The sequence below is a fragment of the Dendrosporobacter quercicolus genome (assembly GCF_900104455.1).
Classification (GTDB): domain Bacteria; phylum Bacillota; class Negativicutes; order DSM-1736; family Dendrosporobacteraceae; genus Dendrosporobacter; species Dendrosporobacter quercicolus.
In genome coordinates, this window is the sequence record NZ_FNHB01000012.1 from 1 (window position 1) to 109225 (window position 109225).

Below are 109225 nucleotides of genomic sequence, written 5' to 3' on the forward strand. Positions count from 1 at the left end.
CCCCGGTCTCTCCGATGGCTCCCGTCGCTCCAGTCTCCCCGGTAGCTCCTGTTTCCCCTGTTGCTCCAGTTTCTCCGGTTACCCCGGTCTCTCCGGTTGCCCCGGTTGCGCCAGCATCGCCTGTATCAGTTTCTCCAATAACCGCCAAAACTGCTTTGACAGGAACAATGGTGGAATAAAAAACGCTCGCTGTGCTGTTATTTCTCAGTTCAACAGTTACAGGAGCTACAGTAACCTGAATAATGCCAATCCCGACAACCTCTCCAGTTCTTATTGGAGAATTTCCTATCAAAAAATCGCCTTGGGATGAAACCAGGACAAAACCTAACCCATTAATAGAAAAGGAGGATTGCGTTGCCACCCACCAGTCAAATTCATAGCTTCCCGCTTCAAGCAAAGTAACTACGCCGGTCGCGCCGTCATAGCTGATATTGCCGCTCAGCACTGTTATTGCATCAAAAACAACATTTTCATTTACTGCCACAGACTCTGCGACTAAACGTTCTATTTGTAAGACTGTATTACTCATAAACATACCTCTCCATAAATGAAGTACTGCATAGTAACTTAAATTTATTTAAATTCCTAATGCACCAGTTTAAGACCGGCTAATCTATTATATGTGATGCGCTTGAGTCCTGTGCAGATTCCCCGGCAATCCCGAAGCTGAACGGATACCCGATGACCATGACCCACCGAAAACGAACGCCAAAAGAACAATACTTAAGACATAAGAAACCTCCAACTACCCGGCCTGATTCATCGATCGGAGTAATTGGAGGTATTGGTTTACAGCTTAAACTTGCTAATAATTAAATTCAGTTCTTCCGCCATCTTGGCCAGGGATTCCGCATTATGATTAATCTCATGCATGCTGGCGCTTTGTTCTTGTGAGGCGGCGGCTACCGTTTGAACGCTGGCTGTCGTCTGCTCGGCAACCGCGCTGATATTCTGAACATTTCCTACAATCGCCTGGGTTCCTTTCGCCGATTCTTCAATCGTGGAAGTGATTTGGCTGACAACAGTTCTGACTGTGTTGAGTTTTTCGATGATCACCTCGAAGCCCCGCTGCGTGTTTAAAGTTACCTGCTGCCCTGCGGCTACCTCCTCATTCCCTTTACTCACATGATGAACTGCGATATCAATGTCCTCAGTCATTTTTTTAATGATTTCCCCGATATGCTGCGTTGATGCGGCGCTTTGTTCCGCCAGCTTCCGGACTTCCTCAGCTACTACGGCAAAGCCTCTGCCGGCTTCACCCGCGCGAGCAGCTTCAATGGCGGCATTTAACGCTAACAGGTTGGTTTGCCCCGCCAGATTCTGGATTACAGTCACAATCTCGCGGATATCTTCCGAACCTTTGGCCAACGAATTGGCAACTTCCGTAATACTGTTCATTGAAACGGAAACAGTTTCATTTTGCGTAACAATCCGGGTCAGCAAATCCATCCCCTGGGCGGCCTCTTCCACCGCGTTTTGCGTATTGGCATTTACCTCTGCGGCATTGGCGTTCATTTCCTCCGTACTTGCCGAAAGCTGCTGGATGGTTGCCGACATCTCAGTAATATTATTGGTATTTTGCGCTGAACCGCTCGAAACCTCGGCCACCGTATTGGATACAACTTCCGCTGCCCTTAGCTGTTCTTCCACTGTTGCGCTCAACTCCTGGCTGGCTGCAGCCAGCGACTCGGAGTTTTGCCGGATATGACCTACCAGTGCGCGCAGGGCATTCTTCATTCCATCCATTGAAGCAGCCATATCGCTAATCTCATCATTCATTTTCACCTGATAGGAAGTTGCTGTCAAATCGAATTTACTGATTGCGTCCAGTTCATTTCCGACATGGTTTAAGCGTTTTGCCATCCACTTGCTATACCAAAAAGCTAAACCGCAAACAAATAAAATAATTACCGCGCTTAAAATTCCCACAAGACTTTGGGTTGCTTTCTGCTTTGCCAGCAGCTCGTCTGTAGATTGTTTTAAATAATCCTCCTCCAAAGCGAGAGTCTTATCAAACTGCCCGTCAAGCTGCTGCGATAGGCCTCTTCCCGTCTCAAGCAGTGCGTCAAAAGAAGGATCGTTTGCTTTTTTGGCATCCATAAGCTGACCCATTTTCAGACTATAATCCTCCAGCATTTGCTCTAACTTAACAGCTTCAGCTTTTACCGCGGGGTTTTCCACCCCGGCGACAAATATCTTTAACTGCTCAACGCTTTCTGCAAAACTCTTCCTGGACTCTTGTTCATAACTGGCAATTCCGTAGCCAAGAAAACCACGCAAATCGGCAATTCCGTTATTCATACCACCCTGAGCTTTGGTAATCAACAGCATGTTGGCTGATGTATGGGTGATTAAAGATTCATATGTATCACCGGCAGTTGTGTATTGATACGCTGTGTATCCCACTAAAATCAGCATAAAAGAAATTGAAACCAAAAACATTCCGCCCAATTGGGCAATAATAGGAAATCTCCGCATAAAATAAACCCCTTCCTTTGTTACAGATAGAAAAATATCAGCTCAAATTGTTGCATTATCTCCTCCCTTGAAAGAAACAGTTTTATACGTTTTTCCCCATATAGCAGCCTGGCAGGCATAGAATACATCCTTAGCCCCATAGCTTTGCGTCCTTAATTTTCATTAAGTTTGCCAATATTATCCAGAGAATATCCAGTTTAATCGTAATAATTCTCTATTACATATAGAAATCCTTTAATATGCATAAATGAATAATCAGCGCTTTGTTCAATAGCCACGGCAAACCAAGAGCTGATTATCGCAAAATTAAAATCCGGCGGGTCAGCCGCCAGCCGGTCGCAAATAAAAAAGCCACCCATTTTTCCAGAAAAATGAGTGGCGAAACTGAACATCAGGTCCAGAAAAATCCACCTGCCGCCTGCTTGTGCTGCAGCTTTTAGCAACGATTTTCCATTGAACCCATTATAGCCGAAACTGCGGGAACTGTAAAGCATTGCGGGGTACCCCACTGCCGACCCGCCTGCTGCTAAAGGCGGATCCGGTTAAAAATAAGCGCAGCCGTCGCCCTTGGTATAATTGTTGATCAAATCCAGAATTTCCTCGCGAAGTTTTAAAAATTCCGGTGTGTACCGGGAACGATTTGATTTTTCGCCAATCATGCTATGGGTAAAATCCGGCCGGAATTCCTTGATGATCCGCCCCGGCCGCTTTGACATGACCAGTACTCTGGTCCCTAATGACAGCGCCTCATCGACATCATGGGTGATAAATAAAATTGTGCATTGTGATTCTCGCCAGATGTTGCGCAGCAAGCTTTGCATTTGCTCGCGGGTGAGTGCATCTAATGCGCCAAATGGTTCATCCATCAACAAAACCCTTGGCTGATTGACCAGGGCTCTGGCAATCGCAACCCGCTGCTTCATTCCTCCTGATAATTGGTACACCTTGCTGGTGCGAAATTCCAGCAAGCCGACTTTTTTCAGATATTCCTCCGTCAGCTTTTGACTTTCCAGTTCAGGTAGCTTGCGCATTTTCAAGCCAAACTTTACGTTGGCTGCTACGTCCAGCCACGGGTATAAAGGAGGGTGCTGAAAAACAACGCCGCGCTGCCAGTCAGCCCCAGTGATGGCCTCCCCATCCATAACGGCAGCGCCATCTGTCGGCGCTATAAAGCCGGCGATAATTTTTAACAGGGTGCTTTTACCACAGCCGGAAGGCCCCAGCAGGCAGACAAATTCGCCTGCATCCAACGTTAAAGTAATGTTTTCCAATGCATCTACATCCTGATCCGAACGGTAAGTAAGTGAAACACCGGCTAAAGCTACGACTGCAGCAGCCGCTTCAGCCGAGCGTCGATATTCAGTTCTTCCCATACTTGGCGCCCCCCAGTCCGCCACTATTATTTCAGGGCGTCTTCAATATATTTAGCATTAACCGCTTCGTCAAATGCGCTTTGCTCCGGAACCTGATCAATTGCCTTTTGCTCAGCCAGAAAATCCGCAGTGGCTTTTAACACTTTTGCCAGCTCACCCTTACCTGGACTTGCGCCAAAATATTTGTCTGCAAGCTGGTCTTGCGCCGACACCCAGATCAATTCCCGGGTTTGTTTTAATGCTTCGCTGGTTTCAATTCCCAACCCCCTAGCGATGGCCCCGGCGGCTTCCTCCGGAGTACTTTTGTAAAGTTCATGCGCCTTTTGCTGTACCTTAATATATTTTATAACAATATCCGGATATTTTTGCGCAAATTCTTTGCTGACAACACCGACATCGGCCGTAACGATCCCTTGATCTGCAAGCTTTCCGCTGTCGGTAATGGCTTTTCCATCGGCAAACAGCTTGCCAAGAACGGGATTCCATACGTAAGCGGCGTCAATATCGCCTCTTTGCCAGGCGGCGAATATATCCGGCGGCTGCATGTCAAGAATTTTCACATCAGCAGCATTTATACCCGCTAATTTCAGAGCGCTTAACAGGCTATAATGGGCAGTGGAGCTAAATGGAACGGCCACCGTTTTTCCTTTTAAATCCTTGATGGAGTTGATATTTGCGCTGTTTTTCACCGCCAGGGATTCAGCCGCCCCAATAACGTCGTGAATCCAGAAAACCTCATATCCCAGGCCTTTGGCTATCCCGACAGCGGCAGGTGTACTTCCCATTAAGCCAATATCAATGCTTTTTGCAGCAAAAGCATTATTGATATCCCGGCCTGATTCAAACTTCTTAAAGACGACTTTTACTCCCAGTTCACTTTCATACCAGCCTTTCACTTTAGCCACAACCGCATCATTGGGGATGTCCTGGACAGCAATGGTTACAGCCTCCGGTTTTTGAACGGCAATACTTGCCTGAGGACCCTTGCCGCAGCCGGTCAGCTGCAGAGCCAATAAGGCAACCATCCCTCCGGTCAGGAACAGCTTCTTAAACTTGTTTCTCATCATAGCTCTTTCTCCTTTTCGCGTAAATTTACTCCTGGCCTTTCCAGGGTACAACCTTGCTTTCGATCCTCCGGATTACCTGGTCAAGAAAAACACCGGTAATGCCCATAATAAAAATACCGACAAAAATGACTTCACTTTTAAGGAATTTGCTGGCATCAAGCACCATCCAGCCGATACCGGTGACTGCAGCAACCATTTCCGCTGCGACCAAAGTGGTATAAGCAACCCCGAGGGCCGTCCTTAATCCGACAAAGATATCTGGTAAACAGGCCGGAAAAACAACATGAAAAAATACCTGTCTGCTGCTTGCTCCCAGCGTGTACGCTCCCCGGATGTAATCCGGCCTTATTTTTTTTACGCCGGACATACAGGCAATATAAACCGGGGCAAAGCCCGCTAAATATAGCAGCGCTATTTTGGATGCGTTGTCGATACCCATCCACAGCACCAGCAGGGTATAGTACGCCAACGGCGGCAATGGACGGTAAAACTCAATCAGCGGATCAAAAATGGCGCGTATTTTAGAATTATAACCACTGATTAACCCCAGCGGGATCGCCGTAATGAGGACCAGTAAAAATGAGCCAAGCAAACGGATCATGCTGTCGCCAAGATGTCTAAGCAGACTGTTTTCCTTATAACCGTTGTGGGCAATTTCCCAAAAACTGCGCAGCACTTTCTGCGGTGAAGGCACTACGACATCTGTAAACAGTTTTAGTTCAGTGACAATCAACCACAGCAATAAAAGCGAAATCATCGTGATGCAGGTCAGTAACCGTTCTGCAGTCACCTGCTTGCGAATGACCCGCCCAATCCCGTATTTTGTTTGATTGGCCTTAACGCTTTTGAATCTGGCAAGTTCAGTTTTACTCATGCCATGCCTCCTTCCCGGCTATTGCTCCATTGCCCGGCAGCCGCACTTAAAACTGCAGCTTTTCCAAAGCGCCGCGAAACGCTTTGACAATGCGGTCAATCCCTTCTTTATTGATTATTAACGGCGGCGCAGTATACAGTACATTGTTAAAGCCGGGCACACTGCGTACCATTCTGCCGATAATTACCCCCGCTGTCTTGGCATCGGCGACTACCTGCGCTAAATGGCGTTCAGTCAAAGGCTGCTTAGATTTTTTATCGGTTACCAATTCAATACCGGCCAACAGCCCTGTTCCTCTTACCTCACCCACAACCGGGATTTCAGTTAATTCCCTGAGACCTTCCATTAAATACGCGCCCATTGCCGCGCTGTTTTCCGCCAGTTTTTCCTTCTCAATAATATTGATGTTTTCTACAGCCGCCGCCGAAGCAGCCGCACAGCCGCCAAACGTACTGATGTCCCGGAAATATCCGGTTTTGTCTTCTTCATCCACCAGGAACTGGGCAAAGATTTTATTGCGGGCAACGGTTGCCGCAATAGGCATATAGCCGCTGGCCAGGCCTTTGGCCAGCGTAATCATATCAGGTTCAGCCTGATAATGCTGAAAGCCAAACATCTTGCCTGTTCGGCCGAAGCCGTTTACCACTTCATCCATAATCAGCAATACATCATATTTCCTGCATATATTCTGGAGCACCTGATAGTACTCGGCAACCGGGGGAATAATTCCGCCTCCGGCCGTCACCGGTTCGACAATAACCGCCGCAACACCGTCTTCTCCCCCCTCCTGCAGGATGACTGCTTCCAGGGCCCGGGCGCATTCCAGGTTACAGCCCGGATAGCTCCGGCCAAACTGACAGCGGTAACATAAGGCATGCGGAAATTCAGCAAAGCCTTCGGGCAGCGGACCGAATTTTATCTTTCGCTCCTGTTGCCCGCTGCTGGCCAAAGCGGCTAAAGTGGTCCCATGGTAATCGCGGTTGCGGTAAATGATCTTATACTTATCGCTCCGGTATTTTTCCCGGAAATATTGCCTGGCAATTTTAAATGATTTCTCGTTCGCTTCCGAACCACTGTTCGAAATATATACTTTCGGTAAATCAGGCAGTAAAGAAGCAAGTTTCTGCGCCAGTAAAATGTACGGCGGCGTGGCCGTCGATCCGGCGTAATAAGGAAGCCGCCGTAATTGTTCGCTGATCGCACGAACAATGGATTCCCTGCCATAACCCACATTTACCGCCCAAACCCCGCCGGACAAACCGTCAATATACTCCCTGCCGTCAATGTCCTTAATGATAAACCCGTCTCCTTCAACCATAATCGGCGGTTCCCGGGTTTCAAACAACCGGTGGTTGGTCATGTGAAGCCATAAATGTTTTCGTTGCAGCTCCGCTAGTTTACCGGCATCCAGCCGGCCATTGAAATAATCAGGCATCAAAACCCCTCCTGTCCAAATCGGCAACACTGGCGGTTAATTTTTGCGATTGGTCCAGCATTAAATTGTCTGAAAGCAGGTTGAGCAATCCATTTATTATAACATCATGATGTACGGACAATTAACCTTGAGCATAAAAGAAATAAATGCTGTATTTCCCTCTATGCAAAATAAAAAGACTAAGAATTACATCTGTAAAAAGATGTTAATCTTAGCCTTCAGATTTTCTGATCAGCCTGCCAGTGGATTGACCTTATTTATTTTATACCATACCCAACAGCCTACTGTCAACAGCTGTAAACAATAAAAAGCATTGTCCGGACATTCGCATAAATGATATAATTACATTCTAAAATCAGCATGCTCAGAATCACGATAAGTTTTAGCCAGGAAAGGGGTGCTTTGCGGTGTTAGATAAGAAAAATTCCATTCCCTTGCATTTGCAAGTCCGAAATATTATGCGCAACGAAATATTAAAAGGCACTTATACTGATAAGATCCCGCCGGAATACGAGCTTATGGAAAAATTCACCGTAAGCCGGGCTACCATCCGCCGGGCCATCCGGAGTTTAATTGAAGAAGGCGTCCTTGAGCCGCGGCAGGGACTGGGGACGTTCGTTGCCGTCAGGCCAATAGAAGAGTGGCTCGGAAATTTAAGCACATTCTTTGACATCGTCGGCGAGATGGGAATGAATCCCAATATTCAGGTTCTTAACCAGGGGGTCGTTACCGCCCCGCAAGATGCAGCCAAAATCTTCAAAACAAAAGAAGTATACGAAACAAATAGAATCCGTCTGGCAAACGATATTCCCATAGTATTAGAGAAACAATATTACCCGTTAGAAGTCGGGCGCAAATTAGCCGAGTTTGATTTGAATAATGTTTCAACCTACGACGTATTGGAAGCCAGTCTTGGCGTAAACTTATGGGAAGCAAAGCAATCCATTTCAGCCATTATACCCACCGCAATGGAAAAAAAGCTGTTGGGATTAACTGCCGGGCCCTGTTGCGCCCTGTTGTCCAAGCGCTTGGTTACAGACCCGGCCGGCAACCCATTGGAGTATGAAAAAAGCATTTACCGGGGCGATATGTATGCCTTCCGCATCAATTTAACCCGCCGGCGAAAACTGTAAGTAAGCAGCAAGACAGCAGCAGCCGGTAGCTTTGGGGTCAGCGAACTTCGCTAAGGCCAAAAATCCTCCGCCCCGCAGCTTCAACGCCATGGATATGCCGGCAGCCGGATTTTTAATTCGTTCATAACAATGCCAAAACTTCTGCAGGCCGCCGGACAATTGTCTTAGCGCCATTTTCCAGCAACTCCGCCTCAGTCCGAAAGCCCCAGGCAGCGCCGATTGCATACATACCGGCCGCGGCAGCGGTCTGCATATCAACGCCGGTATCGCCAAGATAGAGATAATCAGCCGGAGCAATACCGGACAGCCTTGCTATTTCCAGCGCCGAAACCGGATCCGGCTTTTTGGGCACTCCCGCTCTTGCGCCGTAAACAAAGCGGAACCGGGCTGCATCAAAATAGTGATCGATGATCAGTTTGGTAAAAGCATCGGCTTTATTCGAAAGAACGGACAGGCTTAAGCCTTTGGCCTCTATTGCCGCCAGCATTTCATTGATGCCGGCGTACGGCTTTGTCGTTTCATTCCACCGGCGGCCGTATTCGGCATGCAGCTCTTTCAGGCAGATTCGGGCCAGCTCGCCCTCGGCGTGCTCAGGCGTAAGCGCTCTTTTGACCAGCATTTCCATGCCATTGCCGACAAAGTACTTGTATTTCCCCGCTTCGTGTTCAGCCAAACCGTGTTTGCTGAGCACAGCGTTCATGCAGTTGGCCAAATCTGCCAGTGTATCTAATAAGGTCCCGTCTAAATCAAAGATAATTCCGCTATATTTCACAACTACCCCTCCCAATATAATCAATATGTACACCCTTTTTCCGGATTGGCCAGGGAATGGCGCTGCTTAGTCAGCCGTAGCAAAACAGGTGTTGACATACCGCTGCAATAAAAGCGTCAGTGTTCCCCGATACAGGACATGGAGGCCGTGCATAGCCCGGGACAGCGCGACATACAACAGCCGCCTGTTAAGTGGATCTGCAGTATATTCCGCGGCATTCCAAAGAATGACACTGTCAAATTCCAATCCCTTGGCCAGTGAAACCGGCAGCACCGATATTCCGCCCCGATAGCTTGCCGCCTGCCCGGACACCAGATGAAACGGCTGAACAATACCAGCCTCCACTGCCGCCGGTAAAAGGCGTTCATGCAAATCAGCCGCAGCTTCTTCATGTTTGACAATAATACCGATTGATTTCGCTCCCTGGGCTAAAAAAACCGCAAGCTTGCTGATCACCCGGCAAATGCCGTCCGCCTGTGACGACATTTTTTCCAGCGTCGGCTTCCGGCCGATTTCATAAACGGGAATGGCCCGGGTGCTGCCTTGCGGCATAACGCAATTAAACACATCAACAATTTCCCTGGCCGAACGATAGCTGTGGAGAATTTCCCGATATACCGTCCGGGCATCGGCGAACACCTCTTTTAAGAGAACATTCCAGCTGCTGATACTGCGGTAGGAATGAATGCCCTGGGACAGATCGCCCATGATGGTAAAGGAACCATTGTCAGATAACTTCTTTAATACCGCAAATTCCAAGGCATTCAGGTCCTGCGCTTCGTCGACAACAATATGCTCATATCTGGGCACATGCGCCCAGCCATCGAGTAAATAAGACAGGTAGGCCAGCGGGGCCAGGTCTTCCCGCTCAACCTGCCGGGCGTCCAAAACAGCCAATGTATGCCGGCGGATAGCGTCTAAATCATAGCGCTTATCGCGAACGCTTTTAAACACAGCCTTAGCGGCAAAAATTTCACGGTAGGCCTCCAGCAAGTCCAGCGCGCCCCATCGCTTAAAGTATTTTTTAAGAAAACCGTCGGCTTCCTGGCGGCAGCGCTTCGCCTGACCGGCGGCGGCCTTGCCCTTGGCCTGAAGCGCTTCCAGCACTTCCACATGGTTTGTTACCCGGAAGGTAATGTACCGGATAAGGGTTCGCAAGCGCTCATTATAGGGCATGTTTCGATCTTCCATAAATTTATCCAGCTGCTCCCTGGCCGTAATGGCAACCTGACCATCAAACAAAGAAATGTCTGACAGCTTAAGACAAAACTTTTGAACTTTCTGTTCCAGATAAGCATAAAGCACCTGCAAAAAATCAAGCGATCCCTTCAATTGGCTAATATCCTCCAGTAAACCAATGCCGGCCTTATCCTTACCCGCCAAAATCAGTTCAAGCTGCTGCGCCTCAGCCAGCTTAAGTTCCCGGCGCGTGATCGCCGCCGCTAAATCATCCCAAACCATTTGACGGATATCGCCGGCATCAATTTCCGGCAGCAACTCTGAAATATAATCCAGAAAAATACGGTTAGGCGCTATGACAATCAGTTTATGCCTGTTGAGCTTTTCATTATACAAGAGGTAAGACAGGCGATGTAGGCCAATGGTGCTTTTTCCGGAACCGGCCACGCCTTGAATGACGGTTACCTGATTGAGCGGTTCGCGAATAATTTTGTTCTGTTCGGCCTGGATTGAGGTTACAATGTCCCGGAGCTTATCCGTCGCTCCCTGCTGCAGCCTGTCGGCAAGCATCGGGTCGCCCAGCAGGGCTTCCTGCCGGCGCGCCAGGATCTGATCCAGAACGAAATTGTCCACAATACTTTTAAGTATGCAGTCTTCAATCTTATACTGACGCTTCATACTTACATCACCACTGTACTGATAGCGTCCAAGCACCTCATAGCTGGCCCGGCCGCCATAACATTCATAAAAAACGGTCGCAACGGGGTCCCGCCAATCAAATACCAGAATATCGCTATCGTTTTGAATTTCCAGGCGGGCAACTTTACAACGTCCGATATAGAAGCTGACAAATTCTTCCGTGCCGTCTTCCCGGAAATCGACCCGGCCAAAATAAGGGCTTGGAATGGCCGCCTCAATTTCATGAATCCGGCTGGAATGGTCGCTGCGCATCATATTATGAACATAGGCGCTGACTTCATCCTTGTGCTGCAGCGACTTATGCAGCCGCTGCCGGCGGACGTCGATATCGGAATGCAGCTCGGCGACAATCTGCTTCATTTCGGCAATGGTGTCCGTCAAATGCTGTTGTTCTGCTGAAAAAACCTGGTGCTGTTCGCTCATAATACCTCCTGCCTGACTGATACAACCCGGCTATGACACTGTACTAAGCTATTAGGGTTAATTTTATTTGCGCTCTTTATTCATGAATGTTTCAAATTAGGCCGGCAGTAAATAAATTCCCTGAATTGCCTGCGCAACCGCGCCGGCCTCAAAGAATGACCTGCTGTATAATAATGTAATATTATAACATGAAACAGATAAAAAAAGCCGTCGGAATTTACCCAACGGCCACTGTTTCATTAACTGCTGCTACTTTGCAATGCATCTTTCTTTCCCAAGCTTTCCCTGAATTCCCGTATCATTTAATCCCAAATATTCATCAACGCTATACCTGCCGGGACCGACAAACAGCGCTGCAAAAAAACCAAGTCCAACCTCCAATGCCTGTGAGGCTCTAAGCAAGCCTTTTCCGCCAAGCATCAGACTGGTAAAGGCAACAGCCAGATTGAACACCAGCAGTAAGCAGGCGACACGGTAAAACAGACCGGCCATAATGAGAAAGCCGCCAAAAAACTCGGCAAAGCCGCTCATAAAGCCCCAGAAAGCCGGCGCGAAATCAATACCAAATGTACTCATCGTTCTTCCTAACTCTGTCCATTTTTCTATTCCGCCGGAAACCTTAGGGAAACCATGCCACATAAACATACCGCCAAGGCCGGCGCGAAAAAGCAATAACCCGGCATCCCGATAGGAGTTCAACACATCATTGACATAAGCAAATATCTTTTTCATTTACTTCAGCCTCCTTTTCAGCACGTAAAACTTATCAATTAGCCTAACCGCCGCGATTGGCTTCTATAATTATATACTACTTCAAAATATAGCGGAGATCAACAATCGTTCTAAAAATCCTGTTTACAGCCCGCTCCTGTTTGCGGTTAATGAAGCGGCTTTACCGGCGGGCAGAGAAAAGAAGTTGCCATTATACAAGGATGAGGATAGCGCCGTCGCCCGGACACTATCCTCATTTGCTCTAAATTTGCTGTGATGCCTGCGGTTCGCCGTCACTCGGTCTTCACCAGGCAGGGGTTGCGCCTCCGGAATTTTTGATGTTAAACGCCTGCTGCGCGGTTCATTGCCTGTGGATGGTCAGCCAGTTTGGCGTAATATTCGATAATCTCTCTGCGGCGTATGATTCCGATAAAGATATCACTGTCATCCAGCACCGGAACGAAATTTTGCAGAACTGCCAGTGAGACCAAATCTTCCATTTCCGAATTAATTCTCACCGGCGTGTTGGTCATCCGCCGCGGAACCTCTTTCAGCATAATCCGTTCCGTACCGGCAAAGGTCAAATCCGGCGTATTCTTTAATTTCCACAGCAAATCTCCCTCGGTAATTGTCCCGGCGTATTTGCCATGCTCGTCAATCAGCGGAATGGCCGTAAAGCGATGATATTCCATTTTTTCCAGCGCCTGGCGCATGGTACTGTTCAGAGGCAAATAAATTACTTCGTTTTTAGGAATCAGAAAAAAAGTAATTTTCATAAAACTGTTCCTCCATAGCTTGCTAATGATATCAGTTGACCAAACAGCGGGACTATTTCAGACGGTTAAAAACCCGGACACCGAAACGCGCCCGCTATTGCCCAACTGTAACCATTATCATCTATATTCAACATTTACGCCAAATTTCCTTTATCAGGAACATCCATAACCCGGACAGAAATTCCCAATAAAGCAAAAGTCAAGGGTGCCTGCCGTTCCCGGGAAAGGCACCTGCAGCTTGTGACCAGCGAAGAATATCACAAATCAGCACATCATAACTCTCTATTGTGACCAGCGGGTTGTCCCAGGGCCGGTAAACCGGCGGCGGTGCGCTTTGGGGCGCGATTAAGTTTTGCATTTTTAAAACTAACGCCTGCTGGCCGGCAAAATATAAGCGATTTTTCATTGCGGTAAACTCACCTGTACAGGGCAGGCAGGTATGCAGGCAGCAGACCAGTGGCCGGGCCTCATAGATCAGACAGCGGCCGGCCGGGGAAAGAAACTTGCAATAACCATCCGGTCCGGGCGGTAAAAACCAGCGCAGCTGGTGGTCCAGCCGCATAGCCCGCAAGGGAAAGTGGGAACTGTCATATTCGTCCATTGTTTTGCGGGCCGTCGCCGTCAGCTTTACTGTAAATACCGGATCCGGATACACAATAAATCCGGCGCAGCAATTATTGGGACAAGCCGCGCAGTCAAGATACGGCCGGCAAAAATCCATAAGAGCTTCAACCAACTGCGCAACGGTGGATTGAGGGCCAGGCGCCGTACAGTTAGCTCACCGGCTGAGGTAAAATATACTCTTAACATTCTCTGCTCACCACCCGAATGATAAACTATATTGCGGCCAGCTTAAAAATATCCATAATAATCGGCAATCATGATTTCTGATCGTTTGTATGGGGTTCCCGCCCTTCGCCTGCTCCGCTATCACCAACGGAGGCTGATTGGGCGGCATTGATTTTTACCCTAAGAAAAGAGTATAATGAGCCGTAGTTACCCTTATCCCGTTGGGAGGAACTGAACTGTGCAGCTGCAAATTGTTTACATGTCCAAAACGGCGGTCTTGGCCAGCGTTGCCATTATCCTGATGTTTATGGATTTTCCGGTCGTTTTTATGCCGGCTTTTTTAAAAATGGATTTAAGTGAAATTCCGGCAATTATTGCTGCCTTTTCGCTGGGACCGCTGGCCGGCTTCTGGGTGATGCTGGTTAAAAACATTCTTCATTTAGCCAATTCACAAACCGCGGGCATTGGTGAACTGGCCAACTTCCTGGTCGGCAGTGCGCTGGTCGTGACAGCGGGCGTAATTTACCGGCGTCATAAAAGCCGGAAAGGCGCCGTCTGCGCCCTTGCTTTCGGGACACTTGCCATGACTCTGGCGGCGGCGGCGCTGAATTATTGGGTTTTAATCCCGCTCTATCAGGCGGTATTAAACTTCCCCGGTGAAGCCGTTGTCCAGATGGGGCACGTGGTCAATCACCGGATTATTGATTTAAAAACCTTTATTCTGTTCGCTATTATACCGTTCAATCTGTTAAAAGGGCTGCTGGTATCGCTCATTACCATGCTGATTTATCAAAAAGTATCCCATTTGCTGCATTAGGACAAGTTCACCGGGCTACTGCCAGGAATTAAAAACAGTTTGCCGCAATCGTGCGGTCAAACTGTTGGGATGATTCTGTAACCAGCCTCATTTAAGCAAATAATGTTGATGAAAAAGAGCCTCTCGCAGTGTTTGGGATTGTTTTTTCGACGTGTCCTGTCCCAACACTTCAGAGGCTCTTTCTTATACTGCCCGGCCCAGCCTGTTATCAAGGATCAAGCAGCCCGTTCCCGTTTAATTCAAGCCTGCCTTCTTATCGCCTTAAAGGCCTCGGTTTGCTGCTTGATTCCCACTTCTGTTGCAAATCGCTCAATGCTGGAAGCGCCGAAGAAACCTTCGACATTGTGGGTGTTGGCAATAATGTATTGCGCATCTTCCGGTTCGGCGATAGGACCGCCGTGACATAAAACGATAATGTCCGGATTTACCGCTTTACCGGCATCGCAAATGGCTTGTACTTTGGCGACGCAATCATCCAGCGTTAGTGCTGTTTTGGCTCCAATCGTGCCCTTGGTCGTTAATCCCATATGGGCAACAAGAATATCGGCCCCGGCCTTAGCCATTTTTACCGCTTGCTCGGGATCGAATACATAAGGAGAAGTAACCAGATCCAGCGCATGCGCTTTTTTGATCATTTCGACTTCCAAATCATAGCCCATGCCGGTTTCTTCCAGGTTTTGGCGAAATACCCCGTCAATCAGTCCTACCGTCGGGAAATTCTGAACACCGGCAAAGCCCTGCTCTTTCAGCTGCTGTAAAAACACTTCCATAATCCTGAACGGATCGGTCCCGCATACGCCGGCCAGAACCGGAGTATGCCTGACCACCGGCAGGACTTCCGCCCCCATTTCCACAACAATCTTATTGGCGTCGCCATAGGATAACAACCCGGCCAGCGAACCCCGGCCGGCCATTCTGTATTTGCCCGAATTATAAATGATGATCAGATCGACTCCGCCCGCTTCGCCGCTCTTGGCCGATATGCCGGCGCCCGCACCGGCGCCCACAATAATCTTGCCTGCCGCTATTTCGGCTTGTAATTTTTTCAATACTTCACTTCTGATTGGCAACACAACAACCGCCTCCTAAATATTTTTTTCTGACAGCAGTTCAACTAATTTTTGCGCAGCGGCAGTGGAAAACACCGGATCATTGATATTTGCATCCACTTCGATGATTTCAACCAGCGGATTGGTGATATTTTCTTTCAGTGCGGCAAATAACGCCGCAGCCTCTTCCGGCCCGTAAAAGGGCTGGCCGGGAGCATCAATCATCGACACACCTTTGAGCGGCAGCAGCAAAGCAGCCTTTGCTTGGCATTGGTTGAGCTTTTCAGCGATCATTAACCCCAATTGCCTGTTCTCATCGACAGTTGTCCGCATCAGGGTAACCGTAGGATTGTGCTGGTAAAAATTACGGCCCTTGTATTTCGCCGGAACGGTGGCAACCGGCCCAAAATTGACCATATCCAAAGCGCCGACAGAAACGACCTGCGGTATCCGGTTAAGAGCGGCGGCGTCCAGCCGCGTCTCTCCTGCGGCCATGTTTCCGCCCATCAGCTCATCTGCCCACTCGGTGGTGGTAATATCAAAAACGCCTGCAATATAGCCGTCTTTGATTAAACCTTCCATGGCTTTGCCGCCTGTTCCTGTCGCATGAAAAATCAGAACCTCATAGCCCCGTTGCTCCAAATACTCCCTGGCCTGATCGACGCATGGCGTTGTCACGCCGAACATGGACGCTGCAATCAAAGGCTTCTTTTCCAGCACCTTATCCACTTCAAATTTTACCATTCCGGCGATAGCCAGCGCGGCATTCGTAAAAATTTTGGTCGAAATGGAATTTAAGCCGGCGACATCCACAATAGAAGGATACATAAAAATATCGCTGGTTCCCACATACACCGAAACATCGCCTGCGGCGACGGTTGAGACCATCACTTTCGGGACGCCGACCGGCAAAGCCCGCATGCCGGGAGTAACCAATGCAGTCCCGCCGCTGCCGCCGCAGGACAAAATCCCGTCAAATTTGCCTGCTGCGTAAAGTCTGGGCAGCAATTTTTCCAGTCCCCTGGAAAGCACGTCGGTCGCCAAAGCGCGGTCTTTTCGGGCCGCAATTTCTTTGATATTGGCCCCCACCGCTTTGGCAATGTCCTCATTAGAAACATCGGCCGCTAACTTTGGCTCAAACACCCCCGTATGAATCATGAAGGTCTGCAGGCCCAGGCTCTGGATAAGCTCTTGCAAATAAGCAAATTCCACACTTTTAGAGTCAAACGTTCCGGCGATAGCAACTGTTTTCATCATAACCCTCCTTGTCAATGGCATCGGCTTATTTATGGAATTTTCCCATTAATACAACAATACCTTACATGCAGACATAATAACAGGTATATTTAGCTGATTTTTATGTGTTTATGTATTATTTCGGCTAAATTCAGCAACAGCAGCCGTTCGGTAACGAGCCACTCCGACGGTGTTTAATGTTTCGCTGCTTGAAGCCCTCTGCGGTATCGTACCGGCGAAAGGCCAGTCAATCTCTTAAAGGTTTTGCTGAAATGAGCGTAGTCATTAAATCCGGTCATGCCGGCTATTTCGTTAAGCTTAATATTGTTAAATTTCATCATTTCTTTGGCCTTGCATATTCTAAACTGAACCAGATACGCCGGAAATGTACAGCCAACCTCCTTCTTAAACAGAGCGCTTAAGTGCGACCTGGAAATATGGGCGACATTGGCCAGATCGGAAAACAAGACCTCCTTCCGGTAATTTACGGCAACATATTCTTTAACAAAAGCAACATAATCATAATGCTTCTTAACGCCTTCAATCATCTTGATCAGCAGTTCGTCCTGCACAATATCGCCGGTTTGTTTAAACGCCCTGGTAATGTCAGTGATTGCCTCTTCCGAGGGGATTCTTTCAAAGGACGAGCCGCCGATATAGCCCATAGTTGTGGTATTGTTATACATAAAACTAAGATCCGCCGGGGTTTTTATCGGCCCGCCATAAATCATTTTGATGGGATTGGTATTGAATTCATCACAGGCGGCGAAAATTTCATCCGCGATCAATTTGGCTGACTGCAGGGACAGTGCTTTTTTTGCGCCAATACAGCCGCCTTTCGTCAATCCTAGATGCGCACAGATCAAATCTGCTCCTGCGCCTAACATCTGCCTGGCCTGACTGGCATTAAAAACAAAAGCCAGGGTAAATAGGTTCCGGCTGTGAGCAATTCTTACCGCCTCAATTTCCCGCGCAAAAGAAATTCCATTCTCTTCAAGGGCTTCCCTGAATTGACCGTCAATCATACCGATCGTGGGAAAGTTGTTGATTCCGGAAAACCCCTGCTTGCTGATCAAATCGATATATTGGCTCAAGTCGATTGTCGGATCGGTCGCATTCAGGCCAAAAATTACCGGTATTTGCCGGGCGACCGGAATGATTTCCCGCGCGCCAAACTCCAGCACCAGCTCATTGCCATTGGCAAACGGCAGCCAGCCGGCCAGCGAGCTTTGCCCCATTTGTCTAAACCGGCCGGAATTTAGGGCCAGCAGCAGATCGGCTCCGCCTTTCAAGGCATACTTTGCCGTAATCCCTGCGCCCACGGCCACGCCAATGATGTGGCCGGTAATTCTGATCTGCGTTCTTAATTTGCTCAATATTTGCTCCCGCGCTACAGCCATTTCGTACCTCCTTGTGCTAATACCATAAAAAAACCGGCTGAACCGCCCGGTTCTGACAACGGATATTCCTGCATTCCAGCTTCGCGGTCTGGCGCCACTCCTATTATTGTATCCTGCAGCAGTAAAAACAAACAAAAATCGCCTGCCAGAGGCAGACGTAGAACAGAAGGGAGATCTATATTAACAGAGCGTCCTCTGACCTTTTTACTATATATCCGATGGTTATATCATAATAGGTAAATTTTAGAATAGTTTTAGAACAAGGTCCGCCTGTTAAATTTTTTTATCCTTTGGCCCGGCTTGGTTTTACAACTCATCCAAGCCCTCAAACTGCAGCTGATAATACTTCGCGTACAGACCGTTTTGCGCCAGCAGTTTCCCATGATTGCCCCGCTCCTGAATGCCGTTGCTGTTAATGACGATGATCTCGTCCGCATTGCGGATGGTACTGAGCCGGTGGGCCACGACAATCGTGGTCCGGTTTTGGGAAAGCCGTTCCAGCGAAGCCTGAATAAACCGTTCGCTTTCGTTGTCCAAAGCCGAGGTGGCTTCATCCAAAATCAGAATGGGCGGGTTTTTCAAAAAAACGCGGGCAATGGCAATCCGCTGTTTTTGCCCCCCGGAAAGACGCGTACCGCGTTCTCCCACATAACTGTCATACCCGTTGGCAAGACTGACGATAAAATCGTGAATGTTGGCATTCTTTGCCGCCGCAATAATTTCTTCATCTGTCGCCTCCGGCTTGCCGTAGGCAATATTATCCCGTACCGTGCCGGCAAACATATACACATCCTGCTGTACGATACCGATCGCACTGCGCAGAGACTTCAGCGTAACCTCCCGCACATCCTTGCCGTCAATCAGCACAGCGCCCTCGCACACATCATAAAACCGGGGCAACAGGGTGCAAAGGGTGGTCTTGCCGCCGCCGGAGGGGCCAACCAGCGCCACTGTTTTCCCGGCGGTAATCGTAATGTTTACTCCGGTCAGCACTTCTTCATTTTGATTGTAGCGAAAGGACACATCACGGTAAACAATATCTCCCCTGACATTGGTCAGGGGGACGGCATCCGGTTTTTCCAAAATTTCCGGCGACGTACTTACGACCTCCTGAAAACGTCTAAAGCCGGAGTAGCCTTTCTGAAACTGCTCGGTAAAATTGATCAGTACATCAATGGGATTCATAAAAATCCCGATATACAACGCATACACGGCAAGATCGGAAACCACCAGCGAGCCTTCGGCTATGAAGTAACCGCCGCTGACCAGCACCGCCATATATAAGATTCCCTGGAAAAGGCCGTTTCCGGCGTGAAAACTCCCCATGACCCGGTAGCTGTCAACCTTCGAATGTAAAAACTGCAAATTGCTGACGCAAAACTTCTCCCGTTCCAGTTCCTCGTTGGCAAACGATTTGACCACGCGGATACCGGAAAGGCTATCCTGCACCCGGGCGTTTACCCCGGCAATCTTTTTGCGGTTATCCATGAAAATAGCTTTCATTTTCCTGTTTTTATGAATACTGAAAAAAACCATCAGCAGCGTGACCCCAAAAAGGATCAAGGTCATTTTCACATTGAGAAATAATAACAGGGTAAAAGAGCCGATAATTTTCAGCGTACAAATAAAAACGTTCTCCGGCCCGTGATGGGCCAGTTCCGAAATGTCAAATAAATCGGAAACCAGCTTTGACATCATTTCACCCGTATTGTTGCGGTCATAGTAAGAAAAGGACAGCCGCTGATAGTGGTCAAACAAATCCTGCCGCATGTCGCTTTCCATCCGCGCACCCATAATATGTCCCCAGGTGGTGATATAATACTGGCAGGCATAGCGAATACCGTACATCATCCCCATGCCGGCGGCGACAAGTCCCAGTACCGGAATAAATTCAGCCGCACTTCGGGTAAACACATGATGAGTAAGATAATAAAGAATTTGCGGAAAGGAAATATCAACCAATGAAACCACCGCTGCACACAGCAAATCGGTAAAAAACAGCCACCGGTAAGGTTTATAATATTGAATAAACTTTGCCCAAATAGACATAAACACCTCCGTGAACCTAGTACGATAAAGTTGAATCCAATTCTTCAATAGTCATATCTTACCACATGAAATCCATTCAATGCAAAAATTCTGTTACCGCAGGACTTTTGCATTGGTCTTGTCCTTGAATCACCCGATTTGCCGGCAAACATAAATAAAAGCCAGCAAAATTCAGGTTTCTGCCTAAACCAGTTATCCACCCCCTCCCAATACAAAACAAGAAGCTCTAAAGGCGCCATGTATCTCTTTACTTGCTAAAATTCATTTAGTTAGATATAATAATTACTAAAGGTAACTATTTCTTGCAGAAAGAAGATGATTTCATGGCTGAGAGCGATTTGGTTATTCCTATCTTAGAAGCCTTGTGGCTGGCAAAAAAAGCAACGGAATGTATGCCCGAACTGCCTGCTGGCATGAAGCCCAGTCATATTCGGGTACTTGATGTCATTCATAAACAACACCGGCAAAACGGCTATGTTCGCATTACTGATATTAGTACTGCAATGCATATTACCAAACCCAGCATTACCAAGCTAATCAACGAATTGGTTGATTTAGGAACGGTAAAAAAAACAACAGCTGCTGCTGACAAAAGAATTGTACTGGTAGAACTCTCTCCATTTGGCAGGCAATGCGTGCAAACCTATGTTCTGAATTATCATGCAAAGTTAGCAAAGTCTTTTTCTAAGCTTGACCGGGAAAAATATCTTTCCATGATCGAGACGGTGGAATTCATTTATCAGTCGATGAAAGAGGTATCCAAAAATAATGAATTCTAAACCAAAGGCTGCCAAACGGTCAACACAAACGAACGATTCCGAACGGAATACGGTAATCGCCGTTGTATCAATTGCAATTGTCACTTTTATCGGCATTCTCTCAGAAACAGCATTAAATATTGCCTATGCTTTATTGATGAGTGAATTTGACGTACCGGCAGTGATAATACAATGGCTTACCACAGGATATCTGCTGACTTTATCCATTTTACTGCCGCTTTCCCCACTGTTTGTCAGGCATTTTCGTACAAAAGCATTGTTCCAGACGGCTGTTATCATTTTCACCCTCGGAACACTGCTCTGTGCATTTACCGGGAATTTCCCAATGCTATTCTTAGGAAGAATTGTCCAGGCGATAGGAACCAGTATTTCGCTTCCGTTGATGATGAACATTATTTTAGAAAAAATACCAGTTAGCCGGCGGGGAAAGCTCATGGGTATTGTTGGGCTTGTCACTAGTTTTGCCCCGGCCTTGGGCCCTACTTTTGGCGGATTGATGATTGAATGGCTAAACTGGCACTGGATTTTCATCAGTATGCTCCCAATACTTGCAGTCTCTTTTCTATTTGGCAGCAAATATATTCCCGATATTCATTCCAATAAACCAATGGCGGTTGATTACTGGTCTGTTCTTTTGTCCACAGTTGGCTTTATCGGTATTGTTTATGGCGTAAGTATATCCGCCGAGTCAGGCTGGAGCGATTCTGCCGTATTAAGTTATATTGCCACCGGAGGACTTAGCCTGGCTGCATTCGCCTATCGGCAGCTGAAGCTGGACAAGCCCTTGATTCAGGTGCGGGTGTTCGCCAATTCCCTGTTTACCATGGGCGCTTTTATTGTAATGATCAGTATGATGACGGTCTTGGCGGCAGGCTTTGTACTGCCGCTGTATATCCAAAAATCATTAGGCTATTCCAGCATCGCCGCAGCTCTGGCAATGCTGCCGGGCGCTGTTATTAACGGAATTATGTCGCCGCTTACCGGTAAGTTTTATGACAGGCACGGCCCCCGGCTGTTACTTTCCACCGGATTTTTGCTGCTTAATCTTACCCTGCTTATTTTTTCTTTCGTGCCGATTGGCTTGGTGGAAGTAACCATCATTTATACCGTATTTATGTTCGGCGCTTCCATGCTGGCCATGCCGGCGCAAACCAATAGCCTCAACCAGTTGCCCCGGCAGTACAATGCCGATGGAGCCGCCATTATGGGGACATTGCAGCAAGTGGCCGGCGCCGTGGGCACAGCGCTGGCCTCAAGTATTTTAACAATGACCAGTGTGAAGTACGCCCAAGCCTTTCCCAGCGCAACGACCGAGGTAATCGCCCAGTCGATTGCCTTCGGCACCCAGCGGAATTTCATGTTTTTTCTGTTCTTAGCTGTTATCGGCCTGCTATTGGCGTTATTTACGCGCAGAAAACCTGCTGCGCACCAATTTCCGGATGATTGATGTCCAGATGATACTATGGAGACAAAAAAAGTGAAGATATTCCATGAATTGTGTTTAACCGGAGAAATAATCACGGTCATAACAAAGCCCTGCAGCCACTCTTTATCAAGAGTTTACTGCAGGGCTTCGTTATGTATGCTGTAGTCCAGAACAACAATAGCGCACTCAGCGGCCTCGGCAAATTTATTTATTATTTTGCTGAGGCGTTCATTTTCTATCTTTTCCTTATTATAGCGGCCCGCCGTATTTTACCATTAAATCCTCCATCAGATTCAGTCCGCCCCTGTAACCAACATAACTGCGGTCAATAATCAGCCGGTCATACGCAGGAAAGGCTACGCTCAGGAATAAAGCGCCGCCAAGCTCGCTTTCCGCAATATAGCGTTCCAGAGAACTGGCAAAAATGATTTGTACTGAATAATTGCGCAGCAGTAAACGGATTTTATGGGCATCAATTTCAAAAACAACCTTGGGCGTCAAAGCGCTTTCCAGATTACCGGTAAGATCCTGAATGATTTGGTCGCGATATTCTTCCGGCGGATCATCGGTGACAATTACAATTTCCGGATTGAACCCAAGTTCATTGGTAGAATACTTGGTAAGGGCGATAGCGGTGCTGCTGTCGGCAACTACGGCATAATAAGCATGCGGTATAGCGACAAACAGGATATTGCCGATAAATTCGGTAAACCGGTAGGCATCGGTTTCCTCTGCGCCAATTACCCGGGAAATTACATCAGCCGGTAATTTTAATTTAAATCCCAGTACCTGCAAAAACTTACTGGTGTCCTGCGGTCCTACCGGCAGTGAGGGAAAAACCTGATAGGGAGTTCCAAAGCGTTCTTCCAGTTTACGGGCAGTACCAATCCCCCACAATGAAAAAACCAGATTGAGTTCAGCCGCCGGGATCTGCTGTAATGCTTGCAGTCCGGCTAAGTCACCAAAGATAAAGTTTGCTTCCACACCAATTTTCGCCAGCAAATCTCTAATATTACGCAAATCTCCTTTCCAGAACAGGTTTTGGGTCGGTACAACGCCAAGAATATTTACCGTTCTCTTTTTCACCGGTTGGTCTGTTAATAACTGATCAATCACTGCATCAAAATAAAGCTCATAGCCTTTATAGGAATTGCCGGTAAAACCCGCTGTTTTGACATGGATAATGGGGACACGGTTCCGGAATTCCGCTACCACCGAATCGACATCATCGCCAATCAGACTTGGCACACAGGCCGAGATTACAGTATATAATTCGCCGGGCATCAGTTGAATGGTACTTTCGATGAGTTTGCGCAGCTTATCTTCGCCGCCAAAAATAACATGTTCTTCCACCAGTGTAGAGCAGGGTGTACTGGCGCCGCCGACCGGTCCGGGACTGTTCAGGCCGGAGGCAAAACTTTGGCCAAAGTTTTGGGCAAACCCGCAGCCGCCGCCGGCATGCAGAATAGGGATTGAGCCAAAAGTCGCCAGAGCGGCGGAATAAGCGCCGCCCATAGCGCAGGTATATCTCGGCGCCTCGGCTACCTCAGGAAAAAATGGCTGCGGCGTTTCCGTTACTGCTGTCATTGGCTACCTGGCCTCCTTACTGGCAAAATACAGCGGATCGGGCTGCTCATACCACCATTCCCGATAGACCTCAGGCGTCTTTTCCAGCATAAGCTTTTGGAAAGAACGGTTTTTGGTAGACTGCAGCAAAAAATTCCCGGCGGCAATTGTTCCCCGATAGCCGGCCTGCGCACTCCACGGCCGGGCATCGCCCCGCGCCGAATGAATACGGGTTGAGCTTTTATCCCGCTTATAAGCGCTGCCCTGGAAGGGGCAGGTCAAATTAATATCAGGATCATATCTTCTGGTATGATGGGCTACTTCCGCCGCCTGGAAGGTATTGATCAAAACATCAAAGTCACCGACTTCGCCGATTAACCGTTCGGTTTCATCTGCTACCAGATTATCAAAATCCAGACAAATGGCCGCCGGTGTTTTTACCCCTAATTCATTAAACAGCGGAACCTGGGACAATAAACGCCCCTGGCCCAAAGAACCAAGCACATTGATATCCCGGCCACCGCCAATTCTGGCAAATTCCTGCCGGATCAGCTCCAGTTTGGGCAAGCATTCGTCATGCTCTTCCTTAATCACTTTTTCGGCTTCTTTTTCCTTACCGGTATATTTAGCAATTTCTCTTAGCCATTCATCGGTATGTTCGATCCCGATTGGCGACGGATATAAAAAGTAAGGTACGCCATATTCCTGTTCCAGTCCACGGGAAAGATAATCGGTAAAGCTGGAGCAAATAGGGGCGGTTACAGCTGCCTCTGACATGATTTCGAATTGCTCAACGGTTGCAAACTCCGGTATGAAATTGGGCCGCAAGCCCATTTTATTAAGCAGGCGGGTAATTTCCAGCCGGTCTTGCCAGGTATAAGACAACATGCTGGCCACATTCACCAAATCGGGCTGTTTTTTTGTTGGTTTTTTAACCAAATATTTCAGTATGCCATGCCAGAAGGCATCATAACCGGTTTGAATGAGCTTCGAACGAATACCTTCACAATGAATGGCAATAATTCTGGCCTCCACTTCGGCTTGAGTTTCTTCGACAATTCCCGCAATATCTTCGCCAATAATTCCTGAAGTACAGGAGGCCAGAACAAATATAGCCTTAGGATTATACCGGCTCTGCGCTTCTTTAATGGTATACTTTAATTTGTCAGCCGCACCGTAAATTACATCTTTTTCCGTCAGGCTGGTGGTCAGCCAGTGGAAATCAAAGTTTGCCGGCCGGCCTAAGGAGACCGGGATTTTTCGAAATACTTCACGGTAGCCCAGACCAACCACCGAGCAGCCTACCGGGGCATGGACAATCATTACTGAATCGCGAATCGTCATAACCCGCTGCGTCAAATAAAAGTTTAACAGGCACCCCGATGATTGTTGGAAAGCACGTTCCTGATTCAAAACGGTCCCCTCCCGGACCTTCTGAATAAGATCGGATGCTTTGCCAAAAAATGCATTGATCCCATTGCCCCGCTGTTCCCTGGTCGGGCAGGTATTGTCCTTTAGGTTAATCATTGTACAAACCTCCTGTTCCTGAATTTGTATTTCTTATTCACTGAAAAATAAAAAGAGGCCGGTTTACTCTGTAACAGAGAAACGACCTCCAGCTTTCCACCGGCCAATCTTATTCCAATAATTTACTCAATTAACTTAATTTAGTTTATCTTATTATAACTATTCGTAAGTTGTCAAGATATTTTTCAGCACACTATATATAAAAGGACGTGGAGCACTTGATTTTCACTACCGGTTTCATCATCGCGCGCATAACTGGTCGATAAAATCCTGCGGCTCTGCAGCCGTTAAGAGTTTATCTACCCTGTCACGATCTTTTAGACTATAAAACAAATCATTGATGATGGAAATATCATCATTTTTTACAGCAGGCAGACAGATGAGTTGTACTTTGTTGTTTAAATTATCCCATTCAATACAATGCTGTAAGCGGATAAAAACAATCGACGACTGATTGACAGCTACAGGCAGGCCGTGAGGAAGGGCAATTCCATGTTTGAAACAAGTACTGCTCATTTCTTCCCGCGCAAACAGAGAATGAAGAAACTCATTTTTTACATAGCCGTGGTTGAACAACAGACTTGCTGAAAATTCCAGAATCTCCTGCTTATCGCTATATTCCGCCTGCAAAAAAATGAAATCCTCCCGGAGAATTTTTCTTAAACTATTGCATTGCTGCCGCTTAATCAAATAATCCAGCAGCACTTGTTTATTTTTACTAAAATCAGCGTCAAAGGGAATAAAATTAATTCCCTGTATCCGGGGATTCATCGTGCCAATAATCGCCAATATGTTGAATTGCTGTTTCAAATTAGCTAGTTTTTGTTTGAGATCTTCCTCTACAACGCTTAATACAATTGTTTTTAAGTCAGGATAACAGCCGGAAAGCAGCTCATTAATCTCCAGCGCCACGCCCCGGCCGGTAAGACACATGCAAACAATCACCGGCGGCTTGTTGGATTCGTCGATTGGGATGACCGGATACGAGTATCGGGAATTTATGATTTCATAATAAATGTCATCTAGGGTTTCTTCCGCTTCCTGATCTGAAATATAGACCTTTCTTACGGCTTCCATGACCGAAACCACATCCACCCGGTCAATTGTCCTCGCCTTGATACCGGTTCGCTTTTGCACCACGTCGCCAATATTGACCAAAGACCCCATATCGACAAAAAACAGGATGCCGCTGTCGGCCTCAAGCGTTTTGGCAATTTCTACCGCCTGCTCAAAAACCTTGGCGGGATTGGTATGAAATGGCATATCAATGGCAATGGGAAAGTCCACCCCCATAAGCTGATTGACAATTGCAATCATTTCCGAGGCAATCCTGCCATGACATACGGTAATGATCGCCAATTTGTTCTTTTTATTGGCAACCTGCAGCAGTTCTTTAATATACATGGCAATAAAGCCAATTTCACCTTCCGAGATCTGTACCTGCTCCGCGGCTTCAACTTCCCGGGCCAGTTGCAGGGCCAGCTGGTATTCTTTGCTGAAATTCTTTTTGATATGCATAAAATTTGGGTTGATAATGTCCTGATGATAGCGAATCCTTTTGATCGCCTCGGCCAGGTGGATGGCCAGATAAATTAAAACCTTCTCATTCATTCGCAGGCCGGGATGCAAGGTGCGCACGGCCAGGGAAAAATCCTTAATGATACGGCTGACCGTTTCACCGACAAGATACTTCAAATCATCAACCGCGGTCAGCTGGCTGCCGTAATTCGATCCGGAGCCTAATAAATTAAAATTATTTAACACAAAGGTCCAGATAATTTTCTCTATTTCTACCTGGGGAATATCCATTTTTTTTAATTCATGATATTTTTTTTCGACCTTTTTGTAAATATCTTCAAAGATTGGATAGTCGTGCTTTATTCTCGCTGTCGATATATGCGGAATAAATAAAGCGTCCTGGAATACCATTGCACTGTTGCGCTGTCCGCCGGCGGCTTGTCTGTCGAGAAACAAGGTATTATATAACAGTTCATTAAAATCAATATTAATTTCATTTTTGCCGCTATTCATTTTCTCGACATAAGCATTGGCGCAGGTAACCTGAATTTCACTTTTTAGCTGTCCGATATTGCCGGGATACTCTTTTAAGGCAAAGGCCGATAAAATTTTGCTTTTCACCGCAATTTTGCATCTTGTACGATTGGCCTCTTCCTGAAAAAAATCATAAATAAGCTGTGCTTTTTCCCGCATGGATCTTTCGGCCAGCGTTGGCAGCTCGATAATCATCGGAATTCTTCTCCTGAAGGTCAACAGCAGCGAAGACTCAATGTTTTCCGTTGTGGCGCCAATGAAATACACCTGGCATTCTTTTTCGCTGCTTACTTCGCCCAAACGCCGGAATTTGCCTTTATCCAGCAGAGTAAACAGCATTTCCTGCCCCTTGGGCGGCAGCCGGTGTATTTCATCCAAAAATAAAACACCGTTATGGGCCCGTTCCACCAATCCTTCGGCATCCTGGTCGGCGCCGGTAAAGGAGCCTTTCTTATGCCCGTACAGGATGGACAACAACAGCTGAGGATTATCGCCATAATCGGCGCAGTTCAGCGATATAAACGGAGCGCCGGCGGCCAGCACTTTTTTGTTTAGCGCATATTTATACATACACTCGGCAAACATTGATTTTCCGGTGCCGCTGTCGCCCACAATCAGCGTAGGCAAGCCCGATGGCGGGTACAGCATGGCGGCTTTGCCCTGCTGGATGTTTTTCACCAGACTGCAGTCATACCCTACTAATTTAGCAAAATCCGTCGCCGGGGGATTTGCCGCCGGCCGTTCCCGGTCCGGCAAATTCTCATCCTGTTTCGGCTGGATACTTTTTCCCAAATCGGCAATATAATTGCGCGATACTGCAAACCCTTGCTCAGCCAGCAGGTTAACCAACTGGCTGATGGTTGCGTCCGGCTGCTTTGCTCTTATTTTCTCTATTGCCTTTTGAATATTTTTTTTCCGCCGTTCACGCGAGCTTGGCAGCTGCAGTTCCTTTCTGATTCCCGTAACTGTTTCCCGCAAAACAGCTAATTTGCGGGCAATTTCCTCATCAGTCAAAGGAGTATAAATGCTTTCGGCCATAATCAATTGCTGAATCAATTCTTTTTTATTGCGGGACATGCTGGTTCCTCCCTTCTCTCAATGCTATCCCTAACTATCATTTACACCAAAAAAAGGGAATATGCCGCCTTGTAGTAAACAATGTGCATACTCCCCCTTTAACATAAAATTAATTGAACAAACCGGTCATTAAGCTCGCTTTACTGAGCCAAACAGCTGCATATAATGCCCTAGCTTTTCCCCATACCCGCTCAGCATCACCGACTCAATTTCCATCATATTCGAGCTTTTCCCCGGAACAAGGAACTGTGTTAAAGCAGCATACCCCGCCTGATCCAAATCGGTATACAGGTTTAATTTCGTTATCCCAAGCCCGATCGCCTGCTTTAAATTATCATCGCCAGTTCCGGAGCAGCCATGAAGGACGAGCGGGACAGGCACTGCCTGCTCAATTGCCCGCAAACGTTCAAATTGCAGCTCCGGCTTGCCGGCATACAGGCCATGCGAAGTTCCTACGGCCACCGCCAGGCAGTCAACCTTGGTTTCCTGTACAAACCGCAGGGCCTCCCGGGGATCGGTAAGGCCTTCATGTTTCGTTTGCTCATACTCAGCGCCTTTACCGACATGCCCTAATTCGGCTTCCACCGTAATATCAATTGCATGGGCAAAGCTAACAATTTCTTTTACCTCGGCCACATTTTGGGCAAACGGGCAGGTTGAACGATCCACCATAATGGAGGTAAATCCCGCCCGTACGGCTTTTACCGCATCGGCAAATTCCTGTCCATGATCCAGGTGAACGGCAACCGGCACCGCAGCCCGCCCCGCCCTTTCCACAGCCAGCTTGCCGACTGCCAAAATATCAACCATCGCCGGGTAAAAAGCCAGGATAAGCGGCGATTGATATTTCTCGGCAGTTGAGATTGCCGTCTGGATACTGTCTTCATTCCAGACATTAGCGGCCGGAACCCCGTATTTCTTTTGTTTTGCATCAACCAACATCGTTCTCATATTTACAAGCATAATAATATCATCCCTATCTAAATTGTACTAGCTACCGGCTACTTCTGCTGTATCGCCCGGGCGTTAAAACAAGTATCCAGCTTGCCTGACTGGAAAAACGGCTGCATCATTTCCTGCAATAATTCAGCCGATCCTTCGGAAAGATCCTTGCGCTGACCTGCCAAATGCGGCGTTAGGATGACATTGTCCAGTTTTAATAAGGGACTTTGCTGCGGCAGCGGCTCGGTGTAATAAACATCTAATGCCGCACCGGCAATTTTTTTGTTCTGCAGCGCGTCAATCAGCGCATCTTCGTCAATGATTTCGCCGCGGGCCACATTAATAAAATAAGCGGTTGGCTTCATCATCGCCAGCAATTCTGTGCTGATTAAGCCTTTATTCGCTGCTAACGGCGGAACATGAATGGAAATGATGTCACTGGCGGAAAAAAGCTCCGGCAGCGATGCCGTTCGCGTATAGCCTTCAAATAAGGCGTCAGCGGCAAAAGGATCGTAAACCAAGACCTGCATGCCCAGAGCGGCCGCTTTTTCCGCCACTCGCTTGCCAATTTTACCAAGACCGACAAGACCGAATTTCTTATTTTTGAAGGTTATTCCCCTAAAGGTTACAAATTCATCCCAGTTGGGAACTTCCCTGTTGATGTCGGCAGCCCATCTGCCGGCTTTCACATACTGATCTGCTCTGATAATATTTCGGCCCAGCATCAGGGCAAACGTAATGGTAAGATCGGATACCGGCTCAACCGAACGCCCCGGCGCATTAAAAAAATAAATACCTCTTTCGGTGGCCGCATTGATATTAATATTCACGGCGTCAGAGCGGCAGCAGCCAATTGCAGCCAAATTCTTGCCTGCGGCAATGACCTGCCTGGTAACCGGCGCAGTATGCACAATTAGCACATGAACGTCGGCAATTCGCTCGATCAGCTCCCGGGGATGGCCGCAGTATTCCGTAACGCTGTCATCGCCAATATCATCGCTCCGGTCACGGCTCATGGGCTTATCCATGATGACGTCAAAGGAATCAATCTCATAATGATAGCCGGTTAACATTTTCTTTGTTGCAGCTACTAAATCTTTGGTGTTAACCCACTCATCGCCAACCACCAGCACATTCAACTTCTGATTTTTGTCCATTTTTTCTCCCTCCGCTGAAACGTATTATTATACCGGTTTAGCCTTGTCCCAAAATCTCTGTCTGGAATATCTTATTGGCTTCCTGCTGCGAACTGGCCTGATACAGCCTGACTAGACTACTTTCCTGCTTGCAAAAATCGACGATATTCTTCAAATAATTCAAATGCCTGTTTTCTCCCTGCAGGGCCAGTAAGAACACCAGTCCCGCCTGGACCGTTGCATTGGCATTGCCCATTTCGGCAAACGCAACCGGCTCCTTGGATATGCCCAGGAGGATGGCCGGCTTAATGACATTTTCCGCCTTCGAATGGGGGACAGCAATCCCGATTGGTTTGGTGGGCAGCCCGGTGGGATATACCTCCTCCCGCGCTAAAGTCTCGGCCTGATACTGCTCATTCACATAGCCTTTCTGCAACAGATAATTGGCCAAGCAGCCGATTACCTCTTCCCTGGTCGTCATATTTTCTAAAATGATGGTGTCGTAATAGACGCTGCCGGTTGTTTGACTCATTCTGCTCCTCCTTCACGTTGATTTACAAGCGTAAGCGAAAATATTAAAAAGCAAAAATCCAGGAAAAAATCTTGTATACCAAAACCAGTCCCGGCGTACCGGCGGCATCCCAGTTGGAGATTAAGCCTTTCGTAACGTCATAGCCCATCGTGCCGGCCAACTGCGTCATAGGGCCGGCCATAAAAGTCGCTCCCCAGCAGAACAGGCAGACGATTATGGACAGGGTAATAAGGTTATGAAAAATATTCCCCTCAGTCACTGCATTCACGGCGGCGCTTTCCCATAAAACGATGATTAAGCTCACCGAAGCGATCATTTGGTTGCCAGGCAATGCCAACGATATCAGCAATGCGATCGGATACATCAGCAAGGTGGTTGGTATTACCGCCGAATGGCCGATAACCGTGGAACTATCCAGAGCAATACGGACATCATCCCGTTGCAGCTTGCCCACCAGAATGCTTCGCGCCGCTTTAATAATGGGAAACCAGCCTTCGACTAAAATCCCGGCCATGCGCGGCAGCAGCAGGAACGCCGCCGCCATTTGCACGCCTAACAGCAAGGACGGCATAAGTCCAATTTGGCTAAACAACCCGATCAAAATGCCCAGGGTCGCTCCCATCACGGTAGTCTCACCGAAAATGCCCGCTTTTTCCTGAATGGTTTCGGCGTTAAGCTTCACATCTTTAATTACAGGGAGTTTACGCAAAACCGCTACAATCGGGATTGCCAGGCAAGCCTGAAAGGAAAAATGCGTGCCATGCGGCCAGGAACCGCCCGGCGGAAAGTTATTAATTTTTTCAATATACGGCGCGGCAATATCCGCCGCTTTCACATCAACAATTAAAAAAACCACCACCGCCAGTGTCGCCAGCCAGAAATTGCCCGTGGAAACACCGATCATTCCGGCCAGCAGCATCGCCCGCCAGGTGTTGAAAACATCCACATAGATGGTTTGCGTAAACCGCACGGAAACCAAAATGATATTCAGTATTAAAAAAACCAAGACGCCGAAATAACCGTACGTATTACCAAAGGCATACCCTACCGACCCCCAGCCGATGTCAATAATATTCTTGTCAAATCCATAAATAGACACGATATTCGTGATTGGCTTAACCATCGCTTCCTGAATCAGGTTTGTCACCAGAAACAAACCGGTAAGGCCGATGGATACCTTCAGTGCGCCAAGAATAGCTTTTTGAACGTTTACTTTTACCAGGAAGGACACGATTAAAATAATCCCGACGATCGTAACGGTTGAATTGAATTTAAAAAAAGCTGACAGGACACTGGTAACCCAAGCAATAAATTCCATACGCCTTCTCCTCGCTTAACTTTTTTTGCTGCATCCTGATGATCTCCTGCGAGCCAGCCCTGCAGAAAACAGCTGCCCAGCACCGCCCGCCGGGCTTGTCGCCTAATGGCGGGCACGGTCAAGATCACTGCTGTATTTTGCGGATTTCCGCGATAATCTGATCCAGTGCTTTTTTCGCCGCGGCATCATCCAGCATGATGCCAAGAGCTCTGATCATTGGAACCGGATATTCAGCTTTCATTTCCACTGTGGTAACCAGCAGATCGGCATGAACTATGGCTTCCTCCACATCATTCACGCGGCAAAGAACTACTTTGACGTTCTTTAAGCCTTCTTGTTTAATCCGTTCTTCAATTTCTTCCCTCAAATAATTTGATGTACAAATACCTGCGCCACAACAACAAAGAACTGTGACTTCTTTTTCCATCGCTGACACCTCTTTCATATTCATTAACCTTCTCGCTCATTTAAACTTGCAAATTTCATGCCAGTTACAAAAAAAGCGGCTCGTTCCGCCATTTATCAGTATTCATTCAGGCAAAAAAAACAGGCCTGCTTTTTGTAATTACAAAAACAGGCCTGCCGTTTTTACATTTCAGACTATTCAGACGCTTAAAGCTGTGAGCTTCCCAAAATGACCGACGCCGCTCCCGAACCGGCGCTTATGTTATTTTTGCAGTAATATTTCCACCACTTGTTTCAGCGTATTCTGTTCGCCGGTATTGCCCGGAAAAATAATATAGGGCATATGAGGAAATTTACTTTCCGCTCCGGTTTGCCATACAGGTATACCCGGCCTGATCTGACCTTATCTTTGACAGCCTCCCCTTCCTGTATCTGCCTGAAATTAAAGCTGAACCAGCTCTGTAGCAATATTTTTGCAAAATGCACTGTCATGCTCCACAAAGAGAATTGTGGGTGAATACTCCAGCAGCAGTTCTTCGATTTGCATGCGGGAAACCACATCAATAAAATTAAGCGGTTCATCCCAGATATATAAGTGGGCTTTCTCACAAAGACTTTTGGCAATCAGCACTTTTTTCTTCTGACCACCGCTAAAATCGGCCAGGTCCTTTTCAAATTGCACTCTGGAAAAATCAAGCTTTCTTAAAATCGCCTTAAACAGACTTTCGTCGATACGATGATTGGCGGCGTAATTGGTTAAGCTGCCGCTGAGGCGTGAGGTATCCTGCGAAACATAGGATAGTTTGAGCTGACTTGCTGTGCGGAAAGTTCCGGTATAAGTGATGGGCTCACCGCAAATCAGCTTAATAAGGCTGGACTTGCCTGAGCCGTTCTTTCCGCACAGCGCGATTCTGTCGCCCTGTGCAATGGTAAAGCTTACGTTCTCACAAGCTGGCTTGCCGCCATAAAATATTGATACATGATCAAGCTCCGCAAGACGGCCAGCATGAAAGTTCAGCGGTGAAATTTTCAATCGCTCGGCGCTTTCTATATTTTTGAGCAGCTTAGACTTCTGCTCAACTACTGACTGTTGTCTTGCTTCGATTGTCTTAGAACGTTTCATCATCCTGGCCGCCTTGTGGCCGATATAGCCCTTATCAGGCTTGACACCTGAATTTTTCGTACCCAGTTTTGTTTGCTCCGTTTGATCCGACCACTGAGCGGTGCGCCTGGCGGCAGTTGACAGCCGGGTAATATCGCGGCGCAGTTTTTCGTTTTCCGTCAGCTCAAAGTTGTCCTGCAGTTCTTTATTTTTCCACCAGGAAGAAAAATTCCCTTTTTGAATTTCAATATTTGTTTTGTTTATGGACAGGATATGATCAACACAGTGATCAAGAAATTCCCTGTCGTGAGATACCAAAATAAAGCCGCGCTTAGAGCTGAGATAATCACTGACAACTCTTCTTGCTGCCAGATCAAGATGATTCGTCGGCTCATCAATCAACAGAAAACTATTTTCTTGAACAAATAAAACCGCCAGCAGCACCTTTGTCTGCTCACCCTGGGAAAGCAGCTCAAACGGGCGGTATAAAACGTCTTCGGCAACCTGCAGCAAGGTCAGCTCACGCACAACCTCCCAATGAAGATAGTCCGGATAAATGCCGGCAATAACATCAAGGGTGTTGCTATCCTTGTTGGCAACCTCGAACGGGAAATAGACAAAATTTACATTGGCCGAAATAACGCCGCGGTATTCATACCTGCCCAGCAGCAAATTGAGAAATGTCGTTTTGCCTCTGCCGTTTCTGCCGGTAAAGCCCAACTTCCAATCGGTAGCTATTTGAAAACTCACATTTTCAAAAATGTTGTCATAACTGCCGTCATAGGCAAAAGTCAGATTGCTAACGCTTATTACAGACATCCTTATCGCCTCCTGTATAACAATAAAACTGCAAGAAAGTAAATTCCTGCAGCTCATCAATACAGCAAAGCCAAGCCCATCAACCGGACCTGACGAGGACATATTCCTGAGTGAAAGAATATATAACTTTCCTGCCAGGCACAAAACAGCAGCAAACTCCCGCTCCCGTCATTATGCCGATACGAGCCCACTGTAATTCCTAAACTCCCGTTTTTCTCCGGCGCCTTCCGCTGTTCGGCAGGTGCGGCGCTGGCCTTGCTGAGCAAAAAGCCTCAGGCAATTCCTCCTGGAATTTTAAGAGCTACAAAGCACTGGCAAGAAAATTACATCTTCTTCAACTCCTCATTTCATTAGTTATCATTACTATATCATACTGTTTTTCAAAATTCAATAAACACAAGCTGGCGCCAACCAACCCTGAACTGCAAGCAGCTGCAGAATTCATGGCTGACGCAGTACCAGGGCCGCAGGGCCAAACTTCATATCACTGGAAATCGGCGGCGCCGGATGCTGTGCGTACGCTTATCCAGGCATGGATCGCGTTACTCTTTTTCCCAGCTCCGACAGGCAAATACTCAGCCAGCCAAAAACAAGTCCCAAAAAATTAGCGCCTGTAATCCATAAAACCGCGTAACATAAATTGCTGATATAATCGGCCTGCACAGGGAAGGATTGCGCATAATAGCCGGCAAATATGCAGGAATAGGCGTTAAATGATACCAGCGAGCAATTTAACGCCGCTATTTTTAAGGTCAGCATCAGTATAAACACTGTCAGGAAAACAGCTGTAATCATTGCTGCAAGCGGCGAAAAAAACCTGTCAAGTCCATCAATTATTCCAATAGCGGCAACCGCCAAAACAGCTCCGGCCAGCATTGGCAATACAGCTTTTTTAAACACCTGCGCCGTCGCACCTAAGGTAAAATACCAGGCCCAGCCAATGAACAAAGCCCATACAGGCAGGCCGATGAGCACACCCAGACACGACATTGCGGCAAGCACCGCAACCCAAACATCCAATGCGTTGATTTTACCCGGCATTATTTTCACCTCACCTTGAAAAAATTTTCGATTCGATATAACCGGATCATCGCAGCGCCTTAACCTGCACACCGGCTTCTGTTAGCTTCTGATGAACAGCGGCGGCTGTCGCAACGGCATTGGGAGCATCCCCGTGAATGCAGACAGTCACACCTTCAACATGAATCCAGTTTCCATCAACGGTATCGATTTTGTGTTCAGCTACCGCCCGTAAGGCGCGTTCAGCAACTTCCCGGGGTGATCTGGCTTGTTTGACCCGCTCCAGAATCCAATTTCCATCCGTATCATAGCCAAGATCGATTAAAATTTCCGGGGCGGTCTTAAGCCCGCGCTTTTCGGCCCGTTTTAATGCTTCACAGCCGGTATGCAGCATAATAGATAAATCTTTGTCGTAGTCCTCAATCGTATCTAAAAACGTATCGATATACCGTTCCTGTTCACCAACCATACGGTATAAAATTCCATGCGGCTTAATATGCTGCAGCTTCATGTCATGCAACTTCAGAAAAGCCTGAATGGCTCCCAGCTGATATAAAACATCACTTCTTAATTCGGCGGGAGAAATATCGATTTGCCGCCGGCCGAATCCTTGCCGGTCATTAAGCCCCACATGCGCGCCTACGGCAACCTGATACTTCTTGGCCCAGACAATCGACTGTTCCATAACCAGCGGATCGCCTGCATGAAAGCCTGTCGCTATATTGGCCGAACTAACCCAGGGCATCAGCGCCTCATCATTGCCCAGCACATATCTGCCAAAGCTTTCTCCCATATCCACATTAATATCAATTTCCATCGCTGTCCCCTCCGCTGTTCTTCCTGCTAAAATCAACTGATTTTGGAATGGTGGTGCGTCTGCAAAAAATCCGTATAGAAATCGCCACTGACAAAATCCGGGTGTTCCAGAATAGCCAGATCCGCCGGTATTGTCGTTTTTATGCCTTCCACAACAATGGTTCGCAGTCCGGTTTTAAGCTGCTCGATCGCAGCCGCGCGGGTTTTTCCCCACCCAATCACTTTGGCAAACAAAGGGTCGTAATACGGCGGAATTTTGCTGTTCTCGCTTACTGCCGTGTCAATGCGCAGCTGTTTATTCTTTACCGTATCCGGTAAAGACAGTTTTCGTATCAGCCCCGGCGACGGCATAAAGGTGACTGGGTCTTCCGCATAAATTCTACACTCAATGGCATGTCCGGTACATTTGACGTCTTTCTGCCGCAAAGCCAGCCTTTCACCCGCGGCAACGCGAATCTGCTGTTCAACAATATCAATTCCGGTAACAAATTCTGTAACCGGATGCTCAACCTGCAAGCGGGCATTGATTTCCATAAAATAAAACGAGCCCGAGCAATCGCATAAATATTCGATAGTCCCAGCGCCTGTATAATTCATTTTACGGATAAGCTGTTTGGTATAAGAAAACAAAGCTTGCCGCTGCGCTTCACTGACCGCCGGCGAAGGCGACTCTTCAATAATTTTCTGGTAGCGACGCTGGATAGAACAGTCTCTTTCGCCCAGGCATAGGACCGACTGCTCCGCATCCGCCAGGAACTGTACTTCGATATGCCTGGCTTTGCCAATGATTTTTTCTATATATACATCCCCGGAGGCAAAAGCCATCGTGCCGACCCGGCGCAAACCGTCAAGCAATCGCTGCATTTCGTCCGGAGCGCCCAGCGTATCAATTCGCTGAATGCCTTTCCCCCCGCCGCCTTTATCCAGTTTTAACATCAAAGGACCACCATGTAACTGGGCAATATCATAGATTTCATCCACTGACTCTATGGGCGTTACCGTTCCCGGCGTTACCGGCAGTCCCAGCTCACTTGCCAGCTGGCGGCAATAGCACTTTGACTCGATGCTTTCCAGTACCGCCGGATCGGGGCCAATCCATACCGCACCGGCCTTATGCACCGCCTTGGCGAACTCCGCCTTTTCCGATAAAAATCCGTAGCCCGGATGCACTGCATCCGCCTGTGATTTTTTCAATACCTCCAACAAGATTGGGATATTTAAATAACTTTTAACCGGGCTTGGAGAACCAATATAATAGCTTTCGGTCGCAGCTTTGATATAAGACGCCTCTTGATCGGCATCTGAATAAACAACAACAGTTTCTATGCCCATGATTTTGCAGGTTTTGATAATCCTGCTTACAATTTCCCCACGATTTGCTATCAATATTTTTTTTATCATCGCTACTATAACCTCAACTTAACTTAATTAGAAATTTCTAAAACAATCATTGGCGTGTCAACGTCCATCTCATCCCACTCACCAACCAAAATCTGTTTTACTTTCCCCGCCTTTTCAGTGGAGCAGCTGATTTCTATTTTCATGCAGTTTATAACCGCCAATTCCTGTCCCTGCGTTACAATATCACCTTCATTTACCACAACTCTTGCCACCAGCCCCGGCATAGGCGCTTTCAATGTATATTCCATTTTTATTCCTCCTCTGCGCTTTTTCTTGCAAAAATTCAAAATAGCTGTTTAGTGTAAAATCAAATCTTCCGCTGCGAGCAGGGCTTTAGCTTCACGCCGGGCGGCAACCGCCTCATCAACCGTAGTCAGCTTAAATTTCACTTTATCCCGTGATGGTATCCCCTGCCCGATTTTCCACAGATCAGCCTGAATTACATTGGCTACACAGACAAAACCGCCAAGAGTCGGTCCATCGGCAATCAACAAAGAAGGCGTATTGCCGGTAACATTCACTGCCCCCCTCATATTATAGCCATGATCGACTATATTCGAAGGATGACTGCCGCCTTTGCCGCCGTTCGGCCTGGCCCAGAAATAATCCGGAACTTCCGCTAAGCGGTACGCCGCCCGATTGGCATTATGAGAAATTTTCATTAAACTGGAAAACAAATAATCCATCCCGGCTTCGGTCACATAATCCGGGGCTGAATTCGGTCCGGGAATGGCTCGCAATTCCCATTCATTTGTATATTCCGGAATATACTTTGGATTGATTCTGCGGCCCGCCAAATCTTTGATCCCGGAATTGCCGATCGGAATTTCATCGCCGTCCTGGAGTTTTCTGCCCTTGAAGCCGCCGTAAGATCCAAATAAGCAGGTGGATTTACTGCCTAAATACACCGGCACATCAATACCGCCGGCAATACACACATAGGAACGGAATCCGCAGTTGCCAAAATGATCAAAACTCAGCTGATCGCCCGCTTTTATCGGAACAGCCTCCCATAAGGGCAGCGGAGTTTCATTTAATTTGGCGGACATATCCGCTCCGCAAACAGCGATGATCGCGTCCTGGCTAAATTCAATCCGGCAGTAGCCGCCGGCAATTTCGAGGCCTGCTTCACCTGGCGGATTTTTTACAATCAGATTGCCAAGCTGCAAGGCCAGATGATCCATCGCTCCGGCTGCAGCCATCCCCAATCCCATGTACCCTACACGGCCCGGCCAGTCTTCCACCAAAACTTCAATACCAGCTTTTATTATTTTCAGCATATTCTTCAAACCTCCCACGCTTAGTTCTATTAGAGTCTGGGCGCTGTTTTTGCGCCCTGCTCCTGCCGTTTGTCAAAAGCTTCCGCCCCTTGCTTCACTTCCGGTTGAGCCAGAAACTCAAGATATTCTTTGACTACGATTTGGCTTTCTTCGATTTCATACTGATAGTCTGTTTTATCATGTACATGCGCATAGATTGAATCAATTTCCTGCTCCGAAACCTCGACAAACTTCAACCGGTCGCCGGAAGGGTGATACAAAAACGGCTTATCTTTAAACTGAGGATGCCGCATCGACTGCTGAAAGGTCGGTATCGTGCGGCCAAACAGCTGATATCCGCCGCCCGTTGCCGTAGTATAGGTAAACAGGCAGGCGCCGCCAATCCCTACGGCCCCTTCCGGGGTCCAGATACGCGGCGGATTGTATTTGGGAACAATCATCTTGCAGCGTGGATCCATCGGCCAAAAAAATCCGCCGCCGGGCCAAAAGCCGCAGCCACTGTTATACCAGTACGTTTCAAGAAGCATATGCTTGATGTCCTCTACAGAGCAGCCATTGCATTTTGCCATATATTCCAGGTTATAGCCGCCCTCGCAGTTAGGCGCTTCAGGCCTTATCTGCTTTAAATAAAGTTCAACCGCTTTTTTGGTCTGACTATCCTCAAAGGCAATTGGCAAGGTAATAATCCTGGAATCTATGACCATATCCGCAACGCCCAGAATCGATCGTTCCGCTGTTTTTATTTCCTCGATTAACTCTTTTAATGAAATCAGCAAAGGGTCAAAATGGAATAGATTGGCCCGCAAGCTTGGTACGGTTTCTATTAATCCTTTAATGTTTTGTTGTTTTACCTTATTGTCCACTGCCAGAATCCGGAAAGAATCAAGTAATTCCACTCTTTGCTCATAGCCGTACTCTACCTGGAGGAAGCCGTCGCCGGCCTGACGAAATAAGATTTCGGTTCTGTCCTTCGTCGCCGGCATTGTGTCAAGAATAACTTCATATTTATTCACGAAAAATGCCTCCTTTGAAATAAAAAAGCAAGAACGCCAGTCCATAAAAATGGATATCTAAGCGCCCTTGCTTTTTTTCTTCCATATAGTTAATTTTATCCTAAGTATAAAAGAAAATCATTTCTAATTCAATTACTCCTCCTTACCATTTATTTTTCAGTTTCGGCGATTTATGGTAAAAAAGTAGTAGGAAAGCTGAGAAAATGATATAATATAACGCAGGATAACAATTCAGCATAGTATGGTGGTGGGTGCTTTGGACTCCCTTGGCAATAATGTTTGGATGGTAATCACAGATATCATCTATAAAATTCACGGCGTTAGCAGCATTGATAAAATGCGCTCAATTCTCCTAAAGCAATTGCAATGGGTCATTCCTTTCGACCGGGCAACATCCTATCTGGCGTCTAATGGCCAGGACTTATCGCTTTGCTCTCCTGTCACGCTGAATTTCCCCGCTGAATATGTACAGCAATATTTAAAATACTACCATAAATATGATTACTCCCGGGGTATAAAGCTCAGCGCGAATAATATTGTCTATCTGGATTCAGATATTTGCGATAAAAAGGTATGGCTCAAGTCGACCTACTATGAACAAATTTGCAAGCCCAATGCAATTCATCATATCATCCATATCAATATCGCCTATGATAATACTTTTCTGGGAATCTTATCTTTATATCGAAACGAAGCCTCAACCAATTTCTCCTATCGCGATACCTTTATCTTAAATCAGCTTAAGGATCATCTGGCGCTGCGTCTTTATCATGCTTATCATTCGCTCGATAAAAGGCAGAATACCTTATCCGTATTCGACTGCAGTGTCAAGTATCAGCTGACTGCCCGGGAAGAACGGGTGCTGGGTCTCATGGCGAAAGGGCTTACCACCGAAGAAATGTGCGGCGCTCTCAGCATATCGCCCAATACATTAAAAAAGCATATCATGAACATTTATAAAAAACTGGGAATAAAAAACCGGGTTCAGTTGCTGAAAATGGTCCATGACTAAAACAGGCAATCAAACAGAAAACTCTCCGGATCGGTTAAAATTATAAAATTTATTATTAGACAGCTCTGTCAAACAGGAGGCGGCATAAGTGTTTAACCCTTGGAACAAGATTGATTTGGAGATCTATGAACAGCATATGGCTGACCATGAAGTATACCAGCTCCAGGAACTAAATCAAATTACCAAAGAACAGTTGGCGGATAACGATTGCACCTATGTCGGCATCTGTGGTATAGCCGGCGGAAACGGCTTAGAGAATATTAACATCACGGACACAAACAGGATTTTTGCTATGGATATAAATGCAAATTATCTTAATACTTGCCGAAAAAGGTATTCGCATCTTGAAGGCCGCCTGGAGCTTATCCACTGCGATTTGCTGTCCGGGGAATTCACATTGCCGGCGACAACCTTACTGATTTGTAATCTAATCATAGAATATTTAGGCGAAGTTCCATTTCTGGATATGCTCAACAGGAATAAGGCCAAAATCGGCGTCGTCTCCTGTGTAATTCAAAAAAATAACCGGAATTCATTTGTTAGTGCCTCAAATTTTGCCAGTCACTTCGATCCATTGCAACCCATACATAATAATATTAACGAAGACCGCTTGAAAAGTATATTCAACGCTCATGGATTTACTTCTATCAAGCAAAAGAACTATGACCTTCCTAACGGCAAAGAGCTCGTTAGAATGGATTTTGATTGTTCCCGAAAATAACAGTGGATCATAACCCGAGCATCATACACTTAAAACAGCTATTCACCCAGGTAATAGCTGTTTTATTTATTTCCAAGTTCCCAGTGTATAACCACCATATCTGGATTCCACTAATTCATTCCAGTCCAACATTCCTCCGGCGCCAGGCATATTTTTTATGATGATATTCTGCCCAAGCTGCTGATAAGCCGCTTTTCCCAGCGCTCTCGCCATCATATCACTGGCGCCGCCGGGCGCAAACGGCACAATCAAGGAAATCGGCTTTTTGTCATATTTTGTAATAAAATAAAACCCCAGTCTCCATGTTCTGGGCGGAGTCTAAAAAAATTCTTTCTCTTTACTCAATCATTTGTTGACTTTTAATTATTTATAGATAATAATTATTATATAATATATATAATAATTTAGGAGAGGATAACATGAAGATCAGCATCCGTCAAAAAATTTTAGGAAGCTTCATAATCGTCATCATCATTGTGGCCCTGATGAGCCTGTTTACTTATTTCCGGATTGGGAGCCTGACAAACACTTTGCAGTCCAACGCCCAGACTGAGCTGCATAAAACCGAGTTAACGCAAGGCGTCGCCATTGATATCGCCAACGAAGCCGTTGCCATGCGCCGTTTCAATTTCACTGGCGATACCGGCGATATTTCCATTTTTGAGTCTTATAGCAGCCAGGCCGATGAGAAAATCACGTTGCTGGCTAATCTGATAGCAACAAAGCAAGGACAGGAAACACTTGAGGAAATTCGGCAGGCCAAAAAAGAATATGAACAAATCGCCCAAAAATCCTTTGAAGCAAAACGAGCCGACCACAACCAGGCAGTCACCCTCTACATGCAGCAAGCTGGCGATCCCTATAAACGAACGATGGATGCAGCCCACCAGTTGGTGAAAATTGAGGAAGAATTCGCCCGGGTCGTCGAACGAGAAAACCACGGACAAGTTGAACAAACCCAGTGGATTTTATTGATCGTCAATTTATTTGTTGGCGCTCTGGCTGTGCTGATTGCCCTGGCCATCAGCCGAAGCATCGCTGATCCTGTACGCCGTGTCGCGGAGGCCGCATCCCAAATCGCCGCCGGCAGTCTCCATATTGATGACGTAGTGGTCAAAACCTCGGATGAGATCGGCCTGTTGACGCAGACCTTCAATCATATGAAGCACTCACTGCGGGATATGGTCGGCCTGGTTAAAAATAACGCCGATGCGTTGGCGGCTTCCAGCCAACAGCTCTCTGCCTCGGTGGAGGAGCAACTGCAAGTATCGGAAAACATGGCTAAGACGATTACCGACATCGCCGCAGGCGCCGACCAAAACATCAATAACATTACCAATATCTCCGCCGTCATGCAGGAGGTCAGCGCCGGAGCGGAGCAAATGAGCGCAAGCGCCGCCCAAATTAACAACGATACCCATGCCGCAGTTGGAGACGCCGGTCATGGCATGCAGCTCATTCAACAGCTGGTCGTTCAAAATGAAACCATTGAAAAATCGATGACCGCTATCACGGGTGTAACCTCTTCCCTCAGGCAAGGCTCGGAAAATATACAGCAAATTGTCACAACCATCCGCAGCATTGCCGGGCAAACCAACCTGCTGGCTCTCAATGCCGCTATTGAAGCGGCAAGAGCCGGCGAGGCCGGCCGGGGCTTCGCGGTCGTAGCCGAGGAAGTCCGCAAACTAGCCGAACAAAGCGCCGCCGCTACCAGTCACATTGAGACCATCATCGGACAAATGACCACCGACATCCAGTTCACCGTCAATGTTGTCGCTAAGGCCAATGCCGAAGTAGCAACCGGCAAGCAAGCCGCCGTTGAAACCCAGCAGGGCTTTGAGGCGATTATTGGCAAATTGGACCATGTAGGCACCGGAATTGAACAAATTAGCCGGGCGGTCGAAGAAACGGCCCAGGGCATGCAGGCGATCGTCGCCAATATTCAGGATATCAGCCATATCGCCGAGCAAACCAACGCCAACACGCAGACGACAGCGGCAGCGGCGGAAGAGCAAAGCGCCAGCCTCCATGAGATCAGTTCAAGCGCCGAAACTTTGTCCACGATGGCGGTCGAACTAAATGGTATTGCCGCCAAATTCCAGCTTTAGCCCTTAACAGGATTCCAGATACTGATAAAAACTCAATTTCAAAAAATCCATTTAATAAATTTGGTTGCCCGAGAAAACAACCTTTATAGGCAAAAGGAGGAACCTGTAAAAATTACCAGGTTCCTCCCAGGCTGTAGACAAAGTCAAAGTCTACAGCCTTTCTATGACAACAAGGCGCAAAGTAGTACATATTATGTCGAAACAAAATAAAAAACCCCGCACCACCGTTAGGCAGCGCAGGGCAGTAATCATGAGAAGCCCGGAAACCGATGCTCCAGGTGATCTGATTATTCAATAACCGTTACATAAATTTGATCCTGTTTGCTACCGTCAATCGTCTGTACGGTTACCAGTGTTAAACCTTTTGATAGCGCTGTCACCCTCGTTTGCACTGTATTACTCGGATCGACAGCAGCTACCTCCGGCGTTCCAGATGTCCAAACAACCCCTTCTGCTGAATCTTCCAAATTAAAAACCGATTCCAACAGGCAACTTTCCCCTGTCTTTAGCAAAATCGACAGCCGGTATTTATCACCTTCACCTTTTGCGACCACTTTTACTCGGGCAAAGTCATTCCATTCGCCATTGATTGTTTTTACTTTAATATGTGTGTATCCTTCGGCATGCGCTGTCACCATACCGGTTGAATCAACAGAAGCGACACTTGAAAGATTGGAAGACCACTCCAAATTGGGGTCGCCTGCCATCTCAGGCAGAACGTTGCCAATGAGTTGAATCTGTTCATCCACTTCAAGTACGATGTGTAGTTCGAGAGGATTCTCGGCTTCTTCTCCATCATTATTCCACGCTAAGAAACCTTCTACTGGATATTGGAACGGTGTTGCGCCAAAATTGGCAGTGACAGTAGCTGCTCCATAAACATCTGTACCGTTACTAACAAACGGATAAATAGTTGTACCCAGGTCTTTAATATCGCTAAACGCAATACCTTGACTGACACCATTTTTGAAAAGTTCTAATGTTCCGTTATCAATATCGACAGCTATCCCTGCGCAATCACCTACTCCAAAACTTTCCGCATAGTTATTTGCCCCTGGATATTTTTTCCCATTATAAGCGAAAAAATAGCGACCATTTAAATCTATATTACTGCGAGTTAAGTTTTCGTTTGCTATTCCCATAAATAGTCGGATACCTACAGTCTGAATCAGTTCGAAATAGTACTTACCTTTACTGTGGCCTATTGTTCCAAGAACCAAAGCTGACTGATTTGGCAAATACGCTGTCAAGTCACCATCTGATAACGTAGTATTTGTTGACTTGTTGTTTGGATCCCACGTACATATTGACATAATAATTATTCCCCCGTTTTTTTCTAAGAAGCCGACATAGCCAAGGACTCTGATTTAAGTTGTGTGTTTCCTGTATATCGGCTCTCATTATTTATCCGTACACCCAAAGAGCGATTTCTGCAGATATCTTTATTGAATGTACATGGATTTACTGACAGCTGTCTGACCAGATCACTGCCACCATTATTCGAACAAATGTTCCGACGAAGTACCTTTACTTCATTAATAGATACCCGCCAACCCCGACGCCCACTATCCACAGCAGCCTCTCCTTCTTACGGGCGGACTTTTCTTTGTCCATTTCATTCTTATGCACCACTGCCTGCTTCTCAAGCTCCTGATTCGCAATCAGCCGCGCCTGAGCATTGGCCATCTCGGTGACATCAATCCGGGCCGTAGTCGTCGAAGTCAAACGCAGCTCACCATTCTCGCCTAATTTTACCTCTGGCTGGCCGGTCACATTCGGCACCTCGACCTCCTGCCCATTCACAACAGCAATCACCTTACCCTCCCGCTCCACGAACGACAGCACGGCGCCCTGCTGAGAAGGATCCTGTACAGCTACCTCCCGAACTGTCTCAGTTGTGGTGTGGATGACTTGCGGCGGCAGCGTGACAGTCTGCACTTGAGCGACGGCAGCCTGATTGGCCTGCTCAATGATGTGCTGCTTCCACTGCTGATATTCTTGCCTGCCCCAAAGCAAAAGGGCCAGCACAATAGCCAGCCCTACGATGTATTTCCAGTTATGCATTATGAAAACTCTTGCCCGATCCATCTACTTATTCCTCCCTTAAAATAGCAGTCACAGTCGATTCTGGCCGCTCTAACGGTACATCAATTTCAGTTCCATCCTTGACCGGCACGTAATCGGTTACATTGCCATCAAGCAGCACCATCTGCAAGGATTCAGCCTTGGTGTTATCCGGCAGCACGTATATGCCACCCGTTTAGATTAATGCGCATGGATTCCCACTCTTATCTTTATCCGTACATCTTGACGCGATTTCATGCAGAAATATTTTATATTTATAACAAGTAATCCGGTTGACGATACTTTTATCTCGCATTTGCCAATACGAAAACGTCTTCCCCTACCCACTTTATTTCCATTTTTATTCCGTTTGTTCTAAAGGAGCGCGACAAACTTTTGTATCTTGATGCGGATATATTGTGTCTCCAAAAAATATCTGAATTAGTTCATCTGGATATGGGAAAACATTTAACGGCTGTTGTTTCCGATGTTTTATCAGTTGCGCGCAGGCAGTCAGAAGCCCTAAATTTGCAGAGTGAATGTTATTTTAATGCAGGTGTATTGCTAATCAATGTTCATCAATGGCTAAAACAGAATATATCAGAAAAAGCATTATCCCTCCTTTCCGACCGTTCGAAAAACTATGTCTTTTTGGACCAAGATGCTTTAAATTTAATTTTGGATAATGCAAAAAAATTCTACCTCAAAAGTGGAATTTTATTTCTGAAAAACATGAGAATACTAGCTTTCCTAAAAACACTATATTACTGCACTGCGCCGCAAATCCAAAACCATGGGGCATCTTTTGTGACAAAAAATATAAAACCATCAACTTTATTCTCATTATGAAAGTTTGTCCCCGTGGTCTGGGCTCCCGCTAAGATCACCATCTATACCTTCCGATGCAAGAATATATTCTGAAAAGTTTTTTACTGAAGGAAATATATATTCTGGAATATTGTGGTATTGTAAATATTTAAAATGAAATTTATAAAGTCAGGACCACCCGTATAACGGGTGGCTTGATTACGCCCTATAAGGGCATGATGCTAGTTGAGTCTCAAGGCTCACTGAAAAGTCCACCAACCGCATAACTTTTTCAGTCAGCCCTAAAGGGGCTCTTTTTATGACTTTTTCACCGCTTCACCCGTAAACTGGTCTATCAATTCTGTTAAGCTTAACTAATGGATTCCCCACGCCTTATCTTTTATCCGTACATCTGGGCAGGTTTCATGCAGAAAAATTTTAGTTTTGAGTAAATAAATAAGCACAAGCAGACAATTATCTACCTGTGTTTGAGCTGATTTAAAAATAAAATTCTGTTGTGTAAAATATAGTTGAAAATATTTTGTAATACTATTTATATCTCCCAATTAAAATTCTTTACTGCTTTTTGGCAAAGCATCTCCAATTGATTGGGCCATGGAATTATTTTGATTTGTTTAAGTCTGCGCCACAGCATTAATTCAAATAAAAACGGCGGTCTACGCATAATAGCTCCCGGTAAATTTAAATCTTCTGCTATACTATCTATTTTAGGTGTATTTGAGCGAAAATAAATAGCACGAGTTCCAAAACATAATGCTGCAATTGTATAATGAAAACGACCAGATACTAGTAATTGGGAGTGTTTTATGACTGATAGCCACTCAGTGAAGCTAGTTGCATTAATTAACTGGAGATCAGGCAGCGCACTTTTTAAGCTATCATAAACTCGCGGTTCTTCATGGTTGATACCTTCTTCCTTAGAACCGACAAGATATACAAATCTATAATTAGGAAATGATCTTAATAATTGTCTCGCAATAATTTTCGATCTATCTAGCTTATAATTTACAGCACCTGAGATGCATATATAAGGCTTCTTGATATACCCCTCTGGGATTTGGTCATATACATTTTTAATTGATAAAGGTAAGCTATCAAAAGCTTCGACACACTCGACACCTAGTTTATTATTGATAATATGAGTGGAGCGTCTTTCTCTTGCTGCAACATAATCGCAACTAGAATAACCCGCTTTGTAAAAATCAAGAACATCAGACCGCCATGTATTTGGATAACAGGAATGATTGATTAAATATACTTTTTTGCCAAAGAAATTCTTTCCTGCATACGCTAAATAAAGTAACGTTCGTGGAGCATTTCGAAAATCATGAATAGTTCCTTCCCCATTAATAACTATGGTGTTACACTGCTCTATTTTTGCTGCTAACTCAGAATAGGTATGAGTAAAATAGTTCTTGTCTTTAAAAGCCGAAGAGCTTTTTACTACATTTGGCAATGAATGGACTTGATAGACTGGCAAAGATTCAATATTTGCTGCACCTTTTGCTAGTAGCTGATCCTTAATTGCTCGTGAGGTTCCGTAACATCCCCAATGGTATACATCCTCTGTGTCATTTAAAAGCAAGACTGATTTAGTAATAATAAAGCCTCCTAAATACAACATTTAATGCTTGATTTCTACTTTTATACCGCTATTTCTCCATATTATACCATAGTTATTTATAAACAGGTAACTATATAATTTAAGCCAGGGTCAGTAATAAGTGTACCGCCCTGGCTTAATCTTATAACAAGTAATCCGTTATTCCTCTAGCTATTGCCCTGGCAAACTCATCCCGCTTGGCCTGATCAGCAAGCATTTTTTCATCCTCCGGGTTACCGATAAACGCTAACTCCACCAAAGCTGCTGGGCAAGCAGTATTTTTCAGCACATAAAATCGGTCCGTTTTAACTCCGCGATCTACTGTGCCAAGATTGTTGACAATCTGCCGCTGTATGCACCCTGCCAGCTTCTCACCTGGCCCGCCAAGCGAATAACAATAGGTTTCGGTTCCCTGCGCCGCCCGATTTACCGCTGCATTACAATGGATACTAACAAATAAATCAGCTCCAAACCGGTTAGATGCATCTGTGATTTGATACAGTTCATTCTTCTGTACTTCTAACACGTCGGAACCAATATTCCTTAGATAACCCGCCACCCGCTGCATAACATCCTTAACAACAACTGCCTCCTGCAGACCAGTTGCCCCTACTGCCCCGGAATCGAATCCAGGGCAGTGACCTCCGTTAATTGTCATTTTCATGATACTCTCTCCTTTTCCAATCCGATATGATCTTCAATAACGTCAACCCGGTCTTTGATATCACCAACATTCTGATTAATGCAGACCATGGTATTGTTAATGTTGTTTAGGGCTTCCGTCTGCTTAGCAAGCGTATTGTTCACTAAATCGCCCAGCCGTTCTTCCCTGACCTGGGCATCATCCATGCTGCGATTGAAAAACTCCTGCTGCCGGTCAGCTTGCTTGTCGGCCTTGCGGACAACATAAGCCAACAGTGGCAGAAAACATATGACAAATAAAATAAACCCGATTAAGTTCGGGTTTTGTACGATGTATGGTATTAGTGATATGACTTGTGTTGGCTCCATTACTTTCATCCCTTTCCTGGTAAAATTACACGGCGCGCTTATTTTTAAATATCATTTTTAGTAATATACCGCCTTACTAAATTTTTCCCAAATGAAAATCTGTTAAAACATAACAGTTTACGTTAAACTTATCTTTAGATATTATTAATATTTTAGGGGATGCTGTCATGGATTTTGAGAAAGTCATTGCAGATTCAATAGTTAAGAATGGTCAGTTTTGCTCGGAAAATGCCGCTAATAAGGATCAAATCAGCATCGGTTTTGGGATTAACGCCAAATATGCCCGACCTTTGGGCGTTACGATCACTTCGATCGCAATTAATAATCCTGAACTTTTTCTGGATTTTCATATTTTTGCTACTTCTATAGAACAAGACGATTTAGACCGCTTAAAAAAACTCAGGCACTCAATTTACCAATATCCTTATTACCATTTATACGGTTGACGATCTTTTATCTCGCATTTGCCAACACGAAAATGTCTTCCCCTACCCACTTATTTCCGTTTTTTTATTCCGTTTGTTCTAAAGGAGCGCGACAAACTTTTGTATCTTGATGAAGATATATTGTGTCTCCAAGAAATATCTGAATTAGTTCATCTGGATATGGGAAAGCATTTAGCGGCTGTTGTTTCCGATGTTTTATCAGTTGCGCGTAGGCAGTCAGAAGCCCTAAATTTGCAGAGTGAATGTTATTTTAATGCAGGTGTATTGCTAATTAATGTTCACCAATGGTTAAAACAGAATATATCAGAAAAAGCATTATCCCTCCTTTCCGACCGTTCGAAAAACTATGTCTTTTTGGACCAAGATGCTTTAAATTTAATTTTGGACAATGCAAAAAAAATTCTACCTCAAAAATGGAATTTTATTTCTGAAAAACATGAGAAGACCAACATTCCTAAAAACACCATATTACTGCACTGCGCCGCAAATCCAAAACCATGGGACATCTTTTGTGACAAAAAACACAAACCCATCAACTTTATTCTCATTATGAAAGTTTGTCCCCGTGGTCTGGGCTCCCGCTAAGATCACCATCTATACCTTCCGATGCAAGAATATATTCTGAAAAATTTTTACTGAAGGAAATATATATTCGGGAATACTGTGGTATTGTAAATATTAAAAAATGAAATTTTTAAAAACCAGGGGCAGTTAGTATACTCTCTTGGTTTTTAATCCGGCTTTACCGGCCAAACCGGGTTATCCGGATCGCATGTTTCCGGCATGTCCCTAAGCGTCTGGCGGTGAGCTTTCCACGCTTCTCGCTGCACTTCTGTAATCGGGTAATCTGGCGTCATATACTTGTCGGATTCAGCCAAAAACTGGTCGCGTTTTGCCCGAATTGCGGCCATTTTTTCTTCGGTTGTTGGCGCATATGGCGGCTTTTTGACTGGTTTGCCATCTTCACCACGAGTATATTGATTCGTGGCATACAACGCCTGTTCTTCGTCAGTGATCGACACAAAACCCTGATCCAGATATGGTTGTAATTCTTCTTCGTTGGTAAAGTGGACGCTAAGGGCGATAGAGGTTTCACGTTCGTTCTTCCCATTAAATTTTGCATAATAGTTATTCATTTTTATCAAGTCCCTTCTTTAGTTTCCGACTGCAATCCAATATACTCGGTCAGCGTCCCCATTTCTGACATTTATACGATAGTGCGTGTTTGATCTATACGTTACTGCTGGAGGATTACTGGATGGCTCCCAGATTTCGCTAGTTTCTTTACCTTTTATTGAGGTCATAGTAAAACAAGCGTTTGGGAAAGCAATGGGGAAAGATTGACGTTGATTAAATACGGTTGTATTACCCCATTGTATTATTAATCCATTACTAAATTTCTGATACCCAGTTTCAGCAAATAAATGCCCAGAATCCCCTAAGGCACTGCCCAGCGCCGTGGCAATAGACAAATTCCCCGAACCGTCAAAGCTGCCGCTGCCGGTTATCGCGCCAGTAAGCGCAATCGTCCTGGCAGCCGCCAGCTTAGTAGCATTTGCCGCAAGAGTGCAATTTGCCGGCACGATATTGGCTGTGCCATCAAACGCGGTACCGCCAATCGTTCTGGCAGTCGCCAACTTTGTCGCACTTGCCGCCAAGGTGCAGTTTGCAGGCACAATATTAGCCGTCCCGTCAAAGCTTGTGCCGCCGATGGTTCTGGCTGTCGCCAGCTTCGTGGCCGTCCCCGCATTGCCGCTGACACTGGTCTGCACCGGATGACGGTGATCGCCCCGCGCATACAGGCCGTTATCCGTGCCTACTGCCGCAGTACCCGCTGCCAGCGGCGCTGCTGCCGTAGCTTTGGCATGACCATAATTGCTGGCGCTTGACACGCCATAAGTCGTTGCGGTTGAAGCATGCGCAGTCGGCGTCATGCTGGTTGGCGCACCGCTGATATTGCCGTAAGCAATCTTCGGCCCCTGCCCCGCTGTCCCATTATGACTGTGGCCGGAGGTGCCGAACAAGGCCCAAAGCTGGGCCAGGGTTGCAGCCGGGGCATCATACCAGTTAGTAGCGCCGGTAATTGCCTTAATTTTCCCGGCCAGCCAGGATAAGAGTTGGGTTAGCGTTCCCGCATTGGCCGGAGACGCCAGCGCCTGGTTGACCGTCCGGCTGCCAATGGCCGCGTCATTCGCGGCCCCGGCCGCAAGTCCGGCGCTGGTAATCTTCGGCCCGTTCCCGGCAGTGCCGTTATGGTTATGGCCGCTTGTCCCTAATTTGGCGTCCAATACATCCATGTTGGCGTTTAAATCATCAATGTTAACAACGTCAGTACCTTCCGGCTTATTTAAGCTTAAATTCGGTGTTTGTTTCATTTTTGCTTATCCTCCATATACGCGTAATTGGCTCCATGTTCTGGCGCCTGCTTCGTTCCAGTCAATCGGCAGCAGCATGTTCCAGACCGTGTAAGTGTAGCTAATGCTATACCCCAGGTGCGCTGGCTTGATTTCATCCAGCATATTTAAAAATCCCGCCATGTTCGGCGGGATTCCCAATACCCCGATGAATTTGACTTCAAACCGGTATTCGTCATTGTATTCAATAACGTCAACCTCACCGCCGGAGAAGGCTTCGGCAACACTTTTGATTCTTTCCTTAGTGGATGTTCCTGATCCCCTGAGCTTGGCCTGGATAATTTCCCTGCGCCGTTCATAAGAGTTACTGCGGTCGGTGGCAAGCCCCAATTCATATTCCCAGTAGCCCAAGCCCCAGGTGGCCGTTTTAATAAAGAACTGGTCTAATAAATTTGGCAGGCCATAATATCGCAAAGCCCCGACATCCCCGGCCAGCACGCCCTGTAGTTTCAGCATTTCCGGCGATTCGTGGTAATACCAGGGCAGGTAGCGCATCAAATCCGGAATTTCATAGTCCGACTGCCCGGCGTCTGCGCCCAGGTCGCTATAGAGGAAGGCAGAGTATAAAAGTTTTCCGTAGGCCATGTTACACCCCCTTGAGTTGGTTCCAGGTTATCCCGCCTGTTGGGAAGGGGAAAGAAGCCGGGATCTGATCCTGGAAAGCAATCAGCCTTCTTGTCGCTCCGGCTGACCAGCCGCCAACCGCCCATTGATTGTCAGTGTCCAAACCGAAGTAGGCGGCATAAACGCCGGGGCGATGAAACGCCATAAAGGCCGCGCCTGATCCGGCAGCTGTCATTACTATCCCGCCAAGATTGTTGGCCGCATTGCCAATGCCGGTTGTTTGCCCATAGGAAAAAACCGGCCGGGATGATGATAAACCGCCAATCGGCAGATATTTGCCGTCCGCTTCGGCCTTGGTATAGACGCTCGCCGGCGCATGCGCGGCTTGACTGTGATCATAGGCCACTTTGCCCCGGTCGCCGCGGTAAGCCGTTGTCGACGTTTCACCCAAGGCCAACGAGGATTTGCCTTGCCAGGCCGCTTTTTCGGCATCCGTCACAAACCGGTAATCGGCGCTTTGAGTAATTTCGGCCGCGTTATGGCCGTGAATGCTGGGCGGGTAGGCGCTTGGCTTGCCGGTTACGCCTGTCCAGGGTACAGCCCCCGCTGTCCCGGTGATGGATGCAGGCAATATACCGCTGGCATTCAGCCGCAGTACTTTATTGGCCGACGCCGTGGCAACCACTTCGGATGAATTTAGTTTCTGCCCAATTAGGCTGGTCATTGTAGCCGAAAAGTTCGGATCATTGCCCAGGGCATTTGCCAGCTCATACAACGTATCCAGCATTTCCGGCGCGCCGTCCACCATGGCAGCAATGCTCTGGTCAATGTAGTTGGTCAGGACTGTTTTCAAAGCCTGCAGGCGATTGGCTACGTCATGGGCGTCATTGGCGTTAGCGGTATGGGTGTTCAAATTGCCCTGCACCGCATTAGCCTTGCTTGTGGCGTCACTGGCTGCTGTACTGATAGCCGTATTCTTGGCCGCATCGGCCTTGGCTTGCGCCCCGGCAGGGGTCTCCGCGCCGATCTGGGCGACGGTAACGCTGTGCGGATTGTTTTTGTTGGCGGTATGACTGTTCACACTGGCCTGCACCGCATTAGCCTTGCCTGTAGCGTCAAGCGCGGCAGCGGCAATGGCGTTGGCCTGGGCGGCACTGGCTTTGGCAGTCGCATCCTGCGCCGCCGCGCTAATTGCCGCAGCTTTGGCGGTGTCCGCTTTCGCTTGTGCGCCATCCGGTGTTTCCGCGCCGATTTGCGTGACTGTTACCCCATGCGGATTTTGCTTGTTGGCAGCATGGGCGGTCAGCCGGTTGTCGAGCTGCGCGACGGCTTTATCATTGGCCGCTTTATACCGCTCCACTTCCTCTTGCGTGGCGGTCATGGATTGTTGCAGCCCGTTTACATCATCGGCCTCAACTGTGTCGCCCGGCGTTTCGTAAGTCACATAAACTTTTGCCACATCGGCAAATACTTTGATATGCCGCCGCCAGGGCGTTTCCGCCGGTACGGAAATGATATAGTTAATGATCTCCTGCCCGGTCAGCTTGGAACCGGTGTATACCCGGATACTATTATTGGTGATGTTGTCATGGGCCAGCAGGCCTTCATATTTACTGGCTGTAATGGGCAGTTCTTCTTCCATGACATAGACGCTGCCATCTGTCTTTTTGTTGAGTTTGGCCGGAAATTGGTCAATCTCTAAAGGATAGGCCATATGTTACACCCCCAGATCAATATTGCCCAAAACTGGAATTTCCTCGCCGGACAGGGCAACATTGGCGGCAGCGCCGTTTAAGGTCAGGCCGCTGTAGTCGTCCACACCGGGAATACTGAGCAGTAATGTGCCGATTCGGGCATGGCTGACATAGCTGCTGGAAAAAGCAATTTCTTTCAGATAACCGTCAACCGCTGACAGGAAAGCGTCATACACGCGCTGCAGGGCAATGGCCGGTGCCAGGGTGACGGCAGCCGTCACAATGATGGCCTTGCCGGTCGCTGAAACGACCGTGACGGTTGCGCCAATGGGCCGGACGGTTTCCAGGTATTGGGCGACAGTGGTTACCAAGGCCGGTATGGCCGGCTGCATGTCGGAATCAGCAATCGCTATTTTTACTGTCCCGTTGCCATTCCACAGCGGGAATACTTTGGCATCGCCCACTCCGGCCACCTCCCGCGCCCATTGTTTGTAATGATAGATGTTGCCGCTGGTGATCGGCTGCCGCACCCGGAAGTGATACCGTTCACGCAGGGAATCGTCAGTTTCTTCATCCTCGCCAGGTGTGAGAATGTCGGCCAATTCCGCTTTGGCCAAGCCATCGGTGTAATCGACCGGCACCATGTTGCCGAACGGGATATTTCCCGCAGCGCCGGCTGTCTCACATTGCAGGGTGAACTGGCCGGCGCTGATTTTTTCTACTGTGACATAATGCAAACCTTCCAGGGTAAACCGGGAACCAAGCGGAACATCCATAGCCGCATTACTGGCGGTATAAAAAAAGCCCTTACGCAAGGCATAAGTGGCGGCAATCCGGTCTATCCCCATTTCGGCCGCTCTCATGGCTAAATATTCAGCGCGAGAGGTGTCAGCAAAAGCCAATTGCAGGTTAAGGTCTAGTTCAATATAGGCCTGGGTTAGCTCGGCAGCGGCCGGCGCTAAGGCGTCATAAATGACGCTGCCTTCCCGCTTATCCAGCGTGTTGGGCACCAGGCCCAACATACGCTGTAAGATAGTTTCATAAGTCATAGCTTCATACATGATTGAATTGCACCTCCTTGCTCAACTCCAGTGTGCCTGCAGTTGTCACCACCGTGAATAGCGCCGTCACATCACCTTTCTTGTGGCTGAGCTGAAAGTCCGTGACATCGCTTATTCGGTCATCGTACAGCAGCGCTTCTTTGATGCGCCGCGGCAGCTCCGAATAGACATACGGCAACGGCTGTCCAAATAGAGCCTCTAGCTCAATGCCATAGCCCCAGCTGTAGATGATATAGCGGTATCGCTCCGTACTAAGGATTTTATAACAAGCCTGCTCAATCGCCTCCAGATCATTGGTATAGTTGCGAATGGTTTCATCCTCAAAGTTCATTTTGTAGGTAAGATTAGGATATTGGACCTCTTGAATATCCTGTAAAAAAGTTGTCTTGCCGGCAACCGGTATCAAACAGCATGCACCTCCTTCACAGCCACTGCCCACGCAGATGGGTATGCGCAAATACGCGTCCCAGGACAATAAACGCCTGCCCGCCTTTCTTTTGCAGCATGAATACCTTTTCGCCCACCTGCAGGCCGTTGTAGACAGTGATTTTTTTGCGCCCTTTATAATCATGGTCATGACCGGCAAATTCGGCGTAACCCCCGCCGCCGGCTCTAATCTCAGTGACATGGCTGACTTCAATATCCACTTCATAATCCCGAACAGCGTCTGTAAGCCAAAGATATTCCGCGTCCAGAATTTCCTGCTGCTCGGTCTTGATTGTGAGCGGATTAACCGTTTCCACCGTCCCCACAATCCAGTCAGAGGGATAGCCGGCTTCAACAGCTGAAACCGCCGCTTTTTTGATAAGGAAAACAACGTCCCGGTCAGGCATTGATCACACCACCCCGGATTTCCAGGTCCATGGTATGCTCATTGTCCTGAAAATTATGAGTAACTTTGTCCACCAGCATATAGTGCTGATTAAGCACAACGTCACCCAGATCTAAGGATACGCCGATCGCGCTGCCGCCTCTGACGCGAGTGTCGCCAAGCGCGTTTTTAATGGTCAGGCTGCGTGTGGCCTGGTTGTAGGTTTTTAGCAGCTGCTGGACCAGCGTAACCGCGTTGGCGACCTGCTTATCGTCGATGGATTCGCAGTATTGCAGGAGCCCCCAGCGGGCGATGCTTTGGCTGTTGAGTATGATATAGGGCTCCCGCTTCTGCGTTTCCTCGTTATCGAAATATAGTTTGATTTTGTTATAGGTATCCCGGTCAATGCTGGATGTATAGGTAAAATCTTCGGCAGTTTCCGCATCGATCAGGATATCCACCCGCATGTTCCTGGCATTCTGCAGCATTAGCCTGCCGAAATCATCATAGAGGACATAGACCTCGCCGGTGGCCTTCCGCGTCAAATCTAAGGCCGTCAGGATGATGTCAAACAGGGTTTGGTTGTTGTCGCGCCGGCGCGGGATCGTGTAGCCGGTGTTTTCTATTTCACCGGGTTCCAGGCCAAAATCTGCCGCAATGCTTCTGATCACTTCATCGGCCCGCAGATTGGAGTAGTTTTTAATTTCCTTGTTTTTTAGATAGCGCAGCTGATCATACGCAGTAACCGTGATGATCTGATCTTTATTTCGGATTTTTGTAAAAACGTAGCCGGCAAACATGTTTTTGTTGTCAATGCTCATCTTTACGGGATCGCCCTCGGCAAAATCCAGCATCGCATCATTTACCGCTTTAAAGGACAGTCTTCCCGGAACGCCCTTGCGTTCCCACTCCAACTGAACGCCATCGCAGACGACCGGCTGATAAATTTTGTCTGTACTTCGATTTTGAATCATTAACTGGACTGTCGGCATCGCATCACCCGCTTTCAAAAATATTCAAATGCTTTCACTCTAATTTTAAGACCGCTCCCTTGATCACCTTATTATCCCGAATGCCGTTTGTTTCAGCCACGCTGCGCCAGTCCAGGCTGCCGCCCGCGGCCCGCCGGCAGGCCTCCCACAGTGACATATTTGCGGCAGCCTTGTAAGCCTTGGGTACTTCCTTCGTTGTTGGCCGCGTTTTTTTAACGGTTGCTACCTCTTCGCCCTTTTCATTTTTGGTGATCATCAATTCCTTGGTTGCATAAGGCCGGTACTGCTTAAACCGCATCGGTACCTGCCAGTCAAAGCCGTATTCCGAGCTTTCATTGACGCTGTATTCTTCCAGCGTGACCAACAGGTTCGTATCGGACAAATATTCGAAGTTCTGTCCAAACCGGGCAATAATGAGTCGAAACGGCTTATGATTCAGTTTCAGCTGCTCGAAGCCGGCAATATACTCTTTTCCATAAGTAATCCCCAGCGGCAAGCCCGACATTCTGGTGATAAAGGTAGCTACGCCATAAACAGCAAAGGGATAAAATTGATTCGGCATCATCACTTCAAAACTGATCTCCGTCAGTCCCGGAGTTTTGATAATGTTGATTTCTCCTTCATTAATCAGATTGACGGTCTTATTCTTATTATTGATCTTAACCTCCAGCTTGGGAGGGGGAACCGGCAGTATTTTGTCATTGATAAAGAAATAATACATTACTCCTCATGCACCCCCTCTACCGCGTTAGAAATCCTCTCGCTGATGTACTGGCCCAGGCCGTCGATATACCCATCCAGATCGCCGCGATTATTCACCGTCGTTGACATGCCGGACATGTCGATTTTCACCGTGCTGTATTTGGTCTGGCTGATATACTCCCGGTCGGCGATATCCCGCATATACTTAATGTCTTCATCCAGAATGCCAAGTGCGTCCTGAATGCCCTTGGTGTTTTTGGCGGTTTCCGCGTTGGCCGGATCATAACTGGAAGTAAAATTATTGGTGTTCGGCAGTTCCGGTAAATCGAGCATTCCTCCGATTTCGCCTGTCAAATTCTCCATGAACGTGCCTTCGCGGATATAGCCTGACCATTTTTTTGCCCCCTGGAAGTCTACCGTGCCAACGTGATCTATTGTCCCGATGTTCGTACCAAATAAGGAATTTAAACCGCCTGCCGCCTTGTTGATAATGTCAATCAGGCCATTGATCATCCGGGCCATGGTATTGACACCGATCTGACAGGCGTCAATCATGAAATTCATCGCGTCAGCGAAAGCATTCCGGAGGTTTAAGCTGGCCAATCCCCAAACCGCAAGCGCGGCCACCATGACGCCGACAATTACAGCGGCGACTGCTAGCAAAGGCGCGGAAACAGCCCATGTCGCCACCGCCAGCAAAGTCTGAGCAACGGTCACGCCATGGGTAGCCATAGCCCACATTCCTTTCGCCGCGACTACAGCCAACACCAGCCAACGGTATGCTGCTATCACAGCATTAACTGCCGTAATTGCAGCAACCTGCATCCAGACATAAGCTGCAATCATTGCATCCGTAACTATATTGTAAAGCTTAGCAGCATTCAAGACTGCCCATCCGGCCGCCAGCCCCATAACGGCAGCCAATACAAAAGGTATCGCTGCCGTTATTGCTTGAAAACCAATAACGGCAATCGCCGTGACCCAGCTAAAGGCATATCCCAGTACATTTCCAACAACAGAGGCCAGCCAGCTAACACCGTCAATCACCCCGGCAATCGCTGTACCGATAACCAGCAGCACCGGATACAGCCGGTTCAGCATACTGTGCAGATTTTTATTGTTGGCAATCCGGCCAACCGCCTCCCATACCGGCGTAAATGCCTGATAGGCCACATTCCCCGCCATAGTGAACGCCTGGCTGAATGTCACCGGCAGTTTCTCAAACGCAGCGTTTGTTTCAGCAGCCGCGGCCAACATCGCCGACTTGACAATCTCTGAGGTAATCCGGCCCTCGTCCGCCATTGTCTGCAGCTCGCCGGTAGAAACATTCAGGTATTTTGCAATGGTCTTAACAATCGTCGGCGCCTGATTCAGTACTGCGTGCAAAGCCTCGCCGCTTAGCACGCCGGCACCCATGCCCTGCGTCAGCTGCAGCATTGCTGTCTGAATGCCGGCGGCGGAGGTGCCTGATATGGCAAACTGCTTGTTGACCTGCTCCAAAAAGGTAATTATTTCCCGATTGCCGGAAAAAGCTTCTCCGGCCAGCACGCCCAGGTTGCCGGCTGCGTCGGCCATTGCCTGATAAGCAACCCGGGCATTCATGGCCGAATGGAAAATCATGTTCTGCAATTGCGCCGCAGACTGCAGACCGTCGTTCATCACCGCCAGCCGGGCTGCTGTCTGCGCATATTCATTCGCCAGGCTCATGACGGACAGTGCGGTTTGTATATTGGAAATAGCGGCAACTGCCCTGCCCGCCGCTTTAACCGCCAGGCCGGCAAAGCCCGTCATAAAGCCGCCAGCCTGCTGAACGGCATTTCCCCCGCCGGTAAAACCGCTGTTGAGACGGTTCACTGCGCCTGCCACGCCAGCTAGTGCCGTATCCGTATGTGCTGTTGCCGCCTGCAGGTTATCCAGGCCGCTGGTCAGTTGGCGGGTAGAGCCGGTCATGTGTTGAATGGTGTTGGTAAATTTATCTCTCAGGGCAATCACGGTTTCCAGTGTGGCCATACTATCACCTCCTGCGTCGCCGGCCGGACATCGTTTTGCCTGTCTTTTTCCCGGCTGCTTTTGCCGCCTGGGCTTCTTTTTCCATTTTGTAGACTATGGCAGCCATAATAAAAGCGCGGTCTTCCGCCGGCAGGGCAAAGAACACACTGGGCGTAAGATGAAGCTTGTGCAGGCAGAAATAGAGGACGTTCGCCCAAACGTCCCCGCCTGCAATTAGTTTTTTACTGTCTTGATCTTTTCGTCCATGCCGACTTCAAAGCCGGAAATTTGCTGAATCACATTGACCAGTTCATTGACTTCGCCCGGCAGCAGCATAGCCCGCAGCGTGGCAATTTCGCCTACGCTGCCCCAGGAATCCTGCAGATCCTCCGCTTTCAGATTGGGATAAACGACAGATGCCTTCAGCATCTCATCACGTACTTTGGCATTGTCGGTGACAACCAGCAGATTGCGGGGGTTATCCGGGCTGGGCACTTTCTTTTTGGCCTTGTCTAAAATTGCTTCGAATTCCTCGCTGGTCAGAGGCCTGAGTTCCCACTCCAGCGGGGTCCCTGCCGCGTCCAGAAAGCGTTCCGATGCCGCGTATTTTACATTTTCAACCGGGATAGCGCTTTCCTTAAAAAACGACTTCATATCCATTATTGTGTAACCCCCTCAAGTTCCTTAAAGTTTTTGACAATCTCGAAATCTTCGAAAGTAAAATCAATGCTCTGCTCCAGCAGTTCCCCGTCGGCGTCAAACGCCGCAATGTCGCAGCCGTCAATATTGCAGTCTTTCAGAGTCACAATCCGGGATCCGGCATCGGACGCCGGATCTTCATTGACGACCATCATATCAAAATAAATGTCCAGACCGCTGTCCTTGGCTTTTTTCACCATATTGGTAAACAGCGCTGTATTTTGGTATACGGTCAGACTGCCGGTGCCGGTCATCGAAACCGTCTTATGCCCTTTCATCATCCGGCCTAAAATGGGAACTTCAACCTTTTCCTTTTCCACCGTCGCTGTCAAATCCTTAGCCTGCAAGGCAAGGTGGCGTTCCCCGTTGACCGTGATATAACAGCTGGCCAGCTTGGCCAGCAAAACATCCTTGGCATGCATTGTTGTTCTCATGTGTTTCATCCCCCTTTTCTTACCCTACAATGACCTGCATGTACAGCCGGTCCATTACCCCTACCGGTTCCACCGGGTCGGTGACCAGCACCGAGCCTTTTTCAAGACCTTTTTCCACAACAACGTCATCGGCGTTGAAGTTCTGAATGGCCCGGATACGCTCCAGTTCTTTATGATGGTAAATGATATTGGACTTGAACGACGCGCGGCCGATTTCATCATTGCCGACCTTACCCAGAAAGCTTTCATTAAACAATGTGGCAATGTCAATCGCGATTTGATCCAGAATGCGCACAACCTGGTTATTGCTGAAATCCTTGTTTTTCTCCACAGTGAAGCCGGTAAAGCTATTGACATCCTCCAGCACGCGAACGCTTTCCACATACTCGCCGCTGATACGCTTGCCAACACCGTGAAACACCACCTGCCCCAATTGCAGGTATTTGGCCAGTTCCGACTGTTTCAGATTCACATCCACCGTATATTCGCCGTCATAGGTGGCGTTGGTCAGGCTGGCATTAATGGCGCAGCCGGCTTCCGCTCCTCCCAGCCAGTACACCAGGCTGGCGGGTGAAGCGCCGGTGTCGGTGACATTGTTTCTGACCGAGATAACGCCCTCGTAATCGGCATTTTCCACACTATGCACGACCACCTGGAACTTCATGCCAACGTCATCGCGCATGCGCTTGGTATAAGAAATAAACAGGCTCTTAACAGTCGCTTCGGTGGACGGGCAGATCAGGATATTGAAATATTTCTGTTCGGCCAAGTCCAGAAAAGCCTGATAATCGGCGCCGGTCACGGCCCCGTTGGCGCCGCCGGTCAGTGGCGTACCGGCTGTCGCGGTCAATTCAAAATCGCGCTTGAAGACAACATAGTCATTGTCTTGAATAGCGGCCATGCTCGCAACCGTCTGGCGGTCAACCACCGTCTGCTCAAGATAGGTAAGAACCTCATAGCCGCCCTCCTGATCCAGGCTTTCCACAATGGAGACTTGCAAATCGTTGCCGCGGACGCCACTGTATTTGGCTTTGGCAATGGCATTTTCAGCTCTGGCTGCGCCACTGCCATTTATTCGAAAGAAATGACCTGTCTTGAGATGCAGGAACAGGTCGCGTAAAGGCCTCAGTTTTTCATGCGTATAGTCATAGCCAAAAATTTTCCTGCTGTCGGTCTGGAAATCGGCCTGACCAACCGTAAAGATTGCGCCTTCTACGCCCCAGTCCAGTTCGACGGGAATCGCCGCATAACCGCGGTCGGCAAAGTCGACGACCGGCCGGTTCTTACTTTTGAAATTGATATATGCGCCCGGCAGGACCTTGTTTTGAAACATCCATATTCCACCGCCCAATGCCATTAACGCTCACCTCCGTTGATTTGTTCGTTAAGCCTGGATTGCTTGAAATTGCGGACAATTTGATTAATCTCCGTTGCTGTGTATAACTGCCCGGGCGCTAATAGCGCCGTTAAAATATCCCGGTCTGCCCGATACCGCTCCGAGACGCATATCTGCTCCCGGGTATAGGCGGACACAGCCGGTTTTTCCGTTATTTTTGTCATACTAGTCTCCTTTCACCCGCTGCCGTTGGTCTAAAAATTCCATATAGGGCGCCGGGTCTTTCAGTTTTCGGATAAATACACTGTATTTCACAAAAAAATGCAGCACACCGTCAATCAGTTGGTGCTGCATATCAGTGCCCCGGATGAGCGAGCCGTTGACCGTAATGTACTCCAGGGCCAGGAAAAGGGCTTCGCCTGCAGCGGCCGCTTCACGGGCCGGCTTGGCTGCGTCTTCCGGAAAGTAGTGAATATCAAAAGAGTATTCGCGCCGGTATCTGTCACCGAAGTTATGCGCCTCGGCGTTCATCAGATTAACGATCCAAAAGCACGGCGGGCTAAGACCTTGTTCCGGTTCGTCGATATAGACCGGCCGGCCGGCATATTCGCCACCCAGGGCGCGGCCAATGCCGTCGATCATGTCAATGAGCATGAAAATCCCCTTTCTTGATCTATTGTCCCCTTAGCTCTTTTCAGCCAGTTCAGCTGCGATGCAATTGTTAATCCGTACGCAGCACGACCGGCCTGCCATTCAGCCAGATCATACAGTCATCACCTCCCGTTTGGGGTACGCTTTTACCTGCCTGCTGTCGACTAATTACCAGCAAAGCTAGCAGAGGCGTCCCTAATCATAAACATTTTTCAACTCCCTTCTCCTTACTATAATGCTTTGATGTGAGTGAGGCCGCTGGAGCTCTTCTTCATCCCAGGCTCTCACTAATGTCATACTATCACAGAAAAGCGGGGGTTTTAGTCCCCCTCTAAACTAAAACTTGCAATTTAGAATTGCTGCTATCCTTACGGCCAGCCCAACAATTTCATACCACATTTCCCTGATCTTGTTCTCCGCCGGACACTCTCCCGTAAGCTCGCCAAATCGCTGCTGCACCGGCGCAATCCAGCCTGGCCGGCCTCCGTCCGGCGACATGTAAAACCGGCATTCCTGGCGCAGTTCAAGCAATTGCCGCTTTTTAGGGCCGATAATAGCCTGTACACTCTCGACCACCCGCAGCCACCTGGCCGTGTCCGATGCATCATGCTCCGCCAGTTTGCAAACCATGCTTTCCACCGGCTTTCCAGGAAGCGATGAACGGCTGCCGCCAATGTTTTCATGCCTCTCCCCGGTACTGCTGAGCATTTCCTCACGGCGTTCATCGTAGCTGCGCTTGCGTGCCCGATAATAGATCAGCCAGTTTGCCGCCACTTGATTTTCTTTTTTCATTTGCGCTTTAATGTCTACTGCCTGCATTTCATTACCCCTCCTCCACAAAGTCTAGCAGAGCGATCAGCGTCGCTCCTTTTTTCGGGCTGTTTCGCTATTTATGAATAATCGTCCCAGGAAGAAATAAACCTCGCCTTATCTGAAAACAATTGCCTATTTGGTGACTAAAGTTTCAAAAAAATTTGGCAATGCTAAGAGGTCTGGTCAAAGCATTTAATCAGTAACAGCAGGTTCCTTTAAGCCGTTTCTATATACTGACGGCGCTGCTCCATGTTCCTTTGCCATTTCCGCCGTGGAATCATATTTCTATAAATAACATTTGTTATCCAATCGGTGACAAAAGTATCGTAACATTTGTTGTTTTTCTTGTCAACTATTCGGTAACATTTATATCATCAGCTAATTTTGTATTGATTTTGGTGACAAAAAATGCTATTCTTAATCTACTTTATTGCATGAGGGGATTTTATGATATTAACATTTGGTGATAAGTTAAAGAAAATTCGAACTGAGCGGAATATGTCTCAAGAAGAGTTAGGCGAATTGCTGGGCACATCCAAACAGGTAATCAGCCGCTATGAAACCAACCAAAGAACCCCTAAAATTACAGTTGTAGAAGAGTACGCAAGAAAATTAAATGTTCCTTTGGAATATTTAGTAAATCATTCTATACCTGAAATCTCAGGGATTTCACAATTAAAGACTACAACACCCCCCGCCACCCCCAACCCGCTTCCGCCCCTCACCGCCAAAGACGAAAGAAGTATCAAAAAACGCCTTGAGTCTATCCTGACCGATCTAACGCCGGGCAACAGCGGCCTTGCCTATTATGACGGAGACGAGCCAATGTCAGACGAAGACAAGGAACTCCTTCGTATCTCCCTTGAAAATACTATACGTTTAGCTAAACAGATGGCAAAACAAAAATTCACTCCAAAAAAATATCGGAAATAGCCTCACGGGAGGGCTTCTGTATAATGATAAAAAATATTGTAGTGGAACTAGTGAAGAAGTATAAAACCAATTGTCCATTCGCACTGGCAAAAGAATTGAACATCAATATTACCTATGAACCTTTAGGCCAAACAATGGGCTATTACACTAAGGATTTCCGGATTAAATTCATTCACATCAACCAGCATCTTATAAAAAAAGAACGCATATTCACCTGCGCTCATGAGCTGGGCCACGCTGTTGTACACACCAATGTCAACACGCCATTCTTAAAACGTCATACACTGTTTTCCGTAGCAAAAATCGAGCGAGAGGCCAATACCTTTGCCGTAGAGCTTTTGCTGCCTGACAGTACATTGCAGGAATATCAGGAAGCCTCTTTATATACTTTGGCCGATATCGCGGGAATACCAAAGAAATTGGCTGAACTAAAAAAATTTTAACCGCTCAAACCAAACATATGTACGATAAAAATTATTTATCTGACGATATGCGCCGCTATTTACCCTCGTTATTCATCAAACAATCAGCGTGAGGAGTCTATTTCAGCTCAGCTTCGTGGGGACTATTGCCACGCTAAGAAATATGCCATCGTCAACGAATATACGATGAAGCCAAGACTGGACGCAATGATGACCGCCCCGGATACTAGACCATGCTTAGGGACGTGCAAGCCGTTTTTTTTGATTTTTTGCGCCGCATCTTCGAAAGGCTACCGGCTTTCCTTTTGATTTTGCCGCTATTCTTCTTGAAATTCGATTTTTGATGCCTTAGCACACTGAAGTGTTCGTCTTTTCGCACAGCCTGACGTTCCTTTTTTGGCACTTTTATTTATCTTGCACAGTATAAGTGCGGAAACGATTTCAATGAATCGCCTCCGAAGAAGAACAGCGCAAAACATCTGCTGCCTCCTTGCCAGTCATTATTGCGAGCGACAAAGATATTTAACACTTAATGCACAGTGACAAAAAAGGTCCGGCTCTATTATCTTTCAGGTTTTCAGTTCTGAGATCGCCTGCGATCGTTGGTAAAACCATATTACGGATTCGAACGGTGAGGCCATTGCTTCGTGTCATTCATTTAATCTCCAGCTTATCTTACTTTAAACTTTCATGTGTCAACACCCCCGTCCCCTTGACACATTTCGTATATCCCCGTTCATTATATTTTTAGAACCGACATAGCCAAGGACTCTATCTAAGTTATGTTTTCCTGTATATCGGCTCTCATTATTTATCCGTACACCCAATGAGCGATTTCTGCAGATATCTTTATTGAGTGTACAGATGGATATTTACTGACAGTTCCAACCCCGGCCCCTACTATCCACAGCAGTCGCTCACGCTTTCGATCGGACTTTTCTTTGTCAAGCAAATAAAAAGCCCAACTAGCTAAACGGGACTCATGGGGACGGTTCTCTTGAAGAGGGACTCGTGGGGACGGTTCTCTTGAGTCAATATTTATATTTTCAACCAAGTTATATAATCTTTACCATAAAAAATACAAAAACCCTGCTATTTTAACAAAATTCAGAAGAATCCTTTTTAAGTTTTAAACGTATTTTTCTCCTACATAACCATCCTAAATATAAGTAAAAATCAATTTTGTAACTAAGCAAAGAAGCTTCCAGACTTTGCTGGTGGAGCCACCCGAACCCTACCAAAACTAAACATAGCAAAAAACCCGCGAAATTCACGGGTTCAATTCATTTCCGGATTTGATTGGTGGAGGCGAGGAGAATCGAACTCCTGTCCAAAAGCATTGTCACATAAGCTTCTCCGAGCGCATTCTGTGCTTTAGATTTCGCGCCATTGACGCCCACAGACAGGCTTCGCTGGTGCTATCTCGATAAAGTTTCCCAGTCGGCTCTCCGAGAATTGAGCCTCAGGTATCCCGCTAAGTGACGTCCTATCCCGCCCCGCAGGAAGAGGGAGAGTAGAACGTTAGCATTAAGCTGCTAAAGCGTAATCTTCGTTTGCGTTTACAATTTTCCACCGTCTTGACGGGCTGATGGAACCCCGGCTCGCTACCTATGCTACAACTACCCCTGTCGAAACCATTACGCCCCCGAATAAAAACGCTAAACAAGTTAGTTTGAAACTATCAAGATACGCTTGCTTAATAGTAACATATATTATACCATAAATACAACAACAATCAATCTGTACTTTTTGCCAGTACAAATACCACTTGCACAATCGAACGCCTTCCCATATATTAGAGTAGTGAGTGCGATTGAAGCGTTCATCTATGTTCCAGCTAGTTAATTCCGGAACAGCCGCTCGTATTCCCCCGCTAAGGAGGATAACGAGCGGTTTAGTCTTGTTAAAAAATTCTCAGAATCGAGGTTCAAACCATGTCGGCGCAACATAAGGGTACTTTGCTGGTATTAGCGTCCGCTGCCGGGTTTGCCACACTAGCTATTTTTATCAAAGTGGCTTACCTAGCCGGGGCCAACAGTGTAACAGTTTTAGCCATGCGGTTTATGCTGGCGGCCTTCCTGCTCTGGCCCATTCTAAAATTACGGAATATATCCGTGCATATTGACGCCAAAACAAGGCTACGGCTTTGTCTGCTGGGCGCCCTCGGCTATGGCACCATGTCAGCCTGCTTTGCGGTTTCAATAGAATACGTGCCGGTGCCGCTGGCAGCGCTGCTGCTTTATACCTATCCGGCTCTGGTTACCCTGTTGTCCTTTGCCATTGGCGATGAACAAATCACCTGGTATAAAAGCCTTGCTTTAACCATCTGTTTCACCGGCCTTGTTTTAATCTTGGGCGTATCCTCTGGCGGGGTTAATCCGATTGGCATTATGCTCGGTTTAAGTGCGGCCGTCCTTTATTCCGGTTATATCGTCATCGGCAACCGCCTGTTAAAAAACATTCATCCATTGGTGGCGACAATGTATGTCTGTTCCGCCGCCGGCGCCGCTTTTACCGCCATTGGCTTGTTCCAGAGCAGCCTGATCCTCGCGCTGCCGCCGCTTGGCTGGCTGGCGCTGGCGGGCATCGCGGTACTTGGCACGATTGTCGGTATACTGTTCTTTTTTGCAGGCCTCAGTCTCATTGGCGCTGCCAATGCCTCCATTATCAGCACCACCGAACCACTGATTACCGTGTTACTGTCGGCAGCTTTGCTGGGCGACAGCATTTCACTGCTCCAGGCCCTGGGCGGGATGCTCATTATCGCCAGTGTAATTATTCTGCAGCTCAGGAGCCGCCCGGCAATTGCCCATAGCAATGACTTTCGCTGATATTACCCCCTCTGGCGTTCCCGGAAGGCCCGGTCCATTTCCCGCTTGGCGTCGCGTTCGGCAAGATCCTGGCGTTTATCGTAATTTTTCTTGCCGGACGCCAGCGCTAGTTCCAGCTTGGCTTTACCACGGCTAAAGTAAAGCTTGATCGGCACCAGGGCATAGCCCTTTTCCCTGGTCTTGCCGAAAAGCTTCATAATCTCAACTTTATGCAGCAGCAGCTTTCTGGTTCGGAGCGGCTCATGATTGAACTGATTGCCCTGCTCGTATGGACTGATGTGCAGATTGTGAAGCATCATTTCACCATTTTCAATCCGGGCGTAGCTGTCCTTTAAATTGGCTTTTCCGGCCCGCAGCGACTTGACTTCAGTGCCGGTCAGCACCAAACCGGTTTCATAGGTCTCATGAATATGATAATCATGGCGTGCTTTGCGATTCTCGGCCACTATTTTAATTGCTGTTCCTTTTTCCATTCTTTCACCTCACCGGCTGATAATTCAGCCGTCTATATTCAATTTATTATACCAAATGTCAGCCAGCCGGACAATGCACGCTGTCTCCATTGCCCAGCTCTTTGCGCATGCGTCAATGTCCTTGCATTATTAAACGCCTGCCCGGAATCAGCGGGCAGGCGTTTGCGTTATTTACGGCGTTTGGGCTTTTGCCCGGTGGTTGTTTTCTTCTTGCGCGGTTTAGGGCCGGCAGCGGTCAGTTCAGGCTTTGCCGTCCCTTTCCCCTTGCTGCGGCTCTTTTCACCCGGCCGGGGAGCCAGCGCTTTGGCAATACTGCCATTGTCAGCCAGCACAAAGTCGATGGTCCGGTCCGCCGGGTTGGCCCTGGCCACCAGAATCCGGGCGGCGTCGCCCAGCCGGTAAACCTTTTTGGTCCGTTCGCCGATCAAGGCGTATTGCTCTTCCACATACTGATAGTAGTCGTCATCCATACTGGAAACACGAACCAGGCCTTCGACGCCGTTTTCCAGTTCAATAAAGATGCCAAAGGCGGTGACGCCGTTAATCACGCCGTCAAATTCTTCGCCAATGAACCTGGCCATATATTCCACTTTTTTCAGATCGACCGTTTCCCGTTCAGCCTCAGCCGCCGCCCGCTCACGCTGTGACGAGTGAATGGCGATTTCCGGCAGCATGGCCGCCAGTTTTTGCCGCCGTTTGGCCGATACGTCACCGGTATTGAAGGTCTCCCGGATCAGCCGGTGCACAATCAGATCAGGATAACGGCGAATGGGCGAAGTAAAGTGCGTATAATAGGTAGCCGCCAGACCAAAATGGCCCAGGTTTTCCGCCTCATAACGGGCCTGCTTGAGTGAGCGCAGCATGACCGTGCTGATAATCCGCTCCTCAGGCCGTCCGGCAATCCGGCTTAAGATTTTCTGCAGCACGCTTGGCCTGATCTCTCTGCTCTTAGGCAGGCTCTGCCCAAAATTGTGCAGCAGATTATTGAGTTTATCCATTTTACCCTGTTCGGGCTGTTCATGGACTCTGAACATAAACGGTACACCCAGTTGATGCATATGCTCGGCCACTGTTTCATTGGCAACCAGCATAAATTCTTCAATAATGGACTCGGATAAAGTTCTGACCCTTTTTACAAGTTCAACCGGCTGGCCGGCTTGATCCAGCTTGACTTTAATTTCAGGAAAATCAAAATCAACAGCCCCGCGGCGCATCCGGCGGTCGCGCAGAATATGGCACAGGCGTTCCATATTTTCCAGCGGCTCCAGCAAATCCTGGTGCTCAGCCCGCAGCGCTTCATCATGGTCAACCAGAATTTTTCGGACAATGGTATAGGTCAGGCGCTTTTGCACCCTGATTACACTGGGGAAAATTTCGTAGCTCAGCACCTTGCCGCGATAGTCGATTTCCATTTCAATCGACATGGCCAGACGGTCTTCACCGGCATTTAAGCTGCAAATACCGTTGGATAAACGGGGCGGCAGCATTGGCAGCACCCGGTCAACCAAATAGACGCTTGTTCCCCGTGAACGCGCTTCCTGATCAAGCGGCGTATTCTCCCGCACATAATAACTGACATCGGCAATATACACCCCCAGTAAAAAGCGGCCTTCACGCAGCCGTTTGACATACACGGCATCATCAAGGTCTTTGGCATCCTCACCGTCAATGGTCACAAGGGGTAAATGCCGTAAATCCCGGCGTCCCGCCAATTCACCGGCGCTGATGGAGGCTGGCGCTTTATCAGCCGCCCGGTCAACCTCCACCGGGAATTCGGTTGGCAGATTATGTTTCTTGATGATTGACAGGATTTCAATGCCCGGATCACCTTTGACCCCCAGAACCTCAATAACTTTGCCTTCGGCGCTGCGCCGTTTCTCGGGCCATTTAGTAATTTCCACCACAACTTTTGCCCCGACCGACGCGCCATTGAACTCATCTTTGGGAATAAAAATATCATGACCGACCCGCTGGTCATCAGGCGTAACAAAACCAAAATGCCTGCTGCATTCAAATGTGCCGACGATTTTACTGTTTGCCCGGTTGACCACCCGGATAATCTCGCCCTCCCTGGCCCGCCCCTGGCTGGACTGGCGATGTACTCTGGCCACAACCCGGTCATTGTGCATAGCGCTGATCATGGCGTCAGGCGGAATGAAAACATCAGGTTCATCAGGACTCTGTGGGTTTTCGGGAATGACAAAACCAAACCCTTTATTGGTGGCGCTGAGCCGGCCCACAACCAAATTCATACGTTCCGGCACACCATATTTGCCAAACCGCGTTTTGATAATGTCGGCATTATCCTCAAGCTGCTGCAGAACATCCCAAAATTCAGCCAGGTCTGTTCCCTTAAACTCCATCTGCTCCGCCAAATCCTCAGCGGTTAATGGTTTGTAAGCATCTTTACGCATAAAAGCTAATATCTTTTCTTTTAAATTCATTGTTCCAGCTCCTCCAGAACTGCCACTGTCGCTTTCCCCTGTGCAGTAATAGTACCGTCAGCCAATTCAATAGTACCGCTTAATTCAATCATATTGCCCCGCTGACCAATCATTTTGCCGGTGATTTTTAGAGGCTCGCCAATCGGCGTAGGTTTTCGGAATCGTACATCCAGCCTGGCTGTTACTGCATTATAGCCTTTTGCATAAATATATCCGGTCATAACCTCATCCAACAAAGTACTGATGATTCCGCCATGCACAATACCGTCATAGCTCTGATGCTCAGTCCCGGCGGTAAAGTTCGTTATGTAGGTATCCTCTTCTTCCCGAAACTTAAGCTTTAGCCCTATCGGATTGTTGATGCCGCAGGCAAAGCACATTTCACCGCTGTATCGTCCGCTTCTTTCCCGCATAACCCACCACCTTATCTATTATTCCCTTACAGAGCGCTTGTTCATCCTGAAAAAACCAATATGTAATTAATTTCCATTCATTAATTTCCATATTGTAAAAAATTTTTAATCTGCTTAAACACCAGGTCACGTTCAACATCCAACGTAATAATATGGCCCGATTTTTCCAGCCAGATCAGGCGTTTATCGCTGCTGCCCACCCGGTCATAAATATGCCGGGCGCTTTTCGGCTGAACGGTATGCTCCCGCCGTGACTGCATGATCAATACCGGCTTGTCCATATCCGGCAGCTGTTGATTGACATGCTTAATTAGAGCCAACAGACTGCTTAAGCTGCTTAGCGGCGTCTGGTCATAGCATACCGAATAAAGTGGGTCAACTTCCAGCCGCCGGCGTTTCTTCGGGACAAAATTACGAAACATCCGAACCAGGTTAAGCAGGGGAAGTCGTTTATCGGCAATATAAATGGGCGCGCTCAGGCAGGCTACTTTGCTTACCGGGTAATCAACCGCCAGCTTTAAAGAAAGCAATCCGCCCATGGATAAACCGACAACGGAAATTTCCGTACACAGCCCCTGTAATAAATGATATCCGTCCTGTACCGCATCATACCAGTGCGGCCATTTTGTCTCCGCCATTTCAGCAGCGCTTGTGCCATGACCGCATAACCGGGGCGCCAAAACGGTATAACCCAGCTTCTGCAAAAACTCCCCCAGCAGTCGCATTTCGGACGGCGAACCGGTAAACCCGTGAATTAATAATACGCCCTGCTTACTGCCTGGCAGTAAAAAAGGTTCAGCTCCTTTTAGTATAACCAAAAACCATTCCCCCGCCCCAATTTCTCCTATTATCATTATACCATTTGCGGGAAACATTATAAAATCCTTCCGCAAAATTAACCGTTGCCAACCTAATAGAAAAAACCAAGGTCCTCCAAAATGACCTTGGTTCAATCACTATTGCCGGCATTTTCGCCGGCGGCTGTATTTTACATAGTAAAGTGCGGCCAGTGCAACAGCCGCCGCCAGCAAGCCCAGCACAATCCATTGCTCGGGAATCAGATTCAGCATCCGCAGCGCCTCAGGGCCATAATAATGGAATAAAATACCCAGCAGCAGAAAGCGCTTGCCCCGGCCTAAAATAGAAGCGACCGTGAAAACAAGCATATTTGTCCGGAAAGTACCGGCCGATATACACACAAACTTATAAGGGATCGGCGCCATTGCGGCTAAAAAAATTGCCCAGCCGCCATAACGGTCAAACCAGTACTTGATTTTTTCGGTATACTGCACCGGTACAAACCTGTTCAGGGCCAACTGGCCAAACCTCGCGCCAATGCCGTAGCCGATAAAACCACCCACCACCGATGCCGCAGTCACTACCGCCGAATAATAAACAGCCTTGTCCGGCGCTGCCAGCATCATCGGTATCAGCATAACATCAGGCAATATCGGCGAGATAAAGGACTCAATAAACGCTATGAAAAACAAACCCCAGATCCCATAATTTTCAAAAAAACCAATAATCTGTTCCATTGCAGCTCCTAGTAAAAATTGTACAAGCGCGTCAATTATTAAATTATAGCATAAATGCCGCCTGTCGCCAAACAAAAAAGAGCCGTCACACAGCATTTGTCATGCTCTTTACCGCCGCCCCCCAAATGTATAAGACCCGGGCCTGCGCAGGCCCGGGGTGTTTATCGTCATATGTAGTTAGAAAAACAGAAACGGTGCAATAATCAACGATATTGTGCCCGCTACTTTAATGAGCGGATTCATCGCCGGTCCGGAGGTATCCTTGAAAGGATCACCCACGGTATCGCCAATAACGGCGGCGGCATGGGTCGGCGTACCTTTACCGCCCAGATGGCCTGATTCAATATATTTTTTGGCATTGTCCCAGGCCCCGCCGGCATTGGACATAAAGATGGCCATCAATACCCCGGCGGCGGTAGCGCCGGCCAGGAATCCGGCTAAAGCCTTGGCGCCCATGACAAAACCAACCAATAACGGCGCGCCTACGGCAAATATGCCCGGCAGCAGCATCTCCCGGAGAGCGGCGGCGGTGCTGATATCCACGCATCTGGCATAATCGGGCCTTCCTGTCCCTTCCATGATGCCGGGAATTTCCCGAAACTGACGGCGCACTTCCTCAATCATTTCGAAAGCGGCCTTACCCACAGCTTCCATGGTAAAGGCGCATACCAGAAACGGCAGGGTCGCTCCTAAGAAAATCCCGATAATTACGCCCGGCTCGGTCAGATTAATGACCAAATGACCGTTCACCAGCAAACCGGCCAGTTTGGGATTTTTGGCAATTTCCTCACCAAAAGCGGTAAACAGGGCCAAAGCAGTAAGTGCGGCTGAGCCGATCGCAAAGCCCTTGGCAATGGCGGCGGTTGTATTGCCGACCGCATCCAGCTTATCGGTGGTTTTGCGGACTTCCGGCCCTAACTCGGCCATCTCGGCAATACCGCCGGCATTGTCGGCGACAGGGCCAAAGGAGTCAACCGCGACAACCATGGCGGCAGTACAAAGCATGCCCATGGCGGCCATGGCAATGCCATAAATGCCGGCCTGATTGTAAGCCAGCCAGATAGCGGCGGAAAAAACCAGCATCGGCAATCCGGTGCTTCTTAAACCGGCAGCAAGACCGGAGATTATATTGGTGGCCGGGCCGGTTTTAGAGGCATCGGCAATATGCTGCGTCGGCGGTTTGCTGCTGGATGTATAATATTCGGTAATCATCCCGATCAGAACATTGACGACCAGGCCGGAGACAATTGCAACGAATATTCCGAATCCTTTCGGGCCAAAAACATAGGTGGCCAGAGCATAGGCCATAATAGCAGTCAGCACATTGGTGCTCCACAGTCCGCGATTGAGCGCCGCCTGAGGATCGCCGTCCTCGCCAGTGCGAACCAGAAAGGTACTGATAATGGCGGCGGCAATTCCGGCGGCGCCTATCAGCAGGGGGAACAACACGCCATCAACGCCGAACAGGGTGTTGCCGATGAGCATGGCGGCAATGGCTGTAGCCCCGTAGGACTCGAACAAGTCAGCTCCCATACCGGCGGTATCGCCGACATTATCGCCCACATTATCGGCAATAACCGCCGGATTGCGGGGATCATCCTCGGGAATTCCCGCCTCGACCTTGCCCACCAGATCTGCTCCGACATCAGCGGCTTTGGTATAGATACCGCCGCCAATCCGGGCAAAAAAGGCAATGGCGCTGGCGCCAAAGGCAAAACTATTGATCACGACCGGATCCCGGAAAATGAGATATAATACGGAAACACCCAACAAACCCAAACCGGCGACCGACATACCCATGACGGCCCCGGCCCGGAAGGACACACTCAACGCACTGTTAAGACTGGTACGGGCAGCTTCTGTAGTACGGGCGTTGGCTTTGGTGGTCGAAGTCATCCCCACATAGCCGGCAATGGCCGAACAAACGGCTCCGACTAAGAACGATACAGCCAGCCTGTAGCCTTCCACATAATACAAAATAGCAAAAATAGCAATCGTAAACGGAATGAGGGTTTTATACTGACGATTTAAAAAAGCCATCGCTCCTTCAAAAATCGCTTGGGACAGTTCTTGCATCCTGGCATTGCCGGGGCTTTCCTTTAATACACTGGCCATTAAGTATGCGGCAAACAGTAACGCCGCAATACCGGCCACAGGCGCAACATACACTAAATCCATGTGAAAAATTCCCTCCTCAATTGAGCGCGTATTCATTTGTCTGCTATTTCTTGCCTGATTGCCCCAATTGCTCAGTCTTAATTGAGGCGTAGTGTGACGATTACTGCACCTTTACAATAATTAATGTTACAATACCGAATAAAATTCCCAGTATCATCGTAGCCTTGGCCAATATTCCGTCAAGGCCCTTCTTCTTGCCGCCAAAAATGGCTTCCGCTCCGCCGGCAATTGAACCGGACATGCCGGCGCTTTTCCCCGATTGCAGCACTACAGTAGCAATAAGTGCGATACATATGACAGCTTCCAGTATCATTAATCCTGTTATCAACCTTTGCACACCTCCTATCCATTTACTATTTTAGCATAAACAAAAAGCACTTAGCAAATAACTGGCAAAATTTAGTTTATTTTTCTGGAAAATTTTATCAAACATTGAATAGATGAGAAAAAAAGCGCAATCAATCATTGCGCTTAAAATAATTCAATCCTAACGGGCCCCAACCGCCCTTTTGCTAAACCCGGTAAGCCTGACGCAGCAGCGACACCGGATGAACTGTTTTCACCCTGGCGCCATGCGTAATTTGCAGGCGGCAGGTGCCGCAATCGCATACGACGGTATCCACATCGGCTTCCGTAATGGTGTCAAACAGGTTTTGGCCGACAGCCATGGCAATATCGTATTTGTCGGCTTTAAAGCCATAATTGCCCGAAATACCGCAGCAGCCGGCATCCGCATTGGCGATTTTCAATCCGGGAATGAGCGGCAAAACTTCCAGCGCCGGCAATCCCATGCCCTGAGCGCGCAAATGGCAGGGAGCGTGATACAGATATTCAGCGTCAACCGGGCTGAAATCGGTGTTTAACCGCCCCTCATCCTGCAACAGGGCTAGAAACTCCATCGAATCATACATATGACGGGCGTTCTCTTGGACTGCCTCCAGACCGAACAGTTCCTGATACTCCTGCTTGAGCATCAAGCCGCAGCTGGTACAGCAGGTGATGATCGGATAACTTTCGGCGATCCATTTGCTTATCAGGCCGGTATTCTTAACGGCGTTTTCGTGCGCTTCGTCCAGGTAGCCGTTGACCACCAATGGTGACCCGCAGCAAACAAAATCTTCATCCACAATGACCTCAATGTTGTTTTTTTGCATTACCGCCACAAAATCCAAGCCAACCTGCGGATCATTATAGTTGATAAAACAGCCGGGGAAAAACACAACTTTATCCGGAAAGCTTTGCTGTTTCAGCTTTTTGAACTGCTTGACAAAAGAGTTGGCGTGATACGCCGGCAGCGGCGCCTTGCCGGAAATGCCAATCAAATCCAGCAGGCCTGATTTACGGCCAATGGTCATACCGAAATTAGTAGCGGCAGCCATGCCGGGAATGGCGCTGCTCAGTTTGGCCATCTTTTCCCCGTGGGACAGGATATTGTCCCGCAGACGTTGGTTCTTTTTTTGATATTGCTTGGCCCGGGCCAGCATATTTAATGTTGAAACAGGCACGCCAAAGGGACAGGAAATGTCACAATTTTTGCAGTTTGAACAATAATCAAGTGAAGGATCTTCATCGTCCTGGGCCAGCCGCATTCTTTCCAGGGCCGGTCCCATCATTTTCGGACCGCGGAATTTTCTGGTGGCCGCAGTTACCGGACATTGAGCGATACAACTGGTACATGCGGTACAACGATCGGGATTAATCCGATGTTTTTTCATCTTTCTCACTCCCTTATAATGACATGGCTGCTTGGTAAGCTGATGCCAGGGCCACCCCATTACCGGACTTTTCGAAACAGAAATCATAACCGGCCAGGTTACGCCCGACGATATGCACATTGCTCAGCACGGTTGCGCCTTCCGGGGTTTGCGGCCGCATCTTCTCATCCACCCGGATGCCTAACTTAGCAAACAATTGCTTTTGATCTGAAAATAACTGCGGATTAGACCAGTCTTCCTGTGCAGCCGGAGCAGCAACCGGCAGCCCAAATACCGGCTCGACAATCCGGCCCGGCTCAGCGCTCAGCCCGCCGCCATACAAGCCGCCGTTCGCCAGAATAAAGGCTTTGCCCTCATAAGCCCGCTGGCGGTCAAAATTATCGGTCATCACACCGGCGCAATAACCGTCATTGACAACCGCTGAGATCACCAAAGCTTTTTCCAGAATGCTTACGCCCTGTTTCTTTAAATGCCTCAACAGCATTGTCCGCAGCCTGAGTCCGGTAACCGCCGGCGGCAGAGCGGCTGTTTCCAGAAACCGGCAGCCCAGCACTGCCTCCAGATTTTCCACAAGGGCATAGCTGCAGGCTGTTCCCAGCACCGGCGGCGCCAGGACGGCGCTGCCCGGCTTAACCTGTCCGGAAAGTTGCTGTACAAAGCTTTCCTGACCGGCGGCTGTATCCAGCCAGCGGGCAATATCAAGCGCCGAAACGTCCCGCCCCTCGGTAAAGTTCAGGGTACAGGTGAGCGGAATAAAGGATTTCTTCCGGCCAAACCGTTTCTGTAAATTCCCCGCTACTAAGTGCGGATAAAAATCCTTTAGATAATCAAAGCCAACAACATAAACCGTATCGGTTTGCTGTAAAACCGCCGGCTGCATTGTCCTTGGCACCAGACAGGTTGGTTTCAGCGTACCGGCCGCCGTCGGCAGCCATTGCATTTGATCAATGCCGCCGATATATTCATAGCCTTCCGCCAGCGCTATCTGCTGGAAAAAAGTTAAAGCAGCAACCAGCGCCTGCTTGCCGATCTTGCGATAAGGATGTTCCGGCGGCAGCTGCTCTAAACCGGCCGCCGGGCTGGCTAACGGCCTGGCGTCGTTGCCATAGCCCAGAACATCGATGATGCCGCCGCCAATGTTCATAGCCCCCGCTCCATAAGCCAGCACTTTTACTTTCCGGCCTTGCCCGGCTGCGACAGCGGCGGCAAACAGTCCGGCTAAACCGCCGCCAACAACGATTACATCGTTATTTTTCATCTTCCATCGCCCCATTTATATTTAAAGTCGCGTCATAAATCCCGCGCGTTAACTCAGCTTCCCGGATTACATTGCCCCACAACACCGGCCGGATTCCCTTCCAGCGGGCCTGGAGAAATTCCTTGAACAGCGCGGCCGTGTCCTGACCCCAGGCCAGCCCATTGGCATCCACCGCGCCCACACTGCGATAAGTGCAAAAAGCGCCCTGACAGGTCCCCATGCCCATTCTGGTCTTGCGCCGGACATCACTCAGCATATAGCTGGTGCTGTCAGCCGCCGCCTCCTCAACTTCAGCCAGGGTGACATTCTCGCATTCACATAGCAACTGACCTTTTTCCGGCTTATCCTGGATTCTTTTGATTACCCGCGCCAAACCGTCCGCCCCCAGGCGGGAGGCCGCGAGACCCGAGCTGTAGGCCGGAAAGTATTTCCTGGCTTGACTCAGCAGCGCCGGCGACGGATCGTCCACGATCGGCTCAAGGGCGGTACGGCAGGGAGTATTCACGTTTAAATACCGGCAAACCAGGTCGGTAACCTTTTCGGCCATTAAGCGATAGGTCGTGAATTTTCCGCCCACAATACTGACAAACCCGCTTAACCCGTCAGCGGCATGGTCTAAAATAACAAAATTGCGGGACGCCCCCCGGCCGCTGGCGCCGGGATCAGCGCTATACAGCGGCCGGGTGCCGGTAAAGGCGCGCAAAATGCGGTAATCCCGGATATCCTCAAACAAGGCTTGCCCAATGTCCAGCAAGCGGATGATTTCAGCGGCGGAAGGAATGGTATCATCCGGACGGACGGCCTCCGATGAGGTTGTCCCCAAAATAGTAATCGAGCCGTGAGGCACAAAAATGTCGCCGTCGGCAGCCGGACGCAGCCTGTTGATTACCCGGCTGCTGATCCGGTGATTAAAGGCAATCAGCGTACCCCGGTCAGGCTGCACATTGACGGTAATACCGGCTTTTTGGGCAATCTGTCCCGCCCACGACCCGGCGGCGCTGACCACAAAATCACACTGGATAGCCCCAGCCTGACCATTTAGCGTATTTCTAACCTTAACGCCCGCCACCTGGCCGTTGGCGCTTTCAATGCCGGTTACTTCGGTATAAGTTAAAATGCGTCCGCCATATTTGCGGGACGACGCCGCGTTTTGCCAAACCATTCTAAACCCGTCAATCGCAGCATCAGGGATACGGTAGACCGACTTGATCTTAGGACTTAGATTTGGTTCCAGCCGCAATGCTTCCTGAACCGTCAGCGGCGTAACCGGGATGCCGACCTTGCCGCAGGCTTCCACCCATTTTTCTTCAAACGCCGCATCATCTAACTCTGTCCGGACAAAAAAACCTTCGGTAGCCTCAACGCAGTGCCGGCCGATTTTACGCAAAACCATGTTTTCCTCAATGCATTCCTTGCCGGCCTCGGCATCTTTGACTGCATACCTGCCGCCGCTGTGGAGCAGTCCATGATAACGGGAACTAGTGCCATAAGCCAGATCACTCTGCTCAACCAGCACGGCGTCAATGCCCCTCATGCATAAATCACGTAAAATGCCGACCCCTGTCGCACCTCCGCCAATGACCACTACAGTCGCTTTTTGCATAGCCATATTCTCCTTTACCAAAATAATAGAGCAATCCTAAGCACACCGGCGCCATTTCGGCATCCGGTGAACGCAATAGGACTGCTCCTTATCTCTAAGCCCTTATCTTCCCTTTATCCAATCGTACAGAACAAAAATAACCGAAATAAGACATGCACATGGCGTGTCTGGCTTCGGATTATACTGGTCTCTATCCGCAATATTGGATTATGGTTTTCTGTAATTTAATCATAACACATTTTGATAAAAAAGCAATACTATTAGAAAATTCACACATATCAACTTGTTCATACCTTGCGCGAAGGCCGGCTATTTTATACCCTGGCAAAAACAGGACCAAGCCCGGCGGCTTGGTCCTGTGTAACAAAATCGGCTATTTAAGATTGTAGAATACTTTGCGTCCTTGGTACTGAGCGGTCTCGCCAAGTTCTTCCTCAATGCGCAGCAATTGATTGTATTTGGCAATCCGGTCGGTACGGGCGGGAGCGCCGGTTTTGATTTGCCCGGCGTTTACCGCTACGGCGATGTCGGCAATGGTTGCATCTTCAGTTTCTCCGGAACGATGGGAAACCACGCAGGTATAACCGGCCCGTTTCGCCATCTCCATCGTGTCAAAGGTTTCCGTCAGTGTTCCGATTTGATTCACTTTGACCAAAATGGAATTGCCGACCTTAGCTTCAATGCCACGGCTCAAACGCTCGGTATTGGTGACAAACAAGTCATCGCCAACCAACTGGACTTTGCCGCCCAGCCGCTCCGTCAATAACGACCAGCCATCCCAGTCATCTTCAGCCATCCCGTCCTCAATCGAAATAATCGGATATTTTTCGAGCAGGGAAGCATAATACTCAACCATTTCAGCAGAGGTTTTTACCAAACCCTCGCCCTCCAGGTTGTATTTGCCGTCCTTGTAAATTTCCGAGGATGCGACATCCAGCGCCAGGGCAACCTGTTCGCCAGGCTGGTATCCGGCTTTTTGGATGGCTTCAATAATCACTTCCAGCGCTTGCTCATTGGAAGCCAGATTAGGAGCGAAACCGCCTTCATCGCCAATTGCTGTGTTCAGCCCGCGGCCTTTCAGCACACTTTTCAGATTATGGTAAATCTCAGCACCCATCCGCAGGGCTTCGGCAAAACTGGCTGCGCCAACCGGCATTACCATAAATTCCTGAATGTCAACATTGTTGTCCGCATGTTGACCGCCATTAAGAATATTCATCATTGGAACAGGCAGCTGCTTGGCGTTAAATCCGCCCAGGTACTGGTACAGCGCCAGTCCCTGCGAAATAGCGGCGGCTTTGGCCACTGCCATCGACACGCCCAGCAGCGCGTTGGCGCCCAGTTTATTTTTATTGGGCGTACCGTCCAGGTCCAGCATAATCTGGTCGACAGCCACCTGATCCAGTGCATCCAGACCGATTAACTCCGGCGCAATAATGCTGTTCACGTTTTCTACCGCTTTCAGCACTCCTTTGCCCAAATAGCGGCCTTTATCACCGTCGCGCAGTTCCACAGCCTCATACGCGCCGGTGGATGCGCCTGAGGGCACGGCGGCCCGGCCAAGACTGCCGTCTTCCAGTACAACATCAACCTCGACGGTGGGGTTGCCCCGTGAATCCATAATTTCGCGCGCAAAAACATCCGTAATAATTGTCATTTTGTAGCCTCCTGAGATCAATATCTTTCTTTATTAAGCTTTGTTAATTAAGCTTTTGCCGGTCATTTCCGGCGGTGCTTCCAGCCCGGCCAAATCCAGCACGGTTGGCGCAATATCCGCCAATATGCCCGGCCGCAGTTTCCCGCCGCGCTGCTGCTCCGCAACGACAACGAACGGCACAACATTGGTGGTATGGGCGGTAAAGGGCTCCCCGGTCGCCGGATCAACCATCATCTCAGCATTGCCATGGTCGGCGGTAATGCAGGTAATTCCGCCAATTTTGCGCATAGCATCAACCAGCCGTCCCAGGCAGGTATCCACAACAGCCACCGCTTCCATGGCCGCCGCCAATACACCGGTATGTCCAACCATGTCGCAGTTGGCATAATTTAGAATAATCAAATCATACTTGCCGCTCTTTATTTCCCGAACCGCTTGATCGGTCACTTCCACCGCGCTCATTGACGGTTTCAAGTCATAAGTCGCCACCTTGGGCGACGGTATTAGTATCCGGTCCTCACCAGTTGACGGGTTCTCGTCGCCGCCGTTAAAAAAGAACGTGACATGAGCGTACTTTTCCGTTTCCGCAATTCTAAGCTGCTTTAAGCCGGCCTGCGCGAACACCGCGCCCAACGTATTTTTCAGATACTGCGGCTGATAGGCCACCTGCACAGGCAGGTTCTCCTCATATTGCGTCATTGTGGTAAAATTCAGCTTCAGGTAACCGCTGCGGCGTTCAAAACCGTCAAAGCCCTGATCGGTAAAGGCCCTGGTCAGCTGCCGGGCCCGGTCTGGCCTAAAGTTGAAAAAGATGACGCCATCGCCGCTTTTTATCCCGCAGTCACCGCAGCCGTCAATCACGGTAGGCAAAACGAACTCGTCGGTCTGCCCCTGACGGTAAGCCTGCTCGACCGCCTGGCGGCCTGATCCCGCATGTTCACCAGCCCGGTCAACGATAGCCTCGTAGGCCTTGGCCACCCGGTCCCAGCGCTTATCGCGATCCATGGCATAGTATCGGCCGGCAATGGTAGCCAGCCGGCCGATACCCAGTTCGGCCATCTGCTCCTCCAGAGCGTTCACAAACTCTATGCCGCTGGAAGGCGGCACATCACGGCCATCCAGAAAGGCATGTACATACACCCGGCTCAGTCCGTGACGTTTCGCCAGCTCCAGCAGCGCATAAACATGCCGATTGTGGCTGTGCACACCGCCGTCTGACAGCAAACCCATCAGGTGCAGGGCCCCGCCGCCGGCCCTGGTTTTTTCCACTGTATCAACCAGCACCGGGTTGGTGAAAAAATCACCATCCCGTACTGCTTTGGTAATCCTGGTAAGCTCCTGATAAACAATCCGGCCGGCGCCGATATTTAAGTGCCCCACCTCTGAGTTGCCCATTTGACCATCCGGCAAGCCAACGGCTTCGCCGGAGCAGGTCAGGGTAGTCGAGGGATACATTTCCGCCAGCAGCGTCATATGCGGCGTGGCCGCCCGGGCGATGGCATTATTGGAATCGCCGGCCTTGCCAATCCCCCAGCCATCCAGGATAACCAATGCTAACGGAGTTTTTAATTTTGCCATAAAACTACCCACCCGGTCTCAAAATTTTACGATCCTGCTAAAGCCGGCGGCATCCAGAGACGCGCCGCCCACCAAGGCGCCGTCAATATCGCTCTTGGCCATCAGTTCAGCAATGTTATCGGCTTTCACACTGCCGCCATACTGTATTCTCACCCGGTCGGCGCTGGCCTGACCAAATAATTTGGCCACAGTAGCCCTGATCAGGCGGCAAACCGAGTTAGCATCGTCAGAGGAGGCCGTACGGCCGGTGCCAATGGCCCAGACCGGTTCATAGGCAATGACCAGACTGGCGGCCTGCCCTTCAGTTAAACCGGCCAAACCGGCCTGAACCTGTTCGCCGACAACAGCCTCGGTTGTACCGGCCTCCCGCTGATCCAGCGTTTCGCCAACGCAGATAATCGGAATAAGGTTGTTGGCAAAAGCCGCCTTTAACTTCTGGTTTACCGTTTGATCGGTTTCGCCAAAATACTGACGGCGTTCAGAATGGCCGATAATGACATATTGGCAGCCGGCGTCACTCAACATGCCGGGTGCAATTTCACCGGTAAAAGCGCCTTTTGGCTCCCAGTACATATTTTGCGCGCCCAATTTAACCGCACTGCCCGCTACAGCCTCGTGAGCGGCGGCTAAAGCGGTGAACGGCGGGCAAATGACAACTTCGACCCCTTTGGCGTCAGCTGTTAATGCAGCCAATTCCCGGGCCAAAGCGGTTGTTTCGCTAATTGTTTTGTGCATCTTCCAGTTGCCTGCAATGATCGGTGTACGCATAACGTTTCCCCCTATTTATCAGTCAGAGCGGCAATGCCTGGCAATACTTTGCCTTCCAGAAATTCCAGCGATGCGCCGCCCCCTGTTGAAATGTGGCTGATTTTAGCCGCCAGACCGGTTTTCTCCAGCGCGGCGATAGAATCTCCGCCGCCCACAATGCTAACCGCCGCCGACCGGGCCACAGCCTGGGCCACAGCTTCCGTGCCTTTCGCAAATACATCAAGTTCAAATACGCCCATCGGACCGTTCCAGACCACTGTTCTGGCGTCAGTTAAAGCGGCGGCATAGACTGCGGAAGTGGCCGGGCCGATATCAAGCGCCATCCAGTCTTCCTCAATGGCATCAACAGACACTGTTTTAACCCGGGCGTCAGCCGCAAACTTGTCGGCGACAACAACATCGGACGGCAGCAGCAAATTGACATGTTTGGCTTTCGCTTTGGCAATCAATTCCCTTGCCAGCTCCAATTTATCGGTTTCCACCAGCGATTTGCCGGTGTTGTAGCCCTGAGCGGCAATAAATGTGTTGGCCATACCGCCGCCAATGATCAGGGTGTTAACCTTGCCGAGCAGGTTATCAATCACACCGATCTTATCGGAGACCTTAGCACCGCCGATAATCGCCACAAAAGGCCGGGTAGGATTGGTTACAGCCTGGCCTAAAAAGGTAATTTCCTTTTCCATCAGCAGTCCGGCAACCGCCGGTATAAATTTGGTAATTCCCTCGACCGAAGCATGAGCGCGGTGAGACACGCCAAAAGCATCATTTACGGCAATATCAGCCAATCCCGCCAGTTCTGCGGAAAACTTGGCGTCATTTTTTTCTTCCTCCGGATGATAGCGCAGGTTTTCCAGCAACAGGACTTGTCCCGGCTGCAGGTTCTGCGCCAGTCCGGCTACCACCGGCCCAATGCAGTCAGGAGCAAACTGAATCTCCCGTCCAAGCAGCTCAGACAGGCGTTTTGCCACAGGTGACAGCGAAAACGCAGGCACCGGCTGACCCTTGGGACGTCCAAGATGACTGCCGATGATAATAGCCGCCTTATTTTCCAACAGATATTGCAAAGTAGGCAGGGTAGCCCGGATTCTCGTGTCGTTGGTAATATTCCCGGCCTTATCCATTGGTACATTGTAGTCAACCCGGATAAATACTTTCTTACCGCTGACATTAATATCGCGCAAACTTTGTTTTTCCATACACTCAAATACCTCCAAAGAGGGTCACCAGCAGTGACCCTCCCCATTGTTTACCCGTCAGTCTTACAGACCTTTTTTCGCGACAAAATCAATCAAATCAACAACCCGGTTGGAATAGCCCCATTCGTTGTCATACCAGGATACTACTTTCACCATATTGCCTTCAATCACCATTGTGGACAAACCGTCGATAATTGAGGAGTGCGGATTGCCGTTAAAATCTTTTGATACCAGCGGCTCATCGGTATAAGCCAAAATTCCCTTAAGCGCTCCTTCGGCGGCGGACTTCAGCGCGGCATTGACTTCTTCGGCGGTAACATTCTTATCCAGTTCAGCCACCAGATCAACAACCGATACGTTGGGCGTGGGCACCCGCATGGCAAAGCCATTCAATTTACCTTTTAATTCAGGCAGTACCAGAGCCACAGCCTTAGCCGCACCGGTAGTTGTCGGGATAATGGACACGCCGGCGGCCCGGGCGCGGCGCAAATCCTTGTGAGGCAAATCAAGAATCTGCTGGTCATTGGTATAAGCATGGACAGTTGTCATCAAACCGCGTTTAATGCCGAACTGCTCGTGTAAAACTTTGGCGAAAGGCGCCAGGCAGTTGGTGGTGCAGGATGCGTTGGAAAGAACATGATGCGCAGCGGCATCGTATTTATTTTCATTAACGCCCATTACAATTGTGATGTCTTCCTGTTTGGCCGGAGCGGAAATAATTACTTTTTTAGCGCCTGCTTCCAGATGAGCGGCGGCTTTGTCCCGGTCCGTAAATCGGCCGGTTGACTCAACGACCACTGCGACACCCAAATCTTTCCACGGAAGTTTGGCCGGTTCGCGCTCAGCCAGCACCTTAATGGCTTTGCCATTGACCACAAGGTTTGTACCGTCTGCTTTTACATCAGCGGCAAGAATGCCGTGTACTGAATCGTATTTTAATAAGTGCGCCAAGGTTTTGGCATCAGTCAAATCGTTTACGGCTACAATTTCCACAGCAGGATTGTTCAGCGCCGCCCGAAACACGTTACGGCCAATTCGCCCAAAACCATTAATACCTACTTTAGTTGCCATGATAAAAATACCCCCTAATTTTTTTGTATTGCCCTTGCTTTTGCCCGGGCTATATGATTGACTGAATGGCTCTGGCGGCAGCTTCATCAATGACCAGGACATCCTGACCGGCCGCCCTGGTTACCGCCACGATAGCTTCGGCCTTATGCCGGCCTCCGGCTACCGCAATTACCTTACCGACCTTTGCCAGGTCATCCAGACGAAAACCAACACTATTGGTGGTATAAATACATTCCCCGCTGAACGAGAAATAATGCCCCAGCGCTTCGCCGACACAGTTTTGACCGATAAAACTGATGGTTTCCGGTTCATGGCTGCGCCGTTTAGACATCGTACCGGCTTCGCCAATCCCCTGGATTAAAATGTCGGCATGCTTAATCATATCGGCAATTTCAGAAACATTGGCGTCGCTGGCCATCACCGCATCCAGCGCCTCTTCACTCATGCCGTCGGGAATATGCAGCAACCGGTACCGGCCGCCCAGCTTTGTCGCCATTACGGCGGCAATGATATTGGCCTGATACTCGACCTGCTCTCCCAGCCCGCCCCGGGCAGGCACAACCGTGACGGTCGGCAAAACAACATTGACCGTTTCGGCCACCCTGGCCATCGTCGAACCGCCGCTGACAGCAATAATCATATTATCCTGCAAACATTCGGTAAGTATACCGGCGGCAGTACGCCCCAGCTCACGCAAAACCGAGCTGTCGGTTTCACTGTCGCCCGGTACAATGATGACCTGCCTGATGCCCAGCCGCTCAGACAGAGTTGTTTCCAGTTGAGTCAACCCATGCAGGACTCCGACATACTCAGCCAACTCGGCGATTAAATGATGCCCGTCTTCGGTAACGGACATCCCCAAGCCGGAAATTTCAACTAAACCGGCGTCTTTTAAAAACTCAACATCAGCCCTTACTACCCGCTCACTCATGCCCATCACGGCCGCTAAAGCGCGTCTGCCAATCGGCTGGGCATACTGAATATGCTTCAGAATATTGTAGCGCTCTTCCACCACGGCTACCAGATCAGGAGCAATTTTTCTCTGCAAAATGATGATTTTTTCCACTTGCCCTCCCGGGATATTGATCGTCCCACCGGAACATTATTTGTCCCATCAGGACAAAAATAGGTCTATGTAATTGTTATTCGCGAACCAATGCGCTATTCCTGCTTATTGGTAAATAAATTCAATGGTATTATTTGAATTATCATGCAATATTACGCCACCTGCCGCATTAACTACTATTACAGCTATTACAGCCTTTTCCACCAATGTCAGGAAAAACCTGTCAATATTCCACCGCATTTCCCAGGAAATAACGCCTTGTTTGACAGCAGCGGCCAAACTCCCGCAACACCCAACAATATCTGGTAAAGTCTCAGGAAATGAATTAAGCTGGCGACAGGCGAAAAAGCGGAAAATTTAACCGTAAAGTACTTAAAGAACACTAAGGAATTGTCCGATTTACTGGCAAGCGGCCGGTTAAAAAGATGGAGAATGGGGCTGGCGGCTTTACAGAAGAGAGGTGAGTATCCATGTTGATTTACGCCCACCGGGGAGCGCGCGGTTACGCGCCGGAAAACACCATGGCGGCTTTTGCGGAGGCTTTACGGCTTAAGGCTGACGGCATTGAGCTTGATGTTCATCTCAGCCGGGACGGCCATGTGGTCATCTGCCACGAACACACAATTGACCGAACCAGCAATGGACACGGCTGGATAAGAGATTTGACCCTCAAACAGCTGAAATCCTATGATTTTGGCAGTTGGTTTGATCGCCGTTACCAGGGACAATCCCTGGTAACGCTCAGCGAATTTATGGCCTGGTTCACGCCTACCCCGCTGATGCTTAACATCGAGATCAAAAACGGGCCGGTGATTTATCCACGCATTGAAGAAAAAATCATAGCCATATTACAACAGTTTAATGCCAGCGGGCGGACGATTGTTTCTTCCTTTTTCCATCCGTCACTGAGCCGTATAAAAGAACTTGACGGCACATTAAAAACCGGCATTCTGTTCGAATGCCGGCCACTCAACCCCCTGCAATTTATCCGGCCCACCAAAGCCGATTACCTGCATCCCTGCTGGAAGTCGCTGGATGCCGGCTGGTGCCCGGCTGCCCTGGCCGCCGGAATCGGCATCCATGCCTATACCGTAAACACCAAAGAAGAATATCGGTTCACAGCTAAAATGGGAGCCAGGGCAGTGTTCACCGATTACCCCGATAGATTCAACACTCATGCCGGACCGCAGTAACCCCCGCGATGGCTGAGATCGCGCCGATGACCTCGGTCACAGTACGATGTTCCGGCAGGTTGATCGACATAACAATGACTGACGGCTCCGCTTCCTCCAGCTGGATATCGACAATGCTGACGCCCAGCCTTCCCACCGTCGAGCAAATGACGCCCAGCTGGCCGGGTTTATCGGTAGTGGTTGTAATCGCCAGAGTTGCCGTTCCCAGCGTGCAGTTGCGATATTCCACTTTGGTCAGGACAGCTAAAGTAATAAATACCAGCAGTGTTGTCACCACCGATGCCAGATAATACCCGCCGCCCACCGCCAGGCCGACCCCCGAAACCACCCATAAACTGGCGGCAGTAGTCAATCCCTTGACCGTAAGGCCTTCCTTCATGATGCTGCCGGCCCCAAGAAAACCGATTCCACTAACCACCTGGGCGGCCAGTCTGGCCGGGTCGGCATTGGTCAAACCCTGGACTGTGCTGTAGATATTAATGGATAGGATCATAATCAGGCAGGAACCCATACTGACGAGAATATGCGTCCGTAATCCGGCGGATTTATGCCGTGCCTGCCGTTCATAGCCGATCACCCCGCCCAGCAGGCCGGCGGCAGCCAGTCTAAGCACCATTTCCAAGTCCGGAATCATGATAAGGCCTCCTTTCAGAACCTAGTAGTCACCACTAGGAATTCGAAAATTTCAGGGCGATAATGCTCGCGCCGGGTGTTCCTTTTGCGTACCTTGAGTCTTTACGGTTAAAACTGTTTTTATTCCCTGGCCGCCAGAGCCAGGCTTGCCTGAATCATCAAGGCGCATTCCAATCGTTTCTTCTGCAGCTCACAGCCGATTTTGTAAGGCTGATGAATCGAATGGTTAAATAACTGGGCATTGGCATGACAGCCGCCGCTGCAATAAAAACGAGCCCAGCAGTCCCGGCAGTCCGGTTTGTTTAATACATGCGCCTGCCGGAACTGTTCCGGCAGTTCCCGTTTGGTCACGCCTTCGTCGAGGGTTCCCAGCAAATACTCTTCCCGCCCGACAAACTGATGACAAGGGTATAAATGCCCTTCCGGCGTTACGGCAAAATATTCGTGACCGGCGCCACAGCCGCTTAAGCGTTTAGCAACACAGGGACCGTTGTTAATATCCAGATTAAAATGGAAAAAATCAAATGCCGGCCCCTTCAGCTTGCGCTTCAGATATTCCACCGCCAGCTGTTCATATTGTTCAAACAAGGCCGGCAAATGCTCCTCCGTTAACGCATAGTCACAATCTTTAGCCACCACCGGCTCGACCGACAGCTGAGTAAAGCCCTGATCGGCCATCGCCAGAACATCGGCCGCAAAGTCCAGATTATGAGCGGTAAACGTACCCCGCAGATAATAATTCCGATCATTCCGCGAGACAATTGCCTTGCGGACATTGGCGACAATATTGTCATAACTGCCGCGGCCGTCGGCAAAGGGGCGCATATGATTGTGCACTTCACGGCGGCCGTCAAGGCTTAAAACCAGACTGATGTTATTGTCGTTCAGATAGCTGATGTTGCTGTCATTCAGCAGCACACCGTTGGTCGTCAGCGTCAGTTTAAATGACTTGCCGGTTTCCGCTTCCCGCCGGCGCACATAAGCCACGACATGTTTGACGGTTTCCATGTTGAGCAATGGTTCACCGCCGAAAAAATCCAGCTCGCAATTACGGCGCTTACCGCTGTTGGCAATAATAAAATCAACTGCCCGCTCGCCGACTTCCTTTGGCATCAAGCCTCTGGCCCGGCCAAAATCGCCAGTGCCGGCAAAACAGTAGCTACAGCGCAAATTACAATCATGCGCCACATGCAGGCACAGGGACTTGACCAGCGGCTTGTCACTAAATGTAGGCGGCACATCCAGTGACGGAGCAAACAATTCTTCCCTGTCGATCAGTTCACGCAGCTCCGTCAGCGCCTCGGCCAGTTCATCACGGTCATAAATCCCGTCTAAGACCGCAAGCACAGTACGATCATTCCGGCCGTCAAAAACATCCATCACGTCATAGATCAGCCGGTCAACAACATGAACGGCCCCGCTGTTAATATCCAGCAGAATATATAAGCCATTCAGATAAAACTTATGTATCTTCATTCGTAAAATTCAACCTCTCAGCCTAAAAATATAAACATTGAACCGCGAAGTACGCAAAGGGGACGCAGAAAACCCGGCGCGATACTTATCGCGCTCAATATGTTTTTGTGAATCCTTTGCGTCCTTTGCGTACTTCGCGGTTCAATCAGCTCTTTAAACAAAATAAGCCTCCTGCCGGGATATCGGCAAGAGGCTATCCTTGCGGCCTATTTCTGACAGACCTGATTGCCAACGGTGCATGAAGTCTTGCAAGCCGACTGGCAGGAAGCCTGGCACTCTCCGCAACCGCCGGTATGTATTGTGCTTTGCAGAGAAGCTTTATTAACAGTAGTGATGCGTTTAGCCATGGGTATCCCTCCTTGCCGCAAACAAAATATAAATTACTTAATTTATTTTAGCTTTTTTCCCGGCAGGAAGCAAGTAAAAATCATCTATTCCGGTCCAACAACCACTTTTACGGGTAAATTTGATGCGCCGGGCGGACTGAAAGTAAGCCATACCGACTGACCGCCCGCAAAGGTTCCGAGATGTTCAAAATCGGTAATTTTATTTTCGCCAAAGTACAATTGCCCGGCCGGTGTTTCCAGCACCGACTCATACTGATGACGGTATTTTACCCCAATGCCGCCGGCGTACACTCCGCCGCGGGGATTCAAATAATAAGCTATTTTATCGTTATGCACAGTTGGCAGAAACAGCTTATAAACAATTCCGTAATTGCCATAATTCAAAACATCACTGCCGTCGGTGGCATCAATTCCGCTTACATAGTGATTAAGCTGAGGATCAGCCAGCGTTACCGCAACCGGGCCGGCTTTGCTGGTATAGGCCTTATTGCCGATTACCAGCCGGTCCTTGCCGTCAAAGGTTCCGCGCAAACGGTGCTCGTCCGCCGGCAAAATCCGAGCCTTGTCCGCAAATGACGCAAAATCTTCCGCGACCGGCAGCATCATTACCTTGACCGTTACCGGTTGATCTGACTGGATATCATAGATGCCATTGACCAGCATACCCGGTTCAACAATCATTTGCCCTAAATTGAAATCCAGCAGCTTGCTGTCATGACCCGCCACCTCTACCAGATAAAGATTGTTGTTTTGCAGATATTGCAATTGCGCGTCTTTGCCTACCCGCAGATAGTCCGAACTTGGACCGCCTAATCCATACCGCAAAACGGTAATATTTGCCGGATAATCACCTGGGTTTTCCAGTAAGACCACAATCTTTTTTGGCTCTTTGGTATCATTCACATGATGAAAAAATATGCGGAAGTCCCCGCTTACCGTGTCCTGGTAGGTGATACCGTCACCAGGCACCATTTCCGGACTGTCCGACAACAGCAGCTTACCGCCATAAGCTGAAATCGTTACCGGCCATTCGGGCAAATTTTGCACATCCCGGCCGGTTAATTTGTACTCCGTTGCAAATGCTATGCCGTTAAGACTTAACATCAGCACGAACAACGGCAGCGCTTTTCGCAACAACTTCATATGTATTACCCCCTATTCTGCTACATTATAACAACCATAGTTTGGTATGTAAATGTAAGATATTTACAAGTGCGAAAACAGGCGGGGACAGGGCTCTTGTTTCGAAAACAAGGGACCTGTCCCCGCCTGTTTCAGCACAAACGGCTGCCGGCTGCCGTTAAATTCCCCGCTTTTGATAGATATTGACCCGCAGCAATCTGATGTAACCCCCGGCGCAGGCATATACAGCGCCATTTATTCCATCGGATCATGGTGCTGAACCTCACCAAGCTCGAGAGCCAGCCGCTCCAGCTTACGCAAGCGGTGATTGATGCCGGATTTGCCTACCCGGCCGCCCAGGGCATCAACCAATTCCTGCAGCGTCGCCTCAGGATAAGCCAGCCGCAGTTTGGCAACCTCCTGCAGGTTGGGCGGCAGCTTTTCCAGGCCAAGCAACCGGTCAATCCGCTTAATCCTTTCAACCTGCCGAAAAGCGGCATTGACCGTTTTTTGCAAATTGGCCGTTTCGCAATTTACCAGACGGTTGACCTGGTTGCGGACGTCTTTGACCACCCGGACATTTTCGAAAGCCATTAAGGCATTGCCGGCCCCGATAATCCGTAAAAAAGAAGTGATGGCGTCACCGTCTTTCAGGTAAACCACATAATCGTTTTTACGATCAGTCTGCCGCACCGGCAAGCTAAAATTTTTCATTAGAGAAACCAGCATTTTAGCGAAATCATAATTGCCGGTCACCAGTTCCAGATGATATTCGCCCTCCGGCCTATTGACCGAGCCGCCCCCTAAGAAAGCACCCCGCAAATAGGAACGCCGGCAGCAAACTTTGCGCAAAATACCGGAATCCCGCCCGGCATTTAGATTATCATCTCTGATAATGCCCAGCACAGTCAACAGATCGGTTACCAGCGGCGACGGCACAACCCTGATTAAATAACTGTTATTCTTTTTTAGCCGCCGGGCTCTGGTGACCATTACTTCGGTTTTCAGTTGAAAGCCGCTTTTAATAAACGTAAGCACTTTACGCGCAATTGCGGCATTTTCAGTGGTAAAACTGATGCCCAGATTCTTATTTCCGCCGATCAGCATGGTACCGCCCATTCGCATTAGCGAGGCCAGCTCAGCAACATGACAGCACTGATGATCACCAGTCAGACGCGCTAATTCGTTTTTTACATCGGTAGAATAGGATGACACTGGCTTTCCGTCCTTTAATCTTTTAGTTCCTTGATATTCTCGGCAATCAAATAATAATCCAGCAGTCGCATTCGTTCCGAGTTCGCTTTTAAATCGTAAACCATCGAAATAATCGTCCGCGACAATTTGACCGGATCATGGCGGACTAAATTGGTTTCACTGATAATATTGGCTTCCACAACCTTAACGCCCATTACCGCTAACTCGGTGTTATCGACATAGACCGGATAAGCGCCCTGGCTGGCGTAAATCTCCCGCAAATTCTGCGCAACCGGCTGGGAATTTACCACAACATAGTCAATTACGCCCGGCCCTACATGATCCAGGATTGCCTTTACGTGCTGTGAGGCACTATAGCCGTCGGTTTCCCCCGGCTGGGTCATCACGTTGCAAATATAAATTTTAACCGCCTGCGACTGGCGTAAGGCATCAGCCACACCTTGCACCAGCAAATTAGGCAGCACACTGGTATATAAACTGCCTGGTCCCAGAATGACGGCATCGGCTTCCCGAATCGCATCCAGCGCGCTGTGCACCGGCTCAACCTCGGCCGGCTGGAGAAAAACCCGCTTGATGGTCTTATTGACCAGCGGGATTTGCGATTCACCGGTAATAACCGTACCATCCGTCATTTCGGCCATCAGCCTGACCCGTTGCGTGGAAGACGGCAGCACCTTGCCCCGGACCGCCAAAACTTTACTTGATTCTTTGAGGGCTTTTTCCACATCGCCCAACACTTCAGTCATGGCCGCAATAAACAGGTTGCCGAAACTGTGTCCGGCCAGGTCTCCGTCTCCGCCAAAGCGATGCTGAAAAAGTTTTTCCATCAGCGGTTCGGTATCAGCCAGCGCCACCAGACAGTTGCGTAAATCGCCGGGAGGAATAATGCCCAAATCCTCCCGCAGCCGTCCTGAAGAGCCGCCGTCATCGGCCACGGTAACCACTGCCGTAATGTTGCTTGTCACGCTTTTAATACCCCGAAGCAATACCGAAAGACCTGTCCCACCGCCAATGACAGTTACTGCCGGACCGCGGTTCAGCTTGCGTTTTTGGAAAATAAGGTCAACCAGCCGCTCTGAGCCTTCCGGTATTAAGACACTGATGACCGAACGAATAATCTGTCTGGTCGCCAGCATCATAAGACTTAGCCCGGCAGCGATAACCGCTATGCCGACAATTGTCGTAACCGTGTAATAGTAGGTGCCGGTGGTAAGATATACCATCCGGAAAATAGCCTCTTCCAAGTTGCCGACATACTTATAATTAAATACTACGGCCAATCCGACGCTGGAAATGATGACGCCCAGCGAAAACAAGAGCAGCCAGCGTTTGAATTTCATGCCTGGGTACAACCATTTTAACAAGTGCATAAAAATTACACCTCACATCAGACGCTAACAGCGTCCCGGATGCTCTTCCACATCATTGTGTTTAATATCGCGATGTTCAAGATTCACCTTATACCCCTTATCCCGCAAGCCTTCATAAATCCTGCCGGCCACAAATACCGAACGGTGCAGCCCACCGGTACAGCCGATAGCGATAATCAACTGACTTTTTCCTTCTTTAATATAATTAGGCACCAGAAAATCAACCAATCCGCCCAGCTTTTCCATAAACTGCTGCGTAATCGGCCACTTCCAGATATATTCACCAACTTCAGCAGCCGCGCCGCTTTTCCGGCGCAGGGACTCCACATAAAAAGGGTTGGGTAAAAAACGTACATCAAACACCATATCGGCATCCAAAGGTATGCCATATTTAAAGCCGAAAGATACCACCGTGATATTCATTCGCTCAAATTCCCGCTCACTGGCGAACAAACCGACAATTTTTTCTTTTAATTTAGCTATTTTCAACCCGGAGGTATCGATAATGTGCGTCGCCCGTCCCCGCACCCGGTCCAGCCGCTCCCGTTCCCGGGCAATGCCTTCGCTGATCCGGCCATGAGGCGCCATCGGATGCCGTCGCCGGCTTTCTTTGTAACGGCGAATAATGGTTTCATCGGCAGCCTCTAAAAACAACATTTCATACATGATCCCTTGCTTCTCCATATCTTCCAATACCTGGATCAGAGTATCAAAAAACTCCCGGCCCCGGGTATCAATCACCAGCGCCACTTTGCTGACCCGCCCGGCCGATTGGGAACAAAGCTCGGCAAATTTCGGGATGAATGTTGGCGGCAGATTATCGACGCAAAAATACCCCAGATCTTCCATTTCCCGGATAACCTGAGTTTTCCCGGCGCCGGACATACCGGTTATAATGACTAAACGAATATCGTCCATAATTTCACCTCTTAATTACGGCGGTTGGAACGCCGCGCCAAATGCTTCTCGATTCTCTCCAGTGAAGTATTGATTACCGCTTCCGGACCAATACCATTAGCTTCAAGCAATTCAGTCGCCTGCTGCAGTTCCCCCACCGCTAAGGCAAAATGGCTGTCAGTGCCGGCAATAAGTTTAGCGCCATATTGTTTAGCCAAACGGATAATATGTTCGCACCGGGGCTTGCTGCCCCGCCGGGAAATAGTCAGTGAACTGTTATTAACCTCCAGGGCTACATCAAACTCCACCGCCGCCTGTACCACAGCTTCAGCATCAATGGGGTATTCCGGATTTCCCGGATGAACGATAACGTCAACCCAGGGATTTTTCATCGTATTGATCATCATGGCGGTGTTTTCCGTTACAGAGCCGTACGGTGCACACTTGGTATGCAAACCGGCCAATACAATATCCAGCTTAGCCAGTCGCTCATTATCCAAATCCAACGTCCCGTTACGGTCAATTACGTTGGCTTCTATTCCTTTTAAAAGACGCACACCGGAAAGCTCAGGCGGCACGGCCGCCAAATTGCTGAAATGGTAAGCGCACGGGGCGCCAGGCATAGCCGGACCATGATCGGTGATCGCAACCATCTCCAGCCCTTTGGCGGCAGCGGCGGCGACAATTTCCAGTATCGTACTGTAAGCATGGCCGCTGGAAATGGTATGAACATGCAAATCGGCAACAAATTTCACTGACCCTTCCTCCTTTGGTATCTACAATTATATGGCAAAATACTGAAAAAAGCAAAAGACTTGAACCGCAAAGTACTCGAAGGACGCAAAGGGAACGCAAAAAAAAACACAGCGCGATCATTATCGCGCTGAAATTATTATCGTGAACCCTTTGCGTACTTTGAGTACTTCGCGGTTCAACACCGTTCCCCCGCTTTATTTGACATTCATAGACTTGCCGACATTAAGCAGGCGGCACAGCCGGACAGTTGCCGCTTCGATCAGCTGCGCTCCGTTTTCCATGCACTGCTCAAGCGTCATCGGTCCCGGCGTCACACTCGTCAGACCGTCAATTCCCTGCTTAAGCACATCCTCGGCCCCCTGGCCTAAACCACCGGACACACAGACAACCGGAACATCAAATTGCTTGGCTACTTTAGCCACCCCAACCGGCGCTTTGCCGTAAGCTGTTTGAAAATCAGTCCGGCCTTCACCGGTAATGACTAGATCGGCGTCCTGCACCATCGAAGCAAAACCCGCTGCCTCCAGGACAATTTCCACCCCGGGCCGAAGCTGGGCATTGGTGAAAAACAGCAAGCCTGCACCCAGTCCGCCGGCAGCCCCGGCGCCGGAACAACTGGCCATGGCTTTGCCTGTTGCTTGTTCGGCAATACGGGCGTAATTGTTCAGGGCGGCATCAAGCTCGGCCACCATGGCCGGAGTCGCCCCTTTTTGCGGTCCATAAACAGCCGATGCCCCCCGCTCTCCGCACAAGGGATTGTCAACGTCACAGGCCACCATGATTGTCGTTTCCTGCAGCCGCTCATCCAAACCGGTAAGATCAATGACGGCCAAATCGGCCAAGGCCTTGCCGCCGGGCGGCAGGGTCTTGCCGTCACTGTCCAGGAATCTGGCCCCTAAGGCCTCGGCCATGCCAACGCCGCCGTCATTGGTCGCACTGCCGCCGATGCCAATAATGATTTTCCGCAGGCCTTTATCTAAAACAGCTTTAATCAGCTGGCCCGTCCCAAAGGTAGTCGTAATGCGCGGATCGCGTTTATCAGCGGGCACAAGCGGCAATCCCGAGGCTGCGGCCATTTCAATAATGGCTGTTTCGGCGTCGCCCAGTATTCCCCACTGAGCTTCAAGGGTCGTTCCTAACGGCCCGACAACCTCCTCATACAGCACTTGGCCGCCGGTAGCGGTAACCAGCGCCTCAATGGTGCCTTCTCCGCCGTCGGCAATCGGCAGCAGTTGAACCTCCGCTTCGGCAAATACATTTCGAATGCCCCGTTCAATTGCCTCCGCCACGCCTAATGCCGATACACTGCCTTTGAAGGAATCGGGAGCCACTACAATTTTCATTGCTGAAACACTCCTTTGACAAAAATATAGTATAAACTGATAAGAATATTGGCTAAATTCGGTTACTTTCCTGCCGCCAGGAAAAAAAGCGTTTATTCGTTTAATATATACTTATAAATGGCTTCGGCCACGCCATCCTCATCATTGGTCAGCGTTATTGCATCGGCAATTGCCTTAACGCCGGGCATGGCATTGCCCATTGCTACGCCCAGACCGGCGTACTTCAGCATATCCACATCGTTGTTGGAATCACCTACCGCCATGACCTCCGACTGTTTGATGCCCAGCTGCCGGGCCAGAAAATCAATCGCCGCTCCCTTGTTGACATCGGGATGAACCATCTCGAGATACCTGGGGCGGGACAGCGGCGCAAAAACCCGGCCCTGGAACACTGAATGAACCACCTCGGCAATTTCCTTCATGGCCCCGGGTTCAGCAATTGCCATCATTTTGTAGACATGATTAACCAAGCTGTATAATTCCGGTCCGGCCGGAATAGCCTTGATCCCGGTCAACGCTTCATAGGTTTGCGCCTTTTCATTATATTCTTCAACATAGAGTTTATCACCCTGGTACACCTGAATATACCAGCCCCGCGCGCGAAACAGTTCCAGAAGTTCCGCCGCTGTCGCCGGTTCAAAACTGCGGGTAAACAGCACCTCATCCGACAAGCCGGATTTGATCAGCGCCCCGGTATAAGTTATGATCGGTATATCCAGTCCCAGCTGCCGGGCAAACGGCACGGCCGACGCATACATCCGGCCGGTCGCTATCGTTACAATCACGCCTTTAGCCACAGCCTTCCTGATGGCCTCACGGCAGCGCGGTGAAATGAGGTTGGATTTGTTAAGCAAAGTGTCGTCAAGATCCAGGGCTAACAGTTTTATTGTCATATCGTAACTCCTTTCAGGTTAAACGCAATGATAAATTCGGCCATTTTGACCTGCTGCAAAAAAAGAGCAGCGTTAACCGCCAGATACGTAAACTTCGTATAATTGCCGGCCAGCGAAAAAAAGAGAACCTTGCCAAAGCAAAATCCTCATTAGCGATCCTTAATTACCTTTGACAGGGTACAGCTGCAGACAGTGATCAGCAATAAACCGCCTAACGTTGCAATGATACTATGGATTTGATAACCAGGCAGCGTTTTTACTACCATCATCGGCGTCAGCACATTGGTAAACAGCGTAAAACTGCCGAGCGTCTGCCAGGTAAACGGCAGTTCAGCGATTGCCAGCAGTGGCCTGATCGCAGCATTGGCAAAACCGATAATTGTCACGCCCACCAAGGTACTGCCCAAGGTATCCACAAAAATTCCGGGAAATTTGACAATCACCAGGAACAGCATTATGCCATTAATCATAATGCGCAATAAAAAACCACTCACCGTTTAGCCTCCCTTATGCATTCCACTTATTCTATTATATCCTGGAAACCGCTTACTGACAAACATATTGTTCGTTTTCTAACAGCAGCAGCGCTTTTTTCAGTTCCAGGCCGCCGCCAAATCCGGTTAACGCGCCGTTTTTGCCTACCACCCGGTGGCAGGGCACCACAATTGGCGTGCGGTTGATATGCAAAGCGCCGCCAACTGCCCGGGCAGCTTTGGGTTTGCCGATAGCCAGGGCCACTTCGCCATAAGACTGCATCCGGCCGTAGGCGATCCGGGCCGTATGTTTGAGTACAGCAGCCTGAAACGGGCTGTAGCCGCGCCAATCCACCGGGACGGTAAAAGGAACGCTATACCCGCGGAAATAGATCCGCAGCTCGTCCTGCAAAGCGTCCTCCGGACAGTGATCCGTCAAATCCGGCAGTTGCCTGACAGCCGCCGTACTAAGACCGGCGACGGCAAGCTCAATCGCCGGTTGGGGAAAACTAAGCTCCCAGAGTCCCTGGTCTGACCAGACAGCCGCAACATGCCCCCAATCCGTAAGAAAAAATGATTTGCATAATTCCGTCAGCGCTACCATATGGTTTCCTCCGAAACAGTATTAATGTCAGCGGTCCCCGTAAGGATCATTGCCGCCTGCAGCTCAGCAATGAGCTTATTGGCAATTAATGTCACTCCTTGATCACCGGCGCCAATTGCCCCAAGAGCGAAGGGCCGGCCAACCAGTACTGCCCGTGCCCCTAAGGCCAGCATTTTTAAAACATCCGCGCCGCTGCGAACGCCGCCATCGGCCAGCACTGTTAACCGCTCGCCGACTGCTTCGGCAATATACGGCAATACCTCCGCCGTCCCGGGCGTATGATCCAGCGCCCGCCCGCCATGATTGGAAACGACAATGGCATCAGCACCGGCCGTACAACAGGCTTCGGCTTCATCAACAGTCATAATTCCTTTGACGATAAACGGTATTCGGGTATGTTTTTTTATATATTCCAGGTCAGCCGGCGTCTTAGGTCCCACAGGCTGACCGGCATTGGTCATATTCATCAGGGCGGCGGCGTCAATATCGATGCCGAAAGCCGGAGCGCCGGCAGCGGCGGCCTGATTGGCCATTTCAACAATCAGCCCCGTCTCCCGCGGCTTAATGACTGGAATTCCCTGTCCCCCGCCGGCGCGAACGGCCTCCAGCCCGGCGGCGAAAAACTCCGGTTTAGGACCATCGCCGGTCATGCCAATGATGCCGGCCCGGCTACAGCCCGACACAATTGCTCCGGTGTATTCCCGCTCGTTCATAGCTGCATTCAGGTTGAGCGCTATTCCGCCGATGGCCGCCCCAATCACCGGCGCGGAAAGCTTTATTCCGAGGATGGTACAAGCCAGTTTAGGCTGCGATACATGATGGACAGTCCGCAAATTAAGCTTAAACCCGGCCAAAGCCTGAATATTATTCCTGAATGCCGTCCCTGTTCCCACGCCGCCCATACCAGGCACTTCCCCGGCGCAAATCACGCCATCGCACACAGGACACACACGGCATACGCCCCCCAGTTTTTCCCGGGCGGTCTTACGAACTGTTTGTAAATCCATAGTTCACGCCTCCTCTTTAACTAGTACCATGCGCACTTAAATTTTGAGATTAGCATACGGTCTTTTTTCGCTCAGCCGGGTGTATCTATGTCCGGCAGGTGCTGCGCCTCCGCTTGCCGGGCAGTAAGCCCGTGAAATTCATCCTGTAATTTTACGAGTTGCATTTCGTTAATTCTGTAAATAAAAAATTTCTCCTGCCATGAAACATGGATCAGCTTAACCCGGCGGAGGATTCAACGAAAATAAAAAGGCAGCTCAGAATAAGAGCTGCCTCAAATGAACCTTATAGGGTTAAACCAGTTTCATATCAGACAATATGTTGTTCATACCGCGCACAGCATCAGCACTTTTGTTAAACAAAGCCTGTTCTTCAGCATTAAGTTTAAAATCGATGATTTTTTCCACGCCATCTTTACCAATGACGACCGGTACGCCGATGCAAATATCTTTCTGACCGTACTCGCCTTCAAGGTATACGCAGGAAGTAATTACTTTCTTCTCGTCCCGTACAATGGCTTCGACAACCGTCGCACCGGCCGCGCCGGGAGCATACCAAGCCGAGGTACCCAGCAGTTTAGTTAATGTAGCGCCGCCCACCATCGTATCGGCAACCACTTTTTGCAGAGTTTCAGCTGACAACAATTCGGACACAGGAATGCCGTTATAGGTAGCAAACCGGGTCAGAGGAATCATTGTGGTATCGCCATGACCGCCAATCACCAGGCCTTGAACATCTGTCGGAGTAACGCCCAGCGCCTGACTCAGATAATATTTGAAACGATTGCTGTCCAGCATTCCGCCCATGCCGATAATCCGGTTTTTCGCTACGCCGCTTGCTTTCAGGGCAAGATAGGTCATCGTATCCATCGGGTTGGAGATAATGACAAAAATCGTGTCTGGTGAATATTTCAATATGTTGTCAACAACACTTTTCACAATGCCGGCATTTGTGCCGATCAGATCTTCACGGCTCATACCAGGCTTGCGGGGAAGGCCTGAAGTAATGACAACGACTGCTGAACCGGCAGTTTTGCTGTAATCATTTGTGCTGCCAATCACTGTGCTGTCAAAGCCCAGCATATGAGATGTCTGCATCATATCCATTGCCTTGCCTTCGGCGACACCTTCTTTGATATCCAGCAGTACCACTTCGCTTGCAATTTCCTTTTGTGCAAGCACATTAGCACAAGTTGCGCCTACATTACCAGCACCAACAACAGTAACTTTCATAATGATATACCCTCCTTTTATTAAAGAGATGCCCTGGCTTGACCAACTTTATCCAAAAAAAAACAGCCTTTCGCATCTTCTCATCAACAAAACTGGATATTTAAAAAAGTAATAAAACTAAGATTAATTTAATTAGTTAAATAATTACCCAGACTAGTCCTGTTAACTGTATAAAATACAATAAAATTACCCAATTACTACTATAACAAATAGTTGCTTAAAAAGCAATATGAAATGTTCGACTAAGTTCACCCTGCAGATTAAGAACCGTCCTTATGTTATGTATCAAAATCATTTTACTGGTAATCCTATAAAATGATTTCAATTCAAATTTTGCTAAGGGAGGCCTGTGAATGTCTATCGTTGATAAAGTAAATTCCGAAACCCGTCTGGTTTTTAATCAATTCTTTGATAAAGAACCGCTTAACTATCTTGAAGCCGCCGGTCTTTACGGGGTTATTGCCCAGGGTCGCTATAATATAGCAGCTTTGGAGGTTATGTACAACCATGCCCAGGACAGCAATCTAAAAGAACTTATCAAAGAAGCGATTGACCGCCATACCAAAACCATTATCGGCCAATCGGAACACCTGCTGCAAGACAGTGGGGGACACTTGCCGTCACTGTCGTTTAAGCAACGGACGCTGCACAAAACTGATCTTAATATTCCCGATGACGGACGTTTAAGCGATGGCGAAATTGCCATTACCATCGGCAATATGGCCAAAGCCGCGCAGGTCGCTTTGCTTACCGCCTTACACCAATCCTATCAGCTTGAAGTTGCGTTAATGTACCGAAAAATGCTGGACGCCGGGCTGGACTGGGACTATCGGCTGCTGCAACTCATGCTTAACCGCAATTGGCTGCCCCACTTGCATAAAATTGAACACTAAAAAAGTGCGCGCCACTGCTTGCACTTTCTGTATCATACAATAAAACCTCCGGCCATCCGGAGGTTTTATTGTATGATAGCTATTTACTCAGTTTTTTCAAACTGATCTTTTCCTACGCCACAGACAGGACAGACCCAGTCTTCGGGAATATCTTCAAACTTAGTACCAGGGGCAATGCCGCTATCCGGATCACCGGCTTCTTCATCATAAACATAGCCGCAAACAACACAAGTCCACTTTTCCATTACATAATCACTCCCTAATTTTCAATTTACCTGTATATTTTAACACGCATAAATAATCTTATTCAATACTAATTTTCCATTTTACCATTTTTCCAAATTACCTTATTTATTTGCTTAATCAACTGACTTTACAGCAATAGGCGAACAATCCCCGGCTGTCAAAAAGCTTCGCTTAAGCACTTTGGCCTGCTTAAGCGAAGCTTTTCAACTTACAGCCTGATCAATACTGGTGCACCGGTCTGATCCCAAAGCGTTTGGCAATCATTTGCACAGCATCAACGGTAGCTAAATCTATTTCCAAACGCTCTTCAGTTTCAGTATGCCTGAACGTTACCCGGCCTGAACAATTTAAATACTGAATAAAAAGCTCCGGTACAAAATCCTGATTAATTTCATTCAGCATAATCGAGCTTCCATCTTCTCGAAACATATCGCTCACTCCCCTGAATTGTTTTTTGAAATTTCGGAAAAATCAGGTTATACAGCGCCTGCTCATCATTTACACCGCCTTTCTCCGGTTAAATAAAATTAGCTGGTTGTTATTGCAATCGTGAAATTATGCACAATCTAATCATAACCTATCTGAGCAAAAAAAACCAGTTTTATCATTAATTTAATTAAAAAAAGCTAGCCTGTGATGAACAGGCTAGCTGCATTCTAATCGCTTTACCAGCCGCGGCTGGAGCCGCCGCCGCCGCCGGAACCACCGCCATATCCGCCCCGGCCGCCGCCGCCTCCGCCGCCGCGGGAGCGAAGCAAGGACAGCAGCAGCCAGGTAATGCTGCCGCCGAAAAACAGCCAGTCAACGACAAACAACAGCAACACGCCGGCGCCAACCGCCAGCTGCATCCACCAGGGCAAGGCATCCCACCAGGACTGCTCAGCCGTCGCCTGGGTTTTGGCCGCCGGCTGAGCGGCTGTTCTCAGCTCCAGGTTATATTCCTTGGCTACGACTCCGGCTACAGCCAAATAGCCGTTCATTATTCCCTGGTCATAGTTGCCCTGCCTGAAGTAAGACAACATATACTCATCCTGGATTTGACCGGTTCTGGCATCAGGCAGCGCCCCTTCCAGTCCATAGCCAACCTCAATCCGGGATTTACGGTCCTCTACCGCCACCAACAGCAGCACGCCGTTATTCAGCGTTTTATCGCCAATTCCCCATTGGCGCAAAATCGCCAGGGCATAGTCCTCAAGCGGAGTCTCACCTAACGTCTTTACCGTCACCACGACAATCTGCGCTTTGGTTTTGGCCGCCAGCTGACTGCCAAGCTCATTGATTCGCTTTTTACTGTCAGCCGATACAACCCCGGCATAATCCTGAATATAAATACTGCTGGTCGGCGCTGAAGGGATACTCGGCTCAGCCCCCGCGGCCGCGCCAAAAACGAAACACCCGATAAGTACCAGCCAGGCCAGCCATTTTTTCATATAAAGCCCCCTTGCACGCTTGCAGTCAAGTTAATTTCATGAAATGGCCTGCAAATTTAAAACTGAACCTGAGGCGTTTGTTTCGCAGCTTCTTCTACTTTGAAGTATTCCTTAGCGCCAAACCCCAGCATACCGGCGTAAAGGCTGGACGGGAAAGAACGAATTTTAGTATTGTACATCTGGACGGCGTCATTATAATCCCTGCGGGCTACCGCCAGACGGTTTTCCGAACCGGCCAGTTCATCCTGCAAGGCCCGGAAATTTTGATCAGCCTTTAAATTAGGGTAGTTTTCAGCCACAACCAGCAGACGGCTTAATGCGCCATTTAGTTCGGAATTAGCTTCCCCTTTGGCTGCCGGTCCCTGGGCGCCGGCCAATTTTGCCCTGGCGTCGGCCACCGCCTGAATGGCTGCCTGTTCGTGAGCGGCATAGCCTTTAACCGTGGACACAAGATTTGGTATTAAATCGGCCCGCCGCTGCAGCTGATTTTCGACCTGGGCCCATTTACCGTTAATACTTTCATTGAGCGTGATCAAATTATTATAACCACTGATCCCCATAACAACGAGCAGCGCCGCGACGACGCCGGCAATAATCCAACCTTTCAAATCAAACACCTCCAAATATGTATTGGAAAGCCCGGCTTGCGCCGAAGCCTGAATGGCAGCGGGAGCCGCCGGCTTTTACCTATGCCTGTAACTTTCCGCTCGTCCCAGGATAAGTAAACACCGCTATTATTATACCATCTTTCGTTTTTTCATGCCAATCCAGTACCTTGACCGGGTTAGATTGAGAGGCAAGGTTAGGGCCGGCGGCGGAAAAATTCATACACCGCCTGCGCTGCCGGTAAATTCATGCCCGGCACCGCCGCCAGTTCCTCGGCTGAGGCCTCTTTCATTTTACTCAAACTGCCGAAGGCTTCCCATAATGCTTTGCGGCGTTTGGCGCCGATACCGCTGACATGATCAAGCACCGACACCAGATTACGCTTAGCCCGCAGCTTACGGTGATAAGTAATGGCAAACCGGTGCGCTTCATCCCGAATCCGCTGAATAAGGTACAGAGCCTGTGAATGGCGCGGCAAAATCAGCGGCTCGCCGGAGCCTTCCCGGAAGATATGCTCAAACTCTTTTGCCAGGCCGATGACCGGAATCTCATGCAGACCAACGCCGCGAATAACTTCCAGAGCCGAGCTGAGCTGTCCTTTGCCGCCGTCAATAATGATCAGATCAGGCAATGGCTCGGCTGCCTCGCGGTACCGGCGGTGCACCACCTCCTGCATCGACTTGAAATCATCGGGTTTACCTTCCACTGTTCTCAGCTTAAACCGCCGGTAGTCGGATTTTTTTGGCAGGCCGCCTTCAAATACCACCATGGAGGCCACAGTCTCCGAGCCTTGAATATGGGATATGTCAAAGCATTCCATCCGTTCCGGCGGCTGAAGCAGTCCGAGGTACTGTCCCAGTTCCCTGACCGCGCCTTCGGTCTGTTCATTGCGGGACTGGATCTTGCCGGCCTGCTCTTCCAGTACAATCGCCGCATTGTCGGTCGCCATATGGACAATATCTTTTTTTGTCCCGCGTTTAGGCGTTTCAACTGCCACCCGGCTGCCTTTACTGCCGGTTAACCAGTCCGCCAGCAGCTGCTGTTCGGCTAAATCCAGCGGCAACAATATTTCGCGGGGGATAAAAGCCGCCTGGTTGTAATATTGTTTGATAAATGCCGTAAGCATAGCCTCATCGGTTTCATCCTCGCCGCCGGATAATAAAAAGTGATCCCGGCCTACCATTTTACCGCTGCGAATGAAAAACACCTGCACGCAATTGCCCAGTGCGGTGCGGGCTAAGCCAATGGCATCCTGGTCGCCTGAGCCGGTGACAATGTTTTGCTTTTCCGTAATCTTTTCCACAGCAGTCAGTTGATCCCTAAGTTTGGCTGCCAGCTCAAACTGCAGCTGTCCGGCAGCCTGGTCCATCCGCTGGCGCAAATTCCGCGCCAGGGCGTCACTTCGCCCTTCCAGAAACAGACACACCGCTTTGATCATTGCCTGATATTCTTCTACCTTAACCTGACCGGAGCAAGGAGCCAGGCACCGCTTGATATGATATTCCAGACAGGGGCGCTGCGCATCAAGCTTCCGGCAGCTGCGCAGCGGGAATAATTTTTTCAGCAGCCGGAGCGTCTCATGGACTGCGCCGGCGCTGGTATAAGGACCAAAATAACGCGCCCCGTCCTTTAACACTTTGCGGGTGGCAAACACTCTGGGATAATCTTCACTGGTTACTTTTATATAAGGATAACTTTTGTCATCCCGTAAACTTATGTTATATTTGGGGTGATGCTTTTTGATAAGATTGCATTCTAAAATTAAAGCCTCAATTTCAGATGCCGTAACAATATATTCCAAATCAATAATCCTGGCAACCAGCGCCTGAACCTTTGGCGAAAGATTCCGGCTTGATTGAAAGTAAGACCGGACCCGGTTTCTCAGGTTAATGGCTTTACCAACATAGATAATCCGCCCCTGTGCATCTTTCATCAGGTACACGCCGGGCTTATCGGGCAGCAGCTGCAGCTTTTCCTGTAACTCGTCTGTCATGCCAAGCCTCCGTTTCTTTAATGCTATTGATAAATCCGACAAAGAATGTTATAATAATCACACATTATTCAAAGCCTAATTGCACAATAAATCGCTGCTTTCAGTTGGATTTAAACCAGCTGAATTTTTGTTACCCAGGTTAAAGCTGCCCCGGTTTTACCGTAATATAACGGAATACTTCCGCAAACGGGCGGCGCCTGTGTATACTTTAACAAAAGGCATTGTCTAATGTACAATCCTGTAATATAATGTACCTCGTTAGAATCTAATTGTATAGTTATTTTTCTACAAAAACAATTGTAAATGGGAGGTCTACACCGATGTTCAAAAGACTCCTTATCGCTAATCGAGGCGAAATTGCTGTCCGAATCATCCGGGCCTGCCAGGAACTGGGGATTGAAACTGTTGCTGTCTATTCTGATGTTGACGAGCATGCCCTGCATGTACAGTTAGCGGATTATGCCTATCATATTGGGCCGGCGGACGCAGCACAAAGCTACTTAAATATGGAAGCAATCCTTGCAGCAGCCACAGCTACCAAAGCTGAGGCCATTCATCCTGGCTACGGCTTTCTGTCGGAAAACGCTGACTTTGCCGATCTGGTAACTAATTCAGGCTTCATCTGGGTAGGTCCCCGGTCTGAAACCATTCGTAAAGTAGGCAACAAAGATGCAGCCCGCGCGGCCATGAAAGCTGCCGGCTTGCCAATGACCAAAGGGACAAATCCGATTAAAAACAATGAAGAAGCTTACCAGTTCGCCGAAGAGCTTGGCTATCCGGTCATTTTAAAGCCGGTTTCCGGCGGGGGCGGCAAATCAATGTTTGTCATCAATACCAGACAGGATTTGGAAACCGCCCTGCACAAGGTCGATGTTACCAAAGCCGCATTTTACTTCGAAAATTATATTTCCCAGTCCCGTCATATTGAAGTTCAGATTATGGCTGATAATTTTGGCAATATTTTGCACCTTGGCGAACGGGAATGTTCACTGCAGCGCCGTAATCAGAAAATCCTGGAGGAAGCGCCATCCAGCGCTTTGACTTCGGAAATGCGGCACAAAGTTGGCGCTCTGGCCATCCGGGCCGCCAAAAGCGTTCATTATACGAATGTAGGCACTGTTGAATTTTTAATGGATGTAAAAAGCGGTAAATTTTACTTTATGGAAATTAATCCCCGCATTCAGGTTGAACATGCAATTACCGAAACAATCACCGGAATTGATCTTGTTCGCCGGCAAATTAGGATTGCCGCCGGTGAGCCGCTCAATAAACGTCAGGAGGATATTCAGTATCTCGGCCATGCCATTGAGTGCCGGATTAATGCTGAAGATCCGGAAAATCATTTCCTGCCGGCGCCGGGTCAAATAGAATTTTATCACGAACCCGGTGGTCCCCGGGTCCGCATTGACAGCGGCGTTTGCGCCGGTTTAGCCGTTGAGCCGTATTACGACTCCATGATTGCCAAGGTCATTGCCCATGGCCGGACCCGTGGCGATGCAATTAAGATCATGATACGCGCACTGAATGAATTCAGAATTACCGGCATTAAAACCACCATTCCGTTTCACCAAAGGGTGCTGTCTAATCCGCACTTCTGTACCGGTGACATTGATACGCAGTTTGTCTATAAACACATGTCAAGCTGTGAGCCGGTCAAGCCGAAAAAACTTAATCCGCGCGCTGCCGACACTTCACTGGTAAACAGCGCCTGGTAGATTTAAACAGACTTCCTCTCACGGAAGTCTGTTTTTTTGCGTAAAACCGGTGGGGGAAATATTTTTAACCACAGAGTACACAGAGGTCACGGAGGGTTCACCAAAGCATTAGGGTAATATTTTTGTTCCACTCTGTGTACTCCGTGTCCTCTGTGGTTAACACATCACTCCGCGACTGTCCGGCAGGCGGCCGCATTCATGGCGGCGGCTTCCGCCAG

The 109225-nt window shown here is 48.7% G+C and carries 102 protein-coding genes, 1 other RNA gene, 3 pseudogenes and 1 riboswitch; of the genes and pseudogenes, 16 read left to right on the plus strand and 90 right to left on the minus strand.

The window, feature by feature from the left end; all coding sequences use genetic code 11:
- The 7 genes and pseudogenes from BLR06_RS19320 to BLR06_RS16545 all read right to left on the minus strand — a co-directional run.
- Positions 1–529, minus strand: a pseudogene (locus tag BLR06_RS19320) (collagen-like protein); the annotation flags it as partial.
- Positions 530–789: 260 nt separating this feature from the next.
- On the minus strand, positions 790–2478 hold the full coding sequence (locus BLR06_RS16520) for a methyl-accepting chemotaxis protein (protein ID WP_092074703.1): 1689 nt from the start codon (positions 2476–2478) through the stop codon (positions 790–792).
- 99 nt (positions 2479–2577) lie between these two features.
- A riboswitch (cyclic di-GMP riboswitch) is annotated at positions 2578–2661 on the minus strand.
- A 14-nt stretch (positions 2662–2675) separates the two neighbouring features.
- Positions 2676–2972, minus strand: a complete 297-nt coding sequence (locus BLR06_RS16525) for a hypothetical protein (protein ID WP_092074704.1) — start codon at positions 2970–2972, stop codon at positions 2676–2678.
- A gap of 48 nt (positions 2973–3020) precedes the next feature.
- Positions 3021–3851, minus strand: a complete 831-nt coding sequence (locus BLR06_RS16530) for an ABC transporter ATP-binding protein (RefSeq protein ID WP_092074705.1) — start codon at positions 3849–3851, stop codon at positions 3021–3023.
- Positions 3852–3877: 26 nt separating this feature from the next.
- Entirely contained in the window at positions 3878–4918 is a 1041-nt protein-coding gene (locus BLR06_RS16535; RefSeq protein WP_217636927.1) for a taurine ABC transporter substrate-binding protein, read from the minus strand.
- A gap of 25 nt (positions 4919–4943) precedes the next feature.
- Positions 4944–5792 carry an ABC transporter permease gene (locus tag BLR06_RS16540; protein WP_173813042.1) on the minus strand — a complete coding sequence of 283 codons (849 nt, stop codon included), beginning with the start codon at positions 5790–5792 and terminating at the stop codon, positions 4944–4946.
- 46 nt (positions 5793–5838) lie between these two features.
- Complete coding sequence (locus BLR06_RS16545; RefSeq protein ID WP_092074706.1) at positions 5839–7227, minus strand: aminotransferase family protein; 1389 nt, start codon at positions 7225–7227, stop codon at positions 5839–5841.
- Positions 7228–7634: 407 nt separating this feature from the next.
- Here BLR06_RS16545 and BLR06_RS20290 point away from each other — a divergent pair, with 407 nt between their 5' ends.
- Positions 7635–8360: a GntR family transcriptional regulator gene (locus BLR06_RS20290; RefSeq protein ID WP_217636928.1), complete on the plus strand. Its 726-nt coding sequence runs from the start codon at positions 7635–7637 to the stop codon at positions 8358–8360.
- 121 nt (positions 8361–8481) lie between these two features.
- Here BLR06_RS20290 and BLR06_RS16555 read toward each other — a convergent pair whose 3' ends face one another.
- The 5 genes from BLR06_RS16555 to BLR06_RS16575 form a co-directional block, all read right to left on the minus strand.
- Complete coding sequence (locus BLR06_RS16555; protein WP_092074707.1) at positions 8482–9132, minus strand: HAD family hydrolase; 651 nt, start codon at positions 9130–9132, stop codon at positions 8482–8484.
- A 66-nt stretch (positions 9133–9198) separates the two neighbouring features.
- Positions 9199–11433, minus strand: coding sequence for a HelD family protein (locus BLR06_RS16560; RefSeq protein ID WP_092074708.1), 2235 nt, complete (start codon positions 11431–11433; stop codon positions 9199–9201).
- Positions 11434–11682: 249 nt separating this feature from the next.
- Positions 11683–12165, minus strand: a complete 483-nt coding sequence (locus BLR06_RS16565; RefSeq protein ID WP_092074709.1) for a DoxX family protein — start codon at positions 12163–12165, stop codon at positions 11683–11685.
- Between the two features lie 320 nt (positions 12166–12485).
- A complete protein-coding gene (locus BLR06_RS16570; RefSeq protein WP_092074710.1) occupies positions 12486–12920 on the minus strand; it encodes a CBS domain-containing protein in 435 nt (144 codons plus the stop codon).
- Between the two features lie 199 nt (positions 12921–13119).
- The gene (locus BLR06_RS16575) at positions 13120–13641 is read right to left on the minus strand and encodes a YkgJ family cysteine cluster protein (protein WP_092074711.1); all 522 of its coding nucleotides are present in this window, start codon (positions 13639–13641) and stop codon (positions 13120–13122) included.
- Between the two features lie 306 nt (positions 13642–13947).
- On the opposite strand from BLR06_RS16575, the gene BLR06_RS16580 reads away from it, so the two are divergent.
- Entirely contained in the window at positions 13948–14526 is a 579-nt protein-coding gene (locus BLR06_RS16580; RefSeq protein WP_245698202.1) for an ECF transporter S component, read from the plus strand.
- Between the two features lie 239 nt (positions 14527–14765).
- On the opposite strand, the gene BLR06_RS16585 is transcribed toward BLR06_RS16580, so the two are convergent.
- The 4 genes from BLR06_RS16585 to BLR06_RS16600 all read right to left on the minus strand — a co-directional run bounded on the left by BLR06_RS16585 (position 14766) and on the right by BLR06_RS16600 (position 20260).
- Positions 14766–15599 carry a phosphoenolpyruvate hydrolase family protein gene (locus BLR06_RS16585; protein ID WP_092074712.1) on the minus strand — a complete coding sequence of 278 codons (834 nt, stop codon included), beginning with the start codon at positions 15597–15599 and terminating at the stop codon, positions 14766–14768.
- A 12-nt stretch (positions 15600–15611) separates the two neighbouring features.
- Positions 15612–16832: a Tm-1-like ATP-binding domain-containing protein gene (locus BLR06_RS16590; protein WP_245698203.1), complete on the minus strand. Its 1221-nt coding sequence runs from the start codon at positions 16830–16832 to the stop codon at positions 15612–15614.
- Between the two features lie 173 nt (positions 16833–17005).
- The gene (locus BLR06_RS16595; RefSeq protein WP_092074714.1) at positions 17006–18211 is read right to left on the minus strand and encodes a phosphoenolpyruvate hydrolase family protein; all 1206 of its coding nucleotides are present in this window, start codon (positions 18209–18211) and stop codon (positions 17006–17008) included.
- 306 nt (positions 18212–18517) lie between these two features.
- Positions 18518–20260 carry an ABC transporter ATP-binding protein gene (locus BLR06_RS16600; RefSeq protein ID WP_092074715.1) on the minus strand — a complete coding sequence of 581 codons (1743 nt, stop codon included), beginning with the start codon at positions 20258–20260 and terminating at the stop codon, positions 18518–18520.
- Between the two features lie 323 nt (positions 20261–20583).
- Here BLR06_RS16600 and BLR06_RS16605 point away from each other — a divergent pair, with 323 nt between their 5' ends.
- Both BLR06_RS16605 and BLR06_RS16610 read left to right on the plus strand, forming a co-directional pair.
- Positions 20584–21039 (plus strand): MarR family winged helix-turn-helix transcriptional regulator, encoded by a 456-nt coding sequence (locus BLR06_RS16605; protein ID WP_092074716.1) that lies wholly within the window; start codon positions 20584–20586, stop codon positions 21037–21039.
- Positions 21029–22486 (plus strand): DHA2 family efflux MFS transporter permease subunit, encoded by a 1458-nt coding sequence (locus tag BLR06_RS16610; RefSeq protein ID WP_092074717.1) that lies wholly within the window; start codon positions 21029–21031, stop codon positions 22484–22486. Before BLR06_RS16605 ends, BLR06_RS16610 begins: the two co-directional genes overlap by 11 nt.
- A gap of 228 nt (positions 22487–22714) precedes the next feature.
- Here BLR06_RS16610 and BLR06_RS16615 read toward each other — a convergent pair whose 3' ends face one another.
- The 15 genes from BLR06_RS16615 to BLR06_RS16690 form a co-directional block, all read right to left on the minus strand.
- Positions 22715–24052: a nitrogenase component 1 gene (locus BLR06_RS16615; RefSeq protein WP_092074718.1), complete on the minus strand. Its 1338-nt coding sequence runs from the start codon at positions 24050–24052 to the stop codon at positions 22715–22717.
- 3 nt (positions 24053–24055) lie between these two features.
- Positions 24056–25558, minus strand: a complete 1503-nt coding sequence (locus BLR06_RS16620) for a nitrogenase component 1 (protein WP_092074719.1) — start codon at positions 25556–25558, stop codon at positions 24056–24058.
- Between the two features lie 240 nt (positions 25559–25798).
- The gene (locus BLR06_RS16625; protein WP_092074720.1) at positions 25799–28687 is read right to left on the minus strand and encodes a sigma 54-interacting transcriptional regulator; all 2889 of its coding nucleotides are present in this window, start codon (positions 28685–28687) and stop codon (positions 25799–25801) included.
- A gap of 129 nt (positions 28688–28816) precedes the next feature.
- The gene (locus BLR06_RS16630; RefSeq protein ID WP_092074721.1) at positions 28817–29650 is read right to left on the minus strand and encodes a class II fructose-bisphosphate aldolase; all 834 of its coding nucleotides are present in this window, start codon (positions 29648–29650) and stop codon (positions 28817–28819) included.
- 38 nt (positions 29651–29688) lie between these two features.
- Entirely contained in the window at positions 29689–30786 is a 1098-nt protein-coding gene (locus tag BLR06_RS16635; RefSeq protein WP_092074722.1) for an NAD(P)-dependent oxidoreductase, read from the minus strand.
- 37 nt (positions 30787–30823) lie between these two features.
- On the minus strand, positions 30824–31297 hold the full coding sequence (locus BLR06_RS16640; RefSeq protein ID WP_092074723.1) for a PTS sugar transporter subunit IIA: 474 nt from the start codon (positions 31295–31297) through the stop codon (positions 30824–30826).
- 43 nt (positions 31298–31340) lie between these two features.
- Positions 31341–32615, minus strand: coding sequence for a PTS transporter subunit IIC (locus BLR06_RS16645; protein ID WP_092074724.1), 1275 nt, complete (start codon positions 32613–32615; stop codon positions 31341–31343).
- A 124-nt stretch (positions 32616–32739) separates the two neighbouring features.
- A complete protein-coding gene (locus tag BLR06_RS16650; protein WP_245698204.1) occupies positions 32740–33060 on the minus strand; it encodes a PTS sugar transporter subunit IIB in 321 nt (106 codons plus the stop codon).
- Between the two features lie 402 nt (positions 33061–33462).
- Complete coding sequence (locus tag BLR06_RS16655) at positions 33463–34941, minus strand: Lsa family ABC-F type ribosomal protection protein (RefSeq protein WP_092074726.1); 1479 nt, start codon at positions 34939–34941, stop codon at positions 33463–33465.
- A 522-nt stretch (positions 34942–35463) separates the two neighbouring features.
- Entirely contained in the window at positions 35464–35982 is a 519-nt protein-coding gene (locus BLR06_RS16665; RefSeq protein WP_092074728.1) for a DUF1097 domain-containing protein, read from the minus strand.
- 46 nt (positions 35983–36028) lie between these two features.
- Positions 36029–36778, minus strand: coding sequence for a 5-oxoprolinase subunit PxpA (locus tag BLR06_RS16670; protein ID WP_092074729.1), 750 nt, complete (start codon positions 36776–36778; stop codon positions 36029–36031).
- Positions 36779–36810: 32 nt separating this feature from the next.
- The gene (locus BLR06_RS16675; protein ID WP_092074730.1) at positions 36811–38178 is read right to left on the minus strand and encodes an acetyl-CoA carboxylase biotin carboxylase subunit; all 1368 of its coding nucleotides are present in this window, start codon (positions 38176–38178) and stop codon (positions 36811–36813) included.
- 23 nt (positions 38179–38201) lie between these two features.
- Positions 38202–38426 carry an acyl-CoA carboxylase biotin carboxyl carrier protein subunit gene (locus BLR06_RS16680; RefSeq protein ID WP_092074731.1) on the minus strand — a complete coding sequence of 75 codons (225 nt, stop codon included), beginning with the start codon at positions 38424–38426 and terminating at the stop codon, positions 38202–38204.
- A gap of 48 nt (positions 38427–38474) precedes the next feature.
- Complete coding sequence (locus tag BLR06_RS16685; protein WP_092074732.1) at positions 38475–39458, minus strand: 5-oxoprolinase subunit C family protein; 984 nt, start codon at positions 39456–39458, stop codon at positions 38475–38477.
- Between the two features lie 29 nt (positions 39459–39487).
- A complete protein-coding gene (locus BLR06_RS16690) occupies positions 39488–40471 on the minus strand; it encodes a 5-oxoprolinase subunit B family protein (RefSeq protein WP_092074733.1) in 984 nt (327 codons plus the stop codon).
- A gap of 283 nt (positions 40472–40754) precedes the next feature.
- On the opposite strand from BLR06_RS16690, the gene BLR06_RS16695 reads away from it, so the two are divergent.
- Positions 40755–41483 (plus strand): helix-turn-helix transcriptional regulator, encoded by a 729-nt coding sequence (locus BLR06_RS16695; RefSeq protein ID WP_173813044.1) that lies wholly within the window; start codon positions 40755–40757, stop codon positions 41481–41483.
- Positions 41484–41619: 136 nt separating this feature from the next.
- Positions 41620–42204, plus strand: a complete 585-nt coding sequence (locus tag BLR06_RS16700) for a hypothetical protein (protein WP_175455991.1) — start codon at positions 41620–41622, stop codon at positions 42202–42204.
- Between the two features lie 66 nt (positions 42205–42270).
- Here BLR06_RS16700 and BLR06_RS16705 read toward each other — a convergent pair whose 3' ends face one another.
- Complete coding sequence (locus tag BLR06_RS16705) at positions 42271–42420, minus strand: tripartite tricarboxylate transporter substrate-binding protein (RefSeq protein ID WP_173813046.1); 150 nt, start codon at positions 42418–42420, stop codon at positions 42271–42273.
- A 203-nt stretch (positions 42421–42623) separates the two neighbouring features.
- On the opposite strand from BLR06_RS16705, the gene BLR06_RS16710 reads away from it, so the two are divergent.
- The gene (locus BLR06_RS16710) at positions 42624–44312 is read left to right on the plus strand and encodes a methyl-accepting chemotaxis protein (RefSeq protein WP_092074737.1); all 1689 of its coding nucleotides are present in this window, start codon (positions 42624–42626) and stop codon (positions 44310–44312) included.
- A 287-nt stretch (positions 44313–44599) separates the two neighbouring features.
- Here the strand turns inward: BLR06_RS16710 and BLR06_RS16715 are convergent, their stop codons facing one another.
- From BLR06_RS16715 to BLR06_RS19610, 3 genes are all read right to left on the minus strand, one after another.
- Positions 44600–45625, minus strand: coding sequence for an Ig-like domain-containing protein (locus BLR06_RS16715; protein ID WP_092074738.1), 1026 nt, complete (start codon positions 45623–45625; stop codon positions 44600–44602).
- Between the two features lie 214 nt (positions 45626–45839).
- Positions 45840–46400, minus strand: a complete 561-nt coding sequence (locus BLR06_RS16720; protein ID WP_092074739.1) for a hypothetical protein — start codon at positions 46398–46400, stop codon at positions 45840–45842.
- Positions 46401–46404: 4 nt separating this feature from the next.
- Positions 46405–46557: a hypothetical protein gene (locus BLR06_RS19610; protein WP_173813047.1), complete on the minus strand. Its 153-nt coding sequence runs from the start codon at positions 46555–46557 to the stop codon at positions 46405–46407.
- Positions 46558–46697: 140 nt separating this feature from the next.
- On the opposite strand from BLR06_RS19610, the pseudogene BLR06_RS16725 reads away from it, so the two are divergent.
- A pseudogene (locus BLR06_RS16725) lies at positions 46698–47225 on the plus strand (glycosyltransferase family 8 protein); the annotation flags it as partial.
- Between the two features lie 4 nt (positions 47226–47229).
- Positions 47230–47361, plus strand: coding sequence for a glycosyltransferase family 8 C-terminal domain-containing protein (locus BLR06_RS20410; protein ID WP_092074741.1), 132 nt, complete (start codon positions 47230–47232; stop codon positions 47359–47361).
- Positions 47362–47736: 375 nt separating this feature from the next.
- Here the strand turns inward: BLR06_RS20410 and BLR06_RS16740 are convergent, their stop codons facing one another.
- The 3 genes from BLR06_RS16740 to BLR06_RS16750 all read right to left on the minus strand — a co-directional run bounded on the left by BLR06_RS16740 (position 47737) and on the right by BLR06_RS16750 (position 49818).
- On the minus strand, positions 47737–48828 hold the full coding sequence (locus tag BLR06_RS16740) for a polysaccharide pyruvyl transferase family protein (protein ID WP_092074743.1): 1092 nt from the start codon (positions 48826–48828) through the stop codon (positions 47737–47739).
- Positions 48829–48949: 121 nt separating this feature from the next.
- Complete coding sequence (locus tag BLR06_RS16745) at positions 48950–49471, minus strand: N-acetylmuramoyl-L-alanine amidase family protein (RefSeq protein WP_092074744.1); 522 nt, start codon at positions 49469–49471, stop codon at positions 48950–48952.
- The gene (locus BLR06_RS16750; protein ID WP_092074745.1) at positions 49468–49818 is read right to left on the minus strand and encodes an SNARE domain-containing protein; all 351 of its coding nucleotides are present in this window, start codon (positions 49816–49818) and stop codon (positions 49468–49470) included. The genes BLR06_RS16745 and BLR06_RS16750 overlap by 4 nt, the downstream gene beginning before the upstream one ends.
- 167 nt (positions 49819–49985) lie before the next feature.
- Between BLR06_RS16750 and BLR06_RS16760 the strand changes: the two are divergent.
- Positions 49986–50849: pseudogene (locus tag BLR06_RS16760) on the plus strand (glycosyltransferase family 8 protein).
- A 146-nt stretch (positions 50850–50995) separates the two neighbouring features.
- On the opposite strand, the gene BLR06_RS19830 reads toward BLR06_RS16760, so the two are convergent.
- From BLR06_RS19830 to BLR06_RS16840, 16 genes are all read right to left on the minus strand, one after another.
- Positions 50996–51400, minus strand: coding sequence for a tail fiber assembly protein (locus BLR06_RS19830; RefSeq protein WP_217636929.1), 405 nt, complete (start codon positions 51398–51400; stop codon positions 50996–50998).
- An 18-nt stretch (positions 51401–51418) separates the two neighbouring features.
- Positions 51419–52639 carry a gp53-like domain-containing protein gene (locus BLR06_RS19615; protein WP_173813040.1) on the minus strand — a complete coding sequence of 407 codons (1221 nt, stop codon included), beginning with the start codon at positions 52637–52639 and terminating at the stop codon, positions 51419–51421.
- A 6-nt stretch (positions 52640–52645) separates the two neighbouring features.
- Positions 52646–53263, minus strand: a complete 618-nt coding sequence (locus tag BLR06_RS16775; RefSeq protein ID WP_092074748.1) for a putative phage tail protein — start codon at positions 53261–53263, stop codon at positions 52646–52648.
- Position 53264: 1 nt separating this feature from the next.
- Complete coding sequence (locus tag BLR06_RS19835) at positions 53265–54956, minus strand: hypothetical protein (RefSeq protein WP_217636930.1); 1692 nt, start codon at positions 54954–54956, stop codon at positions 53265–53267.
- 3 nt (positions 54957–54959) lie between these two features.
- Entirely contained in the window at positions 54960–55997 is a 1038-nt protein-coding gene (locus BLR06_RS16785; RefSeq protein ID WP_092074749.1) for a baseplate J/gp47 family protein, read from the minus strand.
- Positions 55990–56403 (minus strand): DUF2634 domain-containing protein, encoded by a 414-nt coding sequence (locus tag BLR06_RS16790; protein ID WP_245698205.1) that lies wholly within the window; start codon positions 56401–56403, stop codon positions 55990–55992. Before BLR06_RS16790 ends, BLR06_RS16785 begins: the two co-directional genes overlap by 8 nt.
- 16 nt (positions 56404–56419) lie before the next feature.
- Complete coding sequence (locus BLR06_RS16795) at positions 56420–56830, minus strand: DUF2577 domain-containing protein (RefSeq protein WP_092074750.1); 411 nt, start codon at positions 56828–56830, stop codon at positions 56420–56422.
- Positions 56823–57800: an XkdQ/YqbQ family protein gene (locus BLR06_RS16800; protein WP_092074751.1), complete on the minus strand. Its 978-nt coding sequence runs from the start codon at positions 57798–57800 to the stop codon at positions 56823–56825. Before BLR06_RS16800 ends, BLR06_RS16795 begins: the two co-directional genes overlap by 8 nt.
- A 34-nt stretch (positions 57801–57834) precedes the next feature.
- On the minus strand, positions 57835–58521 hold the full coding sequence (locus BLR06_RS16805; protein ID WP_092074752.1) for a hypothetical protein: 687 nt from the start codon (positions 58519–58521) through the stop codon (positions 57835–57837).
- On the minus strand, positions 58521–60512 hold the full coding sequence (locus BLR06_RS16810) for a tape measure protein (protein ID WP_092074753.1): 1992 nt from the start codon (positions 60510–60512) through the stop codon (positions 58521–58523). The genes BLR06_RS16805 and BLR06_RS16810 overlap by 1 nt, the downstream gene beginning before the upstream one ends.
- Positions 60513–60725: 213 nt before the next feature.
- Positions 60726–61151, minus strand: a complete 426-nt coding sequence (locus tag BLR06_RS16815; protein ID WP_092074754.1) for a phage tail assembly chaperone — start codon at positions 61149–61151, stop codon at positions 60726–60728.
- Positions 61151–61624: a phage tail tube protein gene (locus tag BLR06_RS16820; RefSeq protein ID WP_092074755.1), complete on the minus strand. Its 474-nt coding sequence runs from the start codon at positions 61622–61624 to the stop codon at positions 61151–61153. The genes BLR06_RS16815 and BLR06_RS16820 overlap by 1 nt, the downstream gene beginning before the upstream one ends.
- 19 nt (positions 61625–61643) lie before the next feature.
- On the minus strand, positions 61644–62981 hold the full coding sequence (locus BLR06_RS16825; RefSeq protein ID WP_092074756.1) for a phage tail sheath family protein: 1338 nt from the start codon (positions 62979–62981) through the stop codon (positions 61644–61646).
- Positions 62981–63184, minus strand: coding sequence for a hypothetical protein (locus tag BLR06_RS16830; RefSeq protein ID WP_092074757.1), 204 nt, complete (start codon positions 63182–63184; stop codon positions 62981–62983). Before BLR06_RS16830 ends, BLR06_RS16825 begins: the two co-directional genes overlap by 1 nt.
- A gap of 1 nt (position 63185) precedes the next feature.
- Positions 63186–63614, minus strand: a complete 429-nt coding sequence (locus BLR06_RS16835) for a phage tail terminator family protein (RefSeq protein WP_092074758.1) — start codon at positions 63612–63614, stop codon at positions 63186–63188.
- A gap of 333 nt (positions 63615–63947) precedes the next feature.
- A complete protein-coding gene (locus tag BLR06_RS16840) occupies positions 63948–64430 on the minus strand; it encodes a hypothetical protein (protein WP_092074759.1) in 483 nt (160 codons plus the stop codon).
- Between the two features lie 441 nt (positions 64431–64871).
- Here BLR06_RS16840 and BLR06_RS16845 point away from each other — a divergent pair, with 441 nt between their 5' ends.
- Both BLR06_RS16845 and BLR06_RS16850 read left to right on the plus strand, forming a co-directional pair.
- Positions 64872–65357 (plus strand): helix-turn-helix domain-containing protein, encoded by a 486-nt coding sequence (locus tag BLR06_RS16845; protein WP_092074760.1) that lies wholly within the window; start codon positions 64872–64874, stop codon positions 65355–65357.
- 23 nt (positions 65358–65380) lie between these two features.
- The gene (locus BLR06_RS16850; protein ID WP_092074761.1) at positions 65381–65800 is read left to right on the plus strand and encodes an ImmA/IrrE family metallo-endopeptidase; all 420 of its coding nucleotides are present in this window, start codon (positions 65381–65383) and stop codon (positions 65798–65800) included.
- 1279 nt (positions 65801–67079) lie between these two features.
- Here the strand turns inward: BLR06_RS16850 and ssrA are convergent.
- Positions 67080–67426: a transfer-messenger RNA gene (gene ssrA / locus BLR06_RS16855) on the minus strand.
- Between the two features lie 287 nt (positions 67427–67713).
- Here ssrA and BLR06_RS16860 point away from each other — a divergent pair.
- Entirely contained in the window at positions 67714–68610 is an 897-nt protein-coding gene (locus BLR06_RS16860) for a DMT family transporter (RefSeq protein WP_092074762.1), read from the plus strand.
- Between the two features lie 2 nt (positions 68611–68612).
- On the opposite strand, the gene smpB is transcribed toward BLR06_RS16860, so the two are convergent.
- The 16 genes from smpB to BLR06_RS16940 form a co-directional block, all read right to left on the minus strand.
- Positions 68613–69083, minus strand: a complete 471-nt coding sequence (gene smpB, locus BLR06_RS16865) for an SsrA-binding protein SmpB (RefSeq protein ID WP_092074763.1) — start codon at positions 69081–69083, stop codon at positions 68613–68615.
- A gap of 167 nt (positions 69084–69250) precedes the next feature.
- Complete coding sequence (gene rnr / locus BLR06_RS16870; RefSeq protein ID WP_092074764.1) at positions 69251–71527, minus strand: ribonuclease R; 2277 nt, start codon at positions 71525–71527, stop codon at positions 69251–69253.
- Entirely contained in the window at positions 71524–71940 is a 417-nt protein-coding gene (locus BLR06_RS16875) for a PaaI family thioesterase (protein WP_092074765.1), read from the minus strand. Before BLR06_RS16875 ends, rnr begins: the two co-directional genes overlap by 4 nt.
- Before the next feature lie 80 nt (positions 71941–72020).
- Complete coding sequence (locus BLR06_RS16880) at positions 72021–72758, minus strand: alpha/beta hydrolase (protein WP_092074804.1); 738 nt, start codon at positions 72756–72758, stop codon at positions 72021–72023.
- Between the two features lie 138 nt (positions 72759–72896).
- Complete coding sequence (locus tag BLR06_RS16885) at positions 72897–73475, minus strand: YqaA family protein (protein ID WP_092074805.1); 579 nt, start codon at positions 73473–73475, stop codon at positions 72897–72899.
- Between the two features lie 177 nt (positions 73476–73652).
- Positions 73653–75653, minus strand: a complete 2001-nt coding sequence (locus BLR06_RS16890) for a sodium-translocating pyrophosphatase (RefSeq protein ID WP_092074766.1) — start codon at positions 75651–75653, stop codon at positions 73653–73655.
- Positions 75654–75753: 100 nt separating this feature from the next.
- On the minus strand, positions 75754–75981 hold the full coding sequence (gene secG, locus BLR06_RS16895; protein ID WP_092074767.1) for a preprotein translocase subunit SecG: 228 nt from the start codon (positions 75979–75981) through the stop codon (positions 75754–75756).
- A 184-nt stretch (positions 75982–76165) separates the two neighbouring features.
- Entirely contained in the window at positions 76166–77368 is a 1203-nt protein-coding gene (locus BLR06_RS16900) for an anaerobic glycerol-3-phosphate dehydrogenase subunit C (RefSeq protein ID WP_092074768.1), read from the minus strand.
- 13 nt (positions 77369–77381) lie between these two features.
- Entirely contained in the window at positions 77382–78626 is a 1245-nt protein-coding gene (gene glpB, locus BLR06_RS16905; protein ID WP_092074769.1) for an anaerobic glycerol-3-phosphate dehydrogenase subunit GlpB, read from the minus strand.
- On the minus strand, positions 78616–80229 hold the full coding sequence (glpA, locus tag BLR06_RS16910; protein ID WP_092074770.1) for an anaerobic glycerol-3-phosphate dehydrogenase subunit GlpA: 1614 nt from the start codon (positions 80227–80229) through the stop codon (positions 78616–78618). Before glpA ends, glpB begins: the two co-directional genes overlap by 11 nt.
- Positions 80230–80602: 373 nt before the next feature.
- A complete protein-coding gene (eno, locus tag BLR06_RS16915; protein WP_092074771.1) occupies positions 80603–81886 on the minus strand; it encodes a phosphopyruvate hydratase in 1284 nt (427 codons plus the stop codon).
- Positions 81887–81919: 33 nt separating this feature from the next.
- The gene (gene gpmI, locus BLR06_RS16920; protein WP_092074772.1) at positions 81920–83464 is read right to left on the minus strand and encodes a 2,3-bisphosphoglycerate-independent phosphoglycerate mutase; all 1545 of its coding nucleotides are present in this window, start codon (positions 83462–83464) and stop codon (positions 81920–81922) included.
- Positions 83465–83482: 18 nt separating this feature from the next.
- Positions 83483–84232 carry a triose-phosphate isomerase gene (gene tpiA / locus BLR06_RS16925; protein ID WP_092074773.1) on the minus strand — a complete coding sequence of 250 codons (750 nt, stop codon included), beginning with the start codon at positions 84230–84232 and terminating at the stop codon, positions 83483–83485.
- Between the two features lie 11 nt (positions 84233–84243).
- Positions 84244–85428 carry a phosphoglycerate kinase gene (locus BLR06_RS16930; RefSeq protein WP_092074774.1) on the minus strand — a complete coding sequence of 395 codons (1185 nt, stop codon included), beginning with the start codon at positions 85426–85428 and terminating at the stop codon, positions 84244–84246.
- 63 nt (positions 85429–85491) lie between these two features.
- The gene (locus tag BLR06_RS16935; RefSeq protein ID WP_092074806.1) at positions 85492–86499 is read right to left on the minus strand and encodes a glyceraldehyde-3-phosphate dehydrogenase; all 1008 of its coding nucleotides are present in this window, start codon (positions 86497–86499) and stop codon (positions 85492–85494) included.
- 49 nt (positions 86500–86548) lie between these two features.
- The gene (locus BLR06_RS16940) at positions 86549–87565 is read right to left on the minus strand and encodes a sugar-binding transcriptional regulator (protein ID WP_092074775.1); all 1017 of its coding nucleotides are present in this window, start codon (positions 87563–87565) and stop codon (positions 86549–86551) included.
- Between the two features lie 470 nt (positions 87566–88035).
- Here BLR06_RS16940 and BLR06_RS16945 point away from each other — a divergent pair, with 470 nt between their 5' ends.
- Entirely contained in the window at positions 88036–88758 is a 723-nt protein-coding gene (locus BLR06_RS16945; RefSeq protein WP_092074776.1) for a glycerophosphodiester phosphodiesterase, read from the plus strand.
- Here BLR06_RS16945 and BLR06_RS16950 read toward each other — a convergent pair.
- The 14 genes from BLR06_RS16950 to mdh all read right to left on the minus strand — a co-directional run bounded on the left by BLR06_RS16950 (position 88733) and on the right by mdh (position 102124).
- Entirely contained in the window at positions 88733–89392 is a 660-nt protein-coding gene (locus tag BLR06_RS16950; RefSeq protein ID WP_092074777.1) for an MgtC/SapB family protein, read from the minus strand. The genes BLR06_RS16945 and BLR06_RS16950 overlap by 26 nt on opposite strands.
- A gap of 119 nt (positions 89393–89511) precedes the next feature.
- Complete coding sequence (scfB, locus tag BLR06_RS16955; RefSeq protein WP_092074778.1) at positions 89512–90867, minus strand: thioether cross-link-forming SCIFF peptide maturase; 1356 nt, start codon at positions 90865–90867, stop codon at positions 89512–89514.
- A gap of 206 nt (positions 90868–91073) precedes the next feature.
- The gene (gene scfA / locus BLR06_RS16960) at positions 91074–91214 is read right to left on the minus strand and encodes a six-cysteine ranthipeptide SCIFF (protein WP_092074779.1); all 141 of its coding nucleotides are present in this window, start codon (positions 91212–91214) and stop codon (positions 91074–91076) included.
- Between the two features lie 84 nt (positions 91215–91298).
- Positions 91299–92357: a copper amine oxidase gene (locus BLR06_RS16965; RefSeq protein WP_092074780.1), complete on the minus strand. Its 1059-nt coding sequence runs from the start codon at positions 92355–92357 to the stop codon at positions 91299–91301.
- Positions 92358–92591: 234 nt separating this feature from the next.
- Entirely contained in the window at positions 92592–93551 is a 960-nt protein-coding gene (gene whiA / locus BLR06_RS16970) for a DNA-binding protein WhiA (RefSeq protein ID WP_092074781.1), read from the minus strand.
- A gap of 14 nt (positions 93552–93565) precedes the next feature.
- On the minus strand, positions 93566–94921 hold the full coding sequence (locus BLR06_RS16975) for a gluconeogenesis factor YvcK family protein (RefSeq protein WP_092074782.1): 1356 nt from the start codon (positions 94919–94921) through the stop codon (positions 93566–93568).
- A gap of 24 nt (positions 94922–94945) precedes the next feature.
- Entirely contained in the window at positions 94946–95839 is an 894-nt protein-coding gene (rapZ, locus tag BLR06_RS16980) for an RNase adapter RapZ (protein WP_092074783.1), read from the minus strand.
- 11 nt (positions 95840–95850) lie between these two features.
- On the minus strand, positions 95851–96573 hold the full coding sequence (locus BLR06_RS16985; protein ID WP_092074784.1) for a phosphatase: 723 nt from the start codon (positions 96571–96573) through the stop codon (positions 95851–95853).
- Between the two features lie 195 nt (positions 96574–96768).
- Positions 96769–97917: a glycerate kinase gene (locus BLR06_RS16990; protein WP_092074785.1), complete on the minus strand. Its 1149-nt coding sequence runs from the start codon at positions 97915–97917 to the stop codon at positions 96769–96771.
- A 92-nt stretch (positions 97918–98009) separates the two neighbouring features.
- Complete coding sequence (locus BLR06_RS16995; RefSeq protein WP_092074786.1) at positions 98010–98810, minus strand: Cof-type HAD-IIB family hydrolase; 801 nt, start codon at positions 98808–98810, stop codon at positions 98010–98012.
- 149 nt (positions 98811–98959) lie between these two features.
- A complete protein-coding gene (locus BLR06_RS17000; protein ID WP_092074787.1) occupies positions 98960–99304 on the minus strand; it encodes a phage holin family protein in 345 nt (114 codons plus the stop codon).
- A gap of 52 nt (positions 99305–99356) precedes the next feature.
- Positions 99357–99887, minus strand: a complete 531-nt coding sequence (locus BLR06_RS17005; RefSeq protein WP_092074788.1) for a methylated-DNA--[protein]-cysteine S-methyltransferase — start codon at positions 99885–99887, stop codon at positions 99357–99359.
- On the minus strand, positions 99881–100894 hold the full coding sequence (locus BLR06_RS17010; RefSeq protein ID WP_092074789.1) for an alpha-hydroxy-acid oxidizing protein: 1014 nt from the start codon (positions 100892–100894) through the stop codon (positions 99881–99883). The genes BLR06_RS17005 and BLR06_RS17010 overlap by 7 nt, the downstream gene beginning before the upstream one ends.
- Positions 100895–101185: 291 nt before the next feature.
- Positions 101186–102124: a malate dehydrogenase gene (gene mdh, locus BLR06_RS17015; protein ID WP_092074790.1), complete on the minus strand. Its 939-nt coding sequence runs from the start codon at positions 102122–102124 to the stop codon at positions 101186–101188.
- 353 nt (positions 102125–102477) lie between these two features.
- On the opposite strand from mdh, the gene BLR06_RS17020 reads away from it, so the two are divergent.
- The gene (locus BLR06_RS17020; protein WP_092074791.1) at positions 102478–103017 is read left to right on the plus strand and encodes a DUF3231 family protein; all 540 of its coding nucleotides are present in this window, start codon (positions 102478–102480) and stop codon (positions 103015–103017) included.
- 83 nt (positions 103018–103100) lie between these two features.
- Here BLR06_RS17020 and rd read toward each other — a convergent pair whose 3' ends face one another.
- The 5 genes from rd to uvrC all read right to left on the minus strand — a co-directional run bounded on the left by rd (position 103101) and on the right by uvrC (position 107292).
- Positions 103101–103262, minus strand: a complete 162-nt coding sequence (rd, locus tag BLR06_RS17025) for a rubredoxin (RefSeq protein WP_092074792.1) — start codon at positions 103260–103262, stop codon at positions 103101–103103.
- 220 nt (positions 103263–103482) lie between these two features.
- Positions 103483–103692 carry a hypothetical protein gene (locus tag BLR06_RS17030; RefSeq protein ID WP_092074793.1) on the minus strand — a complete coding sequence of 70 codons (210 nt, stop codon included), beginning with the start codon at positions 103690–103692 and terminating at the stop codon, positions 103483–103485.
- 236 nt (positions 103693–103928) lie between these two features.
- Positions 103929–104693: a TPM domain-containing protein gene (locus BLR06_RS17035; protein WP_092074794.1), complete on the minus strand. Its 765-nt coding sequence runs from the start codon at positions 104691–104693 to the stop codon at positions 103929–103931.
- A 56-nt stretch (positions 104694–104749) separates the two neighbouring features.
- Positions 104750–105253, minus strand: coding sequence for a LemA family protein (locus BLR06_RS17040; protein ID WP_173812959.1), 504 nt, complete (start codon positions 105251–105253; stop codon positions 104750–104752).
- 242 nt (positions 105254–105495) lie between these two features.
- Positions 105496–107292, minus strand: coding sequence for an excinuclease ABC subunit UvrC (gene uvrC / locus BLR06_RS17045; protein WP_092074796.1), 1797 nt, complete (start codon positions 107290–107292; stop codon positions 105496–105498).
- Positions 107293–107612: 320 nt separating this feature from the next.
- On the opposite strand from uvrC, the gene BLR06_RS17050 reads away from it, so the two are divergent.
- Positions 107613–109007 carry an acetyl-CoA carboxylase biotin carboxylase subunit gene (locus tag BLR06_RS17050; protein WP_092074797.1) on the plus strand — a complete coding sequence of 465 codons (1395 nt, stop codon included), beginning with the start codon at positions 107613–107615 and terminating at the stop codon, positions 109005–109007.
- Positions 109008–109225 lie beyond the last annotated feature (218 nt).

Coding starts and splice junctions, on each gene's coding strand:
- BLR06_RS16520 (WP_092074703.1), bottom strand. CDS start 2,478: ATGCGGAGATTTCCTATTATTGCCCAATTGGGCGGAATGTTTTTGGTT.
- BLR06_RS16525 (WP_092074704.1), bottom strand. CDS start 2,972: ATGCTTTACAGTTCCCGCAGTTTCGGCTATAATGGGTTCAATGGAAAA.
- BLR06_RS16530 (WP_092074705.1), bottom strand. CDS start 3,851: ATGGGAAGAACTGAATATCGACGCTCGGCTGAAGCGGCTGCTGCAGTC.
- BLR06_RS16535 (WP_217636927.1), bottom strand. CDS start 4,918: ATGATGAGAAACAAGTTTAAGAAGCTGTTCCTGACCGGAGGGATGGTT.
- BLR06_RS16540 (WP_173813042.1), bottom strand. CDS start 5,792: ATGAGTAAAACTGAACTTGCCAGATTCAAAAGCGTTAAGGCCAATCAA.
- BLR06_RS16545 (WP_092074706.1), bottom strand. CDS start 7,227: ATGCCTGATTATTTCAATGGCCGGCTGGATGCCGGTAAACTAGCGGAG.
- BLR06_RS16560 (WP_092074708.1), bottom strand. CDS start 11,433: ATGAGCGAACAGCACCAGGTTTTTTCAGCAGAACAACAGCATTTGACG.
- BLR06_RS16565 (WP_092074709.1), bottom strand. CDS start 12,165: ATGAAAAAGATATTTGCTTATGTCAATGATGTGTTGAACTCCTATCGG.
- BLR06_RS16570 (WP_092074710.1), bottom strand. CDS start 12,920: ATGAAAATTACTTTTTTTCTGATTCCTAAAAACGAAGTAATTTATTTG.
- BLR06_RS16575 (WP_092074711.1), bottom strand. CDS start 13,641: ATGGATTTTTGCCGGCCGTATCTTGACTGCGCGGCTTGTCCCAATAAT.
- BLR06_RS16590 (WP_245698203.1), bottom strand. CDS start 16,832: ATGATGAAAACAGTTGCTATCGCCGGAACGTTTGACTCTAAAAGTGTG.
- BLR06_RS16595 (WP_092074714.1), bottom strand. CDS start 18,211: ATGGCTGTAGCGCGGGAGCAAATATTGAGCAAATTAAGAACGCAGATC.
- BLR06_RS16600 (WP_092074715.1), bottom strand. CDS start 20,260: ATGTCTATTTGGGCAAAGTTTATTCAATATTATAAACCTTACCGGTGG.
- BLR06_RS16605 (WP_092074716.1), top strand. CDS start 20,584: ATGGCTGAGAGCGATTTGGTTATTCCTATCTTAGAAGCCTTGTGGCTG.
- BLR06_RS16610 (WP_092074717.1), top strand. CDS start 21,029: ATGAATTCTAAACCAAAGGCTGCCAAACGGTCAACACAAACGAACGAT.
- BLR06_RS16615 (WP_092074718.1), bottom strand. CDS start 24,052: ATGACAGCAGTAACGGAAACGCCGCAGCCATTTTTTCCTGAGGTAGCC.
- BLR06_RS16620 (WP_092074719.1), bottom strand. CDS start 25,558: ATGATTAACCTAAAGGACAATACCTGCCCGACCAGGGAACAGCGGGGC.
- BLR06_RS16625 (WP_092074720.1), bottom strand. CDS start 28,687: ATGTCCCGCAATAAAAAAGAATTGATTCAGCAATTGATTATGGCCGAA.
- BLR06_RS16630 (WP_092074721.1), bottom strand. CDS start 29,650: ATGCTTGTAAATATGAGAACGATGTTGGTTGATGCAAAACAAAAGAAA.
- BLR06_RS16635 (WP_092074722.1), bottom strand. CDS start 30,786: ATGGACAAAAATCAGAAGTTGAATGTGCTGGTGGTTGGCGATGAGTGG.
- BLR06_RS16640 (WP_092074723.1), bottom strand. CDS start 31,297: ATGAGTCAAACAACCGGCAGCGTCTATTACGACACCATCATTTTAGAA.
- BLR06_RS16645 (WP_092074724.1), bottom strand. CDS start 32,615: ATGGAATTTATTGCTTGGGTTACCAGTGTCCTGTCAGCTTTTTTTAAA.
- BLR06_RS16650 (WP_245698204.1), bottom strand. CDS start 33,060: ATGAAAGAGGTGTCAGCGATGGAAAAAGAAGTCACAGTTCTTTGTTGT.
- BLR06_RS16655 (WP_092074726.1), bottom strand. CDS start 34,941: ATGTCTGTAATAAGCGTTAGCAATCTGACTTTTGCCTATGACGGCAGT.
- BLR06_RS16665 (WP_092074728.1), bottom strand. CDS start 35,982: ATGCCGGGTAAAATCAACGCATTGGATGTTTGGGTTGCGGTGCTTGCC.
- BLR06_RS16670 (WP_092074729.1), bottom strand. CDS start 36,778: ATGGAAATTGATATTAATGTGGATATGGGAGAAAGCTTTGGCAGATAT.
- BLR06_RS16675 (WP_092074730.1), bottom strand. CDS start 38,178: ATGATAAAAAAAATATTGATAGCAAATCGTGGGGAAATTGTAAGCAGG.
- BLR06_RS16680 (WP_092074731.1), bottom strand. CDS start 38,426: ATGGAATATACATTGAAAGCGCCTATGCCGGGGCTGGTGGCAAGAGTT.
- BLR06_RS16685 (WP_092074732.1), bottom strand. CDS start 39,458: ATGCTGAAAATAATAAAAGCTGGTATTGAAGTTTTGGTGGAAGACTGG.
- BLR06_RS16695 (WP_173813044.1), top strand. CDS start 40,755: ATGGTAATCACAGATATCATCTATAAAATTCACGGCGTTAGCAGCATT.
- BLR06_RS16700 (WP_175455991.1), top strand. CDS start 41,620: ATGGCTGACCATGAAGTATACCAGCTCCAGGAACTAAATCAAATTACC.
- BLR06_RS16705 (WP_173813046.1), bottom strand. CDS start 42,420: ATGATGGCGAGAGCGCTGGGAAAAGCGGCTTATCAGCAGCTTGGGCAG.
- BLR06_RS16710 (WP_092074737.1), top strand. CDS start 42,624: ATGAAGATCAGCATCCGTCAAAAAATTTTAGGAAGCTTCATAATCGTC.
- BLR06_RS16715 (WP_092074738.1), bottom strand. CDS start 45,625: ATGTCAATATGTACGTGGGATCCAAACAACAAGTCAACAAATACTACG.
- BLR06_RS16720 (WP_092074739.1), bottom strand. CDS start 46,400: ATGGATCGGGCAAGAGTTTTCATAATGCATAACTGGAAATACATCGTA.
- BLR06_RS16740 (WP_092074743.1), bottom strand. CDS start 48,828: ATGTTGTATTTAGGAGGCTTTATTATTACTAAATCAGTCTTGCTTTTA.
- BLR06_RS16745 (WP_092074744.1), bottom strand. CDS start 49,471: ATGAAAATGACAATTAACGGAGGTCACTGCCCTGGATTCGATTCCGGG.
- BLR06_RS16750 (WP_092074745.1), bottom strand. CDS start 49,818: ATGGAGCCAACACAAGTCATATCACTAATACCATACATCGTACAAAAC.
- BLR06_RS19830 (WP_217636929.1), bottom strand. CDS start 51,400: ATGAATAACTATTATGCAAAATTTAATGGGAAGAACGAACGTGAAACC.
- BLR06_RS19615 (WP_173813040.1), bottom strand. CDS start 52,639: ATGAAACAAACACCGAATTTAAGCTTAAATAAGCCGGAAGGTACTGAC.
- BLR06_RS16775 (WP_092074748.1), bottom strand. CDS start 53,263: ATGGCCTACGGAAAACTTTTATACTCTGCCTTCCTCTATAGCGACCTG.
- BLR06_RS19835 (WP_217636930.1), bottom strand. CDS start 54,956: ATGGCCTATCCTTTAGAGATTGACCAATTTCCGGCCAAACTCAACAAA.
- BLR06_RS16785 (WP_092074749.1), bottom strand. CDS start 55,997: ATGTATGAAGCTATGACTTATGAAACTATCTTACAGCGTATGTTGGGC.
- BLR06_RS16795 (WP_092074750.1), bottom strand. CDS start 56,830: ATGCCTGACCGGGACGTTGTTTTCCTTATCAAAAAAGCGGCGGTTTCA.
- BLR06_RS16800 (WP_092074751.1), bottom strand. CDS start 57,800: ATGCCGACAGTCCAGTTAATGATTCAAAATCGAAGTACAGACAAAATT.
- BLR06_RS16805 (WP_092074752.1), bottom strand. CDS start 58,521: ATGTATTATTTCTTTATCAATGACAAAATACTGCCGGTTCCCCCTCCC.
- BLR06_RS16810 (WP_092074753.1), bottom strand. CDS start 60,512: ATGGCCACACTGGAAACCGTGATTGCCCTGAGAGATAAATTTACCAAC.
- BLR06_RS16815 (WP_092074754.1), bottom strand. CDS start 61,151: ATGGATATGAAGTCGTTTTTTAAGGAAAGCGCTATCCCGGTTGAAAAT.
- BLR06_RS16820 (WP_092074755.1), bottom strand. CDS start 61,624: ATGAGAACAACAATGCATGCCAAGGATGTTTTGCTGGCCAAGCTGGCC.
- BLR06_RS16825 (WP_092074756.1), bottom strand. CDS start 62,981: ATGGCATTGGGCGGTGGAATATGGATGTTTCAAAACAAGGTCCTGCCG.
- BLR06_RS16830 (WP_092074757.1), bottom strand. CDS start 63,184: ATGACAAAAATAACGGAAAAACCGGCTGTGTCCGCCTATACCCGGGAG.
- BLR06_RS16835 (WP_092074758.1), bottom strand. CDS start 63,614: ATGCTCATTGACATGATCGACGGCATTGGCCGCGCCCTGGGTGGCGAA.
- BLR06_RS16840 (WP_092074759.1), bottom strand. CDS start 64,430: ATGCAGGCAGTAGACATTAAAGCGCAAATGAAAAAAGAAAATCAAGTG.
- BLR06_RS16845 (WP_092074760.1), top strand. CDS start 64,872: ATGATATTAACATTTGGTGATAAGTTAAAGAAAATTCGAACTGAGCGG.
- BLR06_RS16850 (WP_092074761.1), top strand. CDS start 65,381: ATGATAAAAAATATTGTAGTGGAACTAGTGAAGAAGTATAAAACCAAT.
- BLR06_RS16860 (WP_092074762.1), top strand. CDS start 67,714: ATGTCGGCGCAACATAAGGGTACTTTGCTGGTATTAGCGTCCGCTGCC.
- smpB (WP_092074763.1), bottom strand. CDS start 69,083: ATGGAAAAAGGAACAGCAATTAAAATAGTGGCCGAGAATCGCAAAGCA.
- rnr (WP_092074764.1), bottom strand. CDS start 71,527: ATGAATTTAAAAGAAAAGATATTAGCTTTTATGCGTAAAGATGCTTAC.
- BLR06_RS16875 (WP_092074765.1), bottom strand. CDS start 71,940: ATGCGGGAAAGAAGCGGACGATACAGCGGTGAAATGTGCTTTGCCTGC.
- BLR06_RS16885 (WP_092074805.1), bottom strand. CDS start 73,475: ATGGAACAGATTATTGGTTTTTTTGAAAATTATGGGATCTGGGGTTTG.
- BLR06_RS16890 (WP_092074766.1), bottom strand. CDS start 75,653: ATGGATTTAGTGTATGTTGCGCCTGTGGCCGGTATTGCGGCGTTACTG.
- BLR06_RS16900 (WP_092074768.1), bottom strand. CDS start 77,368: ATGAAAAAACATCGGATTAATCCCGATCGTTGTACCGCATGTACCAGT.
- glpB (WP_092074769.1), bottom strand. CDS start 78,626: ATGAAAAATAACGATGTAATCGTTGTTGGCGGCGGTTTAGCCGGACTG.
- glpA (WP_092074770.1), bottom strand. CDS start 80,229: ATGCAAAAAGCGACTGTAGTGGTCATTGGCGGAGGTGCGACAGGGGTC.
- eno (WP_092074771.1), bottom strand. CDS start 81,886: ATGACAATTATTACGGATGTTTTTGCGCGCGAAATTATGGATTCACGG.
- gpmI (WP_092074772.1), bottom strand. CDS start 83,464: ATGGCAAAATTAAAAACTCCGTTAGCATTGGTTATCCTGGATGGCTGG.
- tpiA (WP_092074773.1), bottom strand. CDS start 84,232: ATGCGTACACCGATCATTGCAGGCAACTGGAAGATGCACAAAACAATT.
- BLR06_RS16930 (WP_092074774.1), bottom strand. CDS start 85,428: ATGGAAAAACAAAGTTTGCGCGATATTAATGTCAGCGGTAAGAAAGTA.
- BLR06_RS16935 (WP_092074806.1), bottom strand. CDS start 86,499: ATGGCAACTAAAGTAGGTATTAATGGTTTTGGGCGAATTGGCCGTAAC.
- BLR06_RS16945 (WP_092074776.1), top strand. CDS start 88,036: ATGTTGATTTACGCCCACCGGGGAGCGCGCGGTTACGCGCCGGAAAAC.
- BLR06_RS16950 (WP_092074777.1), bottom strand. CDS start 89,392: ATGATTCCGGACTTGGAAATGGTGCTTAGACTGGCTGCCGCCGGCCTG.
- scfB (WP_092074778.1), bottom strand. CDS start 90,867: ATGAAGATACATAAGTTTTATCTGAATGGCTTATATATTCTGCTGGAT.
- scfA (WP_092074779.1), bottom strand. CDS start 91,214: ATGGCTAAACGCATCACTACTGTTAATAAAGCTTCTCTGCAAAGCACA.
- BLR06_RS16965 (WP_092074780.1), bottom strand. CDS start 92,357: ATGAAGTTGTTGCGAAAAGCGCTGCCGTTGTTCGTGCTGATGTTAAGT.
- BLR06_RS16975 (WP_092074782.1), bottom strand. CDS start 94,921: ATGCACTTGTTAAAATGGTTGTACCCAGGCATGAAATTCAAACGCTGG.
- rapZ (WP_092074783.1), bottom strand. CDS start 95,839: ATGGACGATATTCGTTTAGTCATTATAACCGGTATGTCCGGCGCCGGG.
- BLR06_RS16990 (WP_092074785.1), bottom strand. CDS start 97,917: ATGAAAATTGTAGTGGCTCCCGATTCCTTCAAAGGCAGTGTATCGGCA.
- BLR06_RS16995 (WP_092074786.1), bottom strand. CDS start 98,810: ATGACAATAAAACTGTTAGCCCTGGATCTTGACGACACTTTGCTTAAC.
- BLR06_RS17005 (WP_092074788.1), bottom strand. CDS start 99,887: ATGGTAGCGCTGACGGAATTATGCAAATCATTTTTTCTTACGGATTGG.
- BLR06_RS17010 (WP_092074789.1), bottom strand. CDS start 100,894: ATGGATTTACAAACAGTTCGTAAGACCGCCCGGGAAAAACTGGGGGGC.
- mdh (WP_092074790.1), bottom strand. CDS start 102,124: ATGAAAGTTACTGTTGTTGGTGCTGGTAATGTAGGCGCAACTTGTGCT.
- BLR06_RS17020 (WP_092074791.1), top strand. CDS start 102,478: ATGTCTATCGTTGATAAAGTAAATTCCGAAACCCGTCTGGTTTTTAAT.
- rd (WP_092074792.1), bottom strand. CDS start 103,262: ATGGAAAAGTGGACTTGTGTTGTTTGCGGCTATGTTTATGATGAAGAA.
- BLR06_RS17030 (WP_092074793.1), bottom strand. CDS start 103,692: ATGTTTCGAGAAGATGGAAGCTCGATTATGCTGAATGAAATTAATCAG.
- BLR06_RS17035 (WP_092074794.1), bottom strand. CDS start 104,693: ATGAAAAAATGGCTGGCCTGGCTGGTACTTATCGGGTGTTTCGTTTTT.
- BLR06_RS17040 (WP_173812959.1), bottom strand. CDS start 105,253: ATGGGGATCAGTGGTTATAATAATTTGATCACGCTCAATGAAAGTATT.
- uvrC (WP_092074796.1), bottom strand. CDS start 107,292: ATGACAGACGAGTTACAGGAAAAGCTGCAGCTGCTGCCCGATAAGCCC.
- BLR06_RS17050 (WP_092074797.1), top strand. CDS start 107,613: ATGTTCAAAAGACTCCTTATCGCTAATCGAGGCGAAATTGCTGTCCGA.